Source organism: Undibacterium sp. Tian12W (assembly GCF_049339405.1).
Classification (GTDB): Bacteria; Pseudomonadota; Gammaproteobacteria; order Burkholderiales; family Burkholderiaceae_D; genus Undibacterium.
This window is the reverse complement of sequence record NZ_JBMPPK010000002.1, coordinates 115,344-230,686: the sequence shown is the minus strand read 5'-3', so window position 1 is coordinate 230,686 and position 115,343 is coordinate 115,344. Positions and strand designations below refer to the sequence as shown.

Annotated in this window: 85 protein-coding genes and 16 tRNA genes (1 of these 101 only partly in view); 39 read left to right on the top strand and 62 right to left on the bottom strand. The window is 51.8% G+C overall.

Features of this window, described 5'->3' with window-relative positions; translation table 11 throughout:
* On the top strand, positions 1-137 hold the final stretch of the coding sequence (locus tag ACO0LI_RS03095) for a DEAD/DEAH box helicase (protein ID WP_422952475.1). It extends 2,212 nt beyond the left edge of the window; 137 of the gene's 2,349 nt are visible here — the last part of the coding sequence; the start codon falls outside the window, past its left edge; its stop codon occupies positions 135-137.
* Positions 138-245: 108 nt separating this feature from the next.
* Here the strand turns inward: ACO0LI_RS03095 and ACO0LI_RS03090 are convergent, their stop codons facing one another.
* Positions 246-1,274: an aldo/keto reductase gene (locus ACO0LI_RS03090; protein ID WP_422952474.1), complete on the bottom strand. Its 1,029-nt coding sequence runs from the start codon at positions 1,272-1,274 to the stop codon at positions 246-248.
* Between the two features lie 217 nt (positions 1,275-1,491).
* Between ACO0LI_RS03090 and ACO0LI_RS03085 the strand changes: the two genes are divergently transcribed.
* Both ACO0LI_RS03085 and ACO0LI_RS03080 read left to right on the top strand, forming a co-directional pair.
* A complete protein-coding gene (locus tag ACO0LI_RS03085; protein ID WP_423030759.1) occupies positions 1,492-2,130 on the top strand; it encodes a TetR/AcrR family transcriptional regulator in 639 nt (212 codons plus the stop codon).
* A gap of 214 nt (positions 2,131-2,344) precedes the next feature.
* Positions 2,345-3,679: an alpha-amylase family glycosyl hydrolase gene (locus ACO0LI_RS03080; protein ID WP_423030757.1), complete on the top strand. Its 1,335-nt coding sequence runs from the start codon at positions 2,345-2,347 to the stop codon at positions 3,677-3,679.
* Positions 3,680-3,725: 46 nt separating this feature from the next.
* Here the strand turns inward: ACO0LI_RS03080 and ACO0LI_RS03075 are convergent, their stop codons facing one another.
* The 4 genes from ACO0LI_RS03075 to ACO0LI_RS03060 form a co-directional block, all read right to left on the bottom strand.
* Positions 3,726-5,924, bottom strand: coding sequence for a C1 family peptidase (locus ACO0LI_RS03075; RefSeq protein WP_423030755.1), 2,199 nt, complete (start codon positions 5,922-5,924; stop codon positions 3,726-3,728).
* A 189-nt stretch (positions 5,925-6,113) separates the two neighbouring features.
* Entirely contained in the window at positions 6,114-7,073 is a 960-nt protein-coding gene (locus ACO0LI_RS03070) for a foldase protein PrsA (RefSeq protein WP_423030753.1), read from the bottom strand.
* Between the two features lie 214 nt (positions 7,074-7,287).
* Positions 7,288-7,788 (bottom strand): SRPBCC family protein, encoded by a 501-nt coding sequence (locus ACO0LI_RS03065; protein ID WP_423030751.1) that lies wholly within the window; start codon positions 7,786-7,788, stop codon positions 7,288-7,290.
* Positions 7,781-8,164 carry an ArsR/SmtB family transcription factor gene (locus tag ACO0LI_RS03060; RefSeq protein ID WP_423030749.1) on the bottom strand — a complete coding sequence of 128 codons (384 nt, stop codon included), beginning with the start codon at positions 8,162-8,164 and terminating at the stop codon, positions 7,781-7,783. The genes ACO0LI_RS03065 and ACO0LI_RS03060 overlap by 8 nt, the downstream gene beginning before the upstream one ends.
* A gap of 279 nt (positions 8,165-8,443) precedes the next feature.
* On the opposite strand from ACO0LI_RS03060, the gene ACO0LI_RS03055 reads away from it, so the two are divergent.
* The 3 genes from ACO0LI_RS03055 to ACO0LI_RS03045 all read left to right on the top strand — a co-directional run bounded on the left by ACO0LI_RS03055 (position 8,444) and on the right by ACO0LI_RS03045 (position 11,526).
* Positions 8,444-10,099 carry a M20/M25/M40 family metallo-hydrolase gene (locus ACO0LI_RS03055; RefSeq protein ID WP_423030747.1) on the top strand — a complete coding sequence of 552 codons (1,656 nt, stop codon included), beginning with the start codon at positions 8,444-8,446 and terminating at the stop codon, positions 10,097-10,099.
* A 106-nt stretch (positions 10,100-10,205) separates the two neighbouring features.
* On the top strand, positions 10,206-10,757 hold the full coding sequence (locus ACO0LI_RS03050) for a hypothetical protein (protein WP_423030746.1): 552 nt from the start codon (positions 10,206-10,208) through the stop codon (positions 10,755-10,757).
* A 55-nt stretch (positions 10,758-10,812) separates the two neighbouring features.
* Complete coding sequence (locus ACO0LI_RS03045) at positions 10,813-11,526, top strand: hypothetical protein (RefSeq protein WP_423030744.1); 714 nt, start codon at positions 10,813-10,815, stop codon at positions 11,524-11,526.
* Positions 11,527-11,547: 21 nt separating this feature from the next.
* On the opposite strand, the gene ACO0LI_RS03040 is transcribed toward ACO0LI_RS03045, so the two are convergent.
* Positions 11,548-12,846: a TonB family protein gene (locus ACO0LI_RS03040; protein ID WP_423030742.1), complete on the bottom strand. Its 1,299-nt coding sequence runs from the start codon at positions 12,844-12,846 to the stop codon at positions 11,548-11,550.
* Positions 12,847-13,170: 324 nt separating this feature from the next.
* Between ACO0LI_RS03040 and ACO0LI_RS03035 the strand changes: the two genes are divergently transcribed.
* Complete coding sequence (locus ACO0LI_RS03035) at positions 13,171-17,931, top strand: NAD-glutamate dehydrogenase (protein WP_423030740.1); 4,761 nt, start codon at positions 13,171-13,173, stop codon at positions 17,929-17,931.
* Positions 17,932-18,006: 75 nt separating this feature from the next.
* On the opposite strand, the gene ACO0LI_RS03030 is transcribed toward ACO0LI_RS03035, so the two are convergent.
* Positions 18,007-18,549: a hypothetical protein gene (locus ACO0LI_RS03030; RefSeq protein WP_423030738.1), complete on the bottom strand. Its 543-nt coding sequence runs from the start codon at positions 18,547-18,549 to the stop codon at positions 18,007-18,009.
* Positions 18,550-18,672: 123 nt separating this feature from the next.
* On the opposite strand from ACO0LI_RS03030, the gene ACO0LI_RS03025 reads away from it, so the two are divergent.
* Together ACO0LI_RS03025 and ACO0LI_RS03020 are read left to right on the top strand one after the other, a co-directional pair.
* Complete coding sequence (locus tag ACO0LI_RS03025) at positions 18,673-20,292, top strand: M28 family peptidase (protein WP_423030736.1); 1,620 nt, start codon at positions 18,673-18,675, stop codon at positions 20,290-20,292.
* Between the two features lie 102 nt (positions 20,293-20,394).
* Entirely contained in the window at positions 20,395-22,482 is a 2,088-nt protein-coding gene (locus ACO0LI_RS03020; protein WP_423030734.1) for a M13 family metallopeptidase, read from the top strand.
* A gap of 12 nt (positions 22,483-22,494) precedes the next feature.
* On the opposite strand, the gene ACO0LI_RS03015 is transcribed toward ACO0LI_RS03020, so the two are convergent.
* Positions 22,495-23,301: a LytR/AlgR family response regulator transcription factor gene (locus ACO0LI_RS03015; RefSeq protein ID WP_423030732.1), complete on the bottom strand. Its 807-nt coding sequence runs from the start codon at positions 23,299-23,301 to the stop codon at positions 22,495-22,497.
* On the bottom strand, positions 23,298-24,488 hold the full coding sequence (locus ACO0LI_RS03010) for a sensor histidine kinase (RefSeq protein WP_423030730.1): 1,191 nt from the start codon (positions 24,486-24,488) through the stop codon (positions 23,298-23,300). Before ACO0LI_RS03010 ends, ACO0LI_RS03015 begins: the two co-directional genes overlap by 4 nt.
* 160 nt (positions 24,489-24,648) lie before the next feature.
* Here ACO0LI_RS03010 and ACO0LI_RS03005 point away from each other — a divergent pair, with 160 nt between their 5' ends.
* The 3 genes from ACO0LI_RS03005 (at position 24,649) to ACO0LI_RS02995 (ending at position 27,791) form a co-directional block, all read left to right on the top strand.
* Entirely contained in the window at positions 24,649-25,128 is a 480-nt protein-coding gene (locus tag ACO0LI_RS03005; RefSeq protein ID WP_423031060.1) for a (2Fe-2S)-binding protein, read from the top strand.
* Positions 25,125-27,317, top strand: a complete 2,193-nt coding sequence (locus tag ACO0LI_RS03000) for a molybdopterin cofactor-binding domain-containing protein (protein ID WP_423030728.1) — start codon at positions 25,125-25,127, stop codon at positions 27,315-27,317. The genes ACO0LI_RS03005 and ACO0LI_RS03000 overlap by 4 nt, the downstream gene beginning before the upstream one ends.
* Positions 27,318-27,398: 81 nt before the next feature.
* Entirely contained in the window at positions 27,399-27,791 is a 393-nt protein-coding gene (locus tag ACO0LI_RS02995) for an MAPEG family protein (RefSeq protein WP_422952457.1), read from the top strand.
* Between the two features lie 2 nt (positions 27,792-27,793).
* Here the strand turns inward: ACO0LI_RS02995 and ACO0LI_RS02990 are convergent, their stop codons facing one another.
* Positions 27,794-29,329 carry a tetratricopeptide repeat protein gene (locus tag ACO0LI_RS02990; RefSeq protein ID WP_423030726.1) on the bottom strand — a complete coding sequence of 512 codons (1,536 nt, stop codon included), beginning with the start codon at positions 29,327-29,329 and terminating at the stop codon, positions 27,794-27,796.
* A 53-nt stretch (positions 29,330-29,382) separates the two neighbouring features.
* Between ACO0LI_RS02990 and ACO0LI_RS02985 the strand changes: the two genes are divergently transcribed.
* Positions 29,383-29,652, top strand: coding sequence for a hypothetical protein (locus ACO0LI_RS02985; RefSeq protein WP_423030724.1), 270 nt, complete (start codon positions 29,383-29,385; stop codon positions 29,650-29,652).
* Here the strand turns inward: ACO0LI_RS02985 and ACO0LI_RS02980 are convergent.
* Positions 29,649-30,209 carry a GNAT family N-acetyltransferase gene (locus tag ACO0LI_RS02980; protein ID WP_423030722.1) on the bottom strand — a complete coding sequence of 187 codons (561 nt, stop codon included), beginning with the start codon at positions 30,207-30,209 and terminating at the stop codon, positions 29,649-29,651. The genes ACO0LI_RS02985 and ACO0LI_RS02980 overlap by 4 nt on opposite strands.
* A 168-nt stretch (positions 30,210-30,377) precedes the next feature.
* Here ACO0LI_RS02980 and ACO0LI_RS02975 point away from each other — a divergent pair, with 168 nt between their 5' ends.
* From ACO0LI_RS02975 to ACO0LI_RS02915, 13 genes are all read left to right on the top strand, one after another.
* Positions 30,378-30,878: a low molecular weight protein-tyrosine-phosphatase gene (locus ACO0LI_RS02975; RefSeq protein ID WP_423030720.1), complete on the top strand. Its 501-nt coding sequence runs from the start codon at positions 30,378-30,380 to the stop codon at positions 30,876-30,878.
* Entirely contained in the window at positions 30,878-31,105 is a 228-nt protein-coding gene (locus tag ACO0LI_RS02970; protein WP_423030718.1) for a hypothetical protein, read from the top strand. Before ACO0LI_RS02975 ends, ACO0LI_RS02970 begins: the two co-directional genes overlap by 1 nt.
* A 35-nt stretch (positions 31,106-31,140) precedes the next feature.
* Positions 31,141-32,079, top strand: coding sequence for a M23 family metallopeptidase (locus ACO0LI_RS02965; RefSeq protein ID WP_423030716.1), 939 nt, complete (start codon positions 31,141-31,143; stop codon positions 32,077-32,079).
* A 183-nt stretch (positions 32,080-32,262) separates the two neighbouring features.
* Positions 32,263-32,691, top strand: a complete 429-nt coding sequence (locus tag ACO0LI_RS02960; protein ID WP_422952450.1) for a DUF2170 family protein — start codon at positions 32,263-32,265, stop codon at positions 32,689-32,691.
* Between the two features lie 10 nt (positions 32,692-32,701).
* Positions 32,702-33,436, top strand: a complete 735-nt coding sequence (locus tag ACO0LI_RS02955) for a PspA/IM30 family protein (protein ID WP_423030714.1) — start codon at positions 32,702-32,704, stop codon at positions 33,434-33,436.
* Positions 33,437-33,473: 37 nt separating this feature from the next.
* Positions 33,474-33,788: a hypothetical protein gene (locus ACO0LI_RS02950; protein WP_162044841.1), complete on the top strand. Its 315-nt coding sequence runs from the start codon at positions 33,474-33,476 to the stop codon at positions 33,786-33,788.
* Between the two features lie 97 nt (positions 33,789-33,885).
* Complete coding sequence (locus ACO0LI_RS02945; protein WP_422952448.1) at positions 33,886-34,566, top strand: ubiquinone biosynthesis protein; 681 nt, start codon at positions 33,886-33,888, stop codon at positions 34,564-34,566.
* Between the two features lie 34 nt (positions 34,567-34,600).
* Positions 34,601-36,799: a hypothetical protein gene (locus tag ACO0LI_RS02940; RefSeq protein ID WP_423030712.1), complete on the top strand. Its 2,199-nt coding sequence runs from the start codon at positions 34,601-34,603 to the stop codon at positions 36,797-36,799.
* A 154-nt stretch (positions 36,800-36,953) separates the two neighbouring features.
* Positions 36,954-42,281: a DNA repair ATPase gene (locus tag ACO0LI_RS02935; RefSeq protein ID WP_423030710.1), complete on the top strand. Its 5,328-nt coding sequence runs from the start codon at positions 36,954-36,956 to the stop codon at positions 42,279-42,281.
* Positions 42,282-42,375: 94 nt separating this feature from the next.
* Positions 42,376-43,542, top strand: coding sequence for a sensor histidine kinase (locus ACO0LI_RS02930; protein ID WP_423030708.1), 1,167 nt, complete (start codon positions 42,376-42,378; stop codon positions 43,540-43,542).
* A complete protein-coding gene (locus tag ACO0LI_RS02925) occupies positions 43,539-44,336 on the top strand; it encodes a LytR/AlgR family response regulator transcription factor (protein ID WP_423030706.1) in 798 nt (265 codons plus the stop codon). The genes ACO0LI_RS02930 and ACO0LI_RS02925 overlap by 4 nt, the downstream gene beginning before the upstream one ends.
* Positions 44,337-44,533: 197 nt before the next feature.
* Positions 44,534-45,730: an efflux RND transporter periplasmic adaptor subunit gene (locus ACO0LI_RS02920; protein ID WP_422952442.1), complete on the top strand. Its 1,197-nt coding sequence runs from the start codon at positions 44,534-44,536 to the stop codon at positions 45,728-45,730.
* Positions 45,731-45,732: 2 nt separating this feature from the next.
* Positions 45,733-48,972, top strand: a complete 3,240-nt coding sequence (locus ACO0LI_RS02915) for an efflux RND transporter permease subunit (RefSeq protein WP_423030704.1) — start codon at positions 45,733-45,735, stop codon at positions 48,970-48,972.
* A gap of 279 nt (positions 48,973-49,251) precedes the next feature.
* Here the strand turns inward: ACO0LI_RS02915 and ACO0LI_RS02910 are convergent, their stop codons facing one another.
* The 3 genes from ACO0LI_RS02910 to ACO0LI_RS02900 form a co-directional block, all read right to left on the bottom strand.
* Positions 49,252-50,772 carry a S41 family peptidase gene (locus ACO0LI_RS02910; RefSeq protein ID WP_423030702.1) on the bottom strand — a complete coding sequence of 507 codons (1,521 nt, stop codon included), beginning with the start codon at positions 50,770-50,772 and terminating at the stop codon, positions 49,252-49,254.
* 96 nt (positions 50,773-50,868) lie between these two features.
* Entirely contained in the window at positions 50,869-51,882 is a 1,014-nt protein-coding gene (locus ACO0LI_RS02905; RefSeq protein WP_423030700.1) for an LLM class flavin-dependent oxidoreductase, read from the bottom strand.
* Positions 51,883-52,087: 205 nt separating this feature from the next.
* Positions 52,088-52,906, bottom strand: coding sequence for a nucleotidyltransferase domain-containing protein (locus ACO0LI_RS02900; protein WP_423030698.1), 819 nt, complete (start codon positions 52,904-52,906; stop codon positions 52,088-52,090).
* A gap of 139 nt (positions 52,907-53,045) precedes the next feature.
* On the opposite strand from ACO0LI_RS02900, the gene ACO0LI_RS02895 reads away from it, so the two are divergent.
* Positions 53,046-54,407, top strand: coding sequence for a hypothetical protein (locus tag ACO0LI_RS02895; protein WP_423030696.1), 1,362 nt, complete (start codon positions 53,046-53,048; stop codon positions 54,405-54,407).
* 27 nt (positions 54,408-54,434) lie between these two features.
* On the opposite strand, the gene ACO0LI_RS02890 is transcribed toward ACO0LI_RS02895, so the two are convergent.
* The 19 genes from ACO0LI_RS02890 to ACO0LI_RS02800 all read right to left on the bottom strand — a co-directional run bounded on the left by ACO0LI_RS02890 (position 54,435) and on the right by ACO0LI_RS02800 (position 59,034).
* The gene (locus ACO0LI_RS02890) at positions 54,435-55,490 is read right to left on the bottom strand and encodes a hypothetical protein (protein ID WP_423030694.1); all 1,056 of its coding nucleotides are present in this window, start codon (positions 55,488-55,490) and stop codon (positions 54,435-54,437) included.
* Between the two features lie 7 nt (positions 55,491-55,497).
* Positions 55,498-56,526: an RNA ligase (ATP) gene (locus ACO0LI_RS02885; protein WP_423030692.1), complete on the bottom strand. Its 1,029-nt coding sequence runs from the start codon at positions 56,524-56,526 to the stop codon at positions 55,498-55,500.
* 87 nt (positions 56,527-56,613) lie between these two features.
* A tRNA-Met gene (locus ACO0LI_RS02880) sits at positions 56,614-56,689 on the bottom strand.
* Between the two features lie 74 nt (positions 56,690-56,763).
* A tRNA-Arg gene (locus tag ACO0LI_RS02875) sits at positions 56,764-56,839 on the bottom strand.
* Between the two features lie 9 nt (positions 56,840-56,848).
* A tRNA-Ser gene (locus ACO0LI_RS02870) sits at positions 56,849-56,934 on the bottom strand.
* Between the two features lie 5 nt (positions 56,935-56,939).
* Positions 56,940-57,014 (bottom strand) — tRNA-Asp (locus tag ACO0LI_RS02865).
* Positions 57,015-57,019: 5 nt separating this feature from the next.
* Positions 57,020-57,096: transfer RNA gene (locus ACO0LI_RS02860), tRNA-Thr, on the bottom strand.
* A gap of 6 nt (positions 57,097-57,102) precedes the next feature.
* A tRNA-Ser gene (locus ACO0LI_RS02855) sits at positions 57,103-57,191 on the bottom strand.
* Between the two features lie 78 nt (positions 57,192-57,269).
* Positions 57,270-57,345, bottom strand: a tRNA-Arg gene (locus ACO0LI_RS02850).
* An 11-nt stretch (positions 57,346-57,356) separates the two neighbouring features.
* Positions 57,357-57,432: transfer RNA gene (locus ACO0LI_RS02845), tRNA-Trp, on the bottom strand.
* A gap of 41 nt (positions 57,433-57,473) precedes the next feature.
* Positions 57,474-57,550, bottom strand: a tRNA-Ile gene (locus ACO0LI_RS02840).
* 10 nt (positions 57,551-57,560) lie between these two features.
* Positions 57,561-57,635: transfer RNA gene (locus tag ACO0LI_RS02835), tRNA-Ile, on the bottom strand.
* Positions 57,636-57,639: 4 nt separating this feature from the next.
* Positions 57,640-57,715, bottom strand: a tRNA-Asn gene (locus tag ACO0LI_RS02830).
* An 86-nt stretch (positions 57,716-57,801) separates the two neighbouring features.
* Positions 57,802-57,875 (bottom strand) — tRNA-Lys (locus tag ACO0LI_RS02825).
* 78 nt (positions 57,876-57,953) lie between these two features.
* A tRNA-Ala gene (locus ACO0LI_RS02820) sits at positions 57,954-58,029 on the bottom strand.
* Positions 58,030-58,173: 144 nt separating this feature from the next.
* Positions 58,174-58,259: transfer RNA gene (locus ACO0LI_RS02815), tRNA-Tyr, on the bottom strand.
* A 16-nt stretch (positions 58,260-58,275) separates the two neighbouring features.
* Positions 58,276-58,350: transfer RNA gene (locus ACO0LI_RS02810), tRNA-Glu, on the bottom strand.
* 52 nt (positions 58,351-58,402) lie between these two features.
* Positions 58,403-58,476 (bottom strand) — tRNA-Gly (locus tag ACO0LI_RS02805).
* Between the two features lie 294 nt (positions 58,477-58,770).
* Positions 58,771-59,034 (bottom strand): hypothetical protein, encoded by a 264-nt coding sequence (locus ACO0LI_RS02800; protein ID WP_422952434.1) that lies wholly within the window; start codon positions 59,032-59,034, stop codon positions 58,771-58,773.
* Positions 59,035-59,781: 747 nt separating this feature from the next.
* On the opposite strand from ACO0LI_RS02800, the gene ACO0LI_RS02795 reads away from it, so the two are divergent.
* Positions 59,782-61,959 carry a carbohydrate-binding module family 20 domain-containing protein gene (locus ACO0LI_RS02795; protein ID WP_423030690.1) on the top strand — a complete coding sequence of 726 codons (2,178 nt, stop codon included), beginning with the start codon at positions 59,782-59,784 and terminating at the stop codon, positions 61,957-61,959.
* A 90-nt stretch (positions 61,960-62,049) separates the two neighbouring features.
* Here the strand turns inward: ACO0LI_RS02795 and ACO0LI_RS02790 are convergent, their stop codons facing one another.
* From ACO0LI_RS02790 to ACO0LI_RS02775, 4 genes are all read right to left on the bottom strand, one after another.
* Complete coding sequence (locus tag ACO0LI_RS02790) at positions 62,050-63,288, bottom strand: hypothetical protein (RefSeq protein ID WP_423030688.1); 1,239 nt, start codon at positions 63,286-63,288, stop codon at positions 62,050-62,052.
* The gene (locus tag ACO0LI_RS02785; RefSeq protein WP_423030686.1) at positions 63,285-64,058 is read right to left on the bottom strand and encodes a sigma-70 family RNA polymerase sigma factor; all 774 of its coding nucleotides are present in this window, start codon (positions 64,056-64,058) and stop codon (positions 63,285-63,287) included. The genes ACO0LI_RS02790 and ACO0LI_RS02785 overlap by 4 nt, the downstream gene beginning before the upstream one ends.
* Positions 64,022-68,371 carry an MG2 domain-containing protein gene (locus ACO0LI_RS02780; protein ID WP_423030684.1) on the bottom strand — a complete coding sequence of 1,450 codons (4,350 nt, stop codon included), beginning with the start codon at positions 68,369-68,371 and terminating at the stop codon, positions 64,022-64,024. The genes ACO0LI_RS02785 and ACO0LI_RS02780 overlap by 37 nt, the downstream gene beginning before the upstream one ends.
* Positions 68,372-68,475: 104 nt before the next feature.
* Positions 68,476-69,297: a hypothetical protein gene (locus ACO0LI_RS02775; protein ID WP_423030682.1), complete on the bottom strand. Its 822-nt coding sequence runs from the start codon at positions 69,295-69,297 to the stop codon at positions 68,476-68,478.
* A 239-nt stretch (positions 69,298-69,536) separates the two neighbouring features.
* On the opposite strand from ACO0LI_RS02775, the gene ACO0LI_RS02770 reads away from it, so the two are divergent.
* Together ACO0LI_RS02770 and ACO0LI_RS02765 are read left to right on the top strand one after the other, a co-directional pair.
* Complete coding sequence (locus ACO0LI_RS02770) at positions 69,537-70,247, top strand: YceH family protein (RefSeq protein ID WP_423030680.1); 711 nt, start codon at positions 69,537-69,539, stop codon at positions 70,245-70,247.
* Between the two features lie 204 nt (positions 70,248-70,451).
* On the top strand, positions 70,452-71,198 hold the full coding sequence (locus tag ACO0LI_RS02765; RefSeq protein ID WP_423030678.1) for an AAA family ATPase: 747 nt from the start codon (positions 70,452-70,454) through the stop codon (positions 71,196-71,198).
* A gap of 153 nt (positions 71,199-71,351) precedes the next feature.
* Here ACO0LI_RS02765 and ACO0LI_RS02760 read toward each other — a convergent pair whose 3' ends face one another.
* From ACO0LI_RS02760 to ACO0LI_RS02705, 12 genes are all read right to left on the bottom strand, one after another.
* Positions 71,352-72,434, bottom strand: coding sequence for a hypothetical protein (locus ACO0LI_RS02760; RefSeq protein ID WP_423030676.1), 1,083 nt, complete (start codon positions 72,432-72,434; stop codon positions 71,352-71,354).
* Between the two features lie 69 nt (positions 72,435-72,503).
* Positions 72,504-73,658, bottom strand: a complete 1,155-nt coding sequence (locus ACO0LI_RS02755; protein ID WP_423030674.1) for an SPFH domain-containing protein — start codon at positions 73,656-73,658, stop codon at positions 72,504-72,506.
* A gap of 464 nt (positions 73,659-74,122) precedes the next feature.
* The gene (locus ACO0LI_RS02750) at positions 74,123-75,841 is read right to left on the bottom strand and encodes a GIY-YIG nuclease family protein (protein WP_423030672.1); all 1,719 of its coding nucleotides are present in this window, start codon (positions 75,839-75,841) and stop codon (positions 74,123-74,125) included.
* A gap of 202 nt (positions 75,842-76,043) precedes the next feature.
* A complete protein-coding gene (locus ACO0LI_RS02745; protein ID WP_423030670.1) occupies positions 76,044-76,166 on the bottom strand; it encodes a hypothetical protein in 123 nt (40 codons plus the stop codon).
* Positions 76,163-76,480 (bottom strand): helix-turn-helix domain-containing protein, encoded by a 318-nt coding sequence (locus ACO0LI_RS02740; protein ID WP_423030668.1) that lies wholly within the window; start codon positions 76,478-76,480, stop codon positions 76,163-76,165. The genes ACO0LI_RS02745 and ACO0LI_RS02740 overlap by 4 nt, the downstream gene beginning before the upstream one ends.
* 181 nt (positions 76,481-76,661) lie before the next feature.
* On the bottom strand, positions 76,662-78,020 hold the full coding sequence (locus tag ACO0LI_RS02735) for a sugar MFS transporter (RefSeq protein WP_423030666.1): 1,359 nt from the start codon (positions 78,018-78,020) through the stop codon (positions 76,662-76,664).
* 153 nt (positions 78,021-78,173) lie between these two features.
* On the bottom strand, positions 78,174-80,780 hold the full coding sequence (locus ACO0LI_RS02730) for a TonB-dependent receptor (RefSeq protein ID WP_423030664.1): 2,607 nt from the start codon (positions 80,778-80,780) through the stop codon (positions 78,174-78,176).
* Between the two features lie 230 nt (positions 80,781-81,010).
* Positions 81,011-82,231 carry an ABC transporter substrate-binding protein gene (locus ACO0LI_RS02725; protein ID WP_423031058.1) on the bottom strand — a complete coding sequence of 407 codons (1,221 nt, stop codon included), beginning with the start codon at positions 82,229-82,231 and terminating at the stop codon, positions 81,011-81,013.
* Between the two features lie 589 nt (positions 82,232-82,820).
* Positions 82,821-84,269, bottom strand: a complete 1,449-nt coding sequence (locus tag ACO0LI_RS02720; protein WP_423030662.1) for an ATP-binding protein — start codon at positions 84,267-84,269, stop codon at positions 82,821-82,823.
* Positions 84,270-84,279: 10 nt separating this feature from the next.
* Positions 84,280-84,996: a response regulator gene (locus ACO0LI_RS02715; protein ID WP_422952418.1), complete on the bottom strand. Its 717-nt coding sequence runs from the start codon at positions 84,994-84,996 to the stop codon at positions 84,280-84,282.
* Between the two features lie 18 nt (positions 84,997-85,014).
* Positions 85,015-86,340, bottom strand: coding sequence for an ABC transporter substrate-binding protein (locus ACO0LI_RS02710; RefSeq protein WP_423030660.1), 1,326 nt, complete (start codon positions 86,338-86,340; stop codon positions 85,015-85,017).
* 312 nt (positions 86,341-86,652) lie between these two features.
* Positions 86,653-88,149 (bottom strand): glycine betaine ABC transporter substrate-binding protein, encoded by a 1,497-nt coding sequence (locus ACO0LI_RS02705; RefSeq protein WP_423030658.1) that lies wholly within the window; start codon positions 88,147-88,149, stop codon positions 86,653-86,655.
* 227 nt (positions 88,150-88,376) lie between these two features.
* Between ACO0LI_RS02705 and ACO0LI_RS02700 the strand changes: the two genes are divergently transcribed.
* Positions 88,377-89,183, top strand: coding sequence for a dienelactone hydrolase family protein (locus ACO0LI_RS02700; RefSeq protein ID WP_423031056.1), 807 nt, complete (start codon positions 88,377-88,379; stop codon positions 89,181-89,183).
* Positions 89,184-89,247: 64 nt separating this feature from the next.
* Here ACO0LI_RS02700 and ACO0LI_RS02695 read toward each other — a convergent pair whose 3' ends face one another.
* The 4 genes from ACO0LI_RS02695 to ACO0LI_RS02680 form a co-directional block, all read right to left on the bottom strand.
* Entirely contained in the window at positions 89,248-90,411 is a 1,164-nt protein-coding gene (locus tag ACO0LI_RS02695) for a glycerophosphodiester phosphodiesterase (RefSeq protein WP_423031054.1), read from the bottom strand.
* 244 nt (positions 90,412-90,655) lie between these two features.
* On the bottom strand, positions 90,656-91,720 hold the full coding sequence (locus ACO0LI_RS02690; RefSeq protein ID WP_423030656.1) for an alkene reductase: 1,065 nt from the start codon (positions 91,718-91,720) through the stop codon (positions 90,656-90,658).
* Between the two features lie 426 nt (positions 91,721-92,146).
* Complete coding sequence (locus ACO0LI_RS02685) at positions 92,147-92,734, bottom strand: TetR/AcrR family transcriptional regulator (protein WP_422952413.1); 588 nt, start codon at positions 92,732-92,734, stop codon at positions 92,147-92,149.
* A gap of 572 nt (positions 92,735-93,306) precedes the next feature.
* A complete protein-coding gene (locus ACO0LI_RS02680; protein ID WP_423030654.1) occupies positions 93,307-94,710 on the bottom strand; it encodes an aspartate kinase in 1,404 nt (467 codons plus the stop codon).
* A 212-nt stretch (positions 94,711-94,922) separates the two neighbouring features.
* On the opposite strand from ACO0LI_RS02680, the gene ACO0LI_RS02675 reads away from it, so the two are divergent.
* The 3 genes from ACO0LI_RS02675 (at position 94,923) to ACO0LI_RS02665 (ending at position 100,491) form a co-directional block, all read left to right on the top strand.
* A complete protein-coding gene (locus ACO0LI_RS02675) occupies positions 94,923-96,452 on the top strand; it encodes an FHA domain-containing protein (protein ID WP_423030652.1) in 1,530 nt (509 codons plus the stop codon).
* 259 nt (positions 96,453-96,711) lie between these two features.
* Entirely contained in the window at positions 96,712-98,967 is a 2,256-nt protein-coding gene (locus tag ACO0LI_RS02670; protein WP_423030650.1) for a hypothetical protein, read from the top strand.
* 78 nt (positions 98,968-99,045) lie between these two features.
* Complete coding sequence (locus ACO0LI_RS02665; protein ID WP_423030648.1) at positions 99,046-100,491, top strand: protein kinase domain-containing protein; 1,446 nt, start codon at positions 99,046-99,048, stop codon at positions 100,489-100,491.
* A gap of 62 nt (positions 100,492-100,553) precedes the next feature.
* Here the strand turns inward: ACO0LI_RS02665 and ACO0LI_RS02660 are convergent, their stop codons facing one another.
* From ACO0LI_RS02660 to ACO0LI_RS02645, 4 genes are all read right to left on the bottom strand, one after another.
* A complete protein-coding gene (locus ACO0LI_RS02660) occupies positions 100,554-101,321 on the bottom strand; it encodes an alpha/beta fold hydrolase (protein ID WP_423030646.1) in 768 nt (255 codons plus the stop codon).
* Between the two features lie 164 nt (positions 101,322-101,485).
* Entirely contained in the window at positions 101,486-101,920 is a 435-nt protein-coding gene (locus ACO0LI_RS02655) for a MarR family winged helix-turn-helix transcriptional regulator (protein ID WP_422952510.1), read from the bottom strand.
* Positions 101,921-102,109: 189 nt separating this feature from the next.
* Entirely contained in the window at positions 102,110-102,907 is a 798-nt protein-coding gene (locus ACO0LI_RS02650) for a tRNA-uridine aminocarboxypropyltransferase (protein ID WP_423030644.1), read from the bottom strand.
* Between the two features lie 177 nt (positions 102,908-103,084).
* Positions 103,085-103,333, bottom strand: a complete 249-nt coding sequence (locus ACO0LI_RS02645) for a DUF3297 family protein (protein ID WP_422952512.1) — start codon at positions 103,331-103,333, stop codon at positions 103,085-103,087.
* Positions 103,334-103,629: 296 nt separating this feature from the next.
* On the opposite strand from ACO0LI_RS02645, the gene katG reads away from it, so the two are divergent.
* From katG to ACO0LI_RS02630, 3 genes are all read left to right on the top strand, one after another.
* Entirely contained in the window at positions 103,630-105,810 is a 2,181-nt protein-coding gene (gene katG / locus ACO0LI_RS02640; RefSeq protein ID WP_423030642.1) for a catalase/peroxidase HPI, read from the top strand.
* Between the two features lie 333 nt (positions 105,811-106,143).
* Positions 106,144-106,911, top strand: coding sequence for an SDR family oxidoreductase (locus ACO0LI_RS02635; RefSeq protein WP_423030640.1), 768 nt, complete (start codon positions 106,144-106,146; stop codon positions 106,909-106,911).
* A gap of 55 nt (positions 106,912-106,966) precedes the next feature.
* A complete protein-coding gene (locus tag ACO0LI_RS02630; RefSeq protein WP_423030638.1) occupies positions 106,967-107,272 on the top strand; it encodes an NIPSNAP family protein in 306 nt (101 codons plus the stop codon).
* A gap of 7 nt (positions 107,273-107,279) precedes the next feature.
* Here the strand turns inward: ACO0LI_RS02630 and ACO0LI_RS02625 are convergent, their stop codons facing one another.
* From ACO0LI_RS02625 to ACO0LI_RS02610, 4 genes are all read right to left on the bottom strand, one after another.
* Positions 107,280-107,912, bottom strand: a complete 633-nt coding sequence (locus tag ACO0LI_RS02625) for a Yip1 family protein (protein ID WP_423030636.1) — start codon at positions 107,910-107,912, stop codon at positions 107,280-107,282.
* 31 nt (positions 107,913-107,943) lie between these two features.
* A complete protein-coding gene (locus ACO0LI_RS02620; protein WP_423030634.1) occupies positions 107,944-109,713 on the bottom strand; it encodes an ABC transporter substrate-binding protein in 1,770 nt (589 codons plus the stop codon).
* Positions 109,714-109,791: 78 nt separating this feature from the next.
* The gene (locus ACO0LI_RS02615) at positions 109,792-110,607 is read right to left on the bottom strand and encodes a substrate-binding periplasmic protein (RefSeq protein ID WP_423030632.1); all 816 of its coding nucleotides are present in this window, start codon (positions 110,605-110,607) and stop codon (positions 109,792-109,794) included.
* A gap of 39 nt (positions 110,608-110,646) precedes the next feature.
* Entirely contained in the window at positions 110,647-111,612 is a 966-nt protein-coding gene (locus tag ACO0LI_RS02610; protein ID WP_423030630.1) for a 1-aminocyclopropane-1-carboxylate deaminase/D-cysteine desulfhydrase, read from the bottom strand.
* 20 nt (positions 111,613-111,632) lie between these two features.
* On the opposite strand from ACO0LI_RS02610, the gene ACO0LI_RS02605 reads away from it, so the two are divergent.
* Both ACO0LI_RS02605 and ACO0LI_RS02600 read left to right on the top strand, forming a co-directional pair.
* Positions 111,633-112,295, top strand: coding sequence for a GGDEF domain-containing protein (locus ACO0LI_RS02605; RefSeq protein ID WP_422952520.1), 663 nt, complete (start codon positions 111,633-111,635; stop codon positions 112,293-112,295).
* 111 nt (positions 112,296-112,406) lie between these two features.
* Entirely contained in the window at positions 112,407-114,383 is a 1,977-nt protein-coding gene (locus ACO0LI_RS02600; RefSeq protein WP_423030628.1) for a CocE/NonD family hydrolase, read from the top strand.
* 51 nt (positions 114,384-114,434) lie between these two features.
* Here ACO0LI_RS02600 and ACO0LI_RS02595 read toward each other — a convergent pair whose 3' ends face one another.
* The gene (locus ACO0LI_RS02595; RefSeq protein ID WP_422952522.1) at positions 114,435-115,307 is read right to left on the bottom strand and encodes a DMT family transporter; all 873 of its coding nucleotides are present in this window, start codon (positions 115,305-115,307) and stop codon (positions 114,435-114,437) included.
* Positions 115,308-115,343 lie beyond the last annotated feature (36 nt).

Here is a 115,343-nt window from a genome sequence, read left to right as displayed (position 1 = left end):
CTCTGCCAGCAAGCCAGCCATCACCTTTCGGCCCCAAGAAAGCCGGTGGTGATCGCCGTGTGACAGAAAAAGCCAAGGGTTATGGCGCAGGCAAGCCAGCAGCAGCCAAGCCGCATCGCAAAGGCCCTAAAGCCTGATCGGCCTGACGGCGCCATGATGGTGCCAGTTCATCAAAGCTGAAGTGATAGTTCAAAAACCCCCGCCCTTGCGGGGGTTTTTGTTTGCGCTGACAGTTTTATGTTTGCTCAGGCAGCTGCGCGTTCTGCATCTGGTCTGCGGCGCAACCTGACCTGGGTAATTGCTGGCGGGTTGTAGGCTGCGTGTAAGGGGCCAACATCAGTTCCCGGTGCGACGATCTGGTCTATTTTATCCAGTACTTCATGACTGAGCGCAACACCCGCACCTGCCAGCAGGTCATCCAGTTGTGCCATCGTGCGCGGCCCCAGGTTGGCCGAGGTTACACCGGGGTGGGCAATCGCAAATGCCATCGCCATATGCGTCAGTGATAATCCTGCTTCCTGCGCGACGATGATCAGTTGTTCAACAGCGTCCAGTTTGCCTGCATCCGTCATATAGCCGGGATTGAAACGCACGCGTGCGCTATCGGTTTGCTGGCCCTTGCGATACCGGCCAGTCAGCAAACCCATGGACAAGGGGCTCCATACCATCACGCCCATGCCATACTTTTCGCAGGTCGGCAGCACTTCTCTTTCTATGCTGCGGTTGAGTATGGAATAAGATGGCTGCTCGCAACGGAAGCGTGCCAAGCCACGCTTTTCTGCCACCCATTGCGCTTCCACGATGTCAGAGACCGGGAAGGTGGATGATCCTATGGCCCGTATTTTTCCTGCGCGCATCAGGTCGCTCAGTGCCGACAGGGTTTCTTCTATGTCGGTGTCTGGTGCTGGCCTGTGTATCTGGAACAGGTCTATGTAATCGGTCTGCAGGCGGCGCAGGGAATCCTCCACTGCACGCACCAGCCAGCGTCGTGAATTGCCTTGCTGGTTGGGATCCGTGCCCATAGGCAGATTGGCCTTGGTTGCCAGCACGACATGATCACGGCGGCCCTTGAGCGCCTTGCCAACGATCTCTTCCGACTCTCCATGGCTATAGAAATCTGCCGTGTCGATAAAGTTAATACCAGTGTCGAGCGCCTTGTGGATGATGCGGATCGAGTCTTCATGATCAGTATTGCCGACGGCGCCAAACATCATTGCGCCCAGGCAGTAAGGACTGACCTTGATGCCGGTTTTTCCTAGCGTACGGTATTGCATATGGTTTATTCCTGTAGTTGAAAGAATTAAATGAACCAGTTAAATGAATCAGTTAAATGAGTTCTGATGACCGTCGACGAAATCAGCGTGCTGAGGGGTAAAATAGAACATTGTTCCGGATTAATCGGATCAATGTTCCGTTTTATTATACGGAACGATGTTCCGAATTTCAAGAAAAGAATAAAATTGGAAATAAAAATGGAAGTGAAAAGTGGAAATGAATAAGCTCGCTCCTGGAGCAAGTAATGAAAACGGCTGGAATGAAGAGCAAAAACCCAGGCGCGTGCGTGCAGATGCACAACGCAGTACGGATGCCTTGCTGGAGGCGGCCCTGGAAGTGTTTGACACTTCTGGTGTAGATGCGCCGGTGCGCGAGATTGCCCAGCGCGCAGGCGTGGGTGTCGGCACCCTTTATCGCCGCTTCCCACAGCGCTCAGACCTGGTTATTGCGGTGTTCCGTCATGAAGTGGATGCCTGTGCCGACGCTGCACCCGTGCTGGCAGCTGAATATGCGCCTGGTGAGGCTGTCGCGCAATGGATGCTGCGTTATGTCGATTTCATCGCCGCCAAACGCGGGCTGGCGGCAGCGCTGCATTCGGGTGACCCGGCATTCGCCGTTTTGCCTGCCTACTTCCAGCAGCGCCTTGAGCCAGCGCTCAGCAGTTTGCTTGATGCGGCAGCAGCGGCAGGTGACATGCGCGCAGATATAGCACCTTATGATTTGCTGCGGGCAGTCGCCAATTTATCAACAACGACGCAGGAAGGCGGGCCAGAACATGCGCGACGCATGCTGGCTTTGCTGGTCGATGGTTTGCGTTATGGCGCCAGACCCGCCACTGGTGCAGGCAAAGTGTAGGTAATAAAATAAATCATGGTATGTATTTTAACTACATTTAAATGTTTGCTCTGTTATCCTGCTTTTGATTGACATGATATCGTTTTCAAGAAACTTACAGATAGTAATCATTGATTTTAGAAAAGACTGATTAGGAATTTTCATCTTTATTTTCTTGATGCGCATTTTTTATTGATGTATCTTAACTACATAAATTAAATAATGAGACGAAATCATGAAAAAACTAGCTGCCCTGGCTCTGCTGGGATTGATATCCCTTCCGGTGCTTGCACAAACCACCAGTACGGTAAGACATCCTGCCTGGAGCAAGAATGCCGCGATTTATGAAGCAAATATCCGCCAGCATTCACCAGAGGGCAGTTTCAAACGTTTTCAGGAATACTTGCCTGAACTGAAAAAGATGGGGGTAGGCATTATCTGGATCATGCCTATTAATCCCATAGGTGAAAAAAACCGCAAGGGCACTCTGGGCAGTTATTACGCCGTGCGTGATTACAAGGGTATCAATCCCGAATTTGGTACGCCGACTGATTTCAAAAATCTTGTCGATGCCGCCCATGCGCAAGGCATGAAGGTCATCATAGACTGGGTTGCCAATCACACTGCCTGGGACCATCCCTGGGTTACCTCTCATCCTGAGTATTATCTGAAAAATGACAAAGGCGAATTTGTCCCGCCTGTGGCTGACTGGCAGGATGTCATCAAGCTTAATTATGCGAACAAGCAATTGCGCGCAGAGATGATAGATGCGTTGAAATTCTGGCTGACTGAATATGGTATTGATGGTTATCGCTGCGATGTTGCCGAGATGGTGCCTACTGATTTCTGGAACGAAGCGCGGGCAGCATTAGATAAAGTAAAACCAGTTTTCATGCTGGCAGAAGCCGAGGCCGCAGACTTGCATGAAAAAGCCTTTGACATGACTTATGCCTGGCAGCTTAAGGACTTGTTTGGCGAGATCGCCAAGGGCAAGAAAAACGCCAATGATCTGGCTGCCTATATGGCAGGACCAGAAAAGAAATTCCACCCTAATGCCTACCGCATGCTGCATACCTCCAACCATGATCTCAATTCATGGGAAGGTACCGAGTTTGAACGCCTTGGTGATGGCGCAGAAAATTTTCTGGTCTTGTCGAACCTGCTGAAAGGCATGCCCTTATTGTATGCAGGTCAAGAGGCTGGTAATACCAAACGCCTGGAATTTTTTGAGCGTGACCCCATCAAGTGGCAAGACCATCCATACAAGGCAATTTATACCAAGCTATTCCATTTAAAAAAATCCAATCAGGCTTTGTGGAATGGTACCGACGGTGCAGAGCAGGTGCGTATAGCCACATCGAATGATGCATCCATCTATGCGTTTTCACGCAGCAAGGCAGGTAATCAGGTCGTGGGTATTTTTAATCTGAGCGGGCAAGCACAAAGCTTCAGCCTGAACCAGTCAGTTGCGGCTGGACTCAGCAATCTGTTTAGCGGCAAGAAGGAAACGCTTAAATCAGGCAAGAAAATTGAACTCAAGCCTTGGGAATACAAGGTCTTGGTCAAGTAAAAAACATGACAAGCCGCGACACACAATCGCCGCGGCTTGTGCAAGTTTAATAATCCAAATCCACAACGGGTGCAGGCAAGGCATCTGTTGTATCCAGACCCAGGATATGCGTCAGGGTTTGCGAAACCACATTTATGTCATTATCAAAGCTGCCATGCGCAAGCGGGATCAGGCGCTTGCCGCAATTGACGTGACTAGCATCGATGATGTGCAAATTGCTCCTTTGCTCGGCCGTCAGCCCCTTGCCATCTTCAGCAAAATCACTGGGCAATTTTTTGCCCCAGTAAAATTTATTCCAGCTCTTCAAGGTGGCTAGAGTGGATTCATTCCATTGCCCTTCTGCCAGTTTGTCACCGTTGAAGTAGGCAGCATCGAGGCTGGCAGCCATGCCCAGCAAGGGGGTTTTATGGCGGGTTTCAAAAGCGCGGGCCACGAGGTAGAGCAGGGACTTACGATAAACCAGATAGACATTGTCAGTGCGCTCGCGCCTGTCTGACATCAGATGCAGGTGAAAATTCTCGCGTGCCAGTATGCCGCTTTCCATGGCCGGGCGATAAGTGCTTTCTGCAAATTCCAGGCTACAAGCCGGTGCGTACAGACTGCATGTGCTGACTGCCAGTTTGCGTGCGGCCAGCAAGCCCAGTAAATGACCCAGAGCTATGGAACCGGCTGAGTGGCCTATCAGATGGATTTCCAGCTTGCCCTTGCCCAGCTCCCTGCTTAATTGTTTCAGGCGTTCGGCGATTGCCAGCAGGCCGCGTGGTGGATCATCATCTTCTGTAGCCAGTGCTGCATTTTGCTTCATCTGCATCCACTGCGATTTGCCACCTATGCTGGCTGCGAGGTTTTCTATCGTGCGGTCCATGACATCAACGGCTGTATTCTTGAGCTGCTCCAGCCAGTCGCTGGAGACTACCGAGCCAGTCAGGTAATCCCGCAATTTATCCTTGAGCACGTCACCCATGGTTTCTGTGAGTCCGGTTTTCCAGGTGATGAAGACAGGGTAAATACCGTTTGCCAGGAAACTGGGTGCCATAGCGGCAATGCGCTTGAGTGACTCAGCTTCACTACTAAGGCCACCATGGGCATACAGGGCAAGTTTCAAGACTTTGTTTTTGCCGTGTTGTTTGAGCCAGGCTTGTGGTGCCTGCACCAGGACTTTTTCTACCGTTGCTGCGGCATCGGCAACTTCGAGCAATCTTTGTATCAGGCCACCATCATTGCCCATGACCACGGTCAGGCTGTAAGCCTGATCCATGCTGAGCACTGCGTGGCCAGGCTTGCCTGCAGGATGAGCACCGTCGGGCAGCAGGGCTGAGCCACTGGCCTTGAAGGCAGCAACAGGCGGGATATTCGCCTGAGGTGCGAGCTGTTTTTCAGCGCGGGTACGGTTCACCGCATCAACATAGCGCACGGGCACGCCCAGGGATACGGTCCAGGCATCTGTACCATTTACCAGCCAGTCGTCATAGGTGATGATGGCGAAGCCTTGCAGACCCCAGTCTGCACCCCAGGAGTTTTGCACGACAAAACCCTGGTCGGTATAACCGAGCAAGGCAAAGGCATGGCCACCGGCTTTGACCTCGCTAAAATTGACCACAGGCAGTTGCTCCAGCTTGCTGAAGCTGCTTGCTTTTGATGTCGCTACCTCGGCCCAACCCTGGTGCAGTTTGCATGAGACATAGATGGCACCAATCTCCAGGATGGCAGCCTGCATGTCGGTAATCGATGTTTTATCTATTCGGTAATACACGCCAAGCGCACGGCTCAGTGCGTCTTTTTCCCAGCCAGGCTTTGGCGCTTCGAAGGCTGGTACTTGATCATTTTTATTGACCGTATAGGGCCACAGTGCACGGCTGCAGACACCATGTTTGTGCCAGCCCTTGAGTGCACCACGACAGCTGGAGCCCAGATAATCCTCACCCGGCCATTCGTCATACAGTTGCGCGAGGTGGTAGATCATGCGCGGGCTGCTTTCCTTGTTGCTGGTGTCGCGCAGCCAGAACAGGTAATTGATGACGGCTGCCAGACCAAAACCGGTACAGGCACCGTCCGAGCCCTGGTTCAAAATCATGCCTGCCTTGATGTAGCTCGCGAGCTGGTTCTTGATGAAGCCGCTGTCTGGGTAGGATACTGGCAGGTTCAACACGCGGGGCGTGTAGATGCGGTCGCGGATATCAAGGCGATCAGGACGCGCATCCAGAGCCAGTTCGCTGCCGTTGAAAGGTATGGTCTGGGCTGGCATGCAGGCCTCCTGGGTCAGTATGAGGGATTTTTATGGGGATATTGCTTGAAATATTAGCAAGAATAGTGTCTCAGGATTTATTTGGCTTGGCAATAGTTCAATGAGTGGGGATATCTGGAAAAACCTGCAGGCAAAGAAAAAGGCCGCCAAGACTAGCTTGACGGCCTTTTGCCCAAAAATTACTGAGGCTTATTTTTTCGCTGCGTCAGCAGGAGCAGGAGCAGAAGTAGAAGCAGAAGCAGAAGCAGATGCTGCTGCAGAGGCTGCCGGTACGACTGTTGGTGTGACAGTCAAAGGTGCGCCTGATGCTGCTGGTGCAGAAGCTGCAGCTGGTGCTGGTGCTTCCTTGATTTCTATCTTGGCTTTGGCCTTGATGTCATCCAGCATTTTCATCAAATTCTTCTGTTGCAATTGTTGAGTCAGGCCAGCCTTGACATCATCCAGTGAAGGGAGGGAGATAGGACGGGAATCATCCAGTACGATCACGTGATATCCAAATTTGGACTTGACTGGTTCTTCAGTGAATTTACCTTTTTCCAGTTTGCTCACTGCTGCGCCAAATTCAGGCACCATGTTTCGTGTGTCAAACCAGCCCAGGTCACCGCCATTGGCTTTGGAGCCAGGATCTTCAGACTTGGCTTTTGCCAGACCGTCAAAGGATTTGATGTCTTTACCGATCTTGGCGATGATGTCCTTGGCTTCTTCCTCAGTTTTCACCAGGATATGACGGGCTTTGTATTCATTGCCACCATTTTTTGTTTTGAAGTCTTCGTATTCTGCTTTCAGGGCTTCGTCCGAGACTGTTGCTGTCTTGATGTAATCCTTGACATAGGCGCTGGCCAGAATGGACTGACGTGCCATTTCCAGCTGATTGACCACTTCAGGTGTCTTATCCAGGCCTTTGTTAGTGGCTTCCTTGGCAACCAGGAGCTGTTTGGCCAGATTTTCGATGATCATCTTGCGTGTTTCTGGTGTATCAGGCATGCCTTGGGCAGCTTGCTGCTGCATGAACTGATCCACTTGTTTCTTGCTGATAGGCGTGCCATCGACAGTGGCAGCAACATCGGCGCTGTCGGTCTTTTCATTACATGCACTGAGTACGAACATGGCAAGCACGCTAGCCAGGACGACACGGGACTTAATTGACATACACATTCCTTCAATATTGAGCTGACTTTGCAGCAGATATCATGCCTGTCGGCATACGACGATTTAAAAAATGACGCTGAATTCTACTCGTGATTTTACCTGACATGCTAGTTATTCACTTTTACTTACCAAATTTCCATGAAAAACGGCTGTCACTAGCCTTTGCCAGAGACAGCCGCAGTCTGTATCAGCCATTCTGAAGCAGTTTGAAATATCAGAGACTGGCGAGGTAGGCCTGCAATTGATCCAGCAGAGCGCCAAAACCCTGGTCCATGCTGGCAAAGCTGTCGTGGAAGACGTTTCTTTCTTCTTCAGTGGCATTATCAAGCAAGGCCCAGCGTATCGTGAGTTGCGTGCCCCCGGCATGCTCATCAAAACTGATGGTCGATAAAATCTCCAGTGGCCAGGCCGGGCTCATGGGGTGGTGTGCCAGATTGCCGGCCTCATCTGAAAAGCTGTGGTGATACACCAGTTTTTCAGGGCTGATTATTTCCTTATAAACAAATTTAGCCCACATCATGCTGCCATCGGGGCCACGCATGCCAAAGTGGTAGCTGCCGCCTACGCGTAAATCCATGCTGGACTGGACGACTGTAAAGCCTGTCGGCCCCCACCATTTCGCCAGATGGTCACCCTCGCTAAAGGCGGTAAACACCAGTTCACGAGGTGCCTTCAGGATACGGGTGATCAAAAAATCCGGTTTATTTTCATTCATGCTGTCCTCCCTTCGGTGTCGGTGTAGGTGTAGGTGTAGGTGCTGGCTTAGCTGCTGTTTGCAACTCTTGCAGATAGATTTCCAGCCTGTCCAGGCTTTGCTCCCAGAACTGGCGGTATTGCTCGACCCAGCCGTAAGCTTCTTTGAGCGGCCTGGCCTGTAACTGGCATGGCCGCCACTGGGCACTGCGGCTGCGCGTGACCAGGCCTGCGCGCTCGAGCACCTTTAAATGCTTGGTGATGGCAGGCAGGCTCATGTCAAAAGGCTGTGCCAGTTCACTGACCGAGCTTTCCCCTGTGGATAAACGGGCCAGTATGGCGCGGCGGGTAGGGTCGGCTAGCGCTGAGAAGGTCTTGCTGAGGGCATCTTGCTGCATGGTGGTGACTGCTTTATTTAACTACTTGGTAAAATAAGACAAATTTATCACTATGTCAATTTGGATTTGAGCAAATTTTCGAGGTATTTCTGTTAAAAATAAGGAATATTTCTTAAAAGCACTGAAGTCATGGAACAAATTCTCACTTACCCACTCCAAGCTTGGCAGCTTGCACTGGTGTAAGAATAACAAGCCAGACAGGCAATAAAAAACGATGCACACCAGTTCTAGCCTATCCGGCCAAAGACTCTTACAAGCGTACCCCGACAGGAGACATGAATGCGTATTTTGCAGGTTTTATGTGGCACAGCCCTCATCGCCACCAGCTTTAGCGGCCAGCTTGCGCTTGCCGCCAGCGAAGAAAAAATCGACCTCGACCTGATTACCAAATTGCGTGACGAGGCCATGAACCGCTCCAAGGCGCAAGAAATACTGGGCACACTCACAGATGAAATCGGCCCACGCCTGACCGGTTCGCCCGCCCTGCGCAAGGCAGGTGACTGGACCCGCAGCAAATTCGGAGAATGGGGCCTGCAAAATATCCACAGCGAAAGCTTTGCCCCCTTTGGCCGCGGCTGGACGCTGGAAAAAACCACCCTGCGCATGGTTGCGCCTTCGCAAGTCGATCTGTATGCCATCCCCAAGGCATGGACGCCAGGCACTAACGGACTGCAGCGTGGCAAGCTGATCATCGCAAAAATGGTAGCAGATGAGGATTTACCAAAATGGAAGGGCAAGTTGGCCGGTGCCATCGTCTTGCTCGATGAACCTTTGCCGATCAAACCGCATGTGAAGGCAGATGCGCACAGGTATACACATGAAGAACTGAGTGAGCTCAGTAAAATCGATTTCGAGCCATCAGCCTCCCGCCGTGGCGATATACAGACTTACCTGAAGCGTTTTGCATTCGCCAAAAAACTGCGTACCTTCCTGGCAGAAGAAAAAGCCCTGGCTGCCCTGAATGTGACCCGTGGCGAAGATGGCACCATCTTCGTACAGGAAGGCGGCTCGTACAAAAAAGATGAAGTGACCGGCCCGCCAACCCTGGTCGTTGCCAGCGAAACCTATAACCGTCTGTATCGCCTGGTCGACAAGAAAAAAGATGTGGAACTGGAAATTGACGTCAAAGCCACGTTCAGCGACGAAGACACGGAAGCTGCCATCAATGTACTGGCAGAAATCCCTGGCACAGATAAAAAAGACGAAATCGTCATGCTCGGCGCCCATCTGGATTCCTGGCATGGCGGCACTGGCGCCACCGACAATGCCGCTGGCGTTGCCATGGCGATGGAAGCTGTGCGCCTGTTGAAGGCGACTGGTTTCAAGCCACGCCGTACCATACGCATCGCCCTGTGGGGCGGTGAAGAACAAGGTTTGCTGGGTTCGCGTGCCTATGTCAATAAATGGATCGCATCCCGCCCTGAACCGACCGATCCGAAAGAACTTGAGCTACCGACTTTTGCACGCAAACCCACCGGGCCGCTCAGCATCAAACCCATGCACAGCAAGATTTCTGCCTACTTCAACCTAGATAATGGCGGCGGCAAGATCCGTGGCATCTATGCAGAAAACAATGCGACCTTAAAACCGATATTCGATGCCTGGCTGGCACCATTCAATGATGTCGGTGCTACGACAACTACGCTGCGCAATACTGGCAGCACCGACCATGTGAGCTTCGACCGCGTTGGCGTACCGGGTTTCCAGTTTGTCCAGGATGATATGGATTACTTCAGCCGCACCCATCACTCCAGTATGGATGTGTATGACAAGGTACAAAAGAGCGACCTGACCCAGGCTTCGATGATACTGGCGAGTTTTGTTGCCCATGCTGCCAACCGCAATGACATGCTGCCGCGCAAGCCTATGCCAAAAGATCCACCGCCAGACGAGAAGAAAGACGACAAGGCAACAGAAGAGACAGCGGCCAAATAAATAATACAGATACTTCACACTTTATTCTTTCAAAAAGGCCATTTGCGCTTAGTCTTCCCGAACAGGAATACAATGCGCCTGTGGCCTTTTTTGATTGAGACAAGAGATGAGTGAAGTTAGCCTGACCAGCGTGGAAGATATTCCCGATAACCTGGCCGAGATATTGCCAGTGGGCATGATCGCCGGTGGAGGCGTGGCAGCACTGGCCATGGCAGCAGTAGCCAACCGCAAGTTTCTGGCGGCCCAGCCTGCAGAACAGCAAAACAGCGGCTGGCAGGCATTCCACTATGAGCGCATTTCTGCAAGCGAATTTGAAATCACAGGCGGCATCGCCGATCCAAGTTCAGGCGGTAAAAAATTTCATGGTGCGCATGACACGGTCATCATTACCGAGGCCGATGTTCTGGCTGAAATGCAATTGATGCTGCCGCCAGCAGCAACGCCAGCTTTAGCGCATGCCACTACGACTCTGGCTCAACCCGTCGCCACCATACAAGGCACAAATGCAGCGAATGTACTCAAGGTGATTTTTACTTTGCCGGATGATGAGTTGGGGCGCCAGAGAGTCTTGCGCGCTTTTCAATTACAGGCCGATTTCTTTGGCGCAAAAGTTCAGGCTTGCTCATTACATGATGTCAGCGTGTTGAAGCTGGATTAAGCTGGATTAAGTTGGATCAAGCACCTTGACAACGCGTACTTTTTTAAAATGGCTGATGACATTCGGCCTTTGCCTCTTGCTATACGCGATATGGCGACGAGACGTACTGCCACCTCCGGCCGAATTGAACAATGTGCTGTTGAATGAACCGGTACAAACCAAGATAGAACAAACCGCATTTGAGGTCAGCAGAGGTGGTGTCGATTACAAGGTGCAGCCCTTGTATGACTATGACCTGGTTGGTCTGGTCGTCAGCAGACATGACACCAGCACAGGCTGGGATTACCTGCACCGCGAATGGAACGACCATTTGAATGTCATGGATATCTGTGTCATCTGGGGTAATAATGCACGCAATGGTTCTTACAACGATATCAGTTTTTCCAGTGGCCAGTTCACCTGTAATTTCCGGGCATCGACAGCAGAAGCATTTGCCGCATTTGACCAGACTGCCATTTCGAATAATCATTTGCTGACCGATCAGCCAGGGTTGGCAAAGATCATGCAAAAAGTCGAGATCGGCGATCAGATTCATCTCCGTGGTCGCCTCTCCGAATATTCACACAACCATGGTTTCGCTTTCAAGCGCGGCACCAGCATCGTCCGCACTGACACCGGCAACGGCGCCTGTGAAACCATTTTTGTGGATAGTTTCGAAATACTCAAAAGCAGTGGTCAGACATGGCGCAAGCTGGTGTGGCTTGCGGCCTTTATGCTAGTCGCCAGTATCGTGGGCTGGTTTATGCAGCCTGTACGGTTTAATCATTGAGGTATTGCCGCAAAAAAAAACTTATTTTTTCTCTGTAGTGCGAACAAAGCGAATCACTCCAGTACTTTGATACTGTTTTCCATTAAGGGAAGCTGGAGTAAATTGACATTGTTCAAGAAGCTTGACGACTTCATTGTCAATGCCAGTATCTTTGCTGCTGTCTTCGATTTTGATACCAAAGGTTTTTCCTTTTGTATCAACCAGGAAACGTAATCTGACCAGCCATTGTTTTGCACTTGGGCTCACTACGCTATATTTATCCGAACGACAACTGCTTTCTATTAATTCTGGAGCTGGGGAAGGCGGGCCTTCCATGCCCAAGTTCCACACATAATGATAGCCAAACCAGCTGGTAACAGGTTTGTCGTCAAGACTTGCAGGGTCAAATTTACAGAGTGACAAGGCATTAAACGCTGCATCGTCCATGATCTTCCAGCCACTGCTTTGAGAGATGTATTTGGCTGCAATGCTTCCGTTTTCTGTAATCAGGAATCTCAACTGTACTCGCCCTTGCAGTTCATAACGCAATGCTTCACGCGGATATTCTGGTTTTTTGCAGTTGTCGTGTTTGAGGCTGGCATTCTTGAATTTACTATCAGGTCTTACATTTGAAACTGTAATCATGTTTGGTTTGATGTTTGCAAACTTGGCGGCGGTTTCTTTTGCCAGGTCATCTCGCCCGGTCAGCCTGTAAATCTTTTCCAGCCCCCCCAAGATTGATTGCTGCCAATACGCCTTATCGTTACTTTGCTTCTCGTTCAGCGTGGCGGCACGCTTGAATGTAGTTTCTGCTTCTTCAAGGCGTCCTTGAGCCAGGAATATATCGCCAAGCAATACAAAATTTCCAATCAAGCCTGCCTCCTCTTCGCCATACCCAGCCTGAAGAATCTTTATTGCCTGCGATAGCGATGTTTCTGCCGGTTTATAGTCATTCTCTGATAAATACATGTTCCCCAGCCAGTTTAGCGTGCGTGCCCTCTCTCGTCCTGCCAGTGCCGGTACTTTTTCTTGTATGGCTATGACGCGCAACAGCACAACTTCTGCCTGCTTGAATTGCTTCAGGTTCCCGTAAAAGTTTGCCTGCTGATTCAACACTTCTATCACTCTCTCGGGATAGGAGCTCTGCTCTTTTTCTGCTAAAAGTAATGCCTGTTTATTCAAGTCAAAGGCGAGGGCGTATTGTTGTTTTTGAAAGAATAGAGTTGCAGCTTCGCCATTAAGAGCCCGAATCGTGTCAATTTCAGCAGCCTGAACCAAGTCAGTAATGCAAAAACTCATGAACGTGGCGAGAATGGTTTTTTTCATTTTTCTATGTTTCATTTTTTAATTGTTTTGGATTGTCAGGGGAAGAACCAGCCTGCGTACAAATATCACTTTAAAGATATGCAATTGTAGCCTGTGAACTTCAGAGAAAAATGCACAACAGAAAGAATGTTATTACTTGCTCCTATCTTTGCCTATTTAGCTAGCTTCTTGAATCAATATTCATGCAATGCGATAGTAAAGTCATCATGGGAATCACCACAGTTTAAGCTCGCGCAACAAACACATTTGTTTCCATCCGCATAATGGAGGATACTTGCACAATATGGTGCACAGACTTGCACTTTTATCTCTCGTTATCTTCCAACAGAAGGAGAACGTATGACCTCTTCCCACTTCGCTGAGCTGATTGCTTATGCGCAAGCGCACACCGGCCCGGCATCTGAACGCCAGGGTTCTTTTATTACCACCTATTTTGAAAACACTGACCCGGATGAAATTATCAGCCGGGGTCCAGCTACGCTGTTTGCCCAGGCCAATGCCCACTGGCGTTTGCTGGATGCTCCACGGGCTGCGCACACGCCCAAGATAAGGGTGTTCAACCCCACTCTGGCAGAAGATGGTTTTGTCAGCGACCATACTGTCGTGCAGATTGTGAATGACAATATGCCTTTCCTGGTGGATTCGGTGACGATGGCGATCAACCGCAGTGGCCGTACTGCCCACTGGATAGTGCATCCCTTGATGAGTGTGGCGCGTGATGCGAATGGTAGTGTGACCGCGGTCAGCACCGTGGCAGCGGCAAAGGCTGCCGGCAGCACTGATCCGGTTGAATCCCTGATTTTGGTTGAATGTGACCGCATTGTTGATCAGGCTGCGCAACAGGCGCTGGTGGAAGATCTGAAAAGTGTCTTGTCTGATGTACGCGGTGCCGTGGTTGACTGGCAACCCATGCTGGCCCGTGTACGTGAAGTGCGTGCAGCCTGCGAGAAATCCAGCCAGTCCCCCGAAAAACGTGATGAAGCGATTGCCTTTCTGGCCTGGCTGGAAGACCGCCATTTCACCTTCCTCGGTGTGCGTGACTATGACCTGAAGCGTGAAGGCGACAATGTCAGCCTGGTGGCGATTGCTGATTCTGGTCTGGGTATTTTACGTGGCCCGGTCAAAACCCCGGAAACCCGTTTGCCGCCAGAAGTGGTGGCCTTGATGGATTCGACAGAAATGGTCATGGTCACCAAGGCCATGACGCGCGCCACTGTGCACAGACCAGCCTGGCTGGACTATATCGCCGTCAAGCGTTTTGATGATGCCGGTAATGTGATTGGTGAATCGCGCTTCCTGGGTCTGTACACATCCACGGCTTATTCTGAGCCGGTAGGCAATATCCCGCTGGTACGCCAGCGCGTGGTGAATGTCATGAATACCTCCGGCGTCGTGCCTGAGAGCCATGCCGCCAAGTCCCTGCAGGCCATTCTCGATGATTATCCGCGTGATGAATTGTTCCAGATTGATGCTGCAACCCTGGCTGATCATGCGATCGGCATCTTGCGTCTACAAGAACGCCAACGCACCCGCCTGTTCCTGCGTCGTGACCCGTTTGGCCGTTTTACTTCGGCCCAGGTGTTTGTGCCACGTGACCGCTATAACACTGAGCTGCGCATCAAGATAGGCAATGAATTGATGATGGCGCTGAATGGCCAGTCGATAGAATTCACGCCCATGCTGACCGACAGCCCATTGGCGCGCATTCATTATCTGGTCAGGGCCAAGGATGTCGCACCACAAAACGTCAACCTGGCGATGCTGGAAGCCCGTATCGCCAAACTTGCACAACGCTGGGAAGATGATTGCACTGCAGAGTTGCTGCGCTCGCATGGTGAAGGCAATGGTCTGAGCCTGGCAAACCGTTTTGCCAATGCCTTCCCTACAGCTTACCGTGAAGATTTCTCTGCCCTGGTGGGTGCAGAAGATGCCGACATGCTGGCCAGCCTGAACGCAGGTGCACCGATGATGGTCAAGCTTTATCGTCCGCTTGATGCAGGGCCGGGCAATCTGCGCTTCAAGATTTATAACACCGCCAAGGTGGCCTTGTCTGATTCCCTGCCTGTGCTGGAACATATGGGTGCCAGGGTACTCGATGAACATCCGTATGCCATCGTCAGCGGCGCCGAGACTTTGTGGATACATGACCTTGGCTTGCAATTGCCCGCCAATACCGATTTGTCATCAGTCAAAGTGCGCTTTGAAAACCTGTTCTCGCAAGCCTGGGGCGGCGAGGTTGAAAGTGATGACCTGAACCGCCTGGTACTCAATACTACGCTGGATGCACGCTCCATCGCCGTCTTGCGTGCTTGCTCGCGTTATTTCAAGCAACTGGGTTTTGCCTATAGCCAGAACTATATCGAAGCAGCGTTGAACAAGAATGCGCCTATCACACAACTGATTGCCGAGCTGTTTGGTGCCCGCTTCAAACCTGATTATGTCGGTGACCGTGAACAGGCACAAAAGCATATACGCGAACAGCTTGAAGCGCAGATGAGCAATGTAGCGAGTCTGGATGAAGACCGCATCTTGCGCCAGTTCATTGCGACCATCGTTGCAACCCTGCGTACCAATCTGTGGCAAACCACTGCGAGCGGCGCATTCAAGCCCTATATGAGCTTCAAGCTCAATCCACGCGAAGTACCGGGTGTGCCAGAACCTAAGCCCTTGTTTGAAATCTGGGTGTATTCGCCGCGTGTTGAAGGTGTTCATCTGCGCGGCGGCAAGGTCGCACGTGGCGGCCTGCGCTGGTCTGACAGGCGTGAAGACTTCCGTACTGAAATCCTGGGCCTGGTGAAAGCTCAGCAAGTTAAGAATACGGTCATCGTGCCTGTTGGTTCCAAAGGTGGTTTTGTCCTCAAGAATGCACCGCCAGCGACAGACCGTGAAGCTTATCAGGCCGAAGGCGTGGCTTGCTATAAAATCTTCCTGTCCGGCTTGCTGGATGTGACTGACAATATCGTCAAAGGCGCGGTAGTGCCGCCCAAACTGGTGATACGCCATGATGTCGATGATCCTTATCTGGTGGTGGCGGCTGACAAGGGCACGGCGACCTTCTCTGATATCGCCAATGGCGTCTCGGCTGACTATGGTTTCTGGCTCGGTGATGCTTTTGCCTCTGGCGGTTCGGTCGGTTACGACCACAAGAAAATGGGTATCACTGCCCGCGGCGCATGGGAATCAGTCAAGCGTCATTTCCGTTCACAGGGTGTGAATACGCAGGATACGGCTTTCACTGTCGCCGGTATTGGTGACATGTCAGGCGACGTGTTCGGGAATGGTATGTTGCTGTCCGAGCATATCAAACTGGTGGCGGCATTTGACCACCGTCATATTTTCATCGACCCATCACCTGATGTGGCAAGCTCATTTGCCGAACGCCAGCGCCTGTTCAATTTGCCGCGCTCAAGCTGGGATGATTACGACAAGAGCCTGATTTCTGCCGGCGGCGGCGTGTTCCCACGCACAGCAAAATCCATCAGTCTGAGCCCGGAAGCACGTGCTGTGCTGGGCATAGAAACTGCAGAGCTGGCACCAGTAGAATTGCTGCGCGCCATCCTGCAAGCCCCTGTTGATTTGCTGTACAACGGTGGCATAGGCACTTATGTCAAAGCCAAGTATGAAACCCATGCCCAGGTCGGTGACAAGGCTGGCGACGCCTTCCGTGTCAATGGCAATGACTTGCGCTGCAAGGTGCTGGCCGAAGGTGGTAATTTGGGTTGCACACAAAATGGCCGTATAGAATTCGCACAAAAAGGTGGTCGTATCTATACCGATGCAATAGATAATTCTGCCGGTGTTGATTGCTCTGACCATGAAGTCAATATCAAGATTTTGTTGGGCAGCATCGTCGAAGCAGGTGACCTGACACTCAAGCAACGTAATGACTTGCTGGCGTCGATGACGGATGAAGTCGGCCACCTGGTCCTGACCGATAATTATTATCAAAGCCAGGCACTGGATATTGCTGCGCACCGCCCGCTGTATGTACTTGATGGTCAACAAAGATTGATGCAGTCACTGGAAAAACAGGGCCGCCTGAACCGTGCCATAGAATACCTGCCCAGCGATGATGAAATCTTCCATCGCAAGGCCTTGAAGCAAGGCCTGACTGCACCAGAAGGTGCGGTCGTGCTGGCCTATGCCAAGATGTCAGTGTTTGATGAACTGGTCGCCAGCAATTTGCCGGACGATCCTTTCTTCAGTCGTGCATTGAAAGCTTACTTCCCGCAAGTCTTGTCTGAACGTTTTGCTGAAGCGATCTCGAATCACCCATTGAAACGCGAAATCATCGCCACCTTCATCACCAATACCGTGGTCAATCGTGCCGGTGCTACCTTCGTCAACTTCATCGCGTCTGAAGCTGGCGCGACCGCGGCTGACGTGATACGCGCCTTCACCCTGGCACGCGAGATATTTGATCTGGAAGCGCTGTGGGATCAAATCGATGCGCTGGATTACAAGGTTGATTCAAAACTGCAACTCGACCTCTTGTCCAAGCTGATTGCCATTGCCCAAAGAGCCTCGCGCTGGATGCTGCGCATACGTTCGCAAAGCACTGATCTGCCGACGTTGATACAACGCTACCAGCCAGCAGCGCGTGAGCTGCGCTGGCAACTGGCAGACTGGCTGCCAGCCAATGCCCATGCCAACTGGCAAAAAGAAGCCGAGGCGCTGACGCAAGCCGGGGTAGAAGCAACGCTGGCACAAAACCTGACGGCGCTGGAATATATTTTCCCGGCACTCGATCTGGTCGATCTGGCACAAAGCACCAGCAGCACTCTGGAACTGGCAGCACGCGCTTACTTTGGCATTGATGATGAACTGGGCCTGACCGGCTGGCGTAATCAGATCAACCGCCTGCCCACAGACACTTTGTGGCAGACACAGGCACGCGGCAGCGCGAGGGATGATGTGTATTCCATCGCCAGCCAGATCACCCGTGGGCTATTGTCACGCCAGGAAGATGTCAGTAACTGGCATGCGCAACATGCACCAGCCATAGACAGGCTGACTGCTTTACTGACCACCATCAGTGCACAGGGGCCAGACCTGGCACCGGTATCAGTTGCTTTGCGCGAGTTGCGTCACCTGGCTTGATGGATGTTTGATTACGGTCTGATCAAAACTGCCTGTCTGTAATGACAGGCAGTTTTTTTATGCGCCCTATTTACACTATTGCCCGGATTTACCGGATTTGCTGAATTTGGCGACAGGCTGGCAGCTTGCATCAAGCATGTACTGCTTTGCAGCTTGAGTCTTCTTTGCTTGCTCCATGTTCTGTACGCGTATCGTGTCACCGGAGATATTCCACCGGGATGCAGACACATCCAGTTCATGCAGTTTGGCGCAACTGGCCGTATTGTAGAACATCAGAAAATCATTCGAGCCACTGTATTCATGGGTGACCAGCACCTTTTCGTCCTGGCTCAGATAGACATTTTTCCTGACCCAGATACCACTGTTGATTTCACACTGAGTATTTGTGGCGAGTTGCAAGACCTCTAAAGGTGGCTCGGGAAAGGCATCGACTTCAGGATCATTGGCCTCGCTATGGAAGCGCAATTCCACGGTTTTGGACTTTGCATGGAAAATCTCGTATTCCCCTGGCGTGAGCGGGATCACGGCAAGCTTGTGCAATTGGCAGCCGGCAGCAAGTACCTGTGTCGTCAAAAGGCAGGTCAACATGGCAAACAAGGTGGTCTTTTTGTGTAGCATGGTCGATCTAGTATCACAATATTAATAAAATATACAATTTTACTTGCAGATGTTGAACGTATTCTGATTTTCCTGCTCAAAACCATCTGCTGCACTCACTATCCTGTCCTGAATAATAACCATATGAAAAAACATTCTGCACACTATTTGCCTGCTGCCTTGTTGGGCTTTGCGCTCACCGTTTCCCCATACAGCCAAGCCCAGGCACAAGATACCAGAGTAAATGAAACCGCCTTGCGCGCCCATCTGGCTCTTATTTCTTCTGACCTGTTTGAAGGCCGTGGCACAGGCCAGCGTGGCGGTGATCTGACAGTAGCCTATCTCGAAACCCAGGCCGCTGTAGCTGGTCTGTTGCCCGCCAACGGCAAGAGCTACAGGCAGGCAGTCAGCATAAATGGTATCAAGTCCTTGCCATTGGAAAGCTCGGTCAATATACGTCTTGCCAGGTCGCTTAACCTGACTTTTGGTGAAGACTGGATCTGGAGTGCGGGTGATGCCGTGAGCTCGCACCAGTTTGATCATGAATTGCTGTTCGTCGGTTACGGCATCAACGCGCCAGAAGAGCAATGGGATGATTTCAAGGGTGTCGATTGCAAAGGCAAGATACTGGTCGTCATGGTCAATGATCCGCAGCCTACCGCAGAGCAGCCAGACCGCTTTGGCGGCAAAGCCCTGACTTATTATGGCCGCCGTACTTACAAGACTGAAGAGGCCCTGCGCCGTGGCGCCGCCGGGGTTTTGCTGATACATACCGATGCGTCAGCAAATATAGGCTGGGATGTCTTGAAAAATGGTGGCATGGGTGAGCAATTCCAGTTGGCCAATAAAGATGCCAAAGGCCTGGCCATACAAGGCTGGATCACCGATGGCGCAGCAAATACCCTGTTTGCCGCATCAGGCCTGGATTTGAATGCCTTGCGTCAGGCAGCTGAGCGCAAGGATTTCAAACCCGTCGCCATCAAGGCCAGGCTCAAGGGTGAAGCAAAATCGCAAATACGTCAGCTTGAGCAATTCAATATCGCAGGCATCGTACCCGGCACTGACCCGCAATTGAAAAACGAACTGGTGATCTACAGTGCCCACTGGGATCACCTGGGCAAGCAGGAAGGTGCAGGTGACCAGATTTATAACGGTGCTGTCGATAATGGCTCTGGTACAGCAGCCTTGCTGGCAATGGCAAAAGCAGCCGTTGCACAACCAGCCAAACGCAGCCAGATGTTCCTGTGGGTGGCAGCAGAAGAACAAGGCCTGCTGGGCAGCGCCTGGTATGCTGCGCATCCGCTCTGGGCCTTGAACAAGACAGCGGCAGCCCTGAATCTCGACACGCTTAATTTTGTAGGTCGTACCAGGGATATCAGCGCCTTTGGTGCCGACCGTAGTGACCTCATCGTTGCTGCCAACAAGGTTGCGCTAGGCATGAACATGACAGTTGCGCCGCCGCGTGTGGATGTGGCCGGTGGTTATTTCCGCAGCGACCATTTCAGCTTTGCCAAAGCCGGTGTACCGGCATTTTCCATAGGCAGTGGCCGTGACTACATCAATGAGCCGCAAGCCTCGCAGGAAAAGGCGCGTGGCTATGGCAAGCGTTATCATCAGGTCACAGACGAGTATGACCCGAACTGGGATCTGTCCGGCATGACTGAGCAGGCACAGTTCACTCTGAATCTGGGACGCGAAATTGCTGATGCCGCAAAAATGCCGGTCTGGAAGGAAAATGATGCGTTTGCGAGAGTAAGGAAGTGAATCAATAAAAAGATGCTGGAACTTGTCCTGGAAAATGATTTCCAAGCCTATGCTGTCTATCCTTAGACAAAATCTCTACAAGAATTTATAAGAAAGAAAATAATGAACCAGACAATATTTAAATTAAAGCCCATCGCCAGCGTATGTCTGCAAGTCATGCTGACCATGCCTTTGTTGCACAGCATGGCGCATGCCGCTGATGCTCCCATTGTACCAGCGGCAAAAAACGTAGCTCCGGCAAAAAAAGAAAGCGGCATGGATACCGCAGTTGCCCCCGGTGACGACTTTAACCGCTATGCCAACGGTGGCTGGGAAAAAACTGCCGTCATCCCTGACGACAAAGTCGCCGTCGGTATTTTTGATGTATTGAAAGAAGAGTCTGATGCCAAGGTCTTGAAAATCATAGAGCAATCGACCAAGGCAGAAGCCGGAAGTGCCGTGCGCAAGATCGGTGACTTCTACACTTCTTACCTCAATACCGATGTCATCAACAAACGTGGCCTGGCACCCCTGCAGGGCGAGATGCAAAGCATTGCCGACCTGAAGGACAAGGCTGCCCTGGCGACTTACCTGGGCAAGCATTTGCGTGCCGACGTTGATCCTATCAACGCCACCAATGTTTTTACTGAAAACCTGTTTGGCCTGTGGGTGTCGCAAGGCTTCCATGACCATACGAAGTACATGCCTTACCTGCTGCAAGGTGGGCTGGGTTTGCCTGACCGTGAATACTATCTGTCAGCCAGCCCGAGGATGGCAGAGATCAGGAAAAACTATCTGGCCCACATCGCCGCGACATTCAAGCTGGCAAATGTGGCGGATGCCGAGCAAGCCGCCAAGCGCGTCTTTGATCTAGAAATGCTGATCGCCAAAGGCCATGCGAATCGCGAAGATACTTCTGACGTCTTGAAGGCGGACAATACCTGGACCCTGACTGACTTTAATAAAAAAGCTGCCGGTCTGGATTGGGCAGCCTATTTCAAAGCAGCAGGTCTGGATGGGCAAAGCAAATTCATCATCTGGCATCCCACAGCATTGAAGGCATCGTCTGCACTGGTAGCGAAAACGCCACTGGCAAGCTGGCAGGATTATTTGCGCTTCCATGTCATCAATACGCGTTCCACGGTATTGCCGCAGGCCTTCTTTGATCAGCGCTTCAAGTTTTACAGCGCACTCAGCGGTGCCAAAGCTGCTCAGCCGCGCTGGAAATATGCAGTGGCAGCAACCAATAATGCGGTCGGTGAAGAAGTCGGTAAATTGTATGTGGCCGAGAATTTCTCACCTGAATCCAAAACCCGTATCAATGGCATGGTCAGCAATATCCTGGCTGCCTTTGGCGAACGCGTACAGGCCTTGAAATGGATGACGCCAGCGACCAAGCAAGAAGCATTGGCAAAAATCAAATCGACCTATGTTGGTGTTGGTTACCCGGACAAGTGGCGCGATTATTCTGGCCTGGTGGTCGATGCAAATGATGCCTATGGCAACCGTGAGCGTTCGCAGGAATTTGAATACAGCCGCGCCCTGGCAAAATTTGGCCAGCCTGTGGATGTCACTGAATGGTGCATGAATGCGCAACTGGTGAATGCCGTTAACATGCCGCTGCAAAATGCCATCAATTTCCCGGCAGCGTATTTGCAATCCCCGAACTTTGACCTGGCCGCCAGCGACGCCACCAATTACGGCGCTCTGGGTGCCACCATAGGCCATGAAATCAGTCACAGCTTTGACAATTCCGGTGCCATGTTTGATGCAAAAGGCGAATTGCGCAACTGGTGGAGCAAGGCTGACCTCGCGCATTTCAAGACGTCTTCCAAAGCCCTGATCGCCCAGTTCAATCAATACAAGGCATTCCCTGATCTGTCCGTGAATGGCGCACAAACTTTGGGTGAGAACATTGCCGATCTGGCTGGCCTGATGGCAGCCTATGATGCCTATCGTACCTCGATGAAACAAAAAGGCCAGGCCATTACCAAAGAAGATGAACAGGAATTTTTCCTCGCCTATGCCCGCAGCTGGCGCGGCAAGATGCGTGATGAAACCTTGCGCACAGCCATCATCACCAATGAACACGCACCAGGACAATACCGTGTGCTGACCGTGCGTAATCTGGATGCCTGGTACGATGCTTTTGCCGTGCAGCCTGGCCAGAAACTGTATCTGGCACCAAAGGACAGGGTCAAAGTCTGGTAAGGAAAGTAGGTGTCAGGCCGGTCGCAAGCCATCATGCATGCGCCGCCTGACTTCTGCAACATGACGCTCGCTGACAGGGACTTTGTCCTGGTTGGCGAGTGTGAGTTGATAGACGCCGTCACCCAATACCTCAAGCTGACTGAGCTGGTCACAGCGCACAATGGCACTGCGGTGCACCCGCATGAAATGTGCCGGATCAAGATGTTTTTCGAGCTGGCTTAGAGCAACCCTGTGCAGTACTGCACGCCGCATTTGACGCTCATTCAGATGTAATTGCATGTAATTTCCTGCCGCTTCTATCCATAAGACATCTGCCAGCTGTATGCACTCTATGCGGCCTACCGAGCGCACACTGACTTGTTGCCAGTAAGCCGGCTGCTCTTTTTTTGACTCATCTTCAGCTTTGACATACTGGCTCATGGCTTGCGCATAACTGGCTTGCTGGCGCTGCGTGAGCATGGCCGCAGCACGTTCCAGCGATAGTGCCAGACGCTCATCGTCAAAAGGTTTCAGCAAGTAATCGAGCGCGTGCAGGTCAAAGGCTTCTATCGCATGGGCGTTGAAGGCGGTGACAAAAATTACCAGCGGTGGTGTTGCCTGGGTACTCAATTCACGTGCCAGTATCAGACCGGTTTCGCGGGGCATTTGTATATCGAGAAAAATGACATCGACCGCATACGCATCCAGTGTTTCGCGCGCCGTAGCCACATTTGCACATTCAGCGACGATGCTCCAGCCGGGATGATCCCGCAAGGCATAACGCAAGTTGGCCCGCCCGGGTTCTTCATCATCGACGATCAGTGCACGAATATTGTTCACGCTGTCTCACTCTCTGTCGCACTCTCAGGCATCTGCAACGGCATGCGGATTTCTACTTCATACCGTTGTTGTCCCTCATCTTGTATGCGGCCACTGTGCATGCTGGCGCGTCCTGCATACATCAATTCCAGTCTGGCGCGTGTCTGCGGCAAGCCCAGCCCCAGACCAGGGTTGGCGGCGACACCATTGGTGATGGTATTGCTTACCTTGATACTGAGTTCTTCACCGTGCAGCTTGAATTGCATGCGGATATCGCTGCTGCCTTCGTGGCAATCCAGATCATGGCGCAAGGCGTTTTCCAGCAAGGGTTGCAGCAGCAAAGGTGGGCAGTCACCTGCCAGAACGTTGCCTGTATCACCTGTGATGCTGATCTGCAGGCGTGCGCCGTAGCGCAGTCTTTGCAATTCCAGGTAATCGCGTATGAATGTCATTTCATCTTCCAGGCTTACCCAGTCCCTGCTGCTGGCCGTCAAAGCATAGCGCAGCAAATCGCTGAGACGGTTCAGACCAGTCAGGGCAATGCGCTTGTCATCACTCCTGACCAGGGCGCTGATGGCATTGAGGCAATTGAAGATGAAGTGCGGCTCCAATTGCCCGCGCAAGGCATCCAGCCTTTGCTGCTCCAGGTCCAGTTTGAGATGCAAAACATCATTCATCGATTGCTGCAGGGCGTGTTCACGCACACGCGCTTGTCGCCAGGTGCAGATTGCCAGTACGGCAATGAAGGTGCCGGTGGACCAGGCAAATTCGAGGAAAATCGTAAAGTTACGCATATTGAAGGCCGTACTGACGATATCTTGCAAGCCAAAACCGGGTTTGTCCTTGAGCAGGTCAAGGATGGCGATATACATCACTTCCAGTGGCAGAAAGCACAGCAGCATGATTGCATAGGCCAGCGCTATGCCTTTCGCCTTGCTGAGAAATCGTTCGTACCGCATGAAGATCAGGTAGAGGCAGGTACTGAACACCATCATCAGCAAATGGCTGCTGACCCAGAACCACAGTATCTCGCTAAAGCTGCGCTGGGTAGTGCCGTACTTGATCAGGTCACCATAATTGCCGAGTGCACCAATGGCGCACAGGCTGATCCATACCAGGATATTGCTCAGCAAGAGCTTGAGCAAGCTGATCGCCGTGAGAGGGTGAGCCTGGTTCAGGGCGGGAGTATCTGGGCGGGCATTTTCCATGGCAGCAGTATAGCAGTCTGCATGACCATATTTGCTTGCGCAGGGAGGTAGCAGAGACAGGGTTTCGGGGTTTCGTCACAAGCTTTGCCATGACAGTTTATCGCTGCCAGATAATCAATTTCTGCAATTAAATTGCCAAGGCAAAGGGAAGCTCATGGATGTGAAACTCAAAGTGAATGGGCAGGTACGCACATGCCAGGCAGATGGCGATACTCCCCTGCTCTGGATACTGCGTGAAGACCTGGGCCTGACAGGCACCAAGTTTGGCTGCGGTGCCGGCCTGTGCGGTGCCTGCACCGTACATCTGGATGGTCAGGCTCTACGCAGTTGCCTAGTGCCGGTAGAAGGCCTGAATGGGCGCAACATCACGACGATAGAAGGCCTGTCGCCTGATCGCAGCCATGTCCTGCAACAAGCCTGGATAGAGCATCAGGTGCCGCAATGTGGGTATTGCCAGTCAGGTATGCTGATGGCGGCGGCCGCCTTGCTGAAAACCACACCACATCCCAGTGACAGGCAAATCGATGCTGTCATGACCAATTTGTGCCGTTGCGGTACTTATCCGCTTGTCAGGGCGGCCATACATACTGCTGCTGCGAAGCTCAAGCCATTGTCAGGCAAGAAAGGGGTAAAAGCATGACTACCCTGGTTTCGCCTGCACGCAGGAATTTTCTTAAATCTTCAATGGTGGCAGGTGCATGGGTACTGGGCAGCAGCACCATACCCATGCTTGATAGTCTGGCAGCAGATGACACAAGCAAGACAGTCTCACCCGTTGATTCACCCTTTGATTTCTGGCTCAGCATGGACGGCACAGGTGTGGTGACTGCTTACACGACGGTCACCAATCTGGGGCAGGGCACACATGCGGCGATTGCCCAGATCGTGGCCGAAGAACTGGAGATGCCCATCGCCAATGTACGCATAGAACATGCGCCTGTCATCAAGCAATTTCACCGGGAATGGCCGCCCGGCATCACGACTTTTGCTAGCGCAGGTTTTAATTCTGCACTGGAAACAATAGCACCAGCCTGTGCGGCAGCAAGGCAAATGTTGTTGCAGGCAGCAGCCTTGCAATGGCAGGTCGAGGTGAAAGATTGCACTGCGGGCAACGCGCAAATAAATCATACTGCCACAGGCCGCAGCTTGCCCTACACCGCCTTGATCAAGGCGGCAGCAATGCTGGCACCACCAGAAAAACCTGTCATCAAATCCCCCAAAGACTGGAAGGTACTGGGACAGTCAACGCCACGCCCCGATATCCCGGCGCGGGTAGATGGAAGTGCCGTGTTTGGCATCGATGTGCAAAGACCAGGCATGCTGATGGCAGCTGTCCTGCATGCGCCGCGCTTTGGCAGCAGCTTGCAAAGTGTGGATGACAGCCCTGCACTGGCTGTGAAAGGTGTACGCAAGGTCGTGCATCTGCCCAATGCCGTGGCGGTAGTGGCCGATCGCTACTGGATAGCCCGCAAGGCAGTGCAATTGCTCAAGCCTGTATGGCAGGGTGGTGCGCATGCCAGCATCAACACCGCAGAGATGCGCACCAGCCTGCTGAGGGCAGTTGCTGCTGGCGATGGCAAGCTCTTCCCTAGGCCAAAAAAACAAAAAGAAGGTGCTGCAGAGACCGCAATGAGTGAGGCAAGCAGCATTATCGACACCAGCTTTGATGTGCCCTTCCTGGCCCATGCAACGATGGAACCCCTGAATGCCACTGTTGAAGTGACTGCTACAGGTGCACAAGTCTGGCTCTCCACCCAAAGCCAGACGGACACACAAAATGGCGTCGCCAAGGCACTGGGTTTGCAGTCTGAGCAAGTGCAGATACATACCCAGCAAGTAGGCGGCGGTTTTGGCCGCAGGCTGGAACATGATTTTGCTATCGAGGCCGCCTTGATCGCCAAAGCTGCCGGTGCCATCGTTAAAACCATCTGGTCGCGTGAGAATGATATGCGGGCTGGTTATTACCGCCCCATCACCGCTGCCCGCGTGCAACTGGCGCTGGATAAAGATTATCTGCCCATGGTTTTGCGGCTCGATACAGCGGGCCCCTCACTACTCGAATATACGCGAGTCACGAATAGCCCGGCCAGGGATGGTCTTGACTGGACCTTTATCATGGGTTGGTTCGGTAACACTTATAAATTCCCTTTATTCGATACGCGTTGGACACGTGTTGATTTTGGCGTTCCCTGTTCTTACTGGCGTTCAGTAGGCAATTCGCAAAATTGTTTTTTTCTTGAACATACGCTGGAACAGGCCGCCCGCAAGGCGGGCATGGATAGCCTGGAATACCGTCGTCGTCTGTTGCAGCATAATCCCAAATCCCTTGCCTTTGTGAATGCGCTGGCAGAACGCGCAGGCTGGAGCAAGCCCTTGCCCAAGGGCCATTATCGTGGTTTTGCCATGAACGGCAATAGCTTCCTGTTCAGTGCGCATATTGTTGAAATTGCGGTCAGCAAACCCGGGCAATTCCGACTGGTAAAAATTACTGCCGGCATCAACCCGGGAGTTGTCGCCAATCCCAAAGCAGTTGAGGCACAAATGATGGGGGGTACCTTGTTCGGTTTATCTGCTGCCCTGTTTGGTGAAATCAGTTTCAAGGATGGCCAGGTGGAACAGGGCAATTTTGATAGCTATCGCCTAGTCACGCTGGCACAGACACCAGTGCTGGACGTCATGGTCATGAGTACTGGTGACAGGCCGGAAGGCGTGGGCGAAGAAGGCCCGCCGTCGATAGGTCCGGCGATTGCCAATGCCTTGCTGGCAGCCAGTGACAAACCAGTCACGCGCCTGCCTTTGACTCAGGCAGGATGGACGCTGGTGGCGTAAAAAATATTTACTGCAGCTTGTTGTGACTGCTGGTATCGTGCAATTCTCAAATTTGAATTCACACTATTCCAGGAGATAAAAATGACGATAGCAAACTGGTGCGTATTGGCAGCCTGCCTGTTACCGGTAGTATCAGTTGGCCTGGCCAAGGGCGGCTCAGCCAAAGTGCCTCGTGAAGCAGGCAGATATGACAATGATAATCCCAGGGAGTGGGCCAAAAACCTGAGTGGCTGGCGGCAGCGTGCCAATGCGGCGCAGCAAAATGGCTTTGAAGCCCTGCCCTTGTTTATTGCTGCGGTTGTTCTTGCACAGCAAGCCCATGCTGACCAGACACGTATAGATCAACTGGCAGTGTTGTTCATTGCCATCCGTATTGTTTACATCATCGTCTATCTGATGAACCAGGGGACTTTGCGTACCCTGGTCTGGGCAGGTGGCGTGGCAACCAGCATTGCCATCTTGCTGATGGCTTAGGCTTAGGCCTGGGTTTTGATCATGACCATGACAAGGGCAGGTACATCTTCGCCCTTGTCCTGACGTGCAATTTCCTGGCTGGATTCGACAATTTTGAAGCCATGCAATTGCGCCAGCCTTTGCAGGTAGGCATAGCGATGGGCATAGCGCTGGGATGGACGCAAAATGTAATCTGCGTTTTCATTCTTTGTGTCATCTGTGGTTTCCACTGCAGCTTCCACTGAAAACCCCAGCACTGCACCAGCCTGCATGACGCGGCTGGCCGCAGCAAATACGGTATCGAGTGCGCCGATATAGACAAACATATCAGCTGCCATGATGAGGTCAAAATCCTGGTCTTGCTGCTGTAACCAGTCGCTGATTTCTGCACAGTGCAGTTCATCGTACAAGCCTGTCTTTCTGGCCTGGGCCAGCATTTTTTCTGACAAGTCTATGCCTGTCAGTTTGCTGGCGGTTGGCCGCAGATAAGCGCCGCACAAGCCTGTACCGCAACCCAGGTCCAGATAATTACCGGGCCCGGCTTTGACATGTTTGCTGACTGCCTTGCTGAGCAAAGCGGGGATTTGATAATGCAAGACTTCCAGCAAATGTTCATCAAAATGCGTAGCGTACTGATCAAACAAATCTGTTATGTAGGCGGGTGGTGACATTGCGGGTGCATCCATCACTCCCAATGCCGCCAGCGCATAATTGATGTGTGCCAGCTCTGTCTCGTCTTTGCAGTGTTTTGCTGCTGTCTGGTAGGCCGCGATGGCAGCAGCCTCTTGCCCCATCTGGCGTAAAGTATTGCCATATTGCAGATGCGCCTTGATGTAGTCTGGCTTGATTTTTATTGCCTGTTCAAAGCTATCCACAGCAGCGGGGAATTGCTGTATTTTTTGCAGGCAGATACCCCGGTTGCACAGGGCTTGTATGTGCCCAGGCTGTAAATGCAGCACATCTTCATACCCGGCGATGGCATCTTCTTCCAGCCGCAAACATTGCAGGCTGAAGGCGCGGGCAAAATGGATGGCGGCATCTTGCGGTTTTAATGTCAGGGCTTCATCAAAGTCCTGCAAGGCTTGTTGGTGTTCTTCCATTTCCTGCAGGGCGATACCGCGGTTTAATAAAGCTTCTGTATAGCGTGGATTCAGGCGCAGGGCCTTGTCATAATTATGCAGGGCTGCAACCAGCTTGCCCATGCTGCGCAGCGTATTGCCGCGGTTATTCCAGGCCATGGCATAGTCGGGCTTTAATTGCAGCGCCCGGTCATAACTGAGCAAAGCCTCTTCTGGCAAACCCAGGTCTTGCAAGGCAGCCCCCAGGTTGCCATACGCAATCGCCTGCTGTGCATCGATAGCAATCGCCTCGCGCAGGCGTGTTACTGCCAGCCCGGCATCACCACGTTGTTTTGCTATGACGCCGAGCAGTTGCAAGGCATCAAAATGCTCAGGCTGGTTTTGTAAAACCTGCAGGTAGAGTGCTTCTGCTGCATCCAGCTTGCCTTGCTGGTGCAGTGCGACTGCCTGTTGCAATATTGCGCTGATCTGTTTGCTCATTCTACTGTTCAATTTCCTGTACTATCTGGACTATCTTATCAAGGATTAATGCTATGGATGAACAGGAATTGATGGCGCTGTTATGGAGCCTGTTACCTTCCCGCGCCTACCTGATTGCCGCCTTTGTTTTTGGCTTGCTCGGTATGGCTGCGTTTTACTATGGCAGGAAAAAAACCAACAAGCGTGTCACATGGCTGTCTGTAGGCCTGATGTTTTATCCCTACGTCATCGGCAGCGACATACGCCTGCTATACGGCGTAGGCATCGCTTTTTGCATTGCCATCGCCGTCAGTATTTATTATCCCCAGGAGCCTAAAACTTAGTCCAGGATTTTTTCCATCTCTTCAAACTGCAGGTTTTCTACCAGCATCTGTTCCTTGCCATTATCAGATGGGAAGGGTTTGAAGCGACCTGTGCGCACATAGCCACGGCGCTCGTAGTAAGCAATCAGTTCTTTCCTGACGCTGATGACGGTCATCCATATCTTGTTGATGCCCCATAATTTCTGCGCATGTTTTTCAGCAGTCTGCATGAAATGCTTGCCTATGCCATTACCCTGTAGCACAGGGCGCACCACAAACATGCCCAGGTAGGCGGCACCTTCAGTTCTTTCCAGATTCACGCAACCGATGATGTCTTCACCTTGTAAACACAGCAGGATCACGGAATCGGGATTGGCAATCAGTCCGCGCACTTCAGGTGGTAATATGCGTGAGCCTTGTAACAAATCAGCTTCTGTAGTCCATCCCGCACGGCTGCTGTCGCCACGGTAGGCACTGTTCACCAGTGCCGCGATAGTGTCGGCGTCGGCATCAACGGCGGGGCGGAAATGGATGTCTGCGGTATTGCTGCTGGTGTTTGCTGTGGCGTTTGCTGTCATGACTGTCTATGTAAGATGAATTCTGGCTGGCGATGGGCTGAAATAATAACATGTGTTTCTCGCCCCGGAATCTGGCTTTGCGTGCGCCAGACAGCGTGTTAACATGTCAATAGCAATAGAAAAATTTATCTTTTTATTAAATCCCTATATTAAATCCCTGAGCTGGCAATGAAAACTTCTGCTACCAAGGCTGTCCTGTTTGTCTGCATGGGCAATATTTGCCGTTCACCCAGTGCTGAGGGCGTATTCCGTGCCCACGCCGGGGCAGCAGGGCTGGATTTACATATAAATTCTGCCGGTACCCATGCCTATCACATAGGTGAGGCACCTGATCCACGCTCGCAACAATTTGCAGCGCGCCGTCGCATAGACTTGTCGCAGCAAAGGGCGCGCAAACTCACTGCAGATGATTTTGAAAGTTTCGATCTGTTGCTGGCCATGGACAAGGACAACCTGGCACGCATGAAAGCTGCGTGCCCGCCGCGACATCAGCACAAACTCAAACTCATGATGGATTATGCGAGCCACAGTGACAGCGAGATCGTGCCTGACCCCTATTATGGCGGGACGGATGGTTTTGACCTGGTGCTGGATTATATCGAGGATGCCAGCGCTGGCCTGGTGCGCGCTATCCAGCAAGAGACGTCTGTCAAAAAAGGAGAAGCCTGATGCAGGCACAAGATCTCGAATTCATCATGAAATCCATACGCCAGTATTTGCAAATGCGCCCTGATAGTGCTGATACTGAAGAGGGTATTGCCAGATTCTGGATAGACTGGCAAGGTGAACCCTTACAAATATCCATGGTATCGCAAGCACTTGAAAACATGCGCAATGCTGGTGAACTGGAGAGTCATAATGTGGGCGGGCGCACGATCTGGCGTGCCAGGCGTTGAAACCCGCTGTAACCTTATCCATGCAATCAAATAGGATGTTTTTTAACAGCATGCTCAGCCTGGGGATTTTCCTCGGCTTTGCCTTGCCAGCACATGCCCGCAATGAGTTGGTAAAAATCGAAACCGTCAGAGGTGCATATTCCAATGCTTTGCTGGCGACCAATAACAGCCGTATGCCAGTCACGGTTACCTTGCAACTCAGCAGTTTCAGTAATCTGACCTCGAGTAAAAGATGGCCCATACAGGCGCAACTGACGGGTGGCCAGAGTATGGAGTTAGTACAGATATCTGCCGCCAATGCACAATTTGGCTATACCATCGATTACAGTAGCCAGTTCGTGCAGGGTGACCCCAATGCTCGGCATGATGTGAATGCCAGCTATCAAATTCCCTTCGTCGCTGGCCAGGGGTTCCAGATAGTGCAGGCCGCCGATGGCCCGCAGTTTACCCATCAGAGTGTTGCCACCCGTTATGCCGTCGATATCGATATGCCCGTAGGTACGCCAGTGGTGGCGGCGCGTGCCGGTTACGTGGTGGAAGTGATCAGCCAGTTTGCCGACAATGGGAGGATTGAGGCCGAATTTTTTGACAAGGCCAATTATGTTCGCATCCTGCATGATGACGGCACCTGGGCTGACTATTTTCATCTCATGCAAAACTCCAGCCAGGTGCAGCCGGGCATGCGTGTAGACGCGGGCCATGTGTTGGCGCTTTCCGGCAATAGTGGTTACTCTGCCACGCCGCATCTGCATTTCCATGTACAGGTGAATCAGAACGGCACCATCATTTCCCTGCCGTTCCGTTTTCATAATTCTCACGATGGTGTATTCACACCTCGCTACCAAAGCTGGCTGATACCTGATACGCCAACCGTCAACGCCAGTAAAGCCAAAGCCAGAAAGTCCCTGCGCGAATGCCTGCCTGGTGGCAAAGCAGTAGACGACGCGGTCATACGTTGCCTGTCAGCTTCTTGAATTCTCGCTTCGTCACGTGCTGGCGCACATCCCGCTGACATTGGCCCATTATTAAATAATTGTTTAAAAAGCATAAAAATATTTTCACTTTTCTCCCTTGACATTTTATGTCGTACGCCTAAAATGCGACATAATATGTCTTGTATTCTTTTTTGTAATAGCTTAAAGAACTGAGGGAGTTGTATGGAAGAGCTGATGAAGCGCTTGGCAGGCATAGAAAATATACTGTCCAGGCGCATGGGTCTGGCGGATGTCAGTGCCAGCTTACTGCCTGTGACGGAGCCAGAAGGCGTGCCAGTCATGCGCATCAGCATAGAGAGCCAGGCCGAGTTGCCCGTCTTTGTCACCGTATCCCCCAGCCAGGTACTCTGCATTTGTTATCTGTGGACAGAAGAAGAAATCAAGCCAGAACGTCGTGCAGAGATGCTGGAAGCCATGATGGATTTGAATATCTCTATTCCGCTTTCCAATTTTGGCCGCATAGGACAGCACTATGTCATTTATGGATCGCTGGCACATGATGCATCAGTGGAAGACATCGCCATCGATGTCGCCATGGTGGCTGATAACGCGATTGAAGCTTTAGATGTATTCACTGAATATCTGAAATAAGGGGACTACCATGGCTGTCTTTTCTAAAATTTTGACTATGCTCAGAGGCAATTTGCGTGAAATCGGGCAAAGCGTGGTTGACCAGAATGCCAGTAGCATTTATGAGCAAGAGATTGTTGAAGCAAAAGCACATGTCGCCAGGGCCAAGCAAAACCTGACTGCCGTGATGGCAAAAGAAATGCAGGCTGCGCGGGAAATTGAAAGCCTGCAAGCAGAGCTCGCACGCTATGAAGAACTGGCTTTGCAGGCCATGCAAAAAAATGAGCTGGTGCTGGCTGAAGAAGTCGCAGGCAAACTTGCCCATCTGGAAATTGCGATTACTGAACAAAATGCCTCGCGTAATGAATTCACAGAAAACATTAATAAACTCAAGGACATGATACGCAATGCCGAAACCAGCTTGCGTGAACATGAACGCCAGCTCGCCATGGCGAAAACCACGGAGAGCGTATATCAGGCGACTGCCACTATCTCCCAGACCATGGGTGCCAGTGGTTCAAAACTCATGAGCGCGAAAGAATCGCTGGAACGTATCAAGCAGCGCCACCAGGACATGGCAGACCAGATGCATGCAGCAGATGTATTGGAAAATGAACTGGGCGGTAAAGCACTTGACCAGAAACTGGCAGCTGCGGGCATAGGACAGGTGCCAGACCAGAAAGCTTTAGTTCTGGCCAGGTTGCAGGCAAAATTCAGTGCGCGGCAAGTGGCAATGATGAAGCCAGCGACCAGTGATGGCCAATGATGGCGCCAATTAAATAAGACAGATGCCTGAGAATCACATGGTCAAAACATCGTCAAGCTGGACTAGTTCTGACGCTGCACTGCGTGCCGTGCAGGTGGCGTTTGATGTTGAAAAACAGGTGATAGAAGCCGTGCGTCGTGCAGCCTTCGACAACCAGTTATCACCCTCTGACCAGATACGCCTGATACTGGGTTTGCCCTATAACAGCAAGCCTGTCAGGCCGCGCCTGACGGTCACTTTGAGTGATGCCGATTACGTCATGCTGGCGGAGCGCTTTGGCATAGATCTGGAAGACAAGCGTGCGATCAAAGAGCGCTTGAATCAGGAGTTGATCAATTTTACAAAAAAATAATCCTGACATGATGGGGCCTGTTACGATCACCACGGTGTTTGCTTAAGAGCTGACCGATGCGGCTTATATCAACAAAAATAACAGACAGGGAAAATTCATGAATATCTGGCAGTTGCTGAGCAGCTTTCCAACCTCAATACCCAGCGTACTGATGGGCGTGCTTCTGGTGTACTGGCTGCTCTCCATCTTTGGCCTGGTTGACTTTGGTCATCATCTTGATGCTGGTGGTGGGCATGATCTGCACCTTGGTCACCATGATCTTGGCCATCATGATGTTCATGCAGACGGTGACAGTGCCGACCTGCATACCGTGGCGGGATATCTGGTGGCAATGGGGCTGGGTGGCGTACCTTTTTCCATCGTCGCCACCCTCATCATTTTTTTTACCTGGCTATTCACGGCATTGGTACATCAATATTTGCTGGCCCTGGTGCCAACGGCAACGCTGCAATTAGTAGCGGGTAGTGGCACGCTGCTGGCCGCCATGGCCTTGTCCATTCCTATTTCTGCCAGGCTCATCAAACCCATGCGCAGTTTGTTCGTGCGCCACTATGCCAGGGATAACCATAGCCTGATTGGACATAGCTGCCGCATCGTGACGGAAAGCGTCGACGAGAAATTTGGCCGCGCAGAAATCGAAGATCATGGTGTCGCCATCAATATCCGGGTATGGGCAGCCAGCCCCAATAGCTTGAAAAAGAATTCAATAGCAGTCGTGCTTGCCTATAACGACGGCAATCAGCAGTACGAAGTAAGTGCTCTTACAGAGCAGATTTAATTTTAAATTTACCAAAAGACAAACAAGGAATTTCATGGACATCATGCTGCTCGCAATTGGCTTCGGCGTTATTGTGTTACTCGGTGCACTGGCAATGTTCGCCAAGTTCTACCACAAGGTAGAACAGGGTCACGCAATGATTATCAATACTCTCAGGGCCGAGCCCGATGTTACCTTCACAGGTGGCATTGTTTATCCCATCATCCATAAAAAAGAACTTATGGAGATTTCTTTGAAGACCATAGAAATCGCCAGAATGGGTAAAGATGGCCTGATCTGCATGGATAATATCCGTGCCGACATCAAGGTCACTTTTTTTATCCGCGTCAACAAGACAGCGCAGGACGTGTTGAAGGTTGCGCAAGCGGTAGGTTGCGCGCGTGCCTCGCACCAGGACACGCTGGAAAGCCTGTTCGCCGCCAAGTTTGCCGAAGCACTCAAGACTGTTGGCAAGTCCATGGACTTTGTCGATCTGTATCAGGCGCGCAACCGCTTCCGTGATGAAATCATTCGCCAGATCGGTGATGATCTGTCTGGTTATGTACTCGAAGATGCGGCGATTGATTACATCGAGCAAACATCGCTGGATAAAATGGATGCCCACAATATTCTGGATGCCCAGGGTATCAAGAAAATCACTGAACTGACTGCGATAGAAAGCATACGCACCAATGAATTGAAGCGCGATGAAGAAATGCGCATCAAGAAAAAGAACGTGGAAACCCGCGAAGCCATACTCGAACTTGAGCGCCAGCAATGTGATGCTGAATCACGTCAGGGGCGTGAAATAGGATCGGTACGTGCACGTGAGCAGGCCGAGACCCAGAAAGTCCAGGCTGAAGAACACGCCAAGTCAGAAATGGCGCGCCTGCAGTCGGAACAGATCGTACTGGTGCAGCAAGAAAATACCATGCGTGAAAAAGAAGTGGCAGAAAACAATCGCAAGCGTGCTGTCGCGATTGAAGAGGAGCGCGTCACCAGAGCCCGTCAACTGGAAGTCGTCGACAGGGAAAGAGAAGTCGCGCTGCAAACCATAGAAAAAGAAAAAGCCATAGAAATCCAGAAGAAGGCGATTGCCGACGTCATTCGTGAACGCATTGTAGTGGAGCGCACAGTTGCAGAGCAGGAAGAAGCCATCAAGGAAGTACGTGTGGTGGCTGAAGCTGACCGTCAAAGAAAGAGCGTGGTGATCACCGCAGAAGCCAGTGCCGAAGAAAAAATGGTGTTGACAGTTAAAGCGGCAGAAGCAGAAGAACGCTCCGCCAAACACAGGGCAGCACAAGATCTGACCCTGGCCGATGCAGCATTGAAAGTCGCCGAGAAAGGAGCCGAATCCAAGAAACGTGAAGCTGAAGGTCGTGAAGCCGAATTGGCAGCACCTGGCCTGGCCGACGCCAAAGTCAGGATCGCTGCATCAGAAGCCATTCTGAAGCAGGGTGCTGCCCAGGCAGAATCAACCCGCATGCAAATGGAAGCAGAAGCCAAGGGTAAAGAGCAACTGGGCCGCGCAGAAGCCAATGTCCGCATTGCCGGTGCCGAAGCAACGGCCAAGCAGGGTGCAGCAGATGCTGAATCCTTGCGCTTGCATATGCAGGCTGAGGCACAGGGTCATGAGCAAATGGGCCTGGCTGCGGCAAATGTCAAAACGGCAGATGCCAGCGCAACAGTCACCCATGGTGATGCTGAAGCCCACGTCATACAAACCCGTTTTGAAGCAGAATCCAAAGGCTTGCGTCAAAAATTTGAAGCCATGGCTGCCATGAGTGATGAAACCCGTGCCCATGAAGAATTCCGTATGCAACTGGAAATCTCCAATCAGCAAATCATGAAAGGTCTGGACGCGCAGACACATATTGCCAAAGATCAGGCTGAGGTACTCGGCAAGGCCCTGCAAAATGCCAATATTGATATCGTTGGTGGCGAGGGGGATTACTTCGACCGCTTCGTCAATGCCCTGGCGATAGGCAAGGGTATAGACGGCACGATACAGAAGAGTAAAACCTTGCAGGTTGGCTTGAAAAATCACCTGAGTGGCGAACGCGACATGGTGCATGATCTGCGTGACCTGGTAGGTGCACTGGGTGGTTCTTCTGCCGAATTGCAAAACCTGTCCTTGTCTGCTTTTCTGACCAGGGTGAATGCCCAGGGTACGGCACAACAGAAAAGTGCCCTGCATACGCTGATCAACAGCATGGGCAAAGGCACAGAGAGTGCAGAGAAAATCTTGCCATAAGCCAGGTTTGCATGACTTGTTTGTTGCAGCATCTGCTGCAATGAACAAGGATAAGAATCTGACTTTATTCCCGGAGAAAGGTGCAGGTTTGCACTTTTCTTCGCGTCATTGCAGTCGCTTTTGATTGCCTGATAAACAAACGGAAAACCCAGCAATGAATGCAATGCCTGAGCCAGCCGCGTCCAGCAATACAGACAACAACACACAAAACACCAGCTCGATTGATAACTCACATCCACAAGCGGCTGCGGGTGAGCATTCCGGCAGCTTTGATTTGCTGCGTCAGCGACTCAATAATCAAGGCAAGCTGATATCCGACAAGGCGGTGCTGCTCAATAGTGCCAGGTTGGAAGAGTTTGGCCGCGATGAGATGAATCTGCTGGCACGCACCCGTGCGCGTACTGAAAACAATTGTGTATCGCGTGATCTGGTTCTGGTTGGCGACATACTGGTGCTGGGTTACAACGTCTTCATCGGCCTGCGGCAAGAGACTCGGGTTGCCGATGTGTTTGCCCTGTATCGCCTGGATAATAGCAGCGGGCAGCATGAGCTGGAACCAGTGAAGCTGGAGGATACCTTCCTCAGCGATACGCGCTTCCTGAATGAGTTCAGGGAACTTTACAGCTACTATAAAAATGCCCAACTGGTGCAATTGCGTGTGCACCAGGGCAAATTGCTGGCCGCCTTTAAAATAGGCGAACGCATGTCGGATATACGGGTGTTCCGCTGGCAGATAAAGGATGATGGCACCGTCAGCTATATTGACAACCGGGGCGAAAGAGATGTCGCCCTGCCACCAGCCCATGATTTTGAATGGTTACTGGCCACCCGTGAACAGCATGTCATAGGCAAGCATTCCCATGTCAATATCCTGGATACCCTGTTTGTCGAATCCATAGGTGGTGACCTCACCGTCAAGATAGAAAATAATACGGACACAGGCCTGGGTATTTACGCCGAACCGGTGGAAGATGCCAACCAGTCTCTGAACGATGCAGAAATCGCCTACGCAGCAGTAGGTGAGCTGATATTGTTGCGGGTAAAGCCTTACCGCGAAACCCAGAGTCGCTATCTGGTGTATGTACGCCGTACTCAGCAAGTGCTTAGGGTAGATGCCATAGGCAGGTCTTGCGTGCAATTGCCAGAAGACCACGGCATCGTTTTTCCTGGTGGTTACATACTGCAAAGCGGTGAGCATCGCCTGTTCAGTGACTTGCCGACAGACTTGCAATTCAAGCGCCGCATCCTGTCACCCAATGGTGAAGATGTCTTGTACGTGTTTTATGGCGTCGAGCCTGGCATTTATGTTTTGCTGACTTACAACCTCATCAACAAGTCACTGGAACAGCCCTTGCTGGCCCAGGGGTATGCCCGCTATGGCGACGGGCGCATGATGTTGTTTACTGCCGAGAGCGAAGAGCCTACCCGCAACCATGCAATGCAGTTGTGGCAGACGCCTTTTCTCAGCGATGATCATGCTGCCAAGCAGGCCCCGCGTCAAAGTTTCTTTGGCAAGATAGGTAACCGCGAATTGGTACGTGGTTTGTCTGAGCTGTATTCGCTGGCAAAATCAGTGCGCGAACAGGATGAGATCAGCAGTACCCGCCTGCCCAGTCGTTTTGTCTATGAAGCCATCGCCAAACAAGCACGGCATCTGATTGATGCCCATTACTGGCTTGGCGCAGAGCAGGCCCGGGAAATCGGCAAGGACGTACAGAGCCTCATAGAAGTGGCACGCGCCACCCTGGACGAGTTTGACAAGGTCGCAGCCATACAAAGCCAGGCCAGAAAGACCTTGCAGCAGACAGAGTTTGCGCAAAAGCAGTTGCTGACGGAAACCGCTAGCCGTTTATGGCATGCGCCCGGTGATTTCATCGATGCGCTGGAACAGATACGTCTGCTGCGCGGGCAATTGACCGGGCTTAAAGAGCAGCGGTATATGGACGTAGCGCGTCTGGATGATCTCGACGATGAACTGGCAACAGAAGAAAGACGAGTAGCAGAGCGCACTGTGCAGTTTTTGTCACGCGACGATGCCTTTGTAAAAATCCATGAAGAGGTCGCCAAATTCAGCAGCCAGTTGGGCGCTCTGCAAACCACGGCAGAATTGACACCTGTCTACGAAGCCTTGGACAAGCATGCACACAATCTCGATGGCTTGACAGAATTACTGGGGACATTGGCGGTAGGGGACGCCAGCTTGCGCACCAGGATACTTGATACGATATCCAGTATTTATGCTGAATTGAATAAACTGCGGGCAGAGGCACGTTTGCGCCGTAAACAGTTGTCGCAAGGTGAATCAGCTGCCGAGTTTGCAGCACAATTAAAACTGTTTGCTCAATCGGTAGATAGCGCGCTGGAACAGGCCGCTACGCCTGAACGTTGTGATGAATTGCTGACCCGTTTGCTGGCGCAACTGGAAGAACTGGAAGGTCGCTTTGCCGAGCAGGATGAATACCTGACCGAAATCGCTCACAAGCGCGAATCGGTATACGAAACTTTTGAAGGCAAGAAACAAATCCTGAACGATGCCCGTTCACGCCGCGTCCAGGCCATCATGGAAGCAGCGCGCCGCATCCTGACCGGCATCCCCAAGCGCCTGACACAGTTCCAGGAACAGGCGCAAATGGAAGCTTATTTTGCCTCTGACTCATTGCTCAATAAACTCAGGGCCAGCATAGAAGAATTACGCAAGCTGGGTAATCAGGTTGCAGCTGATGACCTGGCTGGTCAGCTTAAAAATATTCGTGAGCAGGCACAGCGTTCCTTGCGTGACCGCAGTGAGCTGGTAACCGGCAATACCATACGCCTGGGACGTCATGCATTTACCGTCAACCAGCAATTGCTGGATCTGACCATTATCGCCAGACAGGACAAGCTGTCTTACCACATCAGCGGCACAGATTATTTCTGTGCGGTTGAAGATGACCGCCTTGAAGCATTGCGGCCCTATTGGGGGTTGGAGATATTGTCAGAATCCCCGCAAGTTTATCGCGCTGAGTACCTGGCCTATCAAATCATGGAGAGCTCCCGTGCAGAGGCAGGCAATGGCAAATGGCAAGAATTGCTGGAGGCTGCGGCACAGACCGATACCTCAATACTCGATAATCTGGTGCGGCGTTTTGCTGCAGCACGTTTTCAGGAAGGCTATCAAAAAGGTGTACATGATCATGATGCAAGCGCCATCCTGCGCGACCTGGTTCCCATGGTGGAGAATGCCGGACTATTGCGCTACAAGCCACTGGCAAGGGCAGTCGCTGTGCTGTACTGGCAACATCTGAGCAATACCCCCAGCCTGCAAGTAGCAGCGCAGACTTTGCAGCATCAGGCTGAGCAGGCGGAACTGATGAGCAAGCAATTTGGCAATGGCCGCCTGTTACGCCAGCTCGCCGTTGAACAACAGCAAGCTCTGCAAAAGTATGTGCAGCAACAGCACCTGGATTTCAGTCACTGCATGGAAGCAGGCACAGAATCCATGTCCATGTTAATGGAAGAAGCAGCCAGCTATTTACTCGATGAACTCAGCCAGGATGCTGGTGGCGTCAAACGCGCAACGGCGCATGAATGGATATGCAGCCGCGCTGCTAATGACATCATGCAGGGCATCTTGCAGCATCTGACCAGAAATGCCATCCCCCTGCCGTGGCAAGAGCAAACCCTGGCATTGCATGCACGCTGGCAACTCGCCAGTGAATGGGTGCATGGTTATATCACGCATCAGCAACTGGACCAGAATCTTTTGCCAGAAGTCAGTGCAGCCTTGCTGTGTAATTTGCCGCGCCGCATACATTCAGCAGATTTGCAGGCGCAGGTCAGCGGTATTCTGGGTGAACATGTGCTTGTCACTACGCCAGCAGATGCGCAAGACAAGAGCCCGGTCTTGAATCTGCAGCTAAATGACTTCATGCGCAGGCTCTCGCACCATGTCAAGCTCATCGTTCCTGCCTATCAGGAATTGCAAACCCTGCGCCTGCAACTGGTACAGGAAGAAAAAGCCCGTCTGCATCTTGAGCAATTCCAGGCCAAGCCTTTGTCCAGCTTTGTCCGCAATCGTCTGATTGATGAAGTCTACCTGCCCATGGTGGGTGATAACCTGGCCAAGCAGATAGGCGCTGCCGGGGCGCAAAGGCGCACTGACTCCATGGGCATGCTCTTGCTGATTTCACCGCCGGGTTATGGCAAGACTACGTTGATGGAATATCTGGGTGAAAGGTTGGGGATGATTTTTGTCCGTATCAATTGCCCGGTGCTGGGTCACAATGTCACTTCGCTTGATCCTGCACAAGCCAGCAGCAGTGCCGCCCGCATGGAATTGGAGAAGCTTAATCTCGGTCTGGCCATGGGTAATAATGTGATGCTGTATCTGGATGATATCCAGCATACTCATCCTGAGTTCCTGCAAAAATTCATTGCCCTGGCCGACGGTACGCGCCGCATCGAAGGCGTCTGGCGCGGTGCCAGCCAGAGTTATGACTTGCGCGGCAAGCGCTTTGCCATTGTCATGGCTGGTAACCCGTATACTGAATCGGGCGAGATGTTCAAGATTCCCGATATGCTGGCAAATCGTGCCGATATTTATAATCTGGGTGATGTGCTGAGCGGCAAAGAAGATGCCTTTGCCTTGTCATACATAGAAAATGCCCTGGTATCACACCCGGCCCTGCATTTGTTGAGTACGCGTGACCCGCAAGACACCTATCAACTGATCAGGATGGCGCAGGGCGAACCCATACCGGCCAGCGATTTGAAGCACGTCTACAGCCAGCAAGAAACTTCAGAAATCTGCGCGCTTTTGCAACGCCTGTTCAAAGTACGTGATGCCTTGCTGAAGGTGAACCGGGCTTACATCGCTTCTGCCTCGCAAGATGATCATTTCCGTACCGAACCGGCATTCAAGCTGCAAGGTAGTTACCGCAATATGAGCAAGCTGACGCCAAAAATATCAGCACTGATGCATGATGATGAACTGGATCTTTTATTACGTGATCACTACCGTGGCGAGGCACAGACCCTGACCATGGGTGCAGAAGAAAATCTCTTGAAACTCGCACATCTGCTCGGTCAGCCCCAGCCAGAAGAGCAGGCACGCTGGCAAGACCTGCTGCATGAATTTGGCCGCTTGCGCAAGCAGGGCGGTGCAGATGCTGATGGAGCCACCAAGGTCGCCAATCTGCTGGCCGATATCAGCCAGCAGATTGCCGCCCTGGGCCAGAAGGCAAGAAGTGACGTGCACATCAACATGCCCGATCAGGAGGTCTTGCAAACAACCCTGAAGCGTCTGGCAGAAAGTTATGAGCAAACCTTGTTGCCCATCATCAGCGCCATGAACCACAAGATGCGCCTTGACCATAGCATCTGGGACAATGTGCGCGAAATGTCCACCAGTCTGCATGATCTGGAAAAGCATCTGATCCCTGTGCGTTATGCAGAAAAAAAGAAAAAAGAGAAAGACGCCAGGCCTGCTGAAGACAAGACCTGAATACTTCCGTCCTGAGTGATGAAACTGATACTTGCAGTGACGAAAACCCGGCAAGCAAAAATTTCAGTGTGATTGCGCTGCTATACTGCAAAGTATGGATACCAGCCGTTCTCATACTTCTTCAAGCCCATTGCCGCAGCCTGCGCCACAGGACTGGCAGGCGGCTGGGAAGGTATTGCTGCTCAATATAATTCTCTGGAGCACCCTGAGCATGATCGGTGCACTGACTTCGCTCAATGATGATTTGCGCGAGGGAAATCAGGGCGATTTCTGGCTGATCTTTCAGAGCTGGGGCCGGAGCGCCATCGCATTGGCCGTTCTCGGTTATATCCTCATGTATTGCTTCCGGCGCTGGCCATGGCTGTATGGCAGCGCCCGGCATATCGCCATGGGCTATGGCCTGCTGTTGCTGGTGGTCTTGCCGGGACAGCTCATGTATGTAGGCAAGCTGTTTACCCTGGATGGCCCGCATGATATAAACTGGGGGCAGATACAGGCAGAGTTGCAGGTCTTCGACAAGCTGGCGGCGCTGTTGCGCTTATCTTCCATCAGTGCCGTATATTTTGCTGTGGTCGCCATCAAGATATGGCAGCAAAGCCAGGAACGGGGTCGTGCCTGGGCGCAGGAGCGAGAAGATACCCTGGCCCTGCGGCTGGAGCTGGAACAGCAAAAATCCCTGGCGCTGCGGGCGCAGTTGGAACCGCATTTCATGTTCAATGCCCTGAATGCGATCAGTGCCCTGGTGATTTCTGACAACAAGGATGTTGCCCTGAGTGGCATACAGGGTCTCAGTGAACTCTTGCGCTATGCACTGGCTGCCGGCGATAAAAACTGGGTCAGGTTTGCCGAAGAACTGGCTTTTGTGCAGGATTACCTGGCCCTGCAGGCCCTGCGCTATGGTGAACGCCTGCATGTCGCCATCGTCGGGGTGGATGAACAGGTACTGGCCTGTGATTGTCCACCCTTATTATTGCAGCCGCTGATAGAAAATGCACTCAGGCATGACCTGGATTGCCATGAAGAAGCCAGTGACATCTTGTGCAGTTTTGAATGCCGGGAAGGTGATCTGCTGATACGCATCAGTAATCCCGTACATGTTGAGGCTGCGGCCAACCCCGGCGTTGGCCTGGGTTTGCGCAATACCATGGCGCGGCTGCAACTGGCCTATGGTGATGCCGCATCCTTGCAGACAGGGATAGACGCAGGCCGTTTCCAGGTCACGATCAGGCTGCCTGTTAATACTGCTGGCAACCTGGCATGACTATGGCTATCCGCAGCATCATTGTCGATGATGAAGAGCATGCACGCATCACCCTGGGTTATGCCCTGGGCAAATATGCTGAATGGCAGGTGTTGGCCGTGCTTAAAAATGCGGCGGCAGCGCGTGATTTTCTCGCGCAAAATACGGTCGATGTGGTGTTCCTGGATATACAAATGCCCAGGGAATCAGGGCTGGAACTGGCCCGCAGTCTGGCTGCGCAGTCGAGACCACCACTGATCATCTTTGTGACTGCTTACAATGTCCATGCGATAGATGCCTTTGAGCTGCATGCACTGGATTACCTGCTCAAGCCTTTCAGCCAGGACAGATTTGCCACAACCCTGGAGCGTGCCAGGCAAATGCTGAGCCTGACACAGCAGCCTGCGTATGCTCAGGCTCTGGCAGCCTGCCTGGTTGCCGGCCAGCATAAAGCTGCTGAGCCAACATATCTGCAGCAAGTCACGGTCAGGTCGGTGGGCGAGATGGAGTGCATACGGCTCGCTGACGTGCACTGGATAGGGGCGGCAGGTAATTATGTAGAGCTGCACCTGGGCCAGCGTGTAGTCTTGCACAGAGTAGCGCTCAGCAAGCTGGAAGAATATCTCGACCCCCGCCAGTTCATCCGGGTACACCGGGGTGTCATCGTCAGGACAGACCAGCCCATCCATTTGCAGGTAATGGGCAACGGCGGCTACCAACTGACATTGCGTAGCGGTGACGAAGTCGCCGTCAGCAAGAATTATATTGATGCCCTGCGCCAGCTCATGCTGGAGCCCGCCCTGCCCCGAATTTGAGCACGCTCCTGAACTTATCCCCGCCTATTGGGTCTGATTCCCTGTAATTCAAGCAAGTCTGTTTGCATTTCAGTACGCCAAATCAGCATTTCATCCATAAAAAAGTGCACTTCAAAACCAAGGCGATTGAACTGGACAGGACTACAGGGAATACTCTCTCATCCAATTTCCCCACACTAATAGCGACAGGGACCATCATGTTACGTAAAACTCTACTTGTTCTTGCCATAGCCTCAGCGCTGGCAGCTTGCAGCAAAGACAAAGCTGCAGAAAAAGCAGACGCGAGCTCCAGTGCAAGTGCCAGCTCTAGTGCCGTGGCTGGCAAGGGTGGTGCAAACGACAAAAAAGACAAAGCACCCGTCAAGCTCGTCATTGCACCGGAAGACGTGATGACAGTACAGAGCAATGCGATGGCATCTGGCCCGGTAGTGACAGGCTCAATACAGCCAGAGCGCAAGGCTGACCTGCGTGCAGAGGTGAGCGCGGTTGTTTTGCAGGTATTGAAAGAAAACGGTGATGTCGTCAAGCGTGGCGATATCCTGGTCAAGCTTGATGAAACCTCTATCCGCGATAACCTCAATTCAGCAGAAGATGCATCCCGTAATGCGGCCCTGGCGCTGGATCAGTCAGACCGCGCCCTGCAAAGGCTCAAAACCCTGCGTGCATCCGGCATGACATCCCTGCAGGCACTGGATGATGCAGAAGTACGCCGTAACAGTGCCCAGAGTGAGCTGTCGGCTGCTAAAGCACGCGCCGTGACGGCACGCCAGCAATTGCAGCGCACTGTCGTGCGCGCACCATTTGATGGCGTTGTCAGCGAACGCAAAGTATCGGCTGGCGATACTGCCGCCATAGGCAAGGAACTGGTCAAGGTCATCGACCCGACCAGCATGCGCTTTGCTGGTCGCGTATCGACCGACAAGATTGCCATGGTCAAGGTTGGCCAGCCGGTAGGTTTCCGCATCAATGGCTATGCCGGGCAAGAGTTCCGTGGCAAGGTCACCCGCGTTGATCCGGCAGCGAATGATGTTACCCGTCAGGTTGAAGTGCTGGTGGCCTTTGCCGACAGCAAGCAACCCAGCGTGTCTGGCCTGTATGCCGAAGGCAATATAGAAGCAGCAACCGTCAGTGCCCTGATGTTGCCTGAAGCTGCCGTCGTCAAATCTGGCGACAAGGCCTATGCCTGGAAAGTGGCAGGCAAGACGCTCAGCAAGGTAGATCTGCAAATTGGAAAGCGTGACCAGCGCACCGGCAATTATGAAGTCCGTAGCGGCCTTGCCGCAGGGGATGTCGTCATGCGCAGCCCCAGCTCCAGTTTCAAGGATGGCCAGAACATAGAGCTGGCTGCTGCCAAAGTGGCAGTGGCTGACGCGACCCCAGCACAAGGGAAATAATCATGTTCTTATCTGACTTCAGTATCAAAAAGCCGACGGCGACCATCGTCCTGATCGTCGCCCTCATGGCTTTGGGTTTGCTGGCTCTCAGCAAGCTCAGGGTGAACCAGAACCCTGACGTCGAAGTACCTGGCTTGTCAGTCGTGATTGCCTATCCTGGCGCTTCGCCGGATACGGTAGAGCGCGAAGTCATCAACCGCCTCGAGAAATCCCTGCAAGCAGTGGCCGGTGTCGAAGAAGTCTGGGCCACGGCATCAGAAAACAATGGCCGCTTCGACATGCGTTTCAGCTTCAAGAAAAACATGATCGAGGCTTCTGATGAAGTCCGTAACGTCATCTCTGGCCTGCGCTATAAGATGCCGACAGAAATGCGCGAACCCATGATACGCCGCTGGGACCCGGGTTCACAGCCTATCGTCAATATGGCTTTGTCATCCAATAAACAGAGCCACGCCGAAATTTCCCGCCTGGCTGAAGATACGCTGGCCGACAAACTGCGCAGTATCAATGGCGTGGCAACCGTAGAAGTCAGTGGCTCGCTGAAGCGTGAATTATCTGTGCTCCTGCGTGCAGAAAAATTGCGTGAATTCAATGTCTCCGTCGGCGAAGTCGTCAATGCCCTGCGCAATCAGAATACCAATGCGCCAGTAGGCAAGATACGCGGCACGCTGGATGAAGAAAGCATACGCCTGGTAGGCCGTATAGAAACACCAGAAGAATTCCAGGGCATCGTCATTAAACGTACTGGCGACCAGGTAGTGCGCCTGTCACAGGTAGCGACCATAGAAGACAGTTTTGCTGACAAGGATGGCCTTAGCATACGCAGTGGCAAACCGAATGTCGGTATCTTTGTGACCCGTGCACGTGATGCGAGTACCGTCAGCGTCGCAAAAGCTGTCAATGATAAAGTTGAAGAAATCAACAAGGAACTTGAGAAAACACAACCGGGTACCAAGTTGGAAATCACCCGTGATGGTGGCAAGGATGCACAACGCAGTCTGAACAACGTTATCGAATCCCTGGTGCTCGGCGCTGGGCTGACCATCTTTGTTGTATATGCATTTTTGAATTCATGGCGTTCTACCCTGATCACGGCCCTGAGTTTGCCAACTTCCGTCATCGCTGCTTTCATCGCCGTCTGGCTGTGTGGCTTTACACTGAACTTCATGACTTTGCTGGGTCTGTCACTGGCGATTGGTGTGCTGATTGATGATGCAATTGTGGTGCGGGAAAATATTGTGCGTCACATGCAAAATGGTTCAGACCGCCGTACTGCTGCACTTGAAGGTACGGCAGAGATAGGCCTGGCCGTAGCAGCAACGACGTTTTCTATCATAGCGGTATTTATTCCTGTCGCCTTCATGCCTGGCATGCCCGGTGAATGGTTCCGCCCGTTTGCCCTGACTGTGGCTTGTTCGGTGCTGGTCAGTCTGGGTATTTCGTTCACGCTTGATCCTATGTTGTCGGCATACTGGGGTGACCCACCGGACCACCATACTGCACCGAAAAAAGGCATCAGCAAGGTTCTGGCACGTTTCAATGACTGGTTTGATCATCAGTCTGACCGTTACGGTAATGTGATTGCCTGGGCCCTGCATCACCGCCGTTCCATGGGCGCGATTGCCCTGTTGACGCTGGTGGCTGCGCTGGCTGTACAAGTCAAATGGGGTGGCACCAGTTTCCTGCCGGCCTCTGACTCTGGCAACCTGATGATCACCGTGCGCACTCCTGCTTCATCTTCACTGGAATATGCACGCCTGAAAATGGAAAGGGCAGCAGAAATAGCACGTACCTTGCCAGAGACTAAAGAAACCAATAGCAATATCACGCCTGCCGGTGGCCGCATCTATGTCGATATCGGCAAACGTACCGAACGGAAACGCGGTGCCAAAGAAATTGCTGCCGAATTGCGCGAGAAAGTACGTGTCCTGGTTGGCGCAGAATACGTGGTGCTGGATGACCTCAACAATGGCGCACAAAAACCGGTGCAGATAGAATTTACCGGCCCCGATTCACGCAAGTTGCTGGAAATTACCAGTGCCTACATGGATAAATTGCGCCAGGTGCCAGGCGCAGTTGATGTCGGCTTGTCTGAGCAGGATCCGAAAAAAGAACTGAAGATAGAACTGAACCGTGGCCTTGCCAATTCCATGGGTATTTCTTCCAATGATGCAGCGCAGGCCTTGCGGGTTGCCTTTGCCGGTATCGAGGTTGGCGACTGGGTAGATCCTACTGGTGAGACCCGCGATGTGGCCGTACGACTGCATCCTGATGACCGCGTCAGCAAGGAAAACATAGAACGCCTGCCTATCGCTGTATCAGGCACCAGCCAGATGGTACCGCTCGACCAGATCGCCACCATCACCATGGGCAAAGGGCCATCAGGTATCGAACATGCGAATGGCAAACGCACGATTACCGTATCTGCCAATGCGCAGGGCCGCTCGAATGGTGAAGTGATTGATGACGCCATGAAGCTGGCCAAGTCCTTTGACTACCCGCCTGGTTATGGCCTGTCACTGGGTGGTTCTGGCCAGGATCAGCAAGAAGTATTTGGTGCCATGCTGATCGCTCTTTTGTCTGGCATAGGTTTGATGTATCTGATACTTGTGATACAGTTCGGCTCCTTCACGGCACCGCTGGGCGTCATGTTGTCCTTGCCGCTGTCACTGATAGGTGTCGTACTGTCCTTGCTGGTCACCGGCAGTACCCTGAACCTGATGAGCTTTATCGGCATCATCATGCTCATGGGCTTAGTGGCAAAGAATGCGATTCTCTTGCTCGATGCGGCCCGCAAACAGGAAGCCGAAGGCTATGACCGTGAAGAGGCATTGATGCATGCTGGCCGTGTGCGTCTGCGCCCTATTCTGATGACAACCTTTGCGCTGATTGCAGGTATGTTGCCAGTGGCCTTGGGCCTGGGTGAAGGTGGTGAGTTCTACCGCCCGCTGGCGATCGCGATTATCGGTGGCACCATCACTTCGACGATCTTGACTTTGCTGGTCGTGCCTACCTTCTATGACAGCATAGAAATTTCACGTGACCGCATGATGGCAAAAATGCACAGACGCATGGAAGAGCGCAACCCATTGCTGGGATTTTGCATGACCATGCTGGAAGCATTATTCACTTTGCTGTTGGTACGCTTTATATATCGCATGTTGATGAAACTTTTTGTTCTCGTCACTGGTCGAAACCGTAAAGCAAATGCAGGTATGGATATCAAGGTAGAAAATGCCTGAGGCACATCTCAGTGAAATTTGAAAATGTGAAGCATTGCAGCAGTAAAGAATTGTAGTAGTGAAAATTTGGAGTGGTAAAAATTTGCAGTAGTGAAAATTTGCAGTAGTAAAATTTTGAAGTAGTAACGCTTCCCTCTTGCTGATAGATCATTGTTCTCTGGTCAGCAATTTAATAGCCTGCGCAACGAGGTGTGCGCAGGCTTTTTTTTATTTTAAAATTACACCCCAAAAAAAACCCGCAATCTGCGGGTTTTTTGTTGCTCATCATCCTGCCTGCACTTATCTGCTTTTTACCAGGTCCGCTTCTACAATTTTCAAGAAATCATTCATCGACCAGGCTATGTCAGTCACCGTGATCGCAGGTGTATAAATCTGTCCCGCAGCGCGTGGCCGGTTGACATACACCTTGTTGGGAATGACGACCCGTGCCAGGCCTGACGGCAGTGGCTTGATACGGACTTCCATATAAGTGGAATCCGCAGAGCTGGGCGCGCCTATGAGTTTGGTATTGTCAAAGCGAGTGAATACATCCAGAGCATCGAGGCAGGCACTGGCACACTGGCCGGGAACAATGACATAGACCGGGGTTTTGAGACTGGAAGTATCTTCTGGCAAAGCCTTGTTGCCAGTCTTTGCAGCATCTTTAGTCACGCTGGAAGATTGCACATAAAAGAGCTCACCCTTGTCAAGCGCCGCCTGCATACCGCTGGCATTCGCTTGTGCCCAGGCTGCACTGTCTGCCCTGTGTTCGCTGTTGAATTGCGTTATCAGATTTTGCATATACGCAGTGTTATCCCTGGATGCGCGCCACCAGACATCCGTATTCGGGGAATAAGCCTGCATCAGCTTAGTCACTCTATTCTTACCCCATAATGCTTCGGCAAATTTTTTACTCCACTCGGAAGATCCGCCCTGGTTTTCGCGCAAGTCAATCACGATGGCATCGGCATGCAATGCACGGTCACGGTGTTCAGTGATCTCCTGCGTCATTTTATTGAGGGTTTCGCGTTCAGCCTGATTCGGTTGAAAGCTGGGCATCGCGACCCATAAGAGATTCTTTCTGGGCTCGGTCAAACCAGTGGGCAATGACTCCCCATTATATGAACGTGCGCGCCAGCTCTCGAAATTATCATTGACTGGCTGCCAGGCCAGCGACTGTGTCAGCGTCTTGTTCTGATGGCTGAATACACATTGTTTAGGCATCTGGATAAAGGGATTGCCATAATCGATCATGAACTGCCTGGCAAAATACCACCAGTGACCTGCTTCATCACTGCGGCCCTTGAAGGAAAAAACGTTTTCCATGATGAGGTCTTTAACTGGCTTGCCATCGCAACTGACTAGTCTGGACCCAACGGCAGGCTGATCGGTTTCTGATGCATAGACATACAGCGCATCACCACGCCAGACTGTGATGAAACCCGGCCAGCGTATGCGTGGCGCCAGAGAAGGAGGCAACGTTGCCTGTGCACCTGCATGCCCATCATGCAGGCTGACATTGAAGCGATTGAAAGCTGCCTCGTAGCCTGCCGCATCTTTTACTCTGTCAGCCAGAGCCATTGCATTGCTACGTGCCAGATCAAGGTTCTTGCGAAAATCCGGATTGCGGGGATCATGCGAACCCGGATGGTTTTCCAGGGTTTCCTGATAAGCCAGGTCCAGGTCTTTTTTGAATGCCTCAGTCCAGGCGGCTGGTGTTGCAGGCAAATTGCTTTGTGTCTGAGCGACACCATTCAAGCTGGCAGCCATGAACAGTGCTGCAATAGCTGTGAGAGTAAAGCGATGCGAGATATTTTTCATGTTCTTTTTTGTCAACAAAACTCAAGTGTAGCTCAGGACAAGTAAAGAACTCTGGAAATTTTTGGAACACTCGCGCCGCTTTACAGCCATGCCATATCAAATCTTGACTGCAGGTTTAATACGCAAACCTGCCTGTGCAGCAATCTCATAAGAATGCAGACGCGCAGCATGATTGTGAATTTGCGCCGTGATCATCAATTCATCTGCGCCAGTGTAGTTGATGAAGGTCTGCATTTTTTCAGCAACGGTATCCGGCGCGCCTAGTGCAGAACAGGACAAAACCTGCTCCAGCAAGGCATGCTCCTGCGGGCCGATTTTTTGCAGGAAGCCATGCACAGGCAAAGGCAGCTTTGCCGGACGGCCACTACGCAAATTGATAAATGCCTGCTGGGCAGAGCTGGCCAGGTAATAGGCTTCATCATCCGTATCAGCCGCAAACACATTAAAGCCCAGCATGACGTATGGTTTGTCCAATTGCGCCGATGGGCGGAAGGTGGCACGGTAAATTTCTATCGCCTGCATCATTTGCTGGGGCGCAAAATGTGAGGCAAACGCATACGGCAAGCCCATGGCTGCCGCCAGTTGTGCACCAAACAGGCTGGAACCCAGAATCCAGATAGGTACTTTCAAACCATGCCCCGGTACTGCACGCACCGCCTGCTGTGAATCTTCACTGAGATAATCCATCAGTTCAGCCACATCCTGCGGGAACTCATCGGCATCGCTGGAGAGATTGCGACGCAAGGCACGCGCAGTGCGCTGGTCTGAGCCAGGTGCACGTCCCAGACCCAGGTCTATGCGGCCAGGGTAAAGTGATTCCAGCGTGCCAAATTGTTCCGCGATGACGAGTGGTGAATGATTTGGCAGCATGATGCCACCAGCCCCCACGCGTATGCTTTTGGTGCCGCCAGCGATATGGCCTATCAGTACTGAAGTGGCAGCACTGGCAATGCCAGGCATGCCGTGGTGTTCTGCCAGCCAGTAACGCTGATAACCCCAGCTTTCGCCATGTTGCGCCAGGCTGAGGGAATTGCGGAAGGATTGCGCAGCATCACTGCCTTCAGCAATCGGTGACAGATCAAGTATGGATAAGGGATATGGAGAAGACATAGCCTGCAATTTCAAATGGAGAGAAAACCATTATGGGTGAAATTGCGATTCTCTGTTGACAGGCTCAATTTTCTTACGATTGTTGCAAAATTAATTGAACTGCTTGTGCCAGTTATGTTACGCCGGTCTGCGTCTGGTAGGGTGCGCCGTGCGCACCGCTTTTTTTATGGCAAGGACAACGGTGCGCACGGCGCACCCTACAAATTTATCCAGTCTTTTTCATCACCGTCTCCAGCAACAGACGGTCAAGCACAGAAAAATCCATATCACCAGTGCTGCTGGTCCTGACACTGTCCAGCCTTTCCAGTTGGCTTTCAATAAAACGGTTGATGACAGGCATGGGAACAGATAATTCTGATTCCTTGGCGCGACGTTTGATGACGAGCAATTCAGCGATGGCTGCCAGCAATTCCTGGTCTTCAATTGTCGCATCCACCATGTCCTGAAAACGCATGGGCACAGGACCCAGGTCTCGTTCTATCCACAGACAAGCCAGCAAGGGACGCAAGACATACAGGTATTTTTTCAGCTTGACCATTTCACCTTGCAAATGCTCGCGGTAGTTTTTGCTGGCCATGTGCAGGTAATGATAGTAAGCCCTTTCCGGCCTGTGCACTTCTCTTGCTGCTGCCTGCAAGGCTTGCAGGAAACCCGGATCAGCGGCATACACTACCGGTGAAGACAGCCACTCTATCAAGGTCGCATTACCATTACGCAGTAAGCCCAGCGCCTTGCGCACATCCCAGCCGCTGACATCATAGATTTCATTGACAGGCAATTCGATGACATCGCGACCTGGGAAGACAGTCAGATACCAATCGAGCTTGTTTGCATAGATAAAGCGCACATCATAATCACTGTCTGGTGATGCAAAGCCCCAGCCACGGCTGCCTGATTCGCAGGCAAACAAGATTTTGACATCATGCGTCTGTTCTATGCGTTGCAGGGTCGCATTGATCTCTGCACGTATCGCCGGGTCTATAGGATGTTCTTGTTCTTCCAGTGGCAGGGTAGTCGTGGTCATGATGATCTTTGAGAATGGTTTTGCAAAAAATGATACATGTTTTCAGTCTGGCAATTTGTAAGGAAATGCAATTCGTATTGTCGGCTCAGAATTTCAAGACTAGTCTGATTTTCCCCTGCCGTATGCCAAGAATAAAGTCATGTACCCAAATTCCCTGCCAAAACTGTCTGCCCTCGCATTAATACTGACCCTGGTTGCTTGCGGCGGTGGAGGCGGTTCTGCACCTGCCAATACGGGCACGACTGGCTCAGGCACAACGGGTACTGGTGGCACCAATACTGGCGGCACAACAGGAACCACAACTGCCACTGCGCCAGTGATCAATAGCTTCAGCGCCAATCCTGCCAGCATCAATGCCGGGTCAAGTACGCAACTGAGCTGGACAGTCACTGGTGCCACCAGTCTGACGCTGAATGGTACTACGCTTACTGGCAACAGCCTTGCAGTCAATCCGGCTACGACCACGACTTATACACTGACAGCCAGTAATTCTGCCTGCAGTACTACATGCAATACCAGCGCTACGGTCACAGTGACTGTGAACAGCGCAGGTACAGGTAACACGGCAGGCAATGCAGTGTATGGCGATTTGCGCAAGGCTGACCTCGGTGCCGGCGCCAATCTGAATGGCAGCCTGCCCTTCCCTGCCAATAATGCCTGGAATACGGATATCTCGGCCGCGCCTGTCGATCCTGCTTCCGACGTACTGATCAGCAGCATAGGTCTGGGTACAGGCCTGCATCCTGATTTTGGCGCTGGCCTGTATGACGGCTCACCGATAGGCATATCTTATGTCGTCGTCGCAAGCAGCCAGCCCAAAGTCAGCGTGCAATTTACGGATTATGGCGATGAGAGCGAACCTGGCCCTTATCCCCTGCCAGCCAATGCACCGATAGAAGGGCAAAAAGCCAACGGCAGCAGCTTTGATGGTGACCGCCATGTGCTGATCATAGACCGCGATGCGAATCGGCTGTATGAAGTTGGCAATGCCTATCCACAAGCAGGCGGTAGCTGGAAAGTCAGTGGAGGTGCGATATTCGACCTGACATCCAATACAGTCAGACCCGGCGGCAGGCCAGGCTGGACCAGTGCCGATGCCGCAGGCCTGCCCATCTTCCCCGGTCTGGTGCGCTACGAAGAAGCTGCCAGCGGCGTTATACGCCACGCCTTCCGCTTCACCGTCAGCCGCACCCGTCGCGCCTATGTGCCACCAGCGACTCACTATGCTTCATCAAACACCAGCAATACCCTGCCACCCATGGGCATGCGCGTGCGCCTGAAAGCCAGTTATCAGATACCTGCGAATTTTTCAAATGAGAGCAAAGCCATACTGCAAGCCATGAAAACCTATGGCATGCTGGTGGCCGACAATGGCTCTAACTGGTACATCAGCGGCGCACCTGATGCACGCTGGAATAACGATAAACTGTTGTCAGAACTGGGCAGTGTCAAAGGCAGCAGTTTTGAAGTAATCCGCATGGATGGTCTGGTTACTCCCTGATTGCGCAGGCAGCCTTATTTGGGAAGTTCATGACGGCAGGAGTAATGCCGCTTCCTTTAAAAACCTGGCTTTGACAACCTCAAAGTCAGCTTCAAGAAAGAAGTTTTCAAAACTGGTTTCATCAATAAATGAATGACGCACTTGCGCCATTAACTCGCCTAGCCGTTTGCCAGACAGACCGGTGATGTCAGCCGCAAGCTCACCATTGAATTGTTGTTTCAATTGTTTCTTGCGGGCGTACTTTACCAGCGCCTGATCATAAGCCTGCTTGAAGTCAGGAAAGCGCAAAAAAGTCGCTTCCAGAAATTCCTGTTTTTGCTCATCACGCGCAGCCGTGCCTGCTACTGCCCATGGGTAGTCTGGCAGTGTGATTTCATCCTGCTCATCCAGCCACAACAAAAAGGAGTTATAAGTCGCGCGCTTGGCGTCACGTATCCTGGCCTTGTGGTTACGGTTATCCAGCAGATAAATCTCGCGATTGACATAGGGTGAAGACACAATATAGCGAAAGATATCTTGCAGGTTTTTGAATTGCCTGCTCACACGCATGCTTTCATACAGCGGGGCATCATATCCGAGCAGCTTCAGTGCTTCACTAAAGTCCCTGGTGATGCACAATTCTGCGAGCAAATGATCTTTGTCATCTGGTGCCCGTAATGGATACAGCAAGCCCAGATGACCAAACTTGGCACCAAATTTATGTGCTATGCGACCTATCAGATTGCCAAAATCATTGTAGCCAAAATAGCGTGAAGCAAAATCAAATGAGGCAGATTCTGTCCTGATCAGATCAAGCTGGAACACACCTTCTGCTACCGCCAGGCCTATGCTGGTGACGTCACCATTCAAGACGATTTCGGTCGCCTGCAATGCTGTAGCAAATTGCGCTGCATCGTAGTCATCACCAGCTTCGATCAGGATATCGAGATCACCAAAGTCTGCCTTGTCAGCATAAGCGATGATTGCCTCGATACGGCGAAGTGGAAAATGCCGCTGTAGTGTAGTCACAGCCTCATGTTCCACTTCGCGATAGCGTGCAGCAGGCAAACGAACTGACTCAGCTTTTAATGCATTTCCACCCATGATCTTCCTACCTGTCTCCGTGTTTCAACAAATATGTGTTTGAAATCGCCTTGAATGACATGCTGCCATCAAGACGCTTGAAGACTACACCTTCCCTGGCTGTCGCCGGATTCAGTGAACCGCCCTCAGCATAATCAAGCACTTTACTCACATCGCCGCCAAAGCGTTCCAATGTCATGTTTTCCAGCCACGGTACCTCATGCACAATAGCACCCAGGGCACGCAGTCCGGCCAGTACCTCCTGACGTTCTGCCCTGCCCAGATATCTACTGGCATCAATATCAAAAATATCGAACAGATAAAAATCCTGGCCGCGCATCTTTTCAGGATTACCCTGTATGCCTTCACCGATGATCTCACCTTGCAGTGCCAGATTGCGGCCATAGGTAGTCAGTGCAGTCAGCATTTGATTTTGCTTTGCCACGCGCCACAGACTATTGACTTCAGATTCCCTGATCCACCAGTTTCTGCCGCACACACCAGAAACACCTGCATTGTGAAAGACCGTCATGCTGGAACCATCGAGCTTGATGGTGACTTCAAATTCTTCCTGTGCCTGAGTACTCAAAATTTCAGTCAGGTTTTGTATGCGCTCTTGATCCGTCTTGCGTATGTATTCAGGAAAAGCGCCTTCCACTTCACCAGACAGTGAGGCTGGAATGACAGGTTCCCATTTTTCTATACCCAGTACCTGGCTAAAATCTGCGTTGCCGTCATCGGTAAGTTCAATCAATTCTGGAAACTGATTCAGCGGCAGTATCATGCCCTGTGAAATCTGGCCACGCAGTTTAATCGTGCGCAGCCTGATTCCGTTTTTTTCATTCCAGATGATTTTGTTTTTTTCAAGAAAAACAAAACGTGCATCGCTCAAAGGCAGGAAGGAATCGATCTCAAAATAGACACAGGCATCGCCAACCTGGAATTCATTTTTCTTGACGACCACAGACCAGCCATCCACGCTCGCGCATTCTATGGCATCTGCATCAGGGATGGGCCTGATATTGCTGACGGTTCTGATAGTGACTAATTTTCTCATAGAGATTCCTTTTTATTTTTATGTGTTTTTGAATGACGGCAATTGTAAGCGAATGGAATTAAGTGGGGAGATGAAAACAGGGAATAGTGGTCGAGATTGCTGGATTTGAACCAGCGACCGCTCGCATATGAAGCGAATGCTCTGCCAACTGAGCTAAATCTCGTATGGTCAAGGGATAGAGAAATGATCGCCACGAATCGGCAAGGCCGAAACGGGTCTGTATGTGGCGATCAAAGATGGTGCGTCAGGCAGGACTTGAACCTGCAACAATCGGTGTAGAAGACCGGGGCTCTATCCTTTGAGCTACTGACGCATATTGATGTGGAGGAAGCGGTGAGATTCGAACTCACGGACCCTTGCAGGCCTACTGTTTTCAAGACAGTTGCATTACCACTCTGCCACGCTTCCATAGATGGCGCCCTATAGCGGAATCGAACCGCTGGCATTTCGCTAGACAGGCGAACACTCTACCATTGAGTTAATAGGGCAAAACTGGTGCCGGCTGCAGGACTCGAACCCGCGACCCACTGATTACAAATCAGTTGCTCTACCAAACTGAGCTAAACCGGCAAAAACTGGCGGAAGATGTGCGACTCGAACGCACATAGGCTCTTGCAAGCCCGCCGGGTTAGCAACCCGGTGCAATACCATTATGCGAATCTTCCTTCAAAAAAATACCGCGCATGTGCGTCTGCACATCCCACTGGTGAGGTAGTGAGGATCACATGATCACACGGTAAAACTGGACCCGCCTGCAGGGGTCGAACCTGCGGCCTCAACATTCGTATTGTTGCGCTCTTCCAACTGAGCTAAGGCGAGAAAAAGATGTTTGGCATCCCAGGCAGGACTTGAACCTGCAACCTTCGGTTTTGGAGACCGCGACTCTGCCAATTGAGCTACTGAGATAATGGCTATGCATTTCATGCTGATGAAATGCATATAAAAACTGGTACTTGCAGATGGAGCTGAACCATCAGCCTCTGCCTTATCAAGGCAACGCTCTGACCAATTGAGCTATGCAAGTAAAGATAAAATGGTGCCCCTTGCTGGTTTTGAACCAGCGACCCACCGGTTATGAGCCGGTTGCTCTCCCACTGAGCTAAAGGGACGTTATGGCTCCTCGACCTGGATTCGAACCAGGGACAGATGCATTAACAGTGCATCGCTCTGCCAGCTGAGTTATCGGGGAATTAAACTGAAATACAGCTCTCGCTGTTGAAGAAATACGTTCAAAAACATCGGTTAAAACGACTACGCTTTAATCGGTATTCTTGCTGGTCGGGATAGAGAGAATCGAACTCTCGCCGTCCGGTTAAAAGCCGGATGCTCTACCTTTGAGCTACATCCCGTGAGATGATTAAGTGTGGCATCTGACGATGCCTGGTCTTTCCCTTCATGATTTACTCCTGTTATTGAAATGAAAAAAATGGTGGAGGTGGACGGAATTGAACCGACGACATACTGCATGCAAAGCAGGCGCTCTTCCAACTGAGCTACACCCCCGTAATCTGTAAGGCAATTGCACGTGGCATTGAAAATGCCATGTTATTTACTGCGAATAAAATGGTGCGTCCCCGTGGTAACGATCCACGCTCTCCGATTCTTCAAAACGGCGCTTTCACCTGGTTAGCTTGAGACACAAAAAAATGGTGGATGGTGATGGAATCGAACCACCTATGAGCGGGCGCTCGTGCGATTTACAGTCGCATCCCTTACCGGTCGGGTAACCATCCTTAAAACTGTTGATACTGGAGTCTCTGAGCGGAATCGAACCGCCATTCGCTGATAGAAAGTCAGCTGTCCTCACCATTAGACGACAAAGACATCATGAAAAAAACCTCGGCAATAGCAAGTACTTATAAAGTCACTTTCATGATGGAGCGGGAGAAGAGAATCGAACTCTTACCGTAAGCTTGGAAGGCTTCAGCTCTACCTTTGAGCTACACCCGCATATAAACGTGTTTCATCTTCAATGATGAAACGAGTTTTTGTATTCAGCCTTACCCCAAAAGCAGACGTTCCTGCCCTTGGGATAAAACTGTTTGAACTTCCCAAATTTTTAAAGAGCCTCCATGATCCGGTGTTGTCCGGTCACGACCGCCTTGGCGGGTTTAACTGCTGTGGTTTGTCTTGAATATTGCAAGCAAACCAAAAATCTAAAAATAAAAAACGACACCAAAAAATCAAAAAGCCCGGAGCTTTTCAGGGCATCCGGGCTTTTCAGCGCTAGGGTCTTGGGTGGCTTTAACTGCCGCCTGTGACCTTCAGGGTTTCCCCTCGAATGCTTGTGTTGCTAAACCATGTGGCCGCAAAATTAATTGGGCTGACATCATTGAACATCTCACTATCTGTATCTTTAGTTGTGCGTGTATCTGTATTCGTACGATACGAGGCTTCATAGGTACTCCATGTGCCGCCTGCTGCACTGCCAACTTTGGCAACCGACGCCAAAGCCCGCGCTGTCTTGCGCAAGTTTTGTATCAGTTGTTGTGTCAAAGTTGTTTTCACGATCATTCCTAAATAGTGTGGTGTTGCTTGGTTGATGTACGTATCTTGCCACAGCTTTTTTTAAAAAACAAGCATGGCATGAAGAATTTATTCAAATTATCGATGTTTTTGTGCGACTGATGCAAATGTAAGGCTTCTTGCTCCATATCTGCAAAAGCGCTTGCTGGCCCTCGCCGTACTATGAAAAACTGGCCTAAATCGCATCCCATTGATCGCCCTGGCCATCATTCGGTACGGTGATTTTGATGCGTCTGATTTTCGCAAAATGTTTTGAACAGAGTTTTTCGACCTCATCTATAGATGCGTGCTGCCAGACACCTATATTTGCATAAAGCACTCAACTACAAAAATAATGTAGTCAAATTACTTAATATGCATTGTTGTGTGCCAACAACCGGAAATACACTTGATTTCAGCAAATTCAAGAATGAATTTCAAATTTTTATGCTAAATCCTTGCTGCATAACAGCATGAATATATTTATATATTGATAGTTTTTGTATTAAAACTACTGCACAATTTTTAAGCTTATCAAAATCTCATGTGGCAAATCAATTGCCGCAGAGGTAAGTAAGCCTTGCAGCTGAGGTGGATTTTCACCTTGGCTTGCCATCAATGGTGCCGTCAGGCAAGACGGGCGGTGAGTTTGGGGCCATTGAAGCAAGGCATGAATCAAGCTGCATGAAATTGGGGGCAGTTCAAATCCTCAGGGTTTGAGTTTGCCAAGGCAAATAGTGAGGGGACAATATGAATCAAAATATAAGCAAAAAAAGTAGTAAATGCGATAGCAGAGGCGGTATCAAGGACGGTATAAGGGGCGCATTACAAAAAGCATTTTTTTGTGGTGTGGCAGGCATGACTATGGCGGCAGCAAGTGCGCCTGCTCACGCCTTTAATCCGCGTGACACTTCGGTGCAGATGTTTCACTGGAAGTGGACCGATATCGCCAAAGAATGCAGCAATTTCCTCGGCCCGCAAGGCTATGGTGGTGTGCAGATATCACCACCCAGTTCAGCCAATCGTGGCAGTAACTGGTGGGATATTTACCAGCCTGTCGATTACACCAATCTGACCAGCAAGATGGGCTCGGGGGCCGAACTGCAGGCCATGATCAATACCTGTCACGCTGCAGGCGTGCGTGTGTATGCGGATATCGTCGTCAATCACCTGGCAGCAGGCAGTGGCACATCTACCGCTGGTGCAAACTGGGTAGCTGCCAGCAGTTACCCACGTTTCAGCACTGCTGATTTTCATCCGGCCTGTGATATCCAGGGCAGTGATTACAGTAATAACCGCAATGCCGTCACGCAGTGCCGCCTGGTCGGTTTGCCCGATCTGGATACCGGCGCCAGCTATGTGCAAGGGCAGATCAGGAATTATCTGAGCAGCCTGATAGGCATGGGCATAGATGGCTTTCGTTTTGATGCAGCCAAGCATATACGCCAGAGTGATTTGCAAACCATCGTGAATGGTGTGACGCATACCACCACTGCTGGCGAGCCTTTATGGATCACGCAAGAAATCATTACCGATGGCACGGTAGATCGCAATTCTTACCTGAGCATAGGCACCATCAATGAATTCAAGTATGCAACGGCGATGAAAGAAACTTTCCGTAACCTCAATGGTGCCAGCATTTCGCAAATGCGCAGCATCATGGGCACGCCCGGTAACTGGGGTGGTACCTGGGGCTTTTTCACAGACAGCAGCAAGGCCACCGTGTTTATCAATAACTGGGATACTGAGCGCAATGGTGATTCCATGAACGCCAGTAACCGCAGTGGTGCGGCCAATGATACGCAGGGCAGCAAACGCTATGACCTGGCGAATATCTTTATGCTGGCCTGGCCTTATGGTGAGGCGCAAGTGCATTCCGGTTTTATCTTCACGGACACCAATGCTGATGCCCCGGCAGCCAGTCCCTTTGATGCGAATGGCAATCCACTGATCAACCAGCAATGGGATTTCATCCATCGCTGGGCTGACATCGCCAATATAGTGGCTTTTCGTGCGGTAACATCGGGCCAGGGTGTCGATAATTTTACCAGCGGCAGCGCCAACCAGATCGCCTTTAACCGTGGCAGCAAAGGCTTTGTCGCCATCAATAATGAGTTCAGCGCATGGAACCAGAGCTTCCAGACCTTGCTACCTGCCGGCACCTACTGCAATGTCGTGCATGGTGTCGCCAACGCTGGCAAAACCGCGTGTACGGCAGATGCGGTGGTGGTCGCGACGAATGGCATGGTCACTCTCAGCATACCCGCAAATGGTGGCAGCACGGTGCCGGCGGTAGCTTTGCACATCAACCAGAAACTCGGTGGCGCATCGAATGACACGACCGCACCCTCGGTACCAACTGGCCTGGCTGCAATTGCCACCAGCAGTAGCAGCATCAACCTGAGCTGGAATACTGCTACCGACAATGCCGGTGGTAGCGGCGTCAAGGGCTATAACATTGCACGCAATGGCGGCAGCCCCGTGTTCAGCGCCAGCGCCAGCTTCGCTGACAGCGGTTTGTCGCCAGCCACCACGTATAGCTATACTGTCGCAGCGGTCGATAATGCCAATAATGTGTCAGCCAGCAGCATTGCGGCCAGTGCAAAAACGCTGGCGGGTGCTTGTCAGGTGCAGGTGAATTTCCAGGTGACCAATAACACTACCGTGGTCGGGCAGGACGTATACCTCACCGGCAGCGGGGCAGAACTGGGGAACTGGAATACCGCAAGCGCCACAAAATTGTCTGGCAATCTCTGGCCTTTGTGGACAGTGTCGCGCAACCTGAATGCCAGTACGACTTATGAATACAAATACCTGACCCAGGGCGTCAAACCTCTGGCATGGGAAGTGGGGGCAAACCGTGTGATTAATGTACCTGCATGCGGCAGCGCGTCAGTGACTGTACCGGCCAGCACTTTTCGTCAGTAAGCTATATCAGGTAGTAATTTCGTCCGGCAGAAAAGCACTTGGACCAAGGTGAGTATGGGGATCAATGACAAATGCTTGTCATTGATCCTTTTATTTTTGCAGTGCGTCTATCTGCTTTTGCAGGGATTGATCAACAATGAACCCCGGATAGCTGGCGCGGAATTTACGCCACTCTTCCAGTGCTTCTTTGTTACGGCGGTTCTTCAATAGCTGTTCAATTTTCTCCAGCCACTCATAGGCACCCGGATGTATTTCAGGTGCCAATGCGGCTGACAGCGGCGGTGCAGCTGCCACAGGTGGTGGCGCCATGACAACGCGTGGCGCTGACTGTGCGGCAGGGAATGGTACAGCCGCAGGCATATCAGCTTTTTTATCTGCCGATGCTGTCACTACTGGTTTTTCTGCCATAGCTGCTGGTGACCGGGATTCTGTTTCACTGGTTTTCGCCAGCATGCCTGTAGCCTCTGCTTTGGCGGCACTGGCATTCGCCGCTGGCGCACGCATTTTTTCATTATTGGCATATTGGCTGTCTGCTGCGACCTTTTCTTCGACGCCCGGCTGTCTGCTGATTGTTTGCACGGGAGCGGCGGAAGACATTTCTTGCCTGCGTATTGCCGCCCCTGTAATTGTCACCGTCGCAGGCTCAGGTGCGGCAGCCACCACGGGTGCTGGAGCCGGAGCAGATCTTAGTGCAGGCGGTGGTTCGGCTTGCTGCTCAGCCCGCTTGAATTCACTACGCGGTTTTGCCGCGCTGGCACGTCTGGCGTCATCGGCCACCTGGCTTTCTTTGGCCTTGCTGGCTTCCATGGCAGGTGCTGCTGCACTGTTCATGTTCGCTGCCGGTGCCGCCGCTGGCGGGGCAACTTCGGCGGCGACCTTTGCCTGTTTCGTCAAATCTGCTTGTGCCAGTTGTGGCAATGCTGGTGTGTGTTTTTCTTGTGTCGCAGGTGCCGCAGTTGTATCCGGAGCACGCACAGTCACTGGATCTGACGGATAGGATTCCTGGTTTTGCTGCATGACCACGGGTATGGCAAACAGTATGCTGGCAGCCAGGCTCAGTGGCAGCTTCCAGCGCCATAAAAATGATGGCGGTTTGCCGCTGCCTTCAGGGCCTGTGGCATCATTGGCCGCTGGTGGCACCATGGCTGGAGCTGTCCTTGTTGCTAATGGGGCCGCAAGGGCACGTTCTGCCTCAGCGATGACCGCCGCATTCAGCTCTGCCGATGGTTGTGCTTGCGGCAAATCTTGCAGCAGGCTGGCGAGTTCGCCCTTGCCTTGCAGGAAATCCTCAAATTCAGCTTCGTGCATATCGTCATTCCTGGATGTCATGCTGGCTCCCCTTGTGTCTGGGTATGCAATTCGGCACGCAATTTTTGCATGGCATAACGTAATCTGCTTTTGACGGTCTCCGTTGATACGGCGGTAATGGTGGCAATTTCTTCCAGACTCAGGCCATTGAATTGCTGCAAGACCAGCGCTTCTTTCTGTTCGCTGGGCAGACTCCTGATGGCTTCATGCAGACGCTCGGTCTGCTGTTTTTTTTCCAGCCGGGTTTCTGGTGACCTGGTCAGCGGCGTCGATTCCTGTGTGCTTTCCAGCGTGTGTTCATACTGGTCAGGGTCGGCGTCAAGCAGGCTTTCTCGCTGGCGCAGTATGTCGATCAAACGGTTGCGGGCGATCTGGTACAAATAGGTCTTGAAGCTGGCAAGCACTGTGTATTGCGACCGTGCCGCATGCAGCGCAGCCCAGCTGTCCTGCACGATTTCATCCACCCATTCCTGACGTGGCGAACGCCAGTCTATAAAACGGTACAAACCCAGGCGATGACGCTGATACAACTCTTTGAAGGCGAGCAGGTCGCCATCGCAATAGAGCAGCATCAGTGCCTCGTCTGTTTGTGGTTCGGTTATCATGGCCGCTAGTTTAACGGAAAATCCCGTCTCACCAGCATAATTTCCATGCACTGTCAGGGTAAAACTGTCATGCATCCAAGCCACTTCCAGCGTTTTTCTGACAATCAGCAACTTGCCAAAAAAACGCCCTGATATTGCTTTAGCTGATGCTAAGGCGCGATGCGTATTGCCAGCGGAGTTGTCCACGTCTTGTCCGTATCGTTATAGTACAGATAGGCAGAAGAGGCTGGCCCGGTATAGCTGCCTGGCACTGTTGCCACCAGATCTACCGCCAGTTTTTTCACTTCGCCCGGTTTCATGTCACGGAAATACAGTATCACTTCACGGGCACGGGTTTCATAAAAATCTATCTGTCCTTTCTCGCGCATTTCTTTCAATTGCCAGTTCTGGAAAGTCAGTCCACCAGGCAAACCCAGGCGTACCAGGCTCATGGGCTGGCCGGTTTGTGTCTTGTTGCTGATAACCGCATTCAACCTGACGGTCTCACCCATTTTCAGATCAGCTTTAGCCAGACTGGTGTTCAGGTTGATGACGGCGGTGTTGGATGATGCCGGTTCATTGCTGCGGTATTCAATCGCCATGGAATACGGCAGGGCAGATCCGCTGCTGGTTTTGAGCGTGATATTGTGCTTGCCAGGTGTCAGCAAGTTTTCAAAATCATTGAACAACAAAGGTTCACGCTTGCCAGCTTCATAGCTCTTCTCGCTGACCACGACACCATCAACCAGCAGGCTGACTTTGCCAGCCGTGGGTGCAACCCTGGTTGCTTCGTCAAAGGCGATCATTGCCTTCAGGGCCAGCACAGTGGCCTGGGTTGCGCCCCATTGACCAAAGCCGCTGCGATTTGCCTGCAACCAGGTGATGCCTTTGCGTGCCTGTTCCAGGTGGCCATCTGATTTGAGCATGGTCAGTATCGCCAGCGAGGTGGTTTCTATATGCAGATTGCTGCCGCCGCTGCGGGTGATGGAATGATCCGCATTCGTCCAGGAACCATTGGCATTTTGCATGCCCACCAGTTTATCTACTGCAGCGCGCCTTGCCTTGTCTGATACCGCCGTTTTTGCAGAGGGTGCCAGCATGGTGCCGCTGGCCAGTGCCAGTTGATAGGCATCTTGCGTGGTTTCCGCTAGTTTGACGGATTTACCTATTTCTTTGTCCAAGCCGCTTTCACCAGCGCTGACCAGGGCCCAGGTGATATAGGCATCAGTCACTTCTGGTGCTGCACGGCCAAAGCTGTCGAGCGCCTTGGCATCGCGTTGGTAACCGCCATTGCCATCACGTCTGGCTTTAAGCCAGTTTGCAGTACGCGCCAGCATGGCGGTATCGACGGAGCCATAGATATTTTTCATATCCGCAAATTCCAGCAAGCCATAGGCAGTCAGTGCTTCATGGCCGGGGTCACCACCAAACCATTCATAGCCTTTTTTCGGTGATTCAAAGCCAGCCAGTTTCTTGTAGCCGCTATCGAGCAATTTGCCGGTACGTTCCAGCAAGGCGCTGTCGGCCACATCATGCTGCTTCAGGTATTGCATGATCATGACGTTAGGGTAATTGGTCGATGAGGTTTGCTCGAAACAGCCTGACGGTTCGCGCAACATGCCTTCCAGGCCAGATACCATGGTAGCGAGTGGCGAGGTATATACCTTGATCGATGTCTGCACACTACCCTTGTTGGCTTTGCTTAGATCAATGTCATGCGTAACTTGTCCCTTGATTTGTCCTGACTTCTCCAGCAATTGCGGAAAGCCAGGGGCAACCACCGGTATGCTGCGCAAGACTTCATCTTTCAAACCCGATGCAGTCGCCAACAATTGCACCTGCGACAAACCTTGTGTGCCTGTGACTTCAAGCGGAATGAACATGCTCTTGCGCTGACCAGCAGCAATAGTGCCCACTTTGTCATTGCTGTCACTGGCTTTCAAGAGTCTGCCAAAATTGCTGTTGAGCGTGACATTAACAGCCTGCTCGCCCTCATTGCTCAGGGTGACGGGGATCAGCGGCTTGTCACCTGCTGATATTTCCAATGGCAGCTTGGCCGACAAAGAAAATGGCAAGGAAGATTTGAGGATGTTTTCACTATGCCCGGCCTGCCCGCCACCAACACCTTCTGCCGTGACGCGGAAAGATGTCACCGCATCTGACAGAGCCAGCTTCAAGGTGGCCTTGCCCTGCTTGTCGGTTTTTACTAAAGGAGCCCACATCACGGTATCGCGGTAATCATCGCGCGGCCCGGCATAATCAGACGTATAGGCAGGAACCGGAAACACCCGCACTGCAGCCCAACTTGGCGCCGGCTCTGCCATAGGCACTGCAATAGGCACTGCCATAGGCGCTGCCATTTTCGCATCTGCACGGGCGAAGTCCTTGTCAGCCATGGGTTCTGCCGGAAAATATCTGGCTTCCATCTGTACCGGAGCCACGGCCACAATGCGGCCCGCAGCCAATTCTTCTTTCATTTTTGCTGCTACGGGTTTTTGCGGTAAGGCCTGTGCATCAGCGGCTGCCATTTTTTTCAATTCTGGTACTGCAACTTGGGGCGCTGGTGCAGGCAAGGGTACAGGTGCAGCCATTGGTGCCGGTATCGCTGCGGCTTTCATTACAGGCTCAGGTGTCAGGCGTGCAAACGCTGGTGCCGACTCTGCATTTTGGCGCCTGATATGGCTGCCAGTCACGGTGACCACGTGTATCGGCGCCAATACTTGTACCCAATCAAAGCGACGATAGCCACGCGTACCCATCAGCATATCCAGTGCCAGCGCACTTTTGTCTTCACCCAGGTCGGTATAAAAATTAGGCTCTTCTATCTTGCCGGGCAATTCACTTTCCAGTAAAAGACGCGACAGCATATTGGCGCTCTTGTCATCGGCAAATGACAACACCGTGTCATCAACAACCGACAGGGCCAGTTCTGCTGGCACAGCTTTGCCGCTGGCATCTTTGGTTGTGATGTTCAGGGCGACTTCGCCGCGCGGCACATAGGCTTTCTTGTCTTGCTCCACCTTGATCTCAAGCCGGTTACGACGATTGCGGAACACCAGGCGTTCAGCCAGCGGGTCCAGGTTCTGGTTAAACAGGGTAACGCGGGCGATGCCTGCAGTAGAAGTTGTGGCAGGGTCTTTGGCTTGCAAATACATGACAGCCGGTTTACTTGGGCCTGCTTCCATGCTGCCCGCATCAAATAATTTATCGCGCACGGTGGCTGCGACCACGACCTTTTGTGTGGTGCTGCATTGCACAGCTACGCGCAAGGCTTTTTCCTGACCATCCAGATCATCATAGCTACGCATGACACAGCCTGCTTCTTCTGCCAATGGCAAAGCATAATGCTCAGTCACGCTGCTGGGTTTACTGACTTCTGCATGATAGCTGCGACCCGTAGCTGGCGTAAACACGACACGGCCCAGGCCATTTTTATAGGTATTGAATCTGGCAACAGTATTACCCAGATCATCGACCAGCTTGCCCTCGGCATCTGCCGGTTTTCCTAACCTGGTTTTGGCCTCAAAATAGAGACGGGCAGGCAAGCCCGCCACCATCTTGCCACCTTCAGGGAAGAAAGACAGTGCCAGCTTGTTTTGCAGGATAGGTATGGATTTTGAAATCGATTCAGTGACGCCGCCGTCTTCTACCAGTATCGTCAACAAGCCATCGCCAGTGCTGATGTTCTTCGGTAAATCAAATTTCACCAGTGCCTCACCCGTGGCATCTGTCGTGACATTCACGCGGGGTAATTCCACACCATCGACGGTGGCCACTGCAACCAGGCGCTTGCCTGACATGATCTCACCAGTAGGGCGCTTAACGGCGATCGTGGCGCTGACCTGCTCACCCGCACCATAGGATTTCTTGACGAATTCCAGGGTTTTCTTCATGCGTGGTGCTTCAAATGCAGAGACGATGATGGCGCGTTCCAGGGTTTTTCCATCACTGCTGGTGATGCGTATCTTGTATTCACCACCCTGCGCCTCTGCTGGCAATTCAAAATCATTGGCTGCACTACCCGCCTCAACACGCAGGTGTTTCTTGATCACGCTGGCACCTTTGGGCGAGATCAGCTCCGCCGTTGCCGCTTGCATTTTGCTGCCAGTCAAATTGCGGGCTTTCAAGTCCCAGCTCTTGAACCAGATGGTTTCACCGGGTTTGTAGAGTGGCTTATCTACCTGTATGTACAGGTAGCGGCTCTCATGCGTGTCGAAATAACTATTGATCAGGGCTGGCAATTCCTCCGCGCGCACTTGTTTGATCCTGGTTGATGCCGCCGGGGCTGGTTCCGCCGCAACCGGGCCCAGCACTGGTTTTTGCCCTTCCTGAGATGCTATGGCCTTGTTCTTCTTGTTGTCAGACTGCCTGGAAGCTACTGTATCAGACTGCGGGCTTATCATCACATCACCCGTGGCAGCCACAGACTCTGCGACATCGCCAAACTGACAACCGCCCAGCATCAGTAACAGCAAGGGACACAAGATCGGCGCTTTAAAGTAGTGGCCAGATTTTTTCATTATTGACAATTTCCTGTATTTTTAGTGTGAACGGGGGCCTGGGGAGCCCCCATGGAAGTGCTGTATGACATCAGGTATTTGTGGTGCGCTACATTTGCGGCGCTTTAATTCGGGTCAGGTACGAAACCGCCAGGGAAGGGATTGGCATCCTGATAGCGGTTGCGCGGGATAATGCCGCGTGCTACCAGATGAGCGTAGGTGTCATACTGGATACTGATGATTTCGTCAGGCTGCTGGCTGGCACGGCGAAAATCGGTGTTCCGCACGCTGCTATCTATACGTTCGCCATGGCCTGTACCTATCCTCGCATCCATGGATTTTTCTGCCATGTCAGACTTGCTTTTTGCGAGGTTGCCGGTTGCTTCAACAGGAGGTAAGGCAGAAGCAGCGGGGGCAACGGGTGCTGGTGCAGGTGCAGCAGCTTCACTCCGGCGTGAATACCAGGGTTCCACAGGGAGAGGTTCCCTGTATTCCCTGAGCTCCCTGAACAGGGCCACGCCGATGACGCCGACATTGTCAGGCCTGCCTGTACGTGCCGCATACGAATCAGGCAACTGGGTGAAATAGAAAGCCGCCACTTCTTCCATATTCTTGCGCCAGCCCTTAATTTCTACTGGCTGCCTGCTCGCCAATACATAACCTGATTGCTGTGGCGATGCCGTGGCACCCGTCAATACATTGACTCCATCGACAGACAAGACCGACAAAATACGCCCGCCTGTTTTGTTGGTGATTTCTACCGCATAACGCTCACCGGGCTTGCCCGCTACATAATTATTGCCCTGATGACGCCATATAGGCAGCCTTTCACCCGTGCTTTGATTGATGATGCTGACGCCAGCAAGCTGCCCCGCATGTGCGATTGTGCTCATCGACGCCATTGTCCCTATTGCCAGGGCTGCCAGTAAAGATGTCCATTTATTCATTTTGTTCTCCATATTGTTCTACATAAAAAGCGAGATTCATACTCATTAAACGGAGCAGCAAAACAAAAGGGGTTAAGATTTTTAAAAAATAATTGAATAGATGACGGCGTTCTTATGATGCAGTGTCACATTTTCAATTTTTAGGGATAATATGAAGCCATCGCGAGCTTAAGTTTCTTAAATGGGCCAAGTTGCCTAAGTTATTTGAGTTGCTCGCAGCAATCACCTCAGGAAGAGCCATGAACACAGAAAACACCAGCGAGTCAGCCAGCGCACCTGCCAGCCCTACAGCAGATGCACAATACCTCGATGCAGTAGAAGTACGCGTCCTCGGCGTGCTGGCAGAAAAAGAAGCTGCCACTCCCGACAATTATCCTTTGTCCTTGAATACCCTCGTCAATGCCTGCAACCAGCTGACCAGCCGTGACCCTGTCATGTCGGTGACCGAGTCTGAAGTGCTGGAAGCCATAGACAGGCTGGCCGCCAAGAAACTGGTGAATGCCATCCACCAGGCCGGTGCCCGCGTTGCCAAGTATGAGCACCGCATGCGTATCAAATGGATGCTCGACCAGCCCAAGGTCGCCGTGCTGACCATACTCATGCTGCGCGGCTTCCAGACCGCCGGTGAAATCCGCGCCCGCGTTGGCCGTCTGCATGAATTTTCCAGCGTCGCCGATGTAGAGAAATCCCTGGACTACCTGATGGACAAATATCCACCCTTGGTCGCGCGTTTGAACCTGACCCCAGGCACCAAGGAGCCACGCTATGCGCACCTGCTGTCTTGCGATGAAGCCAGCCTGGATCAGGCAGAAGCTACTGGTTTTTCCAGCGGTGGTGGTGCTTCAAAAAATGACAGGGTAAGCCAGTTGGAAGCAGAAGTCCTGCAACTCAAGCAACAGGTCAGCGATTTGAGTGCGCAGTTTGCGGAGTTCAAGAAGCAGTTTGAGTAGATAGCTGTAAGACCAAAAAGCTCACCACAGAGACACTAAGACACAGAGAATTCACGGAGATAATTCTCCGATAACCCTCTGTGTCTCTATGTTGAGCAATCTTGAGCTTGATTATTTATGGTTGAACATCAAAACATGATCATAACCGCGATGATCAGTTTGAGTAGCAAGAGGCGATATGAACCCTGAATTACCCGAGGCAACATGATTTCAAAACAGTATGTCAGCCGCGTCAGCCTGCGCAGGGATATCGTCGAGTCTTTTGAACGTTATCCCTTCTCTTTGCCCGCGATAAAAAACTTCGAGTATGTAGACCTGCATCCCAAGATCACTTACTTTGTTGGTGAAAATGGTTCGGGCAAATCTACCTTGCTCGAAGCGATCGCGGTTTCTTTGGGTTTTAACGCTGAGGGTGGTACCAAGAACTTCAGCTTTGGTACACGGCGTTCACATTCAGTATTGGATGAGTATTTGCGTATTGCCAAAGGCATACGCAAGCCACGCGATGGTTTCTTCTTGCGTGCAGAGAGTTTCTTCAATGTGGCTACTGAAATTGAAAGACTGGATGAAGAACCAGGTGGCCCGCCGATTATCAATTCCTATGGTGGCATCTCATTGCACGAGCAATCACACGGTGAATCCTTCCTGAAGCTGATGACAGAACGCTTCGGTGGCCAGGGTCTGTACATACTCGATGAACCAGAAGCTGCACTGTCACCACAAAGGCAACTCGCGGTCTTGTCGCGCATCCATGATCTGATAGAAGATAATTCCCAATTCATTATCGCTACCCATTCACCGATACTCATGGCTTATCCTGATGCCTGCATCTACCAATGCGGTAAAGAAGGTATCTCTGAAATTGCCTATGAAGACACCGAACACTACAAGATCACACGGGATTTCCTGGCGAATCCCAAGCGCATGATGGATGTGTTGATGGAGCGTTGAGTTTTGAATTGGGTGGATTTCTGAAAGACCAAAAAGCTCACCACAGAGTCGTAGAGGGTTCACAGAGAAAATTCTCTAATGAACTTTCTCTGTGAACCCTCTGTGTCTCCGTGACTCTGTGTTGAGAGGTCTTGACTCTTGACCTTGACTTGATTACTTGTGATTGAGCATAGCAATCACGACGACGACAGCGATGGCCAGCAACACCGCCCCCGCAATCTTCCACGCTGAATACGGACGCTCACCCTGCACTTGGCCGGTCTGGCCATTCACCAGAAAACGGTAAGTCTTGTCGCCATATTTATAAGACGACAGCCAGATAGGCAGCAAGATGTGCTTGAAGCTGATATTCGAATAGCGAGGCTGCATCGCAATGATGCGCTGATGGTCGCCACCGATATCACGGCAGATGGCATTGCGGATTTCGCCTTCCATCTTGCCCTGGGCATCGACAAAGCCAGGCTCCAGTCCCACCTGGTAAGCCTCTACCGTGAAGCCGGAAACATAATCGTCACGGTAACCCTGAAGTTTTTCCAGGCGCCATGGCGCAAGGTTTTCTGCATACGAAGTCGGCAGGGTTTTTGAACCCACAACCAGCACGTCATCAAACGATACCTGCACTGCACCCACTGCGGGGTACCAGTTGGTACGGGTCACCTGGCGGCTCTTGGTCTCACCGTTTTCAGTATAGTTTTCTGTGACCGTGTAATCGACACCGCGCTGGCCTTGATAGGTGGTGTCGCTGTCGGCATCATAAGTCCAGTAAGGGGTGTAGATACCTTTGAGGCCACGCTCGGCACGGTAAGCCTGCTTCAGCGCATTTGGCGCGAACCACAGGCCGGTAATCCAGTTGGCAAACTTGCTGCGCGCATCTGATTCCTTGATATCAAATGGGGCAATTGCCTTGGGCCTGATCTTGCGTGCAGAATAGGCATTGGCAGCGATTAGCGGCACCGCGCAAAACGGGCAGCGGTCAGACACCAGATTGGCTGCCAGTTGCGACTCTGCGCCACAGCCTGTGCACTTCACATGCTGGCTGGCGAGCATGGGTTCGTTGCCAGCCTGTTCTGCCAGATAAGCCTGATAATCCAGCTCTTCCACCGCTGCGACCGTGGCTTCCTTGTCTTCAGGGATTTCATTCTTGGCACCGCAATACGGGCATTGCAGGGCGTGCTGACCGGGCGCGTATTCAAGCTTGGCACCACAAGATTTGCAGGGATAGTTTTTTGTCGTCACAGGTGATGATTCCAGAACAAAATAGAAGGCGTCGCTACCATCAGGCGCGACGCCACATCAGAGGATGATTTATTGCGGTGGCAGCGGTGGAGGCATCGCCGCAAACAAGCCAGACAAATCAGCCTGTTCACCCGCCTTGCCCCAGGCCGCCATGCCCTGACGCCATACCAGGCTGTCACGCGTCAAACTGCCATTACCAACGTGAGATTGCAATACGCCCAGATCAAACGGCCCGGTCTGCGCACCGTTTTGCGCGACAAAATAAGATACCGCTGTTGGCAAAGGTGGTGGCATGCCACCGCCTGCCGCTGGTGCAGATGCAGGAGCGGCAGCAGGCGTTGCTGCCGGTTGTGGATTATTACCAAACATCGTGCCCATACTCTGGCTCAGCATACCACCCACGCCCACGCCCATCATGGCACCAGCCATGCCCGGGTTTTGCGCCGCATCACGCAAAGCCTGCGCCCCCTGATACTGAGCGAACTGGTTCATATTGCCGATCACGCGCATCGCACCCTGCTGGTCGATGGCTTTTTCCACCTCTTCCGGCAAACCTATGTCCTGCACCTGTACTTCGCACAGTTCCAGACCATATTGCACAAAGTCAGCAGCAATTTTTTCCTGTATGCGCTTGCCCACTTCAGTGACCTTGGCTTCCAGGTCAATGACAGGTACGCCAATTTCAGGCATCACTTCCTTGATGCGCATGCCTATCTTGCCGCGCAGGTTTTCTTCTATATCCGCTGTCGTAAAATCGGCCTTGGTACCGACCAGCTCAGACAGCATGGCCTTGGCATCCACGATGCGTATGCCATAGATACCAAACGCAGTCACACGCACCACGCCAAATTCAGGGTCGCGCATGGTGGCAGGGCCAGCCGTGCCCCACTTCATATTGGTAAAGCGGGTAGTCTTGAAGAAATACACTTCCGCCTTGAAAGGGCTGTTAAAGCCATATTTCCAGCCCTTGAGCGTACTCAGCAAAGGCATGTTCTCGGTCGATAGTTCATACATGCCCGGCGTGAACACATCCGCCACCTGCCCCTTGCCCACCTGGCCCTCATTGACCATGATAGCAATCTGCCCTTCGCGCACCGTCAGCTTGGCACCCATCTTGATTTCATTCTGATAGCGCTCAAAGCGATGCACCATCACATCGGGACTGTCATCCAGCCATTCGACAATATCGATAAATTCATTGCTGAGCTTATTCCACAGACCCATAGTGTTCTCCAAAAAACAAAATTCTTGCAGGATGCTGGCAGGCAATTCTATTGATAGCGGCCAACAGCTATTCGGCGGATACCAGTATATCCGGCGTAGGCGAAGTATTGCTGAATTGGTACATTATCACAAGGGTAGGGAAGAGAAATTGTGATGTAAGCATTTGTAAATGTTAGTTGCTTGAAATACATGCATGAAACATTTCACAAAATGATCGCAAGACATATCATTTTGACCAGGCTATGATGAGGATATTGGTATATTCCCCTTTTGGTGAATGTAGAAAATATTGGCAATGACAGAGAAATCCAACAATTGGACTCGTGAGCAACTTTTGATTGCCTTCAATTTATATTGCCAGCTTCCTTTCGGCAAATTTCATAGCCGACATCGTCTAGCAGTTTCCCCTTGATTGGATCAGGAAATGTGGAGGGAATAAATTAGGTTTCTCGTTAACCTTTGATTCAGGTGTTAGTTCGTGTAATAACAAACTCGATTATTTTTTCTATTGCATCATAACTAGCCAAAAAAAACTCGCGACTGTCATTTAAGCGGTATGGTGCGAGCATCATATGTGCCTCAGTTTCCAATTTTCTAGCCTGTGCGTGACGCCATTTTTTAATAACTAAGAAAGCCAATGGAACGCCCGTTGCCGATGAAAGTTGTATAGCACGTTCACTAGAGTCTCCATCTGTAAATCCGACCTTGAAAATCTGCTCTTTCATGGCAGCACACCGCATTACATACAACTCCCCCGCATCAGAATGAGTCTCCGCTTTTTTAGACCGCGCTTCTTCAGCGATTCTTGCCGACGCTTCAAGATACTGCTCAATTTTGACTTTAGCTGAACCTAACGTGTCCTTTAAGAAAATTGTGGATGTGGTCGCATCGACGTGTTTCCATTTGCTTGACTCTGAGATCCATGTCTTTCCAAGCACGCGATTGCCATGTCTATCGATACCATATTCGCCGTCGTTTAATCTTCGCCAGTGTCCTTCCGTCTCTATTTCATACTGAGGTAAATTTACCCTCGTAATGGTCAAGTTGGGGGCTACACTATTGGTTTCTATAGCGGGGATCACAACATAGTCAGTACTTAATCCCAATCCGCCTTTCTTTTTCGGAAGACGTTGACGAGATTTATCTGTGACATCCTTACTTAATGCTAAACGTGTATTGAAATACATTGGAAGCTGAAACAGTCCTTCGGCCAGTGACCACAAAACTGCCGAGCGATTGAAACGTTCAATCATGTTTGACATTGCTTTGTTCTTAGTTTCGAAATCCCTAAAGTCTGAAAAAATCTCCGGGTCGTCGCATACAATATCGAATGAATTCTGATATTCAGCGAGATAGCAGCGAGAGATATGTTTCTTTTCCACAATATCAAACTCACCAGTAATGATCGTTCTGATATGGGTGCTGGTTCCTTCCAAGGGCTTCGGTTCTCCCAATTTGAAATCATTTTTTGCCACAATTTCGGAGAGAAATTTTTGTTTTAGGGGAGATATTTCCTTTAAATTAACTTCTTGCTGGCTAGAACATCTTATTTTCCACTCATCTTCATCTAATGCCTCGCCCCCTATAAGATACCAATGAAGCGACTTTGCTCGTCTAATAATAGAGAAGCCGGAGATTAAAAATTCTCTTCCTTCCCCGTTAAGGAAGGCAGTGTCATTTATTGACCCATTCGTGGAAAAATGGAATATTTGGTCTTGTGGAAGAGTTAGAAGTGAGGAAACATCAAAGCCATCACTATCTCCAGAAGTAAGGTAATCAAAATAATCCTCAATATAGAAGAGATGATTGAACTCTTTCTCTGTTTCTACGTAAGGAGCAACTTGCTTAATCAATTTAAGATGAAGAAAAGGCTCAAAATAATTGAAACTTAGCGGCTGTGTATAAATCCCGGACGACGCATATCTATTGTTATATTCGAACGCCATCTCACGTAAAATTCTATCCGTTGGAAATTTTGCCCCTGACTGGAATAGCTGGCTCATTACTCTTCTGTATTCTTGAGCCAATTGCTTGCCTTCCATAGCCAATCTCCTCCTTTGCTTGCGAGGCAAGTTATCGAAAAAAGCCAAGGTTCCATTTCCGTTGAGAAGACGCCGGTGATCCATCGCGCCTATGGGATTTATTTTTCCAAGCTCGCTTAGGCGAATTTTTTTGTTCGACATATTCTTTTGGCCTATTTTGAAAACTTGCCGCATCCATTGGTCAAATCCGATTCTTTTCCTTCGTAACTTAATAATCCTCTCATCCAACCAATATTATCCCTTGTACATTTATGTTTGGATATTGGTGCAGTAATCGGCTTTGCGTCAAAGAAACAATAGGTACAACTCTTGTGACAAAGTATCAAAGACACTGCGATAGCCGTCAGTTCAATGCTGCATTATTTGCGAGTATGTTAGCTTGATTGTCGGAACAAAATGTCAAGGCCATCGTACCCAGCCAAAGCGACTCGCCTTGCGCCTTGTAATTGACCTTGAGCTCTTTCATGATGGGCTCTTCAGTTTGCGATACGCGCGCTGCCTGACTTGCACTGCAGACTTTGCCCGCATCTCTTCTATGGTATTGGTTTGCGGCACCAGAACTGTCTGCAAATCTGGCGTGGCATTCAATGATTCAAGTATGCGGACAAAATTGGCCAGAGTGCATTTGCCAGTGCGTTCAAAACTGCTGACAGTTTGGGCCGAGATGCCTGTGCGTTGCGCCAATTCTTCTACGCTGATATTTAACAGCAAGCGACGCTCACGCGCTCGTTCGCCGAGTTTGAGGCAAATCTCATCAGGTAGGAGTAGGGAGAAATCCATTGGTTTTATATAGATTATGGTTAGATAATCTAACTTTCCAATAGAATTATACTGGTTATGATGCTGGACTAGGCCTAATTTTTTTGAGCAAATTATTCTGTAAATTGTTGCTTCTCTATTAATACTCATCCTCGTTGTTGCAAGGATGAGGGTATCGTAGCATGCTAATCAGACAATCAACTCAACCCGCCTGATCCACTCTCTCCAGTCTGCCCGTACTAGCTCCCCAGCTCCTCAATTTATGCCCCTTCACCGCATAAAAGAAAATCATCAGATAACAAGGCAGCATGACCCAGTAGGCGGTTTGGGAGTTGCCTGCGTCTGAGAATTTACCGTACAGCATGGGCAGCAGTGCGCCGCCGGCGATGCCCATGATAAGCAGGGCGGAACCGGCTGCCGTGTATTTGCCCAGGCCTTGCAGGGCCAGTGGCCAGATGGATGGCCAGACCAAAGCATTGGCCAGGCCCAGCATGGCGAGGAACATCACGGTGTTTGGTACGACCGGCACGCCTGCCCAGCCGACTATTGCCTGGGCAATGCCGGTGTCCGTGGCGGAGCTGGTGGCGACGCCAACGGTGAACAGCAGGCCGCTGATGGCTGAGAACATCAGGGCGGTTTTTTGTGTCATCAGTTTGGGGATCGTCGTCGCACCGAGGATGTAGCCTATGACCATGAAGCTCATGGTGTATGAGGTCAGCACGGTGTAGTTGTGCACACCGAGGTTGCGGCCATACAGGCCTATGGTGTCACCGGCGATCACTTCGACACCGACATAGGCAAACAGCGATAATGCGCCCAGTACCAGTTGCGGGTATTGCAGCACGCCCCATTTAGTGACTTCGGGCTGGTTTTTTTCTTCTTCTGCCCGCAATTCCGGCAGTGAAGAAAAATGCACGATGAGCATGACCACCAGCAAGCCAGCCGCCATGATGGCATAGGGATAGACCAGGCGCGATGACAGTTCTGAACGCAAGGCCAGACGGCCAGCATGATCAAGTGCAGCAAGTGCAGTGTCAGAATATTTTTCTATACCGGACAAGATCAATGCTGAAAATACCAGTGGCACGACGATGCCTGCACCCTTGTTGAACAGGCCCATGATACTGATACGCATGGCGGCGCTTTCGCGTGAACCTATGCAGACGATGTAGGGGTTGATGGCGGTTTGCATGAGCGTCATGCCGGTGGCCAGTGTGAACAGAGCGAGCAAAAAGAAGGCGTAGTAGCTGGTCTTTGCGGCGGGAATGAATAACAATGCCCCCACTGCCATGATGCCCAGGCCCAGTGTCATGCCATTTTTGTAGCCGGTACGGCTGAGTATGGCGGCAGATGGTAGCGCCATGACGGTGTAAGCGATATAAAACGCAAACGTCACCCATAGCGCCTGAAAATTATTCAGGTCGCAGACTATTTTTAAAAACGGGATCAGCGAGCCATTGAGCCAGGTGGCAAAGCCCAGGATAAAAAACAAGAGGCTGATAAAGAACATGGCAACGACCACATCCTTTGTTGATCCCGTTGCTTGATCATTGTTGTTCATGAGGTGTTCCAGACATATTTTAAATGGTCACTTTGAGCTGACGAACTATCATCGTCCTTGCCGGGACATCGGGCAAAAAAGCCTCCCCCACAGAGTGATCAGGGGAGGCTTTTTGCTACTGGCCTGGATTACTCCTGGCCATCATCATGCAGATCAGAACTTGGCCCTGACACCTACGCTGTAACGTGCGCCGTTTTCATACACGCCAACTGGCAGACCATCTGTGGTGTTGGTGCGTATTACAGAATTGGTCAGGTTGACGGCTGTCGCAAACAGGCTGATCTTTGGTGTGATGTCCCAGTTGGCTGTAGCGTCCCACTGACCATAGGCGCTGGTGACATCCTGGCCGCCTTCATCCAGACCACCGTAGGATTTGGAACGGTAGTTATACGACAGGCGGAAGCTGATGCCATTCTTTTCATAGTAACCGCTGGCATTCAACTGATTGCGTGAGTTGCCGATGACATTCAGTTTTTGTCCGCCAGCGATGGAACCTGCTTTAGCATCAGTGAACGTGTAGTTCACGATGGCACCAAAGCCGTTACCAAAAGCCTGTTGCCATTGCAGTTCCAGTCCATTGATGACCGCGCCATTGTCGGCATTATGCGGACGTGTTACCGGGCGTGTTATGCCACCGACATTTTCTTGTGCGGTAGAGGTGTAGATGAAGGTATCCAGGCGTTTGGTGAACAATGTTGCAGACAACATCGATGCATCAGCGAAATACCATTCTGCACCTATCTCTGCCTGGTCAGCATGATAAGGCTTGAGCAAAGGATTACCTGCAGTTGCTGCATTGGTGGTGCCGCTGACTTCTGTACTGGCGCTGAGGTCGCTGTAGGTGTTACGTGCCATGACGCGGGCTATGGCACCGCGTATGATCAGGTCTTTGCGCAAGTCATATACCACGTTCAGACTGGGCAAGACATCGTTGTAAGTACGTGTCGTGCTGCCAATGACGTAGTTGCCTTTGCCTGTCAGGTCTTGATAGGCTTCGGATGTCTGTTCAGTCTTGACCAGGCGTACACCAAAGTCACCGCGCCATTTGTCGATGGCATAGTCCGCCTTGACATAGGCTGCAGTAATTTTCTCTTGTATCTTGTAGTACTCGCCCTTGGCTTCGTTATAGACCATGCCCTTGTCATACATGGCAAAACCCTTGCTCGCAGCCAGTGCATCATTGACCCATGCATATTGCGTCAATGAGCCAGATGTAGCAGCAGCCTGGCTCAGCAGTGGTGACGGGCCAGTAGAAAGATCAGCCAGGCTGAAAGACTGCCAGCCTGGACTATCCGGTCCTACCGTGCCTATGGTGCGGTGATTTTGCACGGTATTGTCGCGGTACTTTACGCCCAGCTTGATGTCCTTGATGAAGGAACCAGTCAGGTCCCAGGTCAGATCGCCCTGCACATAGTTCTCTTTGCTTTCCATCTTGCGTACCCAGTCACGCGCATTTTGCAGCGTGAGCTTGGTTGGATCGAGCGGGCTCATGTCGAGGTAAGATACTTCATAAGTATCTGGTGCAATATTCACAGTGGCGCGGGTATTGCCAGTGAACCAGAAGTTACGGTCATGCTTGCTGCCACCCTCAGCAGAGGTGGAACCTAACTGGCCGTGCAGTTTCCAACCATCGCCTTCATAATTGCCTTCCAGATCGAGTATCTTGGATTTGATATAGGCTTCACGATAGATAGGTTCAAACGACACGCCAGTTGTCGGGCCGACTGTGCCGCCGACCACGGCCTTGGTGCCATCAGAGGTCGTGATGAAACGTGGATTGGTGATATTGATGACATTTTGCTTGTTGGCCAGGCCACCTATCTGCCAAAGGTAGTTCTGGTTATTATTATCCATGTTCATGTCTGAATTGATGTAATTCAGAGAGATATCGCTGTCACGGTTAGGCTTGATCTGCAGGGTCACATTGCCAGTCGTGCGTTCACGGTCCTGGCGGAAAATCGCTGAACCACCACCCCATGATGCATAAGCGTTCGGTGTCGCTACATTGTTTTGATCGATGATGGTGTATTTGGTGGAATCAGTAAAATTCTCCAGACCATCGCGGCGCATGGTGCGTTTTTGTTTACTCAGGGACAGCAAGATACCCAGCGTGTTTTCATCATTCTTCCAGTTCACCAGACCAGAGATTTGTGGGTCAGTCTTTTTGGGCAAGTCAGAGTAAGTTGCTTCCAGTGAGAATTGCGCGGTCAAGGGTGTTTTGAATTGCAAAGGCTTGCGCGTCTTGACATTGACCAAACCGCCTATGCTGCCCTCATCCAGATCAGCAGATGGGCTTTTGTAAACATCAAGACTGCCTACCAGTTCAGAAGGCAAAATGTCATAGTTGAAGCCACGGCTTTGTGAATCGTTTTTCCACCAGTAAGCTGAAGCGACTGACTGACCATTCAACTGCGTCATGTTCAGGCTTTTGTCGGTGCCACGTACGAAAATGTCGCGGCCTTCACCCCAGGTGCGGTCGACAGAAATACCGGGCACGCGTTGCAGTGAATCGGCGACGTTTTTGTCCGGGAATTTACCGAGGTCTTCTGAATTGACTGTATCAACAATATTTTGTGAATCGCGTTTGCCAGCAAGGTTTTTTTTCAATGTGTCGCGTATGCCGCGCACTTCTACGACTTGTGAACCTGGTGCAGTTTCTGGTGTTTCATCGGCAGCATAGACAATATTAAACGCGGTGGTGCTGACGATCAGGGCAATCAGTTGCGGTAACAGCTTCTTCTTGAATACGGGGGTGTTCATGCAAATCTCCTTCAGTTAGTTTTACTCGTTGGTATCACATCTTCTTCTTTTGGCGCAGCAATTTTGACCTCGTTCTGAATTGCTTTAATCAAGGCAAAAAATCTTTACTATCTTCTCTAATGCTGGAATCTTCAGTTGCGCATCAAGCGCTAAAAAAAGCCGACGCCGCGCTGGGCGTCGGCAAATCAATCATACGACTTGGGGGAGGTATGATCTTAACGCTTGAACTCTCATCGTTTAAACTTACTTGCACTTGCAACACTGTTTTGTATTCTTGCAGCGGCTTCTTTACCTGTGACCGTGCCATTCAAAAGATCGGCATTCACATTCCATAATTCCTGTTCCATGCTCGGCTGGCCACGGTTCAATATCTGTGCATTGACACGTATGCTGGATTCGCACGCTGTCCGCCACTCCATCATTTGCTTGCCTATCGGGTCACGCACTGCGATCAGATGATTCGACAACGAAAAAAATCCGGTGACGCGATTGGTATACAGGTCAGCAAATTCTTGTGAGCCCAGCCATTCGAGAAATTTGTAGGCATCTTCTTTATTGCGTGATTTTTTGTTGATGCCTATGCCTATGTCCATGTGATCGAGGATGTAGCACTTGTCACCGGCTGCGCGCACGGGTGGTGCAAATACACCAAAATCCAGGCCCTGTACCTGATTGAAATAAGAGATATCCCAGGAACCGACGGGGTAGACTGCTGCCTTGCCAGAAGCGAATTGATGCTGGCTGTCGCTATAGGTTTGCGTGCTGGCCGTGCTGGGCAGATACGACCCCAGCTTTGCCGCATACTCAAAGGCGGCGACATACTGTGCATCAGTAAATCTTGCCTTGCCTGCGATAAGCGCCTTGCGGCCTGCTTCACCATGCCAGTAGTTGGGGCCTATACTGGTGAACAGAGTTTGTGTGGCTTCCCATTTTTCTGCAGTACCCAATGCGAGAGGAACATAGCTGCCATTCTTTTTTACCGCATCCAGCACCGTCAAAAATTCTGCCTGAGTTTTTGGCGCCTGCAGATTGAGTTTCTTGAAGATTTTTTTGTTGTACAAGAAGCCGTGTATGACAGAAGCCACCGGCATGCAAAAAGTCGCTTTTGCGTCATCGGTTTGCCAGGCCAACAGGGCTGTTGCTTCAAAATGTTCCATGCCCGGTTTGCCATCCAGCTTGTCCAGATAACCCTTGTTATATAAAGACTGCGATACATCAAAAGGGCGGCAAGCTACCAGGTCACCGGCGGTGCCATTGGCAAAATGTGCTTGCAGGCTGCTGTCGTACTCTGTCGGTGTGGTAGGTGCAAAGCGTATCTCTATGCCGGGGTGGCGTTTGGCAAATGCCGGTATCAATACTGTCTCCCACAAGGCCTTGTCATCCACGCGCCAGCTTTCCAGGACGAGCGTGCCAGCATTGGCTGTGCTCATCATGGCGGCGGTGCATAACATGGCGATGTGGCAGATGCGGTTCAAAAGAAGACCTTTATTGAAATTTTTTTAGTAAATGAATCAACGTACGCACCTTTTGTTCCCTCCCTTTCAAGGGGAGGGTTAGGGTGGGGATGGGTTTCGGTTGATTGACCTGAAGTCAAATTGTGATAGAAACCCATCCCCATCCCAACCTTCCCCTTGAAGGGGAAGGAGTTTCAACAGCTTTGCAAATACTCTTCATTCATCGATTTATCGATATAAATGAATTACTTGAAACCGATACTAGCAATGCGATGAATGTAATGCCACTTGCATATCTGTTTAGTGCATTTTTTTATAAGTGTTTGATTTTTTGGAGTTTTGTGTGAACTGGTCAGGTGAGCAGCTTACAAATCCTTACCCGCTTTTTTTGTCGGTATTGCTGTGCACTAGGGTGTGAATAATTTACAGGCGTGTGAATTCCTAAGCTGGCAAAACTTAACTTAAGAATTCCTTACAAAACTTTACAAAAGTCTGGATTCAGGTGTTGTGAATCGTGCAGAGAGACCTGAGCTTGTCCGTACGTGACAAGCTGGAACAGGAAAGGATGAATGGGAGAAGTGCCAGGTCAGGCGGTGTCTTCGTTAGGCAGGGTGATGATAGCCTTCAAGCCGCCTTCAGCATGATTTTCCAGCACCAGCGTGCCGCCATGGGCTTCGATGACGCTGCGGGCTATACCCAGCCCCAGACCCATGCCGCTTTCATTCTGGTTGCGGCCATGTACCAGACGTACATAGGGATCGAACAGGCTGGGCAGAGCGTCTTCCGGCACGCCGGGGCCGTGGTCGCGCACTTCTATGATGACGCTATCAGCAGCCGCACGTACGCTGATTTCTGCGCGTTCGCCATAGTAAAGGGCATTGTCAAGCAGATTGCCTATTGCACGTTTCAGCGCCAGTGGTTTGCCATGGACGGTCACACCTGAGTCTGCAAAATCCACATTGTGCTTGGCCAGATGGGCGCTGCGTACCAACCTGCGTATCAACGGGTCGAGCCTGACTTCGGTGGGGTTTTCATGAATGTCGCTATCTTTCACGCATTGCAGAGCACCCTTGACCATCATGTCGAGGTCATCCAGGTCTTCTTCAAATTCACCACGCAAGACATCATCGTCTAGCAGCTCTGAACGTAGTTTGAGGCGCGTGATAGGCGTGCGCAGATCATGTGAGATAGAGATGAACAGGCGTTCACGGTCTTCGATATAGCTTTGTATGCGCTGGCGCATGGCGCTAAAGGCGCGGGCGGTGTTGATGAATTCCTTGCTGCCGGTCTCTGGCAAGTCTGGTACCTGCTCACCTTTGCCAAAGGCTGCTGCCGCATCTGACAAGGCCGCCAGTGGCCGCGTGATCCAGCGTACCACCATGATGGAGAGCAGTAATACCGCAGCCAGTGACAGGCCCTGCAAGACCAGGCGGTCAAAGGACAGAGGATCATTGCCCTTCAAAAAATAAGGATTGGGCATGAGCGCAGCCAGGTATAACCAGTTGCCCGGTTCCAGCTCGGTCTGTATCACCAGCACTGGCGCGGGTTCAGGTTTGATCAGCAGGATATGCTGCACCCAGCTCTCAGGCAGGTCGGTGATACGCGTGCCATCGACAGCCGTAGTCAACTGATCTGGCCAGGCAAAAGCCAGCTTGAATTCAGGGTATTGCGGCAAGTCAGACTTGAGGGTATTGCCGACCTTGCCCAGCACTGTATGCGCCAGTGCCTGCGGTTCTATTTCTGTGATGGGGACATAGGCATTATTTGCCTGTACAAAAAAACGGGTGCCTCCCATCTCGCGGAATTGCTGTATCAGCACGGTGCGGTAATTAGGCGGCAGGCTGCGAAAGAACCGTATCGCACTTGATGCACTGTGCGCCAGGTATTGTGCTGCCGTGGTCGCTTCTATTTCGGCCTTGGCGCGTTGCTGGGTGGTCCAGATGGCGCTACCCACGAGTTGTGTCAGCAGCACGCCACAGACCATGACCAGCGACAAACGGCCCAGCAGCGATTGTGGCAGCCAGCGCCTCAGCATGATGGCAGCTTCAGGCACTGGCCACGCTCACGTCAGCAGAGAATACATAGCCAGCACCGCGCACGGTCTTGATCAGGGTAGGTTGCTTGCTGTCATCCTTGAGCAGCAGGCGCAGGCGGCTGATCTGTACATCGAGTGAGCGGTCCAGTGGGCCGGCATCACGGCCACGGGTTTCTTCTGACAGCACATTGCGGTCGAGTACATCACCCGGGTGTTCGACAAAATACTTCAGCAACTGATAATCCAGCCCCGTCAGTGCCACCAGTTCTCCAGTGTTGTCAGTGACCTTGCGCTCTATCAGGTCCAGCGTGAAGCCGAGGAAGCGATAATAACGCGGTGCTGCTGCCACGTCGGCAGAGCCAGTGCGCCGCAAGATCGCCTTGATACGCGCCAGCAGTTCGCGCGGGTTATAAGGCTTGGCGATGTAGTCATCGGCCCCCAGTTCCAGCCCGACAATGCGGTCAGTGTCGTCTGAGCTTGCCGTCAGCATGATGATGGGGATATTCGATTTTTGTCGCACGACCTTGCACAGGGCAAAGCCATCGGTATCGGGCAACATGACATCAAGTATCACCAGTGACAACTGATTCATCTGGCTATTGAATTCAGCGACAAAGCTCTCGCCATTGTGCGAAAGTATGACTTCATACTGATTTTTCTCCAGGTAGGTTTTCAGTAATACCCTGGTTTTCTGGTCATCATCAACGATCAGTATTTTGCGTGTCATCTTTGTCTGCCTCACATCTTATAGGTTTTGTTTTTTATTATTGCCAAATGTCTTGTACATCGCCACCAGCCTGGCCTGGGTGTCGGCTGGGCTGACGGTGGCATCGATAAAGTATCTGTGTATCACGGCGATGATGGCATCTTTACTGGTTTCATCGGTAGCCATGCGGTGCACCAGGCTGGGGGCTTGCGTCGCCGCACCCTGGGCAAAGGCTGTCCATGAGGCGCGGGCACAGCTATCCATGCGCGCCGGGTCAGCATCACGCCTTACCGATACCGAACCCTTGACGGCATTGTAGTCAGCCTGCACTGCTGGCGTGGCGACCAGGCGGGCTAGTTTTTCCTGCGCCGTGATGCGCGAATAATCATTGGTGAACATCGAAAAAGTATCGACGCTATACAGATGGTATTTGCCTGTGCCTGGCATAGCTGTGCAGGAAAAAGCCTCGTCAGTGGCAAAACCGCCATCATTAAGCTCACCCTTGACCCAGTCGCCGGTGATCATCATCGCCGCTTCGTTTTTGGAAAACTGCTTCACCACTTCCGTCCAGGGACGTTCATCGACAGGATTATTCATCCAGCCTTTCATCTGGCGCAAGCGTTCCAGCGCATGGGCAAAGCGTTTGTCCATCACGGCCTGGGCATTTTGCTTGACGAATAATTCGCGGTGGTATTCTGGCCCGCCCTCGGCCAGTATCAGGTTTTCAAACAGGGTGGCAACTTGCCAGGGTTCGCTACTTTGTGCCAGTGGTATCACACCCGCTGCTTTCAGCCTGGCTGCGACGGTGACCAGTTCATCCCAGTTTTCTGGTGGTGACAACTTCAGTGTGCTGAATATTTTCTTGTTATAAAACAGGGTGTTGATGCGATGTATGCCTAGCGGCGCTGCCACTACATGCTTGCGGTGTTGTATCAGGTTTTGTATGGTCGGGAAGAAACTGGTATTCCATTTATTGGCCGCCGCAACCTTGTCGAGCTCCAGCAAGAAGCCCAGGTCTGCCCATTCGCGTATCGAGACACCAATAATTTGCGTGACCTCGGGCGCGTCATTCGCCAGCACGCGGCTCTTCAACACTTTGCCCGCACCTATGCCTGCACCACCGGGTATGCCTGCATCGCGCCAGGTAATACCTTCATCCGCCATGCGTGCTGCCAGCAGGCTGGCAGCCTTGCGTTCGCTGGCCGAGGTCCACCAGTGCAAGACTTGCAGCGTGCTGTCGGATTGCGGTGTGGCTGCATGAACTTTGACTGTGCAAAATGCCACGCACAACACCCCAAGCGCCGCCGCCCTGGCAAAGCGCCAGGCTGGTGGTGATGCAGCGAGATGATGGGCGGGCGAAATCAAAAGAGCTTTTCCGGGCAGGTTATTGCAGCAGGGAAATCAGGTTTTCAGGATTGATCAGGAAGATCAGGCCGGATGCATATTACCAAAGGGGGCAGCTTTCTGGTAGGCATTGTTCTTTTGTGTACACAATCACGTTTGAGATGTAACGCCTTGTTATGCTCACTGTGGAAGTGGTCACATATCCGTAAAATCGTAGGTTGGGCTACGCTTCATCAGCCCAACACTGGGCATTTAATAAACGTACACGTTATTCCCAGGCCGAGTGTTGGGCTGATGAAGCTTAGCCCAACCTACGGTGTACCGCATTTTTGATCAATCCCTTCTCCTCACCACCACCCTCTCCAGCAAATCAAATGCCCACTGCGTCAACAAAGCCAAGGCCGCGGCAGGCAAGGCACCTGCCAGCAACATCTGGTTGTCATTCAAGGCCAGGCCTATGGTGATGCGTTCACCGTAACCACCAGCACCGATGAAGGCGGCGATGGTTGCCGTGCCCACGCTCATGACTGCTGCAGTTTTAACGCCCGCCAGTATCATTGGCAGGGCCAGAGGCAAGTCTATATTCAACAGACGGTCTCGCGATGACAGTCCCAAGGCTTGCGCTGCCAGGAGTAACCCAGCTGGTACCTGCACCAGGCCTACACAGGTATTGCGGACTATGGGCAGCAAGGCATATAGCGACAAGGTGATCAGGGCAGGGACAAAACCTATTCTGCCCAGCAGGGGGATCAACATCGCCAGCAAGGCCAGTGAGGGGATGGTTTGCAAAATACCGACAGTCGCCATGACGACTTCACGCAAGCGCGGGGCAAAGGCGGCAATGATGCCCAACGGGATACCCACTAAACAGGCCAGGGCAACTGACAGCAATACCAGCGTCAGATGCTGCCAGGTCAGTTTCAAGAAATCTGCGCCAAACAGTTTGGACATGAAGCCAGCACGCTCCGTAGTTGCGGGTGACTTTGCCACAAATTGCTGCGCCGCCTGTGCAAAGCTCTGCCCGTCAATTTCTACTGTTGCATTCATCGCTATCATTTGCGCATTGTCTATCTTGCCCTCCAGTTTCTGTATGGCGGCCCAGGCTTGTGGGAAGCGCGCAGGCACATCCAGTCGGTACAGCAAGACGGCGTCATAACGCGGGAAGTAATTTGCATCATCCAGCAGCACGCGCAAGCCCAGTTGTTTGATCTTGGCATCGGTGGAATAAATATCGATGACATCTACCTGTTTGGCAGTCAGTGCTTCATAAGCGATGCCGTGATCCAGTCCGCTGGCTTGTTGTAGCAGATGATAGCGTTGGACCAGGCCCGGCCAGCCATCGACACGGCCTAAAAATTCATGGGAGAGGCCAAAGCGCAACTCGGATTTTGTCGCAAGATCAGTCAGCGATTTAATATCCCCGGCATCAGGCCGCATCGCCAGTGCATAGGTATTATTGAAACCCAGAGGCACGGCAACTCCTAAACCCTGTTTAGCCAGTTCCGCCTGCATCTCCTGCATGCTGATGGCGTTCTCATGTTTCAGTATCTCGGTATTGATAGTGCCCATGTATTCAGGGTAAACATCAATGCTGCCATTCTTTAATGCATTGAAGACGATGGCAGTATTACCCAGCCCTTGCTGGTGCAGTGCAGGACTATGGGCAACGGCAGTCTGCGTCAGAATCTCGCCCAGCACATAGGATTCAGTGAAACGTTTGGAGCCAACTTTGAGTGTATCGGCAGCCTGTGCCTGTACTGCAAAACTGCTTAGCAATAGTAGTTTAAAGGCTAAAGACAAAAGGTATTGCAGCCTGTACCAGATCAGCATGGGTTTATGCTCCGCTAAATTGTGATCGAAACTCCGATGGACGGTACCGTATTCTACATGCCGTTTGCAAATGTCCAATTCCACCCTGATTCTGGCTGAACTGCCGCTATTCCTGTGTCTGACACAGACCTACACTGTAAGCTCCAGATAAATCAGGAGTCGCCATGTCAAGCGCAGGAACTACGCACATACCAATTGCAGCAAGCACATTTAGCACTAAACAGGACATGCATGCCGATGACCCGCTCAACGACTTCAGCGCACGCGAAATTACGCTCAATGAAGTCAGCAAGCGTGTCTATGTTGCAGGAGCTGGGCCTGCAGTCATCGTCATGACAGAGATGCCCGGCATCAGCCCGCATGTGGCACGCTTTGCGCGCTGGGTGCGCGATGCTGGTTTTACGGTGTATATGCCCTCCTTATTTGGGCGCGATGGCGTGGTAGCATCGGCAGAAGAGGGAGCGGCTGTGTTTCAGAAAGCCTGTGTCAGTGCAGAGTTCCGCGCCTTTGCAGGTAAAGGTTCCAGCCCTGTTACGCTATGGCTGAGGGCACTGGCAAGGCTCGCGCATGAAGAATCTGGTGGCCCTGGTGTAGGGGCGATAGGCATGTGCTTTACCGGTAATTTTGCCTTGTCGATGATGCTGGAACCCGCAGTACTTGCTCCAGTAGTATCACAACCATCTTTGCCTATGGATGATCCGGCAGGTACAGGTATAGACGCTGCCGACTTGCAAGCCGTGCGCCAGCGCCTGGAGGCAGAAGATCTGACAGTTATAGCTTACCGTTTTGCCGGCGATGCATTTTGCCGTGCCCAGCGCTTTGCGGCGTTTTCAGAAGCCTTGGGTGAGCGCTTCGTCAGCAAGGTGTTGCCAGACAGCGCTGCCAATCAGGATACGGCGCCCTTTTTTAAACGCTACGTAACGACACCGCATAGCGTGGTGACCGCGCATTTGATAGATGAAGCGGGGCAGCCGACCATCGCTGCACGGGATGAAATACTGGCTTTCTTTGCCCACCGCTTGAAACAGACGTAAGAAGGAACGCGCAAAAAAAATGCCTGGATCAAAATCCAGGCATTGGCTTAATACTGTAAAAAGCTTACTTCTTGAATGCCGTCACAGCAGCACGACCAACGGCTGGATCATCTGTGAAGAAGCCATCGATACCGGCTTTCAAATAAGCCGTGATCTCAGCGATAGAGTCACCACGCTGCGTCAGTGAGGCGGGGTCGCCAAGGCGCATGCTGGGTGGCAGGAAAGGATTTTCCGGGCGCAATGTCCAGGTATGCACTTTCAAGCCAGCGGCGTGGGCATCCGTGACAAAGCTGGTCGCCGCGCCCAGTTCATTCTTCGTATCTCGCGGGATGATGACTTCCTTGTACGGCGATACAGCGTCGGCGTACTGTGCGATTTCTTTCAGACCTGCTGGTGTGACGAGGTCGGCATAAGTGCGGTTGCTGCCAGCAGCGATGAAGTCATACGGTGCATTGCGCGGTACGCCATTGACTGGCGGATTGAGCGGATTATCAACCAGTTGCACCAGACGCATGTCTGTCATGCCACGCAATTCTTTCAGGTTCGCCACTTCAAATGACTGAATGAATACCGCCGCATTTTTTCCCTTATAGCCATTCGCGACCAGTACATCGACCAGACGTTTTTCCAGAGGCAGGCCTATGGATTTGAAATAAGTTGGGTGCTTGGTTTCGGGGTAAATGCCAATGACGCGGTTCTTTTCTTTTGCTTGTTGCTTGACCAGGTCGATGACTTCTTGCAGTGTTGGTATTTCAAACTGACCATCAAAAACCGTGTTGGCAGGGCGGTTTGCAGGTATACGTTCCTTGGCGCGTATGGTCTTCAATTCTGCCAGCGTAAAATCTTCGGTGAACCAGCCAGTGACAGGGATGCCGTCTATGGTCTTGGTGGTTTTGCGGGCAGCGAATTGCGGTAGAGTCGATACATTGGTCGTGCCGGTGATGTCATTTTCATGACGCGCGACCAAGACACCATCCTTGGTGGCTACGAGGTCAGGCTCAACAATATCTGCACCGTCATCTATTGCTCTTTGATAAGAAGCCAGCGTATGTTCAGGGCGCAGTGCAGATGCACCACGGTGACCAGTGACGGTCGGCAATGGTGGCCAGGACAGGCCTGGATTCTGGAAATCTACAGGCTCAGTGCTGCTGCCACCGCAGGCACTCATGCTGATTGTTGCAAAGGCCGCACACAGCAAGCGTGCAGCATGTTTGGGTAAATGTCTCATCAAGATGTTCCTCAGGATTCATTACAAAAAATGAGGCCAATGCAATTGGCCTCATATGCGTAATACCGTCATGACGGCGTTGGCAGGAATGTAAGGGCTAAGAGTTACCAGATGATGACTTAAGGCAATGCCTTACAAATTGTTTCACCTCAAGATTCTCAGGCATTTCAAATAAAAAAGGCCAGCCAAAACTGGCCAGCCTTTCATGCATATACGTGCATTACACGTACTACAAGCGCATATATTATGCAGCTTGCAGGCTAGGATAATCCGTATAGCCTTTTGCGCCTGGTGTATAGAAAGTCGCTGCATCAGGTGCATTCAAAGCCGCGCCTTGCTTGATACGTGCAGGCAGGTCAGGGTTAGCCAGGAAGCTGGTACCAAAAGCTACCGCATCCAGTGTGGAATTACTGATCGCTTGCGCAGCTTCGTCGGCGTTGTAACCCATATTGCCGATCAACACACCTTTGTAATTGGCGCGTGCAACAGTCAAGACATCACCAGTCTGTGCCTGGAAGAAGTCAGAACGCATCACATGCAAATAGGCCAGGTTGAATTCATTCAGACGTGTCGTCAGATAAGAAATCAAAGCCAGTGGCTCGCTATCTTTCATGCTGTTATAGCTGTTGATCGGTGACAGACGCAGGCCGACTTTATCAGAGCCAATTGCAGCACTGACCGCTGTCAATACTTCAAACAAAAAGCGAGCACGGTTTTCTATGGAGCCACCATAGCTGTCAGTGCGCTTGTTGGCACTGTCACGCAGGAACTGATCAATCAGGTAGCCATTCGCACCATGTACTTCAACACCATCAAAGCCGGCAGCAATCGCATTTTTTGCACCTTGTGCATAAGCTGCAACCAGAGCAGGGATTTCATCGAGACGCAATTCGCGTGGCACTGCATTTGGGATTTTACCGTCTGGTGTATGCACTTCGCTGTCAATCGCGATGGCGCTAGGGCCGACGTTTTCAACACCGTTGTTGAATGCAGGGACAGCAGCGCGGCCAGCGTGCCAGATCTGCATGAAAATCTTGCCACCTTTGGCGTGCACAGCTTCAGTCACCTGTTTCCATGCAGCGATTTGTTCTGCATTGTAAATGCCTGGTTCAGCATAGAAAGCGGATGTATTTTCAGCCACCATGGTGCACTCAGTCACGATCAGGCCTGCTGTAGCGCGCTGGCTATAGTATTCGGCCATCAGGGCGTTAGGCATGTGACCTGCATCCGCACGTGCACGTGTCAGCGGGGCCATCAGGATGCGATTAGCGAGGGATACAGAACCGGTTTGCAGAGGATTGAATAACATTTCTTAATTCCTTTATTGGGCGTGTTGGGGGCAGCAAAAATCGATGGTAAAACTCATACGGGCAACTTATATGGGCAAACCTATGGCAAAACTTATTGGGTAAGCAAATCCACAACTCCATGTATAGCCAACCCAGGGTACTTCAAGATAAAAATTAGACTGGTCGTCTAGAAAAAACTGATAAAAATAAATGCTTTATTACTATTGTATGCAAGTAAACAATATGTTTCGAGTTTAGAGGTTGATGCAAAGTTAAGCTGGCTAGGCTATCGCTAAGGAGGCATCTCTTTCAAGGGATGCCCGTTTTGTCGGCAGACAATATATTGTCTGAAACCCCGACTTCACCGACGCTGCCGCAGACAGTACTTTAGTACAAGTTTCACAAGCAGGCAGCGCAACAACGCCAGATTAACTTTTCATCGACCTCTACAGCTTGAGCATCTTGCGGGTGGCAAGCATGGCGCTTTCCAGCGCGCTCATGTCACGCCGCATCTTGGTCAGCAAACCCGCACCCAGCCACATCTGGTACAGGGTCAGCGCGCATGCATCAGCATCCAGGTCTGCGGGCAGCGAACCATCGATGATACCCTCGCGCATGCAATCGGCCAGTTTGGCAATGATACTGTCGGTACCACGTTGCAAGGTGACGCGCATGGCTTCAGACAAATCAGACACCTCACCACCGAGTTTGGTCGCCAGGCACTGGCATTGCACACCTTCACCCGGGCGCTCCGGTAACCAACCCTGCCAGTAACGCATGAGGCGCTTGGCTGCGGGTATGTCCTGATTTTTCAACACCACATCAACTGCTGCCAGGTAGCCGGCAAAATAATCTTCCAGCAAAGCTTCGCCAAATAATTCCTTGGACTTGAAATAATGATAAAACGAACCCTTGGGCACTGCCGCCGCCTTTAATACCTCGTTCAAGCCGACCACAGAAAAGCCCTTGCCCAGGATAATGGGTTTGGCTGTATCGAGGATATGCTGCCTGACATCGGTGCGCGGAGTGTTCATGGTTTGAATTTTAAAACAAATTAGACCAGTCGTCTAGTGATTTTTTTGCAGAAAAAATGTGTCAAAAAGGGACGAGAGCAGGTAAATAAGATTGGTCAATGTTTTGAAAGTGGATGTCATAGGCCGCGTATATTGAGTCGCTTGATTGGTTGGCAACAAACGCCGCTGGGCTCCAGCCTGCACTCACTATTGTCCAGAATAGTGTCCTTGACAAACAATCACGAGTAAATTCCCTCCCTTTCAAGGGGAGGGTTAGGGTGGGGATGGGTTTCGATCGATTGACGGTAAATGAATTTGCTACAGAAACCCATCCCCATCCCAGCCTTCCCCTTGAAGGGGAAGGTGCTTTAAGCACGGCCCTTTGCAAATAATATTCAATTGCACAATTAAGTCTCCAACGCAGAAAAATCGCTAGGACACTCCGTGTACTCGATGTTCAGAACGAGAATTATGCCGGACAGCCGTGTCCGCAGGCTGGAGCCCAGCGGCTTTCGCTGATCATCATAGACATCTTTTGCTGGCAAGCACCAAACCTGAAGTTATCGTAACAAAAGCTGCAAGCGCCCAAGCTGTCACCCGCCAAAAAACTCCGCATGTATCGCCTGCAAAGCCAGCTTCCTGTCCTCTTGCTGTACCAGCATATATGCGGCCACCTCGCTGGCACCTGCCGCCGCGAGGCACACATGTACGCCAGCCGCAATCGCTGCCGACAAAGCACGGCTGGCAATTGCGCCGCCTACATCAGACGCTTCAAGTACGCCATCGCCAACCACGGCGACAATCGCCACATCCGCGTTGCGTGACACTTCCACTACACCGGCCAGATGATGTTCCACCAGCGCAGCGTAAGCCGCATCCAGATGATCACGGGATACCAGGATATTGATGGCAGTCTGCGCCGTCAGCACGCTCTTGATATTGATGCCGCTGGCATCCAGGGTATTGGTCACCTGCGCCAGGATACCGGGTTTGAACCCCACACCAGGGCCGTGCAGTTTCAGGATCGCCACGTCTACTGTCGAGGTGACGCTCTTCACCACGTCACGCGTCACCTTGCGTTGTGCATTGATGACGGTATAGGGCAAGAGACCACGTTCAGGACGGGTAATGTTCAAAATACGGATAGGGATATTCTGGTCAAACAAAGGCTCTACCGTACGCGGATGCAAAATCTTGGCACCGAAGTAAGAAAGCTCTGCCGCTTCCAGATAATTCAATTGCGTTATTGTATGCGGCGCGCTTACTGTACCTGGGTCGGCACTGAGGAAGCCATCTACGTCCTTCCATACATCCAGTGATTCTGCACCTATGCAGCAGGCGATGGATGCTGCCGAATAATCAGAGCCGCCACGGCCAAACAGGGTCGCCTTACCATCACGATCTACCCCATAAAAGCCCGGTACGACGATGACTTCATTGCCCTGCAATGCCTTCGAGACAACCGGGGCGCTCGCATCAAAATCGCAGGCGGCATTACCAAATACGCCATCGGTGACCAGGCCTATATCTTCTGGCAGGGCTTCGCGTGCGCGTATGCCGTGGCTGAGCAAGACTTCAGTCAGCAACAGGCTGGACAGGCGCTCACCATAGCTGAGGATGGCATCATTAACGAAGGTAGGCACATCACCTATGCAGTGTATGCCGGTCAGATAACGGTCAAGCTGGTCAAGGCGTGCTGACAAGGCTTTTTCTATGCGTGCGCGGTTGGTGGCATCGCTGATATTGGCTTCCAGTATCTGTTTTTTCAGGGCTCGCAGGTTTTGCGTGTAATCCCGGCTTTCGGCCAGGGCGGCTGCGGTACCTGCACCTTCCCTTGCAGCTTGCACGCAAGCGATGAGGGCATTGGTAATGCCATAAAAGGCAGATACCACCAGCACCAGCGGCTGTTGGTAAGTTTGCACGACATTGACAACGCGGTTGATATCTTCAGGCTGGCGCAGATTGGAGCCACCAAATTTAACGACGATTTTTTTCATTGCAATTTCCAGGACAGGGATAGCGTGTTGATCACAGACATCCCGCAAAGTGCGAAATGGCATATATCGAAACAACAAGGGTAATGCAGCAGACCGGGCAGGTCAACGCAGTATCCATCTTCATCCAGCAAGCAGGCAGTAAAAAGCAGCAGTATTCCAGCATTTGATCTGGCACTGCGGCCCTTATAGTCGCATCATCGCCGTGACTGCGCATGTCAAATTCTGTACCTCACTTGCACCCCTTGCCAGACATCATGAAAAAATGCCACAGCCTTGATCATCCTTATTGCACACACTGGGTGGCAGAGGGTGAGTCTGTATGTGCGGCGGGCCATGCACAAGCTGCCAATCCCTTGCGGCGTGAATTACTGCATGCATCTGCCGGCAAGCTGACAAAAAAAACAGATGCGCATGCGCCAGCCAGCCTGCAGCTGCATTTCAGCGGCTATGACCCGCGTGCCGCCGGTGGCCGCCAAACCCTCAGGCTGGAATTGCGCGGCATCTTGCCGGCAAATGTCACCATCATTGAAGTGCAGTTACGTTGCGAGCTTATTGCCGCAGGCGCAACCAGGCAACGCCTGTTGCGTACTGTCTCTGGATTATGGCAACCTTTGCTAATCAGTTTTTCATCGAAAAACAAGGAGCACGGGCAATACCCGATTGAAATCAGCTTGTCGCACGAGCAAGAACCCATGGCCAGACGCAAATGGCTGTGCACCAGCGTCATCTTCGTGCCACGGGCCGACGCCACGCTGACAGAGATACACAGTGTCTTTCTGGCTGCACAAAAGAATGTCAGGGTCATTGCAGAAGATGGTGCGATTGCCACACTCAGCGGGCTGGGCCAGTCTCATGCTTATGCGCAGGGCAATATGAATATAGAAATCAATGCCAAAGATGCGTCGGTGGCCAAGCTCGACATGCTGCCACCTTCAGGCAAATATGAAATCGCCATGGGGACAATAGCCTGGGATGAAGAACTCATTGAAGTTGCGGCAGATGCATCAACCGCCGCACCCGGGCTTAAACAAATACCAGCGCTGACGGCAGCGCCGGACAGGGGAGCAGCAGTCAAGCCGGTAACTGGCAAGCCAGCAACAAAGTGCGCGAGTCTGGCTACCAGTCATCATCAGCCATACAATAATATCCGCCTGTTCGCCCTGGAACAATACGTGCTCGGCCGTATGGAAGAACAAGCACAGGCCGATATCCAGCTTAGCCACAATACCAATAACCCGGCAGAAAATGCCAGGCTGACACGCCGCATCAGCGCCCGCCATGCCATCATCCGCAGAAAAGGTATGGTCGCAGAAATCACTGATGTATCACGCTATGGCACTTTGCTGGATGGCATGGCGATGGAAAAAGACCAGGTCTATGCTTTGCGCGCAGGCATGCAAATCGAGTTTTGTGCTAGTGTCAGGGGCATAGTCAAATTGCAGGTCATGGCAATCCTGCTGCATGCCATTATTCTCAGTGACCTGGATGTCAAGACAGGGAGCGGTCTGCTATACCTGCTCAAACCTGAAACAAGGCCGATGGTATCGCCACCAAATATGCCAGTAGGATTGCCGCTGATATTTCATTTTCAGGATGCGTTCTGGAGCAGGGATATGCTTACTGCTCAGGAAAACACGCTTGAAAACAGGCTTGAAAACAGGTTTGATACTGATGCAGAATTAAAGCTGCTTCCTCCAGTGCCATTGTCAAATCCCTATCCAGGAAGGATAAATGCCCGATAGCGCTACTGAGTGAAGCTGGCCCAAATGACAATGGCATTGAAAATTTTTGTTAATCCAGCCAATTTGCTTTACATTGACTGAGCGGCATTTACTTAGTGAGGCTGTGTGGAAACGGCATGTTTTTTCCATACAAATCACGATCTGGCCCTAAAACGCCCCTCTGTTCCCGTCTTTCAAATCCAACCCCGGTGCTACCATTTTTGCTCAGGTGCATGATGTTCCCTCGTCCCCGCACCGCGCCGCGATTGAAGGAGTTCCCATGTTCAGCATCTTTGCCAGTTCCAAACTCAAGTGTCCCCAGTGCGACCATCACAATATACATGATGCAATTTATTGCACGCATTGTGGCTTCATGCTGAGCAGCCCACGGCATGAGACGGTATTGCGTCACAATCGCTGGCTACCAAAAGAGAATGAGGTCGCCATGTATTTTGGTGTGCGTCCACTCAGCAGCATCACAAAACAAGACTTGCATATCCCGGTCAGCGCGCGCGCCTATATACTGCAAGAGGGCCAGTTTGTCGAACTGCTGGCAGGCGACTATATAGGGCAAGACATCAGCAGCCAGCTCATGGGTTTGCAGACCGACAAAGCGGCAGAAATCTTGCTGACGCGCCTGAACCCTTTTGCCCTGTTGTTCAGTTTTGAAGACCTGCATACCGCAGAGTTTTTACCAATTGCGGCCAAGTTTGTCATCAGCGTCAAGATTGCGGATGTACCTGCGTTTGCCAAGCATTTCATGGCTGCACCGGGCATCATCACTTGCCAGCAATTGCAACAATTGCTGGAGCCCATGGTGCGCCAGATTGCACTTGAATTTCTGGGTGCACAATCCTTGCGGGACTTGCAAGACAATGCCCATCTGCGCCAGCAACTCGATGAGCGTTTGCTATCGACATTGAATTTGTCGATTGCGGAATATGGTTTCGTCGCGACCCAGGCTGTTACCCGCGAAGTACGGCATGACAAGCTGACAGATGGCAGGGAAAAGCTCAGTGAAAAAATAGGCAGCATGCATCTGATCATCGATGGTCAGCGTGCAAAACTGGAACAAAGCAAGCTTATCGATGCACTCTATACCAATAGTGAATGGCAAAAAATCGCCAGACAGGAAGAGCAAATCCGCCTGCGTTACCGCCATGAAGAAATGCGCCAGCAGTTTGGCAAGGACCTGGGCTGGCTCTACATGCAAGGCCAGGCAGAAGATGCAAAAAAACGCCTGAGCCGTGCCAAGTTGCGCCAGGATGAAAACGAACGCCTGCAAACCATACGCGCGCGTGAGCTGGAACTGTATGGCCGCATTGCCGATGCCACGACCCGCAAGCACGCGCTGGAACGCGGTGCCGCAAACACGATCAAAGAACTGGAACACGGCCTCAAGCAGAAATCCGAACATCGCCAGAACGAGGCAGACCAATGGTTGCATATACGTACCATGGCACGCATCAAGATGCGTTCAGAATCAGAAATCACCCAGTTGCAGGGCAAGGAAACTGCACAACTGATGCAGCAAAAAATCCAGCATCAGTTAAAAAAATTCCAGCTTGAACACGAGTTTGCGCAAGCCAGTTTGATCGCTGATCAGGAGCAGCAAAAAGCCCAGACAGAATTATTGCGCCACAAGCAAAACCAGTTGGCACGCCGTGAGCAGGAACTGGAAGATGAAGAACAGAAAAACCGCCTGATACTGATCAGCATAGAAGCAGAAGCCAAGGCCAGGGAGTTCCAACGCATACAGGCATTGGAAGAAGAATTGCAACAGCAGCGCACCCGTGCGTTGCAGCGTGAAGACAGCATCAGCGATGTGGATACTGCATTCAAGCTCAGCCAGGTGCAGGAAAAAATCAATGATATCAAGCGTAACGACAGCCAGGCTGATGCCATGGCCCAGCATGAAAAACTGCTGACGACCTTGAAAGCCCATGCCCTGTTTGAACAACAAACGCAGCAGCAACAACATCAGGCCAGACTGGCCGAAGTAGAAGTGGAAACCTTGCGCCAGCAACTCAGGCAGCAAGAAGATGAACGCCGCTGGAAAAAAGAACTGCAACAGGCAGAGGCAGAGCGCGCTGATAAATTCGCCAGACTCAGCCTGGAACGTGAACAGCGCCAGGCAGAGCAGGCACATGATGCTCTGCTGGCACGCATTGCCATAGAACGCATGAATGCCATCGCCAACTTTAGCGAAACCGGCAAGATCGCCACTGCTGATCCAGCCAATGCCATTGCACTGGCCGAGATCGTCAAGGTACAGGCACAAGCCAGTCTGACGGCTGAACAAATCCTCGCCATGCAGGCGGGCAGTTCAGAACATACTGCCAATGCCATGAGCGCCTTGGCCAGTGCGCAGCAAGGCATGAGCTGGGAGCAGGCCGTCAAGATGCTGCAAGAGCGCATACAGGATGAACGCGGGCAAAGAGAAGCTGAACAGCAAAGGCGCCATGAGATAGATCTCAGCATGGCGCAAAACCTGGTCAGCCGTGTAGCACAGTCTGGCCAGGCAGGCAGGAAATAAGTAATTAAAGAATGTAGCCAAGCACAACAAAAATTGATGTTAAGCCCTATACCACTTTGAAGAACGCAGCCCCTGACAATGCAAACGCCACTACAAAAAATCCGTGAATTGCGTGCATTGCTGGATGAAGGTCTGCTCACAGAAGACGAATTCAAGCAACGCAAAGACGCTATTCTCGATAATGAGCTTGCCCCCGCTATTTCCAGACAGGCCAGCAAAGCCGCGCACGAAACTGCACAGGGTACTGACCTGGGTTTTCTGGCGGGGCAGGAAGTGGGGGGAGTTTCCAAACGCTACAGGCTGGAAAAACTCCTGGGGCAAGGCGGCATGGGCCAGGTATGGCAGGCCAGTGACCTGGCAACCCAGGCTGAGCTTGGGCATAGCGAGACAGTTGCGCTCAAGATCTTGCCACCACAGCTTACCCAAAGCGCTCTGCACGCGCGCCTGCTGGTTGAAGAAGCCTCGCTGGTGCGCAGGCTCGCGCATGAGCATATCGTCAGGGTCTATGACTGGGCACGCGACCCGGCCACCAACAGCTATTTCATCATCATGGAATATCTGGACGGGCATGATCTGGAAAACTATCTCATCAAGCACACCCGCTGCACACTCAAGCAAGTGCTGGACATGCTCAGCCCCGTGGCCGATGCACTCGATTATGCCTGGGCCAAACATAAACTCGTACACCGTGATCTGAAACCCAGTAATCTCTTGCTGACCACAGCAGGTGACATCAAACTGCTTGATTTTGGCATCTCGGCACGTTTGCGTAGCCATACCCAGGCAGGCTTGATTTCTACCAGCATGACGCCATCGCGTTCACCCTATGCGGGTACCGCAGGTTACCGTGCGCCAGAAGCTGGCAGCCACCAGCACAGCCCCGGTCTGGATGTATATGCCGTTGCTGTCATGATTTACCAGATGCTGGAAGCGGCGATGCCCTTTGGCGAATATCGCCACCCTCAGCAGCAACCCATACAACCAGCCGCACTGAATGCCGCCCAATGGCAAGTCTTGCAAAGCGGTTTTGCCATCCAGCCGGACCAGCGCCCTGCCAGTGTCCGTGCGCTACTGCAAACTCTGCAGGCTGCGGCCAAGCCACTCACCAATGCAATACCGGTCAAGGCATCTGGCAATATCAGACCACAGGCAGAAATCAAAGAATCACTGATAGAGGCCGCCGCTCGCCAGCGTGCAGAGCAAAGACGACAACGCAAGGAACTGGAAAAACAAAGGCGCGAGCAAGCCAGTGCAGCCTTGCGTGCCCTCATAGAGAGACAAAACCGCCTGCATGCCATAGAAGATGCCCAGCGCCGCCAGAAAGATGAGCAGCTAAGACAATATAAAGAACAGCAAGAGCAAAAGCGCTTACAGGAAGAGGCAATGGCAGCGGTAGCCGCTGGCCATCATGCAGATGCTCCCACCGACACCCTCATCACCTGGGAAGAAGCACAACGCTATCTGGCAGCAATCAGCCGCAATACTGGTAACGATAACGGGCAAATGCCAGGCATGACAGCCTGAATGCAAAAAGGCCCATACCGCTTATAGCGGCACAGGCCCCTGCAGCAATTCAATGTAATCGCTTAGTTTTTGACTGCAGCCAGAATCGCTTCTGCCACCGCTTTAGGCTGGGACAACATAGGCACATGGCTGGTTGGCAGCGTGGTTGTCACGGCATTGATTTTTTTGGCAAACGCCGCTTGCAAACCTGGGTCTATCATGCGGTCTTTGCTGGCGACGATGTAATAGTTTGGCTTGTTTTTCCACGCTGCGAATGTCACAGGCTCACCAAATACCTTGGCTGGCAACAGGCCTTGGGTAGTGGCCAGCACCGCCGTTTTTTCTTTTGGCACATCTTGCGCAAAGTTGGTCGCAAATGATTCCGGCGACAATTCCAGATTACCATTCGCATCAGGTTTCAGGGTCGCTATACCTGGAGGTACAGGGTAATCTTTGCCCAAGCCGCCCAGTGCCTCACCTTCAGATGGTGCAAAGGCAGCCACATACACCAGCGCCTTGATCTTGTCGCTGACACCAGCCTGTGTGATCACCGCGCCACCCCATGAGTGGCCTACCAATACTACTTTGCCAGTCTGTGCATCGACTACACGCTGTACGGCAGCTACATCATCAGCCAGTGAAGACAAGGGGTTTTGCACGGCGACGACTTTCACGCCTTTCGCCTGCAGGTAAGGTGTGACCTGGTTCCAGCTTGAGCCATCGGCGAAAGCGCCGTGGACCAGGACTACCGTGGTGTCATTGCCTGAGGCAGCCAATGCATGGCCCGGCAAGCTAGCAGCAGAGGAAAGGGCAACAGACAAGATCAATGCAGTTTTGCTTATGTTTTTCATGATGAGCTTTCAAAGAAAATTTAAAAACAGATAAATTAGTTAGCGCGCTAAGTATTTGAATGGCATTTCCTGTCTTTTGCGCTTTGCCATGCCGAGAATAATAGCGTGCTAATAATTAGCGCGCAAGTTAATTTTAAATATTTTTATTGCAGCTTGCTTTTAATTTAACTGTCGAGGTGGCTACTCAGTTTGTTCAGGCCGGCCATGAGTTGCTGGAAATCAGACAACTGCAAGTCGCAGGCAGCGGCAATTTTCTGGCTGATACGCACACCGGCAGCACGCAGTTTATTACCTTCGTCCGTCAGCGTCAGCACCCGGTTACGCTCATCTTTTGGGTCGCGGTTACGCAGCAGATATCCCTCTGCTTCCAGCCGTTTGACCACAGGTGTGATCGAACCAGAATCCTGTCCGAGCCGCGTTGCCAGATCGCGTATCCCCAAACCTTCTTCTTCCCACAGTACCACCATGACCAGGTATTGCGGATAAGTCAGATTCAACTCAGCCAGCAGCGGCTTGTACAACTGCGTCATCTTCAGGGACGTGGAGTACAGGTTGAAACACAGATGGTCTGCGAGCAGGGGTGGTTTGCGGGTGGTCATAGATAATCAAATTTTGGTATGGCACTAGCCTAGCGCACTTTGGGATTGGTCGCAAATGTGAAGGCGTTGGCGGGTTTGTAGGTTGGGTCGGGCCTCGCTAGGCTACGATTCACCAGCCCAACACTGGGCCTTTAATAAACGTATGCGTTATTTGAAGCTAAGTGTTGGGCTGATGACCCGTAGCCCAACCTACGACGAAGGCTCATCTACGTTATTTTTTATCTCGCCCACCAACTCCCGCATCTGCAAATGCAATTCATCTTCCCACTCCACCTTCAACTGCTGTTTGGCCCGCAGATAATGATCGGTGAACACATCGAGATACATCTCCAGTGCCTGCGCCGCCGCAGTTTCACCCGCGAGCCCCAGGCACAAAGCCGCGACTTCAGACGTACACAAATGATCATCCCGCCGTGAACGGCGCAAACGGTAACGAGATAACTGTTCCGGCAACAGGCTCAACACTGGAAACTGCGCCAGGTAAGGGCTTTTCTTGAATATCTTGCGTGCTTCTGGCCAGGTTGCATCCAGCAGAATAAACAGCGGGCGCTTGTGACTATTCTGCTCTGTATCTACAGGTGGTAATTCTGTAATCACCCGCTCTGGTGCCACAAATTCACCAGGGAAGACCACGTAAGGCTGCCATTGCGGGTCTGCCAGCACTGCCAGTAAAGCCGGGTCAACTTCAGTGCGTGCCCAGCCAAAAGCCATGGTATCGGGCACCACGTCGGCGATCAGCCAGCCGGTGTTACTGGGTTTTAACGTCTCGTGCTCAGCCATCAGCAGGCAGACTCCGGCGCGAGTTGGCAAGATGGGGCGTAATTTGCACATGCAATGGCTGAGTATCAGCCTGCAGCCACTACAACGTTCACCCTTGGGGCCGCCACGTGCCAGAAATGGCCTGGTACTACGCTCAAGACGGGATGAGCGCAAACGGGACACAGCATGGGGTGGATGGGTCGGATGTGACAATGGTGACGGCTTCATCAGGGATGCAAATCAAGGTCGACAGGCATGGCACCATGCGTGTTTGAAAAACAGGCAGGCAATATTCTGGGATACTAAAGGATAGCGCAACACGCGCTGATAGCCAGCGAACCAGCCAGCTAAAAGAAAAAGGTGCAAGCCCATAGACTGCACCTTGCTACATCTGCATGAAAGCAATCAGCGGTAAAACGCCTCAACCACACCCTTAACCTTGATCATCAAAGGATTGCCCTTGCGGTCACGTGCCTTGCCAGCAGCAACGCTGACCCAGCCTTCGCTGATGCAATATTCTTCAACATCATTGCGCTCTTTACCATTGAGCTTGATGCCGACATCGTGTTCAAACACGGCGGCGACATGGTAAGGGCTACGGGGATCAACCGACAGGCGATCCGGTAATGGGGGGTATTGTGTAGTATCGTTCATAGCCACAATTATCCCTTAGAACGGCAGGGGATTCAATGGCTTGGCAGCATGACTCTTTTACCTGTATCCGCTAATATGATAAAGGCAATTTTACGAAGCTGACTTTGCTTCAGCAGTTTTGCTTTGCCAGACCGTGTTCATCTCATCGAAAGTGCATGTTGATAGTAAAAACAAATTGATTCAATAAATTAAATTAAGTTTACCTATAACATTTCCATCTCTACAATCAATCAGGTAGCAAAACTCATCTCACCTTTGTGATGAATGAGTTTGAACGTCACCCAAAGGAGATAATGATGTCAAACGATGCAAAATGCCCATTCTCAGGTAGTGCCAGTGCACGCTTAACCGCTGTAGCTAGCACCCCCGGCAACGCAGGCTGGTGGCCAAACCAATTAAACCTCAAAGTCCTCCACCAGCATTCCCCTTCGTCCAATCCTATGGAAAAGGATTTCAATTACGCCAAAGCCTTCAAGACCCTGGATTTGGATGCAGTGATCAAAGACCTTAATGCCCTGATGACAGACTCTCAGGACTGGTGGCCGGCAGATTACGGTCATTACGGCCCTTTCTTCATCCGCATGGCCTGGCATAGCGCAGGTACCTACCGCACTGCCGATGGCCGCGGTGGCGCAGGTGCAGGTGCACAACGTTTTGCACCACTCAATAGCTGGCCTGACAATGGCAATCTCGACAAGGCCCGCCGCCTGCTATGGCCCATCAAGCAAAAATACGGCAACAAACTGTCCTGGGCTGATCTGATGATCTTGGCTGGCAACGTTGCCCTTGATTCCATGGGCTTCAAGACCTTTGGTTTTGCCGGTGGTCGCCCTGATGTGTGGGAACCGCAGGACGACATCTACTGGGGTTCAGAAGGCAAATGGCTCGATGACCAGCGCTACACCGGTGACCGCGAACTCGAAAAATCCCTCGCCGCCGTACAAATGGGCCTGATCTACGTCAACCCTGAAGGCCCGAATGGCAAGCCAGACCCGCTGGCATCTGCACGCGACATCCGCGAAACCTTTGCCCGCATGGCCATGAACGATGAAGAAACCGTCGCCCTCGTCGCAGGCGGCCACACCTTCGGCAAAGCCCACGGTGCAGGCGACCCAGCCCATGTCGGTGCAGAACCAGAAGGCGGCAGCATAGAAGAACAAGGCCTGGGCTGGACCAATAGTTTTGGTACAGGCATAGGTGTGCACACCACCACTAGCGGCATAGAAGGCGCATGGACGCCAACGCCCACGAAATGGGACAACAGCTATTTCGAAACCCTGTTCGGCTACGAATGGCAACTGACCAAGAGCCCGGCTGGTGCCCATCAATGGACGCCGACAGACCCGGCTGCCAAGACCACCGTGCCAGATGCGCATGACCCATCCTTGCGCCACGCCCCCATGATGACCACCGCAGACCTGGCCCTGCGTGCAGACCCGGCGTATGAAAAAATCTCCCGCCGCTTCCTGCAAAACCCGCAAGAACTGGCAGATGCCTTCGCCCGCGCCTGGTTCAAACTGACGCACCGCGACATGGGCCCAGTCGCCAGCTATCTCGGCCCGCTGGTACCAAAAGAAGAATTGATCTGGCAAGATCCTGTTCCGGTTGTTGATCATGTGCTGGTGGATGACAAAGACATTGCTCAACTCAAAGCCAAACTGCTGGCATCCGGCCTGTCGATATCGCAACTGGTGAACACTGCCTGGGCATCCGCCTCCACCTTCCGTGGCAGCGACAAGCGCGGCGGTGCCAACGGTGCACGTATACGCCTGGCGCCACAAAAAGACTGGGAAGCCAACCAGCCAGCAGAACTGGTCAAGGTACTGGCAAAACTGGAAGCCATACAGGCAGAGTTCAACACCGCGCAATCTGATGGCAAAAAAATTGCGCTGGCTGACTTGATTGTTTTAGGTGGGAGCGCCGCCATCGAAGCCGCAGCCAAAAAAGCCGGGCAAGATATCAGCGTGCCATTTACTCCAGGCCGCACAGATGCCAGCCAGGAGCAAACAGATGTTGAATCTTTCAGCGTACTAGAACCCCTGGCAGATGGTTTCCGCAATTACCTGCGCAAAGGTCTTGAAGAGTCAGCAGCAGCCCTGCTTATCGACAAGGCACAACTGCTGAACCTGAGCGCACCAGAAATGACAGCGCTGGTCGGCGGCCTGCGCGCACTCGATGGCAAATCTGTACTCAGCAAACATGCAGAGACACTCAACAACGACTTCTTCGTCAACCTGCTGGACATGAGAACCAAATGGCAAAAATCCGGCACTGACGGCCAACTCGAAGGCCGCGACAGAAAAACTGGTGAATTGAAATGGACAGCCAGCGTGGTCGATCTCGTCTTTGGCTCAAACTCGCAGTTGCGGGCACTCGCAGAAGTTTATGCCAGCAGCGATGCGCAGCAGGTTTTTGTGCGCGATTTTGTGAGGGCGTGGGTTAAGGTCATGAATGCGGACAGGTTTGATTTGCTATAAATTTGCTATAAATTTGATATCAGTCAGACTCATCCATGCTCCCGCAGGGCATGGTTTAATGGTGAACAGTTCCCTCCCCCCTTCAAAGGGGGAGGGTTCAGTTAATCAAAGCTAACTGTTTGCAATAGAACGCCATCCCCACCAATATCCGTACTATAAATTTCGTTCATCACAGAGCAATCAGCCAGGTAAATAGAAGCCATTTCATTTAAAAATCCCCTGCCTTTATTACTGAAATTTAATCACCAATCTCATGAATAAAAGATGGATTGTTTCACCAATCCATATCTACCATACTGCCATTTCCAATCCCCCTTTCACAGGAAAACCGAAATGTCAGCAACTACAAACGAATTCAAAGACCAGGTCATCGTCATCACTGGCGGCTCCTCCGGCATAGGCCTGGCCAGCGCCCAGTCTTTTATCAACGCCGGTGCCAAACGTGTGTATATCACTGGCCGTTCAACAGCCAAGCTTGAACAAGCGCGCGAAATCCTCGGCAGCAAGGCAATTCCGGTGACGGCAGATGCTGCGAGCATCAGTGACCTGCAAGCCCTGCATGACAAAATTGCCGCCAGTGGTGAGCAGATTGATGTGCTGTTCGCCAATGCCGGCATCGCCATCCACAACCAGTTTGGCAGTACGACAGAGGCTGAATTTGCCACGACCTTTGACACCAATGTCAAAGGTCTGTTCTTCACCGTGCAAAGCCTGTTGCCCTTGATGAAGCCTGCTTCTTCTATCGTCCTGAATGCTTCTATCGCTGCCAGCAAGGGCATGCCCAATCTGAGTCTCTACAATGCCTCAAAAGCCGCAGTGCGTTCATTTGCGCGTAGCTGGGCGAATGATCTCAAGGACAGGAAGATACGCGTGAATGTCGTCAGCCCCGGCGTCACCAGGACACCGATCATGGAAAATGGTTTGAACATGAAAGAAGCAGACATCGCCAACTTCTCTGCCTATCTGGTTGATGCCGCACCGGCAGGCCGCATGGCGAGGCCGGAGGAAATCGCGGCTGCCGTACTGTTTCTCGCATCAGCAACAGCCAGCTATGTCAATGGTGTGGAACTGGTAGCAGATGGCGGGCTGATCCAGGTTTGATGCCTGCACGGATATGCAGGTAAGATAGCTGCTCTTACACTCCCAGATCAACATCATGGTTACCTGCTATCTGCGTTACATCATTGACCCTGCCAAACTGAAAGAGTTTGAACATTACGGCAAACTCTGGATACCGCTGGTCAACAAATTTGGCGGCCAGCACCACGGTTATTTCCTGCCTTCTGAAGGTGCGAATAATGTGGCGCTGGCACTGTTCAGCTTCCCCAGCCTGGCGGCATATGAACAATACCGCATACAGATGATGGATGATGCAGAATGCCAGGCAGCGTTCAGATATGCTGAAGAACACAAGTGCATCGTCAGCTATGAAAGAAGTTTTTTCAGGCCGGTAATGAGCTAATAGTGAGCTAGTCCAGACTCCCCATCAGGTTCGCCATGAAGACCACCAGAACGATGGGCAGCCAGGTAAGCAGCATTAACACCGCAGTACTGATCGCGGTGAATTTACCGCGTTTTTCTGGCGGCACTTCAAGCAAGACAGGTGAGCCCAGATACAGCAGGTAAATGCTGTAGATACTGGCCAGAAAATTGATCGCGAGCATCGCGATCAGATTTTCTGTGACTCTGTCATTGCGAAAGAAAGGCAGTATGTGCAGCGACCTGACGATCAGCAGCGGCACTATGCTAAAGATGCTCAGCTTCAATGCCTGTGGCAAGCTATACGAACCGCCAAGCCTGCGGCTCAGGCCTTGCATGATGCGGGCAATGATATAGATGAATACCAGGCCCATGCCATAAGCACGTACAGTCGTCACGATGAGCATGCGCAGGTAATCACGTGACAGGGTTTCAATCTCTGTTGCGGGGCCAAAATGCCTGAGCAGCAATGCAGATACCAGACCCAGCACAAGAAAGAAAGCCGTCACGGGTACAACAGTCAGCACGAATACATGCTGGCTGCTGCGGCTATCTTGTGCAATTCTTTGCCACTCTTGCCTGGGCTCTGTCAATACATGATACACACTGCGTGCCAGGTTCATTTTTTGTCCTGATCAAGTCCGGGAAGTATGCTCACTTGTTTTTTTCCACATCCAGAAAGCGCCAGTCACCGCGCAAGATGGGGTGTGTCTTGTAACCCTTGACCCAGGGTTGTATGAGCCAGTTGCGCACGCGCCAGAGTTCCATGCTGTGCACGGTGTCGGCTTCGAGGATACGTTCCATGGTGTTGAATAACTTGATACGTTCTGGCCCGTTGGGCATCAGGCGCGCCTTGTCATAGGCGGCATCGAATGCATCGGATTTGTAGCAACCATGATTGCCGCGGTAAGCATTTTTGCCATAATACAGTTCCATGAAATCGATGCCGTCAGGGATGTCGGCGATGTACCCCATGCCAAACATCATGAGCTTGCACTGGTAAGCTGATTTCAGGTTATCAGCAAAACCGGCAACCGGAAATTCTGCGCGTATGCCTATCTTGTCGAGCGAACGCTTCCAGACTTCCATGCGGGCATAGTCCTTGGTCTTGGGGGCAGAATGGATGCGCAGTTTCAGTGGCGAACCATCGGGCATGGTACGGAAGCCATCTTCACCGCGCTTATAGCCAAACTTGTCGAGCAGCTTGTTGGCGAGTTTGGGGTCGTAGGCATTGCTGTTGCGGTAGCTGGTGTCATGTCCTGTCACATCTGGCGGCACCATGGACTGGGCCTTGATGGCTTGCCCGAACCAGACCTGGTCTATCTCTTCCTGATGGTTGAAGGACAGGGCAATCGCGCGGCGCAGGGCAATTTTATCCTTGCTGTAACCACCAACCGTCGGGTCCTGGAAATTGAAGAAGGTGCGGGTCACACCAGGATCAACAGTGCGGTACAGTCGCAAGCCCTTGGCGGCAAATTCTGGCTTGAGCTTGCCCTGGTCCAGCAATTTGACCGAAGCTGCCGGTACCAGCATTTCAAAATCGAGCTGGCCAGAATCAAAGGCCAGCCAGCGTGATTGTTCTTCTTCTATGATGGCAATCTCTACCCGACCGACCTGGGGCATTTGTTTGCCCTTCATGTCCTTGATGATTTGTTTGTCCCAGTCCGTGCCTGTGCCTTGAAAATCCCAGACAAAACCACGGTATTCAGGATTGGCTTCGAGTATGATTTTACTGCGTGGTACATATTGCTTGAGCATATAGGCACCTGTGCCTACCGGGTGCTGGTTCACTGCTTCGCCATAGTGCTCAACCACTTCACGCGCCACCGCGCCACCCAGGGGTTTGGCGAGATAGTAAATCAGGCCGGGGTGTTGCGCCTTCATGCGCAGGATCAGGGTATAGGGATCTGGTGTTTCCAGTCCGGCAATTGCTTTGTCATAGTCAAACTTGCCGGTTTTTTTGGCAGCAGCAATCAGTTCATCGAGACCAACGATCTTGCCTTCGAGTATGCTGGCGTGCACTGAATGATTATTTGGATCAACCAGCCGCTTGAAGGTATAGGCGTAGTCACTGGCCTGCAATTCGCGGCGCTGCCCCTTGAATGCCGGATCAGGAGAAAAATAAATCCCCTTTTTCAAACGGAAAGTCAGGGTCTTGCCATCATCACTGATGGCGGGCATGGCCTCTATGGTATTCGGCACCAGTTTGGCCGGACGGGCGAGATAATCATAAGTGACCAGGCCCTCAAAAATCGCATCCGAGGCCCAGTTGGAATACGCACTGTTGGTGCGCATGGCATCAAAGCCATCGTCGGCAGCTTCAAAGGACAGATGCAAGACCTTGTTCGGATCAGCCGCCGCCATTGCAGGCAGACTCAGGCTGCAGAGCAATGCCGTCAGCACAGCAGTCAGGGAAGATTTCATCTCAGGACGCGGAAAAGAATAAAGCCAGCAGCATAACAGCTAAAGTCTGCAGTTAAAACCAGCAAATAAGACCCTCATTTAACGCATGGACAAACCATATTTGCGCATAATCCTGTCCATCTCGCCGGTTTCTTGTAAAAACTGTATTGCACTATTGATCTGTTCGAGCTTCCACGGTGATTTATGCGACAGCGCGCACTGGGTCTGCACTACCGAAAACGGGGTCTTGGAGACTTTGTAAAGGCTGCGTTTTTCCGGGAAGTTTTTGAAGTACCCTTCTATCTCGCCATCTGAACTGACGAAGGCATCGGCGCCACCAAGGGCAAGCAAACGGAACATGCCGGGTACATCGGTCAAATCAACTCGCTTGATTTTGCCTTCTGCCAGTTGACTGGCGATTTGCGGATAATGGTAGCCAAGTTGCAAGACCAGCTTTTTGCCTTCGAGTTGCTGTGGCAGCATTTCCAGGCTGGCCTTATCTGCCATGACGACCACTCTTTCTACCTGCGGAAAGGTAGCGATTGTCCAGCCGACTTCCTTGGGCAGATCAAACCAGCCGGGGCTGGAATAACACATGATGTCGGCATCGCCCTGTATGACCACGCTCTCTATGCGCCGGCGCGAATAAGGAGCATACAAAGCCTGTGTAGAAAGTTTTTTTGCCAGTTGGTCAGTAAAATCTTTTTGCAGGCCACCGACCAGTTGGTGATTTTTGTCAAAAATATTGAGGGGGTAATCGAGGTTTTCATAGACTGCCACACGTAATTGCGGCAGTTGTGGCTGCTGTGGCTGCGGTGATTCAGCTGCGAAACTCACCAAAGTAAAGACGCAGCACAAGACCAGACCAGCCAGTCCACTGGCAGCGGTGCTACAACTTGCGCGCTGTCTTTTCATATTGGCATCCAGCCCGATGAATATGGTCACATTACATGACTACATGGGCGCAAACCCACGTGCGCCCTGCAAACCGCCGGTATGAACAGCAATTACCCTGGCATTTTTTGCGAGATATCCATCATGCCACAACTCGCGTAAAGCAAACATCATTTTGCCTGTATATACCGGTTCCAGCGCAATACCAGTCTCTCGTTGAAACTCATGGCAAAAGGGCGTCAGCGCCGGGCTGGTCTTGCCATAGCCGCCATGATGATATTCAGTCAACAATTCATAATTCTGGTAATCAGGGTAACCCGCCTGCATCAGCAAGCGGCTGATTTCTGTGCGCAAGTAGTCACCCTTGCTGATGGCCGCAATGCCTATGACTTTGCAGCGTCCAGCCAGGCCCGCCAGCAAACCTGCGAGCGTCGCCCCGGTGCCACACGCCACCAGCAGGTAATCGGGGATGAAGGGTAGTTCGGGGATTAACTCTGCTACACCACGCAAGGCCAGCGGCGCACTCCCTCCCTCAGGTAACCAAAGCGCATCCGCTGCACCTGGCCCCACATGCTTGCGCCAGGCAGAATCGTCGTCCCTTAATTCACGGTAGGCCTCACGGTTCACAAACTGTAGCTGCATGCCCAGCGCCCTGACATCATCCAGCATGGCGCTGTGCATGCCCTCTGCCCCGCGTATCAGCGCTGTAGCAGGCAGACCCAGTATCTTTGCCGCATGGGCCAGTGCATGAATATGGTTGGACCAGATGCCGCCCATGGAAACCACGTGAGCGGTCTGCCCCTGCAAGGCTTGCAGGGGATATTTCAATTTACGAAACTTGTTGCCTGATACCTGAGGGTGCAGCATGTCGTCGCGTTTCATCCACAAATCCATGCCAGGAAAAAGCTGGCTGATAACTTGTTGACAAGGGGAAGTCTGGTTCGTGAATAACATCGTGGCAGAAATACGGCTGGCAATGGTAAAGTGCCATTGTAGCGTCTGGTGCCATTCGCTGGACGCAGACATAGTGCATAGCCGGAGAGTACATGCCACCAGATTTTAATCAGCCCTTGTTAGAGGCAAGGCAACAAATTGATCAATTGATCAAGCAAATCAAAAACGAAGGCCAGCAGGAAAACCTCTTGCCGACGCTGGAAACCGTGCTGACCCAGCTAGACAGCATGACCAGGACCGATCATCTGACCGGCGCCCTGAACCGTCGCGCCCTGATGGTCAAGCTGGATGGCGAACTGGCGCGCTCCTTCCGTACTGGTCATACATTTACTCTGGCAGCCATCGCTATTGATAATCTGGAACAGATACTCGAACAACATGGCCAGGCAGTCGCTCGCCAGGTCTTGCAGCAAGTCGCCAAAGAAGCCCTGACCATGCTGCGCACACTGGATTCATTTGGCCGTGTCGCCGCCAATGAATTTGCGATCGTCATGCCAACTACCTGGCTGGAAGCCAGTCTCAAGGCCATCGCCCGCCTGAAGTTGCGTATTGCTGAAGTCGATTGGGAGTCCATCTCCCCCGGCCTGAAAGTGACTTTTGCCACTGGCTTGACGACAAATGCTCACAAGGACAGTGCCGACAGCATGCTCAAGCGCGTCAATAGCGCCCTGCAGACAGCCCGCAGCAAGGGCGCGGACAGCATCGTGGAAATTGAGCCACCTTTGCCTGATTACGACCCGAATGCGGAAGATTAAGGGAACTTGTTAAGGTATTTGCAGACCAAGTAGTGCCAGCAGGCACCAAACCGATGTATCTGTCTGAGCTTGGCTGGCCCTAAGCACACAAAAAAATATTCGGGGAACATCATGAGAACACCGCAGTTGCGACAGGCCCTGCCTGCGCTATCCATCATGCTGGGCGCAATCCTGACCAGCATCGCTACACCAGCACTTGCCTTGAGCAGCAACGTTACCAACACCAGCGCCAGCACCAGCAGCAGTACAGCCACTGACGACAAGGCTGACGCTGCCAGGTTGCGTGCCGAGTACATCCGTAAAAACTATGCCAAGTTTGAATACCGCATCCCCATGCGCGACGGCAAACTCTTGTTCACATCCGTGTATGTACCGAACGATGCCAGCGCCAGCAAGCGTTATCCCATCCTGATGAGCCGCACGCCTTATTCGGTCGGGCCCTATGGCAGCGATCAATACAAAACCATGCTGGGGCCAACTGCCGAGTATGAAAAAGATGGCTTTATCTTTGTCTATCAGGATGTGCGCGGCACCTATATGTCGGAAGGCGAGTTCGTCAACATGCGCCCGCATATAGACGACAAAAAGTCCAAAACCGATGTCGATGAAAGCAGCGATACCTATGACAGCATAGAGTGGATGATCAAACACCTGCCAAACAATAATGGCAAGGTCGGCCAATGGGGTAATTCTTACCCTGGCTTTTATACTTCCGCTGGTGCCATCGACAGCCACCCGGCATTGAAAGCGGTGTCGCCGCAGGCACCAATTGCTGACTGGTTCCGTGGTGACGACATGCACAGAAATGGCGCTTTCAACCTGCAGATGGCCTTTGGCTTCTTCCACAGTTTTGGCCAGCCACGTCCGCAGCCCACCACAGGTGCAGGCTGGAAGAATTTTAATTTTGGCACACCGGATGGCTACCAGTTTTTCCTGGACCTGGGTTCGGTCGCCAATGCGAATAGTCGTTACTTCAAGAACGGCATCCCTTTCTGGAACGATATCACGGCACATCCGAACTATGACAACTTCTGGCAAAGCCGCAATATCCTGCCGCACCTGAAAAACATCAAGGCCGCTGTCCTGACCGTGGGTGGCTGGTATGACACAGAAGACTTGTATGGTCCCCTGAATACCTACAAGGCCATAGAAAAACAAAACCCCGGCATACAAAACACTATCGTCATCGGCCCATGGACGCATGGTGGCTGGTTCCGTAGTGATGGCGACAAAGTCGGCGATGCCAATTTTGGCTACAAGACGGTGCAGACTTATCAGCCTGTGGAATTTGCCTTCTTCAAGCATTATCTGAAAACTGGCGACAAGCCCACGCTGGCTGAAGCCTGGATGTTTGAAACCGGCGCCAACCGCTGGCGCGGTTTTGACGCCTGGCCACCGAAAGAGAGCAAGGACAAGGCCTTATACTTCCACGCGAATGGCAAGCTGAGCTTTAGCGCACCGGCAAATCAGGATGCACAATTTGCGGAATACATCAGCGACCCGGCCAAACCTGTGCCCTATACCACCGAGATAGAAACGCGCTGGAGCAAGCAATACATAGCCGCCGACCAGCGCTTTGCCACCAGCCGCCCGGATGTAGTGAGCTGGCAAAGTGAAGTGCTGGAAAAAGACGTGACACTGGCTGGCCCGTTGAGTGCAGACTTATTTGTCAGTGTCACCGGCAGTGATGCAGACTTTGTCGTCAAGCTCATTGATGTCAATCCCGCCAACCTGGAAATTGATGCGCAAACCAATCGTGGTAACCAGCAAACCCTGGTACGCGGCGAACCTTTCCGCGCCCGTTTCCGCGATGGTTTTGAAACAGCCAAACCCATGGTACCGAACCAGATGACCAAGGTGAAATTTGCCATCAATGATGTCTTCCATACTTTCCAGCGCGGCCACCGCATCATGGTGCAGGTGCAGTCCAGCTGGTTCCCCTTCATAGACCGTAACCCGCAATCCTTTGTGCCTAACATCTATGAAGCCAAGGATAGTGACTTCATCAAGGCGACGCATAAGGTGTATTTCGGCAGCCAGCAACCAAGTGCCCTGCATGTCAAGGTCTTGCCAGCACTGGACGAATAAAAAAAAGCCGCTGGCCCATATAGAGTCAGCGGCATTTTTTAAGGTCAATCTTTAAGCTGGTTTTTGAGCTGGCTGGAACACCACCAGCCAGGTCGCCAGGACCACACCTGCGCAGCCTATGACGGTATTCATGGTGATATGTTCATTGAGGAACAGATAGCCCCACAGCAAGGCAAACAGCGGGATCAGGAAAGTCACCGTCAAAGCCTTGGTTGGCCCCAGGTCTGCCATCAGACGGAAGTAAATCAGGTAAGCCACTGCACTGCATAACAAAGCAAGTGCCACGGCCACCATCGCAATAGTTGCGGTGATTTCACCCTGCACTGGTGCCAGCGGCAGGAACGGCATCAACACAAATGCAGCTCCCACTTGCGAACCCGTTGCCATTTGCATGGGTGTGATGCCAGTGAGTTTTTTCTTGGTATAGATACCGACTATCGCATAGCACAAGGTCGCACCCACACAGGCCAGCACTGCCAGCACCAGCTTGCTGTTGAATTCTACCGGTCCCAGGCGCACCAGGAAGGCCACGCCGAGCACGCCTATCGCCATACCGGCCATCTTGCGCAATGTCAGCCGTTCACCAAGGAATGCCGCACCCATCACCGCACCCCAGAGTGGACTGGTAGCATTCACGATAGCCGAATAACCAGCAGGTATGCTCAGTGCCGCATAAGAATACAAAGCAAATGGCAGGGCTGAATTAATCGTGCCGAGGATTAAAAATGACTTCCAGTTTGTACGGAAGTTCATCGCCCGATTAGTCACATACATCATGGTCAACAAGGCGATGCCAGCCAACCCTACCCTGACCTCAGCGCTCCACAATACCCCGACCACGGGTGCCAGTACCCGCATGAACAGGAAAGACGCACCCCAGATCGCTGCCAGGGAAATCAAACGTAATAAATCAGCACTGCGCATTAAGCACTCCATGAGTATCCAGACCAGGACAGCAGC

Coding starts and splice junctions, on each gene's coding strand:
- ACO0LI_RS03090 (WP_422952474.1), bottom strand. CDS start 1,274: ATGCAATACCGTACGCTAGGAAAAACCGGCATCAAGGTCAGTCCTTAC.
- ACO0LI_RS03085 (WP_423030759.1), top strand. CDS start 1,492: ATGAATAAGCTCGCTCCTGGAGCAAGTAATGAAAACGGCTGGAATGAA.
- ACO0LI_RS03080 (WP_423030757.1), top strand. CDS start 2,345: ATGAAAAAACTAGCTGCCCTGGCTCTGCTGGGATTGATATCCCTTCCG.
- ACO0LI_RS03075 (WP_423030755.1), bottom strand. CDS start 5,924: ATGCCAGCCCAGACCATACCTTTCAACGGCAGCGAACTGGCTCTGGAT.
- ACO0LI_RS03070 (WP_423030753.1), bottom strand. CDS start 7,073: ATGTCAATTAAGTCCCGTGTCGTCCTGGCTAGCGTGCTTGCCATGTTC.
- ACO0LI_RS03065 (WP_423030751.1), bottom strand. CDS start 7,788: ATGAATGAAAATAAACCGGATTTTTTGATCACCCGTATCCTGAAGGCA.
- ACO0LI_RS03060 (WP_423030749.1), bottom strand. CDS start 8,164: ATGCAGCAAGATGCCCTCAGCAAGACCTTCTCAGCGCTAGCCGACCCT.
- ACO0LI_RS03055 (WP_423030747.1), top strand. CDS start 8,444: ATGCGTATTTTGCAGGTTTTATGTGGCACAGCCCTCATCGCCACCAGC.
- ACO0LI_RS03050 (WP_423030746.1), top strand. CDS start 10,206: ATGAGTGAAGTTAGCCTGACCAGCGTGGAAGATATTCCCGATAACCTG.
- ACO0LI_RS03045 (WP_423030744.1), top strand. CDS start 10,813: ATGACATTCGGCCTTTGCCTCTTGCTATACGCGATATGGCGACGAGAC.
- ACO0LI_RS03040 (WP_423030742.1), bottom strand. CDS start 12,846: ATGAAACATAGAAAAATGAAAAAAACCATTCTCGCCACGTTCATGAGT.
- ACO0LI_RS03035 (WP_423030740.1), top strand. CDS start 13,171: ATGACCTCTTCCCACTTCGCTGAGCTGATTGCTTATGCGCAAGCGCAC.
- ACO0LI_RS03030 (WP_423030738.1), bottom strand. CDS start 18,549: ATGCTACACAAAAAGACCACCTTGTTTGCCATGTTGACCTGCCTTTTG.
- ACO0LI_RS03025 (WP_423030736.1), top strand. CDS start 18,673: ATGAAAAAACATTCTGCACACTATTTGCCTGCTGCCTTGTTGGGCTTT.
- ACO0LI_RS03020 (WP_423030734.1), top strand. CDS start 20,395: ATGAACCAGACAATATTTAAATTAAAGCCCATCGCCAGCGTATGTCTG.
- ACO0LI_RS03010 (WP_423030730.1), bottom strand. CDS start 24,488: ATGGAAAATGCCCGCCCAGATACTCCCGCCCTGAACCAGGCTCACCCT.
- ACO0LI_RS03000 (WP_423030728.1), top strand. CDS start 25,125: ATGACTACCCTGGTTTCGCCTGCACGCAGGAATTTTCTTAAATCTTCA.
- ACO0LI_RS02995 (WP_422952457.1), top strand. CDS start 27,399: ATGACGATAGCAAACTGGTGCGTATTGGCAGCCTGCCTGTTACCGGTA.
- ACO0LI_RS02990 (WP_423030726.1), bottom strand. CDS start 29,329: ATGAGCAAACAGATCAGCGCAATATTGCAACAGGCAGTCGCACTGCAC.
- ACO0LI_RS02985 (WP_423030724.1), top strand. CDS start 29,383: ATGGATGAACAGGAATTGATGGCGCTGTTATGGAGCCTGTTACCTTCC.
- ACO0LI_RS02980 (WP_423030722.1), bottom strand. CDS start 30,209: ATGACAGCAAACGCCACAGCAAACACCAGCAGCAATACCGCAGACATC.
- ACO0LI_RS02975 (WP_423030720.1), top strand. CDS start 30,378: ATGAAAACTTCTGCTACCAAGGCTGTCCTGTTTGTCTGCATGGGCAAT.
- ACO0LI_RS02970 (WP_423030718.1), top strand. CDS start 30,878: ATGCAGGCACAAGATCTCGAATTCATCATGAAATCCATACGCCAGTAT.
- ACO0LI_RS02965 (WP_423030716.1), top strand. CDS start 31,141: ATGTTTTTTAACAGCATGCTCAGCCTGGGGATTTTCCTCGGCTTTGCC.
- ACO0LI_RS02960 (WP_422952450.1), top strand. CDS start 32,263: ATGGAAGAGCTGATGAAGCGCTTGGCAGGCATAGAAAATATACTGTCC.
- ACO0LI_RS02955 (WP_423030714.1), top strand. CDS start 32,702: ATGGCTGTCTTTTCTAAAATTTTGACTATGCTCAGAGGCAATTTGCGT.
- ACO0LI_RS02950 (WP_162044841.1), top strand. CDS start 33,474: ATGGTCAAAACATCGTCAAGCTGGACTAGTTCTGACGCTGCACTGCGT.
- ACO0LI_RS02945 (WP_422952448.1), top strand. CDS start 33,886: ATGAATATCTGGCAGTTGCTGAGCAGCTTTCCAACCTCAATACCCAGC.
- ACO0LI_RS02940 (WP_423030712.1), top strand. CDS start 34,601: ATGGACATCATGCTGCTCGCAATTGGCTTCGGCGTTATTGTGTTACTC.
- ACO0LI_RS02935 (WP_423030710.1), top strand. CDS start 36,954: ATGAATGCAATGCCTGAGCCAGCCGCGTCCAGCAATACAGACAACAAC.
- ACO0LI_RS02930 (WP_423030708.1), top strand. CDS start 42,376: ATGGATACCAGCCGTTCTCATACTTCTTCAAGCCCATTGCCGCAGCCT.
- ACO0LI_RS02925 (WP_423030706.1), top strand. CDS start 43,539: ATGACTATGGCTATCCGCAGCATCATTGTCGATGATGAAGAGCATGCA.
- ACO0LI_RS02920 (WP_422952442.1), top strand. CDS start 44,534: ATGTTACGTAAAACTCTACTTGTTCTTGCCATAGCCTCAGCGCTGGCA.
- ACO0LI_RS02915 (WP_423030704.1), top strand. CDS start 45,733: ATGTTCTTATCTGACTTCAGTATCAAAAAGCCGACGGCGACCATCGTC.
- ACO0LI_RS02910 (WP_423030702.1), bottom strand. CDS start 50,772: ATGAAAAATATCTCGCATCGCTTTACTCTCACAGCTATTGCAGCACTG.
- ACO0LI_RS02905 (WP_423030700.1), bottom strand. CDS start 51,882: ATGTCTTCTCCATATCCCTTATCCATACTTGATCTGTCACCGATTGCT.
- ACO0LI_RS02900 (WP_423030698.1), bottom strand. CDS start 52,906: ATGACCACGACTACCCTGCCACTGGAAGAACAAGAACATCCTATAGAC.
- ACO0LI_RS02895 (WP_423030696.1), top strand. CDS start 53,046: ATGTACCCAAATTCCCTGCCAAAACTGTCTGCCCTCGCATTAATACTG.
- ACO0LI_RS02890 (WP_423030694.1), bottom strand. CDS start 55,490: ATGGGTGGAAATGCATTAAAAGCTGAGTCAGTTCGTTTGCCTGCTGCA.
- ACO0LI_RS02885 (WP_423030692.1), bottom strand. CDS start 56,526: ATGAGAAAATTAGTCACTATCAGAACCGTCAGCAATATCAGGCCCATC.
- ACO0LI_RS02795 (WP_423030690.1), top strand. CDS start 59,782: ATGAATCAAAATATAAGCAAAAAAAGTAGTAAATGCGATAGCAGAGGC.
- ACO0LI_RS02790 (WP_423030688.1), bottom strand. CDS start 63,288: ATGACATCCAGGAATGACGATATGCACGAAGCTGAATTTGAGGATTTC.
- ACO0LI_RS02780 (WP_423030684.1), bottom strand. CDS start 68,371: ATGAAAAAATCTGGCCACTACTTTAAAGCGCCGATCTTGTGTCCCTTG.
- ACO0LI_RS02775 (WP_423030682.1), bottom strand. CDS start 69,297: ATGAATAAATGGACATCTTTACTGGCAGCCCTGGCAATAGGGACAATG.
- ACO0LI_RS02770 (WP_423030680.1), top strand. CDS start 69,537: ATGAACACAGAAAACACCAGCGAGTCAGCCAGCGCACCTGCCAGCCCT.
- ACO0LI_RS02765 (WP_423030678.1), top strand. CDS start 70,452: ATGATTTCAAAACAGTATGTCAGCCGCGTCAGCCTGCGCAGGGATATC.
- ACO0LI_RS02755 (WP_423030674.1), bottom strand. CDS start 73,658: ATGGGTCTGTGGAATAAGCTCAGCAATGAATTTATCGATATTGTCGAA.
- ACO0LI_RS02750 (WP_423030672.1), bottom strand. CDS start 75,841: ATGTCGAACAAAAAAATTCGCCTAAGCGAGCTTGGAAAAATAAATCCC.
- ACO0LI_RS02745 (WP_423030670.1), bottom strand. CDS start 76,166: ATGAAAGAGCTCAAGGTCAATTACAAGGCGCAAGGCGAGTCGCTTTGG.
- ACO0LI_RS02740 (WP_423030668.1), bottom strand. CDS start 76,480: ATGGATTTCTCCCTACTCCTACCTGATGAGATTTGCCTCAAACTCGGC.
- ACO0LI_RS02735 (WP_423030666.1), bottom strand. CDS start 78,020: ATGAACAACAATGATCAAGCAACGGGATCAACAAAGGATGTGGTCGTT.
- ACO0LI_RS02730 (WP_423030664.1), bottom strand. CDS start 80,780: ATGAACACCCCCGTATTCAAGAAGAAGCTGTTACCGCAACTGATTGCC.
- ACO0LI_RS02725 (WP_423031058.1), bottom strand. CDS start 82,231: ATGTTATGCACCGCCGCCATGATGAGCACAGCCAATGCTGGCACGCTC.
- ACO0LI_RS02720 (WP_423030662.1), bottom strand. CDS start 84,269: ATGCTGAGGCGCTGGCTGCCACAATCGCTGCTGGGCCGTTTGTCGCTG.
- ACO0LI_RS02715 (WP_422952418.1), bottom strand. CDS start 84,996: ATGACACGCAAAATACTGATCGTTGATGATGACCAGAAAACCAGGGTA.
- ACO0LI_RS02705 (WP_423030658.1), bottom strand. CDS start 88,149: ATGCTGATCTGGTACAGGCTGCAATACCTTTTGTCTTTAGCCTTTAAA.
- ACO0LI_RS02700 (WP_423031056.1), top strand. CDS start 88,377: ATGCATGCCGATGACCCGCTCAACGACTTCAGCGCACGCGAAATTACG.
- ACO0LI_RS02695 (WP_423031054.1), bottom strand. CDS start 90,411: ATGAGACATTTACCCAAACATGCTGCACGCTTGCTGTGTGCGGCCTTT.
- ACO0LI_RS02690 (WP_423030656.1), bottom strand. CDS start 91,720: ATGTTATTCAATCCTCTGCAAACCGGTTCTGTATCCCTCGCTAATCGC.
- ACO0LI_RS02685 (WP_422952413.1), bottom strand. CDS start 92,734: ATGAACACTCCGCGCACCGATGTCAGGCAGCATATCCTCGATACAGCC.
- ACO0LI_RS02680 (WP_423030654.1), bottom strand. CDS start 94,710: ATGAAAAAAATCGTCGTTAAATTTGGTGGCTCCAATCTGCGCCAGCCT.
- ACO0LI_RS02675 (WP_423030652.1), top strand. CDS start 94,923: ATGTCAAATTCTGTACCTCACTTGCACCCCTTGCCAGACATCATGAAA.
- ACO0LI_RS02670 (WP_423030650.1), top strand. CDS start 96,712: ATGTTCAGCATCTTTGCCAGTTCCAAACTCAAGTGTCCCCAGTGCGAC.
- ACO0LI_RS02665 (WP_423030648.1), top strand. CDS start 99,046: ATGCAAACGCCACTACAAAAAATCCGTGAATTGCGTGCATTGCTGGAT.
- ACO0LI_RS02660 (WP_423030646.1), bottom strand. CDS start 101,321: ATGAAAAACATAAGCAAAACTGCATTGATCTTGTCTGTTGCCCTTTCC.
- ACO0LI_RS02655 (WP_422952510.1), bottom strand. CDS start 101,920: ATGACCACCCGCAAACCACCCCTGCTCGCAGACCATCTGTGTTTCAAC.
- ACO0LI_RS02650 (WP_423030644.1), bottom strand. CDS start 102,907: ATGAAGCCGTCACCATTGTCACATCCGACCCATCCACCCCATGCTGTG.
- ACO0LI_RS02645 (WP_422952512.1), bottom strand. CDS start 103,333: ATGAACGATACTACACAATACCCCCCATTACCGGATCGCCTGTCGGTT.
- katG (WP_423030642.1), top strand. CDS start 103,630: ATGTCAAACGATGCAAAATGCCCATTCTCAGGTAGTGCCAGTGCACGC.
- ACO0LI_RS02635 (WP_423030640.1), top strand. CDS start 106,144: ATGTCAGCAACTACAAACGAATTCAAAGACCAGGTCATCGTCATCACT.
- ACO0LI_RS02630 (WP_423030638.1), top strand. CDS start 106,967: ATGGTTACCTGCTATCTGCGTTACATCATTGACCCTGCCAAACTGAAA.
- ACO0LI_RS02625 (WP_423030636.1), bottom strand. CDS start 107,912: ATGAACCTGGCACGCAGTGTGTATCATGTATTGACAGAGCCCAGGCAA.
- ACO0LI_RS02620 (WP_423030634.1), bottom strand. CDS start 109,713: ATGAAATCTTCCCTGACTGCTGTGCTGACGGCATTGCTCTGCAGCCTG.
- ACO0LI_RS02615 (WP_423030632.1), bottom strand. CDS start 110,607: ATGAAAAGACAGCGCGCAAGTTGTAGCACCGCTGCCAGTGGACTGGCT.
- ACO0LI_RS02610 (WP_423030630.1), bottom strand. CDS start 111,612: ATGTCTGCGTCCAGCGAATGGCACCAGACGCTACAATGGCACTTTACC.
- ACO0LI_RS02605 (WP_422952520.1), top strand. CDS start 111,633: ATGCCACCAGATTTTAATCAGCCCTTGTTAGAGGCAAGGCAACAAATT.
- ACO0LI_RS02600 (WP_423030628.1), top strand. CDS start 112,407: ATGAGAACACCGCAGTTGCGACAGGCCCTGCCTGCGCTATCCATCATG.
- ACO0LI_RS02595 (WP_422952522.1), bottom strand. CDS start 115,307: ATGCGCAGTGCTGATTTATTACGTTTGATTTCCCTGGCAGCGATCTGG.